Source organism: Shewanella sp. CAL98-MNA-CIBAN-0140, assembly GCF_040309905.1.
Lineage (GTDB): Bacteria > Pseudomonadota > Gammaproteobacteria > Enterobacterales > Shewanellaceae > Shewanella > Shewanella psychromarinicola.
The window spans coordinates 1-115,343 of record NZ_JBEOPI010000012.1; the positions used below are offsets into that span (position 1 = coordinate 1).

Here is a 115,343-nt window from a genome sequence, read left to right on the forward strand (position 1 = left end):
GAATATAGACAGGGATCGTTGCGATCGTTTTAGAAATGAGTTTTTTTAAAATCTTCTTGGGCTGCTAAGGATTGTTTTGGGTGCTTAGAGCGACTTGTTATCCAGCTTAGGCCAATATTTTTTAGTACCTTATATACATGGTTAATATGATAATGGATGCCAAACTGCTGCTCTATATGTGATTGAACGTCTAACCCCGTTAATCGTCCACCCTGTTCGGAGCGGCTAAACTCATCTATATATTGATAAAGAACCTGCTTTTGGTGTTCGTCGAGTTTATTAGCATTTGTCGAATTCATATTGGCTTTCAAGCCATCAATGCCAGTATTTAAGTAGTTTTTAACCCATTCATTGACACTGCGACGACTAACCTTTAATTGGCGAGCGACTTGAGCGCGATTGTGACATTCCAGAAAGCAAGAAACAGCCAATATGCGGATACGCATACGGGCGTCTTTTTCTGACTTTGATAGCTTAACAAGCTCAACAGATGTGTAGTTTTTCACAGTATAAAATAATTTGAAAGTGGTGAGCATATTAGATCATAATTTAATGCGGATTGGTATTAGTTGTACTTAACAGTACTCAATCACCTTATGCGTTATTAATTTTTTGTTTTAAGTCGTATGCATCTTCGGTAACAACCCTTTCGAGTACTTCAATTCGTTGGCGTAGGGAGCTTATTTCATCATGCAATGCTTTATTATTAGTTGCTTGTTCTGTTGTCGCACGTACTTGGCGTTCTCTAAGTTTCATTATACTAACAATAAAGCTGCCCAAAATAGCCAAAATTGGGATCAGTAATGCCATTGTTGCTGGGTTCATAAAATGTCCTTATTTGTTTTTATTCGTTGCCCATTATTGTGACAACTTAGGTCAAAATTACCAGTAACAAAAGTCATCACAGTGGAATTAATATCACGTAATTGTTTATCTCATTAATTTAACTCTATATTAGTTACTGATTATAATGGATGTTTATAAGTAATCGGTATTAATAAGTAATTTATTTACTTGAAGCACTTGATATCATACAGGCGATCCATATATCTAACTCTGTAGCAGGAATGATTAACGAAATGCTCGATAGAGGTTTCAGTAAACTTGCTAGCACAGTGCCGTAAGGGCTGTGAAAACTGTACGCCACTGACATAGACAGTGGTTATTTTTTACATATTGCTTTAGACAAGGGTATGAACATGCGCAATTTTAATCTTTCTCCAGATTTAACTCCTCTTTACCGAAGTGCGATTGGCTTTGACCGTTTAGCACAACTTGCTGAACACGCTGCAGCGAATAATGCCAACTGTGGTTATCCTCCTTATAACATTGAGCTTTTAGGTGAAAATAGTTACCGAATTACCATGGCCGTTGCAGGTTTTTCGATGCCAGAATTAGATATCATGAGTGAAGGCGAAAAACTGATAGTAAAAGGCAATAAGACAGCCAAAAGTGATGATCGTAAATATTTGCATCAAGGTATCGCCGAACGAGGCTTTGAGCGCAGCTTCCAATTAGCTGATCATGTTCGCGTGGTGGGAGCGGAATTAGAACATGGTTTGTTAAATATTGATTTAGTTCGTGAGATTCCAGAAGCAATGAAACCACGTAAAATTGATATTGTTTCAACCAACTCCCTTGGTTAGGCCAATATTGTTAGGCTGATATGATTGGTGGGCTAAGTGTTAACTGCCACTTAACCTACATTGTTAACCTTGTAGTTTATCTCCCCCCCTATTTAGCGTTTTTGCTTACGCCTAGTTTTTAAACTAGGCTTTTTTGTGCTTAATTTTTATTTAACAGCACCGGACCTGGACCTTGCTCGACTAGAATATCTTCTGGGTTATACAGTGGACAGTGTTTCATCGATAAACAACCGCAGCCGATACAAGCTTCTAATGAGTCTTTCAACTTTTGCATCTTAGCAATCCGCTGAGTTAGCGTCTTTTTCCAGGCATTTGATAAATCGGCCCAATCTTCTTTAGTGGCGGTTCTACCATTAGGGAGACTGGTAAAGGCGAGGTGTATTTCATCTAACGAGATCCCTAATTGCTGCGCAGCTTTGATGAGCGAAATCCGCCTGATAACTTCTCGTGCATAACGGCGTTGATTACCTTGGTTTCGCCAACTGCTGATAAGACCTTTTTGCTCGTAAAAATGAATCGCAGAGATGTTGATCCCGCAACGTTTTGCAACTTGGCCCACACTTAATTCTGTTTCTACTGACATTAGCACTCCAAATTTTTTATCATTTTGGCAAATTTAATCCTTTACCTCAAGTTAACTTGAGGTATTAAGCTGTGCTGTATCAATAATAAGGAGATAAGTGATGAGATTAGAACATTTAAATTTAGTGGTGCATGACTTAGATGAAACATTAGTATTTTATCAGGCGGCATTTCCCCATTGGCGGGTTCGTGGTGGCGGAGAGTCGATTTGGCATGGCACACCACGGAAATGGCTTCACTTTGGCGATGATTTTCATTATTTATCATTTAATGATTCTGGTACGGGTGAGGTGCGCGACCTTAAAAGCAATGCATTGGGCTTAGCTCATTTTGCTTATGCAGTGGATAACATTGATGCGTTAGTGGCAAGATTAGCACTGGTGGGTTTTGAAGTAGCCATTATGGGTGGACATGACCCTTTTTACAAAAGCCGTTACTTTATTGATCCGAATGGATTTGAAGTAGAATTTGTTGAATACTCAACGGATATACCCAGTGAGCGAAATCAGTACGATAGTGAGTAGCCGATATACTGCACCATTGGGCTTATTAGAGTAAGCCCAATAATTTAGGTTAAAGCCGATTGCAACAAGCTAAAATCCGATATTCTTATTAACAATACGCTGATTAAAGGAAGTGTGATAAGTCACTGTTAACGGCTATCTCAACTTCTTGTTGCTTGCCATGGAATAAGTAAGCTACTTCATCGCCAATCAGTTGCAATGTCTCCCCTCTACGCCACAATGCACTGCCTTCCTGAATAGCTATCACCGGCGTTAATGGGTCTACCATCGTAAACTCTAATAGCCGTTGTGCGCGTGTTTCACCATTGTGCCCCGGCATTTGGTAATTGGTGTAATGCGGATTTAATTGAAACGGAAGAATGCCTAAGGCTGTAAAAGATGGAGGCTCAGTAATTGGCATATCATTAGTGGTACGAATGCTAGCACCGGTAATGTTTGAACCTGCGCTCCAACCAACATATGGCATGCCATTTTCTACTTGTTCACGGATTAAATGTACCAAGTCATAACGATACAGTTCGTTGAGCAATTGGAATGTATTTCCGCCACCAACCAAAATACCCGCTGCATCTTGAATCGCTTGTTTGGGATCGGAAAATTGATGAATGCTAGTAATGATAATGGGCAGTGGTTCAAGCGCAGTTTGTACTTTAATTAAATAGTCATCGTAATTGACACTGACGCCAGCATAGGGAATAAACAGCCATTGCTGCCCAGGTTGAGTTAATGGGCGGATGAGTTCGAGAGTATGGGTTAAATAAGCTGAATCACCGACACGTGAAGCACTCAACATTAGTGCATTAATGGTCATAAAAAGTCCTTTGGTATTTTGTTTTTGATAGTTTATCAAAAATTAATCATTATCGACAATTAGTTGGTTTTTGTCGTTTTTATTCAGTTTGGTTTAATAATATCTGCCTAAAATCTGCTCGCTAGAGATTCAAGAGTATGTTTAATCCGCCTATATAAGAAGGATAAATATTTTTTAATATAACTAAGCTTGAATTTTAGATTTATTGACATATTATGTCTTTGGTAACAACTGAAAATCGGCACTTTCGCCATACAGGAGCTTAAATGAAGCGTATATTTTTGTTGATCGCAACCAACTTTGCCATCTTACTGGTTGCCTCAATTGTAATGTCTATTCTTGGTGTTAATACCTCAACGATGAGTGGACTGTTAGTATTTGCTGCCATTTTTGGTTTTGGTGGTGCGTTTATCAGTTTAGCCATTTCAAAATGGATGGCGAAGAAAACCATGGGCTGTGAAGTTATTACTCAACCACGTGACAGTATGGAACGTTGGTTAGTTGAAACGGTTGCACGCCAAGCTGAAAAGTCTGGAATTAAGATGCCTGAAGTGGCAATTTACCAGTCACCAGAGATGAACGCATTTGCAACGGGTCCAAGTAAAAATAACGCCTTAGTTGCAGTCAGTTCTGGTTTGCTTTATGGCATGACCCAAGACGAAATTGAAGGCGTTCTCGCTCATGAAGTGAGCCACGTGGCCAACGGTGACATGGTGACCTTAACCTTAATTCAAGGTGTGGTGAATACTTTTGTTATTTTTGCAGCACGTGTTGTTGCTGGCATTATTAATAATTTTGTTTCCAGTAATGACGAAGAAGGTCAAGGCCTAGGTATGTTCGCCTACATGGCTGTAGTATTTGTACTTGATATGCTATTCGGTATTTTGGCATCGATTATCGTAGCTTACTTTTCACGTATTCGTGAGTTTAAGGCTGATGAAGGCGCCGCGCGTTTAGCAGGCAAAAATAAAATGATTGCCGCATTAGAACGTTTACGTCAAGGGCCTGAATCTGGCGCTATGCCAGCACAAATGTCAGCCTTTGGTATCAATGGCAAACGTTCAATGGCTGAGTTATTGATGAGCCATCCGCCATTAGAAAAGCGCATTGCTGCTTTAAAAAATAGCTAGCATTCAGGAGTTTACCGTCGCACTGACGGTAACGAATCCCACAAAGGAGTCTTTTGGCTCCTTTTTTGTTTTTGTGTAATATTATGATTGAATCTGAGTTGTTAATCAGGTAATTATAGTGTCCTTATAGTATTAATCGCTCGAATCGATTGCATTGGTTGTTTAATTACAGCTAATAAGGCCGATTCTGATATAATCTGACTTGGCACTAATGCTAATAAGAATACTCATAATAGTACCCATAAGATTTGGCTTATCAAAGCTTACTCAATAAGCACTATTCAGGAAGGTGGTATGCTGAAAAAAGCTATTTCTCCAGCGCAATTAAGAGAATGGCAGCTAGAAATAAATGATATTTCTGCCGAGTTTCGTCTTACAATCATGTTTTACCATGTCAATTCTGATAACAGTATTGAAGCTATTTGTACAAGTCAAAATATTGATGAAATGACTCAGCGACAACATAACGCTAGCGTGTTACAACATCTTAAAGCAACACCCCCTAATAGCGTAAAAGAAGTAGACCAACACACTAGTGTTTATCATCAGTTTATTCGTTCACCTCAAGGTCATATCATCGGTGTGATCAGCTTTAGTGCCAATAACATCAAACCGACTCAGGCGACTTTATTTCAACCTTTATCTGCGATGCAAGCGCGCATAGCGGATATGTTAACTAACGCCATTCGCTATTATATAAGCTCCTTAATCGTTGATTTAAATATCACAGAGTCAGTGTCCCCAGGTGTTGATTTACAGTCTTTTATTGATGCTTTTGATGAACATGTTTGGGTTAAGGATGCTAGCGGGCAATATGTTGCCTGTAATAAAAGTGTTGAACGAGCTTGGCGAAAATCTAAAGAGCAAATTGTCGGTAAAACTGACGTTGATCTTTTTGACCAACGCACCGCCGAAGAATTTATTGAGGGCGATAAATTAGCCATTAATAACGGCGCAACGGTAGTGGTTTCTGAATGCGAAGAATTCGACATTAATTTTAACAAAGTGTGGCTCGAAACCATCAAGGCTCCGATCCTTAATGCCCAAGGCCATTTGGTCGGTGTCATCGGCATGACTCGTAATATAGCCAAACATAAAGAGGCAGAAGAACAGTTAACGTTAGCTGCAAACGTGTTTCAAAATGCGGTCGAGGGAGTCGTTATAACTGACCGTGATGGTAATATTACTGAAATTAACCAAGCGTTTACTGATATCACCGGTTATAGCCGTGAAGAGGTAATAGGTCAAAACCCTAAAATACTCAGTTCGGGACGTCACCCAAAAAGCTTCTTTGAACGTTTGTGGAATACCTTGCTTGTTCAAGGTAAATGGCATGGTGAAATTTGGAATCGTCGTAAATATGGGGCTATTTTTCCGCAAGCTATTACCATCAGTGCGGTATTTGATAAACAAAATATCATTCAGTATTACGTTGCAGTGTTTGCCGATATTTCAGCGCAGAAACAAAATGAAGAAAAACTCAAAAACTTAGCTTATTTTGACCCTCTGACACAATTGCCTAATCGGATGCAATTTATGTCACTGCTAGAGCAAGAGGTTAATCACTCTCATAGGGCCAAAAAACAGTTGGCGATTGTGTTTTTAGATATCGATTTTTTTAAGCACATTAATGACAGTTTAGGTCATGTTATTGGCGATGAAGTTTTAGTTGAATTGGCCAATCGTTTATCTTATGCATTATCTGATTTTGACGCATTAGCACGCTTAAGTGGCGATGAGTTTGTGGTTATGTTGCCTAGCATCACGGGCACGGATTCCGTTACCTCTTCGGTAGACCGTATTCGAAGTGTGTTTGAACAGCCATTTATTCTCGATAATTCCCAATCTGTACGTCTTACTGCCAGTATGGGGGTGGCGATATATCCAAGTGATGGTGATGATCATGACAGCTTATTGCGTAATGCTGATGCTGCAATGCACCGTGCAAAATTAGATGGGCGAAACAATTATGCCTTTTATACTGAGTCAATGACCAAACAGGCTGTGGCGCAATTAAAACTGCAAACAGCATTGCACCAAGCGCTGGTGAATGAAGATTTTTATTTAGTTTATCAACCGAAGTTGAAACTGTCTGATCTGACACCCAGTGGCTTTGAAGCGCTCATTCGTTGGCATGACCCTGTCTTTGGCAATATTTCTCCGGCAGAGTTTATTCCATTAGCTGAGAAGATTGGCTTGATTTGGGATATTGGTTTATGGGTATTAAAGGCAGCCTGCCTGCAAGGGGTTGAATGGCTAACTCAAGGTAAAATGTTTGAGCGTATTTCAGTTAATGTGGCTAGCTTACAGCTGCAAAGAAATGATTTTGTCGATAAAGTGCGATCCATTTTATTAGAAACCGGATTACCTGCCAAACATTTGGAATTAGAAGTAACCGAGTCTTGTATGATGATCGATCCCGATGCGATTATTCATGATTTGAAATTATTAGGTGCTATGGGAATTGCCTTGAGCATCGATGACTTTGGTACCGGTTATTCTTCACTCAATTATCTGAAAAAGTTACCGATTGATACGTTGAAAATCGATCAGTCGTTTGTGCGTGATATCCCTCATGATGCTAATAACACCGTCATTGCAAAGGCTGTTATTGCACTTGGGCATGCACTGAATTTGCAGATTATTGCTGAAGGAGTAGAAACCGTCGATCAAGCAGATTTTCTGCGGCTCAATGGCTGTGATTTTGCTCAAGGATATTTGTACAGCAAACCGCAATTGCCACAAGATCTTAACGAGTTTTTACCTATGATCCGTAACAGCATTAACCTGCCCACTGAAATTAACTTAAAGTAAATAAAATAGCAGCTTACACAATATGTAAGCTGCTTTTATATCACCATTACGACTTTTTAGTACTGTATTAAGCGTAAATATCTACGTTCACAGAGGTTGAATTACTGTTAGCCGTTTCGGTGTTTTCACCATTATAAATACTGCTCAACGCCTCAAAGAAAATACTGCCGATGTCCTCGTCAGATAAGCCTTCTGTAAGTGGTTTTAATTCATCCAACATAGACTTCAGCGACTCTTGTTGCTCGTCGGTCAATGATGACAACATGTCAGTTGTTAATTGCTGTTGATCATCAGACAAGGTCGACACCGCTGTATCTAACCCAGGCGGTACACCGCCTTTTGGTGGTGGCGGACCATCAGGACGCGGAGGTCTTTGGGTGTTCTCGGCCGATGTCATTTGCATCGAATTGTTACCACTAGTCACTTGCATATTTACTCCTTAAGCATTGATTATTAATTATTTTAGGCAAGAATACCCCTTAACTACACGAGTGTTATTTGCGCTGTTTTGGCGGTTGTTTCATATCGTCAGGACCATTGGCGGGTACAGCGACAAGCTCGCCATCGATAATTTGACAGCTTGCTTCAAGGGTGTCGCCACGGGGGGTGTCAAAACTAACCTGATCATTTTCAGCACTGTTAGCACACGCTTCAACAGCTTCTTTAGGTGGTTTTCTATCATGTGGGTTAGCATTAGCACCGACAGATACTAATAACATAAAGCTAAGTAGACCAATACTGATTGGCTTAAGAGTCATGGTGACACTCCTTGGTTAGGTAACTCATGGCAATATAACCTAACAATGTGGAGTAATTGTGCAGAATTGGAGGAGATTTTTATCAGTTATTTATCGCGACTAGTTTGTGCGTATATAGCTGGTTATAATGTCTTTTATGAAAATATCTCAAAAGCTTTTCTTAGCCTTCGTTGGCCTTACCAGTATTGTACTTATCGCCACGTTATCATTAGCGAGGTGGAGTTTTGACCAAGGTTTTTTAGACTACATCAACGGATTAGAACAAGAGCGTCTACAGTATTTATCGAATGAACTATTGGCACTTTATGCGGCTAATCCGGTATCACAAACTGATCCATCAGTAATGACAGAGCAACAATCTACACGAGTGTGGCAGTCTATTAATCAAAAAGCATTAACACAAGCCATTGCGCTTCATGCGCCACGTCCACAAAAATATCGTCCAGACGGCAGCGCAATGCCCCCCCCAAGACCGATTGGTGATAATCCTCCTTTGGGACCGGGATCACAATTAGGTCCTCCTAGACGACGGCCTCCGTTTGCTTCACCACCTTCTGGTCCACCGACAGGGTTATATTCAGCAGCGCAACAATTTATCGTCGGCGCCGACATTGACCATGCGGACGTTCTCATTAGCTTACCGCTAATATTTGATGATCAGGTCGTCGGTTATTTATACAGCAGCCCTATTAGAGACATTGAATCTTCTTCGGCTACTGCATTTTCTCAGCAACAACGCTGGACCAGTATGGGAATTGGTTTATTGTGTTTACTGCTTGCGAGTGCGATTGCTTGGTGGTTATCTCGTTTTCTGCTTATTCCGGTAAAGCAAGTTATGCTGGGCGTGTCATATTTATCTCAGGGTAATTATGATCAACGTTTATCGCCTCAGCGCACCGATGAATTAGGCCAACTAATGGCTAATATTGATCATCTGGCGCTGACATTATCTAAAAATCGTAGTGCCAAAAATCGTTGGTTAGCGGACATTTCGCACGAATTGCGTACCCCTTTGAGTATTTTATGCGGTGAAATTGATGCGATTAAAGCGGGGATCAGAACATTTAATCACATTCAGTTAATCTCACTTGAACAAGAAGTGCTGCGTATGAAGCACTTAGTCGATGATTTGTATGAACTATCTTTATCTGATGTTGGTGGATTACGTTATCATTTCCAGCGGGTGAACGTCAGTGAATCACTACAAAGCACGCTTAATAGTATGGCTACCAGCCTACAAGATAAAGGCCTAACGCTACAAAGTAAGCTCCAGCCTGAGGTGTATTTATCTGCCGATATGCTTCGTCTTGAACAGCTATTTATTAATTTATTAATGAATTCTATGGCTTACACAGACAGTCCAGGGGTAATTGATGTGCGATTATCACAACAAAATAAAACGATGAGATTAACTATTAATGACACCAAGCCCAGTGCCAGCATTGAAGAGTGTGAACACCTGTTTGAGCCATTATATCGCCAAGACAGTGCCCGCACACGCCGTGGTAGTGGTGCAGGTCTTGGTTTAACCATCTGTAAGAATATTGTCGAAGCGCATGATGGCACCATTAAGGCCATCCCATCACCACAGGGTGGACTTTGTATTGAAGTACTATTACCTATGCACAGGGAGTCATTATGAGTGGACATGTTCATCAACAACCATTAACCATATTAGTGGTGGAGGACGAGCCTAAAATAGCGCAGATTTTAGTCGACTTTTTAACCCTTGAAGGTTTTAACACCTTGGTACAACACGATGGTCGTGAAGTGATTGAAACGGTTAAGTCTCAACAAATTGACTTTATGATTTTAGATCTGATGTTGCCCTATAAAGACGGTTTAACCATTTGCCGTGAGTTGAGGCAATTTTCAATGCTGCCAGTATTAATGTTAACGGCGCGGGTAGATGAAATTGACCGCTTAATGGGCTTAGATATTGGAGCAGACGATTATGTGTGTAAACCATTTTCGGCTAGGGAAGTCGTCGCTCGGGTCAAAACGATTTTAAGACGAGTTGAAAATACCCATGGCAGTCAAAGTGAACAGATTATTCGTTATAAATATCTGCAGATCAATATCGAACGTTTTAAATGTCAGGTCGACCAACAAGAGATTGAATTAACACCGGTTGAATTTAGATTACTGCACACTTTGCTAAAAAGACCCGGTGTAGTGCACTCTCGCGACAGCCTAATGCAAGTTTGCTATGTTGACGATCGTATTGTCAGCTCGCGTACCATAGATAGTCATGTCAAAAATCTACGTCATAAGTTGGCCCAAGCTAGTCAACAAAAAGAACTATTACATTCAATTTATGGGGTAGGCTATAAGGTGGAATGAGCTGGTAAATAATACCAGCGCATGTGGCTGGCTCGAGGCATGCTGAGCGTGTGGTAAGTCCGTTTGGCTATGATGAATATAGCTTGTTAGCTGCTCACCTTATTGATAAACGGCCTGGAATTGTCGACATAAAACGCCCTCAATCTGCCCCGTTTTTTCGAACATCTCTATCCGCCATGCCCATAGCAGTGGGCTTTGACAAGCAACAGTGGTATGCCTTCACTTATGACGCTTAGTTTACTGGTGCTATTTATGTTGGGCCGTTAAGAGCTATCATAACTTGGTACTATCTGTGCGCTACAACGCCTTATTCATCAGTTAACTCGGTTTAGCAAATGCTTAACTGAGATCATTAACGCTCCACTTTCCGCTTCTTCGGTAGTCATCTGATTATTAAAATATTATTGAGTCGACTTACTTTTATTTATTATATCTACAAGGATATTTGCTCGCTCATCGCTTCGCTTTTGTTTGACATGGCATTGAAATAATTCGCGGTATCAATGTGGTATCAATGCGGTCTCATTTTGATCTCATTTGGGTCTTATTTTGACATCGAACACACTGACGAGACATTGATTTAGGCGATCGGCAGTAGAGCATCGGTATTTAACTATTGGTATTAGCGCAATTGGTTGTAGACTAAGAGTTGATAGTCGGACCAAAGTGGATCAGGTAAGATAGTGCTTCCACTGGCATGTGCTATTTGGAATACATTTATACTGAGGTGGACTGTTTTTCTGCCTAGGAGCATTAATGCAACTGTTTGTAAAAGATTTAACTGTTATTGATTTTTCTTATCTTTGCCCCATTCGCGGCATGGTAGGTGAAAGCTGGATTGTCGATGTGCTATTAGATGGCGGCTTAGATGAGCAAAATATGGTGCTCGACTTTGCCAAAGTCAAGCGTACCATCAAAAACACCATCGATGATGTTGCCGATCATCGTTTGTTAATCCCTACGGCTTGCAGCGAAGTGCGCTGGCAGCAAAAGGGCGACCGAGTATGGATGGACTTTAGCAGCCAAAAAGGTGATATCCACCTGGCGTGTCCATCACAAGCTTTTGCACTGATCCCAACCGAAGTTATCGACTATGAAAGTGTTAATGACTTTTTGAAAAAAGCCTTACGTGAAGTGTTGCCAGAAAATGTCCAAGGTATCAGCCTGACATTACGCCACGAAGCACTTGATACGCCGTTTTATCATTACAGTCATGGTCTACGTAAACATGACGGTAATTGTCAGCGTATTGCTCATGGTCATCGGAGCCCGGTAACGGTATTTGAAAATGGCATCGCGACACCTAAATGGGACCACTATTGGGCTGAACGTTGGCAAGATATTTACCTTGGCACCGAAGAAGACTTAGTGTCTATCAAAACACTTCATTTGTCTAAGCAAACGAAAGTCAGCGACGAAACGCATTTTGGTTTTCACTATGTTGCCCCTCAAGGTGATTTTCAATTAGCAATTCCTAAGCATTGTTGTGACTTAATTCCCCATGACACCACCGTCGAGTTATTGGCTGAATACATGGCTAAAACATTGTCGAGTAAAGAGCCCGAAAGTCATTTTAAAGTCATCGCTTTCGAAGGTATTGGCAAAGGAGCCATTGCAGTAAGAGGTTAATCAAGTATTATTAATGGGCTGCCATACGGTAGCCCTTTTTTTATGTTTTTTGTCGCAATTAACAAGGAATGCATTTCGATTATGTTATTAAAAAAGACACTTTTACAATCGATTTCAACGGCCGCAATGCTGGTGATCAGTCTATGCGGACTCAGTACTAACGCTGCTGCAGCGGTGACATTTCAAGGTCAGTTTGAACAAGGTGCACTAGTGCGTGGCGCCGTGCCAGCAGGCAGTAAAATTTTACTTAATGGCCAACCGGTAAAAATCACCCCAAATGGTCAATTTGCCATTGGGTTTGATAGAGACGCGAAAGCAGAGCAAGTGTTTAAAGTCATTTACCCAGACGGATTAACCGAAATTAAACCGCTAAAAATTGCCGCGAGGCAGTACAAAATTGATCGGGTCACTGGCATTAGCCAAAAAATAATGAAACCCGATCCTGTCGCCCAAAAAAGGGCGGCTAAAGATGCCAAACAGACTCGCGCCGCCAGAGGCTTATTTAGTCAGCAACAGGCATTTATGCAGCCCTTTATTTGGCCAGTTACGGGCAGAATTTCAGGCGTTTATGGCAGCCAACGGGTATATAACGACGTTCCCGGTAACCCACATTTTGGTGTTGATGTTGCACGTCCAACAGGCACGGTCGTCGTCGCGCCAGCAGACGGCGTTATTACCTTAGCCGAGCCTGATATGTTCTATTCTGGTGGCACTGTGATTATCGATCACGGTTATGGGATTAATTCAACATTTTTGCACTTAAGTAAATTGTATTTAACCGTCGGTGACAAAGTTGTGCAGGGCGATAAAGTTGCTGAAATTGGTGCAACCGGTCGCGTTACGGGTCCGCATTTAGATTGGCGCTTAAATTGGTTCCAAATGCGCCTAGATCCAGTGTCAATAGTGCCGTCAATGGCCAGCGTGTTGGCAGCGGAGAAAGCGGCAAAATAGTTTTTAGCTTATATTTTATCGTTCCGGTAATGCGATTAAGTTGGAAGAGTTTGTTTATGTTTACATTTTTTTGAACTATAGCTGGCGCGATTTTCGGTTTAAATGAACCACTCTGGTGATATTTTAATGTTACCTCGAGTTACCGACATAGATAGCACGAGTCAATGGTTACATTATAAAGCACAAAGGGTCTTGGCATGATCAAACGAGTGGGCAATACCAACATTGAACTGAAACACAAAGCGACATGTCATTGTGGAGCGGTTGAACTTGAACTCACTTTACTAAACGGCATCGAAAACCCGAGACGCTGTGATTGTTCAATTTGTCGTAGAAAAGGTGCCATTGTTGCTTCGGTTAAACTCGATGGAATTCGATTGGTAAAAGGCCAAGATGTGCTTAAGCTATATCAATTTAATACCAACACCGCGAAACACTTCTTCTGTTCTCACTGTGGTATCTATACCCATCATCAACGACGCTCAAACCCGAGCGAATATGGCTTTAACATTGGCTGTTTAGACGGCGTCAATCCATTTGATTTAGGTAACGTGGTCACCGGCGATGGTGTCAATCACCCAATCGATCGGACTGCTTAACAACAAGTAAAATTTGACTAGCAGTAATCGTGGGTGTCACATTCATTTGTTCGCATGAGACGTTTTCCCAGCCAATAGCTGCCGACGTACAAAGCTCAGTCAAGTCAGGGTGCCGCTCGCAATGTCATGCATATAGTAAGAACACAAAGAGATTGAGCCACTAGGTCGCTGGTGTTGTCAGAAGAGTGAAATGGGACGGTTAAGGTTTATGGTCAATATAATGAGAATAAGACTACAACTGAAGATGTTTAAGCATGGATCTACATTGAGGTTATCGGGATTATTTCGATTACAGTTGACCAGGTCATACGGCTCAATCTTATTAGCAATGTTGCTAATTTATGTGCTGGAATAATCAAAGGCTATCGCAATGAATGATGAAAGCAGCTATGTTGTTGATTATAAGAATGGGTGGCTTAGTTTCGTTGTTAGTTTCGTTGTTAGTTTCGTTGTTAGTTTAGTTGTTATGTTTATTAGCTAGTTATGGAGAATATATTATGAGTAAACCAATACGTGCTTCAGATACCCCCTATGCAGTCGAGGTAGAAGCGGGTAAAAATTATTTTTGGTGTTCATGTGGGGAAAGTAAAAAACAGCCTTTTTGTGATGGTTCTCATAAAGGTTCTGAATTTACACCAGTGAAATTTACTGCCAAAGAGTCTAATAAAGTGTTCTTTTGTGGCTGTAAATCAACAAGAACTCAGCCAATGTGTGATGGCAGCCATAAACAAACATAACATCAACAGGAACATCAACAGGAAAATCACTCGCGGGGCGGGGCCAAAACGCGGGAGTTTTCCAGTGATATTAACATTAAATCTGCGCGGACATTTCAGCACTTGCGGCAGTGGCAATTAAGCGATTATCCATATGTGGCGTTGTTGCGCTGTTAATTTAAGACGACATTAACGGTTGGCTATCTGTTTTAGCATGTCTAATGCAACGGCTTCGGCAATACTGATGCCGTCGATACCCGCCGATAAAATGCCGCCTGCATAACCGGCACCTTCACCTGCAGGGTACAAACCTTTGGTATTAAGACTTTGATAATCTGCGCCACGTTTAATTTGCACTGGTGAAGAGGTACGCGTTTCAACGCCCGTTAACATGGCATCTTTACTGTCAAAACCTCGAATTTTCTTACCGAATGCGGGAATGGCTTCGCGGATCGCATCGATGGCGAATTGGGGTAATGCATCGCTTAAATCAGTCATTTTTACATTGGGTTTATAAGATGGCTCAACATTTTCAAACGGTTTACCCACCCCCGCGGCTAAAAAGTCGCCTACCATTTGCGCAGGTGCATCATAATTACTGCCGCCCATAACATAGGCATTGCGTTCCAATTTACGTTGCAGCGCGATCCCTTGCAGTGGATCGTTATCAAAATCACTTGGGTCTATCCCCACCACAATGGCACTGTTAGCATTACGTTCACTTCGCGAATATTGGCTCATACCGTTAGTGACTACCGCATGCTCTTCTGACGTTGCCGCCACAACCACACCACCAGGGCACATACAAAAGCTGTACACACTGCGACCACTTTTACAATGATGGACCAACTTGTAATCTGCAGCACCTAACATTGGGTGGCCCGCGTTACTGCCAAAGCGGTCTTTATCTATCATGTCTTGTTTGTGTTCAATACGAAAACCAATCGAAAATGACTGCGCCTGCATATACACGCCTTTATCATGCAACATTTGGAATGTATCACGGGCACTGTGGCCAATCGCAGCAATGACATGTGTAGAATGCAGCACTTCGCCATTTCTAAGTGTGACACCCGTCACCTGACGATCGCTAATATTGATTTCATCGACACGGGTTTCAAAGCGAACTTCACCGCCTAATCGGATGATCTCACTACGCATTTTCTCCACCATAGTCACCAGTTTAAAGGTACCAATGTGTGGTTTGCTGACATAAATGATTTCAGCCGGTGCGCCCGCGGCAACAAATTCTTGTTTTACTTTTAAGCCTTTAAAACCAGGGTCTTTGACTTGACTGTATAACTTACCATCAGAGAATGTGCCCGCACCACCTTCACCAAATTGCACATTGGATTCGGTGTTTAGCTCACTGGTACGCCAAAAACGGAAGGTATCTTTAGCGCGTTCGTGCACTGATTTACCGCGCTCTAAAATAATGGGCTTAAAACCCATTTGCGCCAATATAAGTCCGACAAACAAGCCACATGGTCCCATACCTATCACCAATGGGCGCTCCGTTAACCCTTCTGGAGCACAAGCAACATACTTATAATCGGTATCTGGTGAAACACGGATGTTGTGATCATCAACAAGCGACGCCAATAACGCCACTTCGTCTACATTGGTTAATGTCACATCCAATGTATAAATTAACCAAATTAAATTCTTTTTACGGGCATCGTAGCCACGTTTAAACACATGTATGTCAACCAGCTGCTCCGCGGAGATAGATAGCTTTTGCAATACCACATCTTGCAGCGCATCTTCATTATGGTCGAGAGGCAATTGTACTTGGTTTAAACGGATCATGATTTACCTAAAAAAGAGACTTAAAAAACAGCGCATAGTTTACGTGATTTAGCTCTAAAATGAAATTATCTATCGATGTCATATGCCATTCAGGCTGCGATTGGCGAAAGCTCATCATCGCTACTGGACAGGTTAAAGGGTGTTTTTAACATTTATTGCGCCGATTGGTTAATTAAGCGACCATTTTTAGGCCTTTATTTTCGTCACTATCAGGATGTCGTTTAACTGCCCCAATCGTTGTCCTGTCATTAACAACATGCTATATGGCTAGATTATATTTATGTCTTGGGTAAGCCCTGTCAAGAAAAGGGATTTCACGCCTGTTGTGTATTATTGAACTAAACTTAGGTAAACCGACAACCATTGGCCAAAAGGGCTTATGATGATCATTACCCGATGAATAGTGAGCCCCCCAAAGCACCTTTGGGCATTTTCCCTAGTTCCTGGAGTGAGCTGCGGGCTGGTCGAATCCCCGGTAATATTCCGATATGGGTGGGGATCCTATCTGAACTCACTGAATTTGGTATTTTTTTCGTCGCTTATTTTATTGCCAAATACCATTACCCAGAAGCTTTTTCTCAAGGCCCCCAAAGTGTAAGTACCCTCGCGGGGGTAACAAACACATTGATATTACTTTCAAGCAGTTACTTCATTGCAAAAGCCATGATCAATATTCGGTTAGACAATCGAGCCAAGTGTGAAGTCTATCTGTGGCTCACTCTGGCTTGTGGTTGCTTGTACCTATTGGTGAAATCCGGCGAATTCTATTGGAATCATCAGCAGGGTTTTCGAACCAGTAGCAGTGAGTTTTTTACTGTTTATTACTATATGACTTTTAATCATTTCCTCCATGTGGGTTGGGCTGCATGCGCGGTTTTATGGGTGATTTTTCGTGTGCGTAGAGGAGCCTATTCAGCGAAACAACATTCAGGTCTAGAAGCATTAGCCATGTACTGGCACATGATTGATTTGATGTGGATCCTTATTTTTCCACTCTTGTATGTTCTAAGGTAGGCCATGATGAAATCTTTTGGAAAAATGGAGTATTGCTGGTGGGCGTTGATTGGAATAACGCTATTTAATACGTTTTTGGGTGAAAAATTTAACTCTTCAGCGCTGGTTAGCATCTTGGTTGCATTGACCGTGATGTGTAAGGGATTAATGATCATCGATCATTTTATGGAATTGCGTCATGCCCATCGATACTTGCGATTATTGATGCGAGCTTATCTTATTTTCTTCCCATCCTTGATTATGGTGACGACTTTATTATGAATCAACTTTGTTATTAACCAACAGCGATGGGAGTTTTTCAGCCAAAATGTTAATAAATGCTATATTTAAATAGCTTTCTTTTCGAGTAGTGTCGAATACTAGGGACCCATATGACCTTATCAACTACCACTGCAATTGCTATTAATGAACAGATATTTTATCAGCAGCAAGACAACGAAATACAACTGTTCGAGTACGCGTTTTCTCATCAACTGCCATTGTTAATTAAAGGGCCTACGGGCTGTGGTAAAACGCGCTTTGTGGCTTATATGGCGGAGAAACTAGGCAGACCTTTATACACTGTGGCATGTCATGATGACTTAACTGCCGCGGATTTAGTGGGACGTCATTTGATTGGTCCAAAGGGTACCTATTGGCAAGACGGACCGTTAACGAGGGCGGTGAGAGAAGGCGGTATTTGTTATCTCGATGAAATCGTCGAGGCACGTAAAGATACCACAGTGGTATTGCACCCACTTGCCGATGATCGTCGCATATTACCGATCGAACGAACCGGAGAAGAACTCGCTGCAGCACAAGGTTTTATGTTGGTGGTGTCCTATAACCCTGGTTATCAAAATATTCTTAAAGGAATGAAGGCGAGTACTCGGCAGCGCTTTGTCGCATTGCGGCTTGGCTATCCAAATCCTCAGCTCGAGATCCAAATACTGATGACGGAATGTCAAATAGATCAAGATTTAGCGGGTAAGTTGATTGAATTGGCCGGGTCACTGCGCAGACTGGACTGTGACTTAGATGAAGTGGCTTCTACGCGCTTATTAATTTATGCGGCGCGAATGATATCCAGTGGTATGTCGCCACTGGCCGCGTGTCGCAGTTGCCTTGCGGAGCCATTGTCTGATGATCTCAGTACCGTTGAAGCGCTCATGGATGTCGCTCGACTGTATTTTGATTGTTAATGCCCTTGCAGATGAAAAGTCATAATATGGTCAATACCGGATCCAATCAGGTACCAACCGGTGATGTCGCGGGTGTGACATCAAGCCAGCGGCCACATTTGCCGGGTGATTTGGCAATGTGGTTTTTCATTTTGGCAGAGCTAACGGTATTCGCTATTTTTATTATTGGTTTTGCAGTAACACGGCAGCTGTATCCCGATATGTTTCAACAGGGACAAACCTACCTGCATCCCGTCGCCGGTGGGATTAACACCATTGCGTTAATTTCCAGTAGTTGTTTGGTCGCCCTCAGCTTAAATGCGGTAAAGCATTCACGCCAAGATTATGCTGCGGCGCTATTGGGCGGTGCGTTACTCACGGCGGGAGTCTATTTAGCGGTGAAGTCATGGGAGTATAACGAGCTGATCCAACAAGGATTTGGTTTGTCGACCAATACCTATTTTACCTTGTATTTTTTTATCACAGCATTCCACTTTATGCACGTCATTCTCGGAATGATTATCTTGGGCTCCATGGCATACAAAACAACAAGAGGAGCCTATCAGGGTAAGAGCCTTTCGGGTTTTGAGTCAGGAGCTTGCTATTGGCATATGGTAGACCTCGTGTGGATCATTATTTTCCCGCTGTTGTACGTCATTAATTAATCATAACTAATCATAACTAGGCTAATGTGAGGCTGCAAAATATGAACAATCATCAAGGTCTCATTCTTCGGGTATATCTCTATCTGATTATCCTGACTGCCGCTTCTGCTTATGTGGGCAGTGTTGCGCTGGGCGCAAGTAATGCCTGGTTGCAAGGTGTAGAAGATATTGTGTTAGCTAGCATTCTGCTGGTGACCTTGATAAAGGGACTACTGATTGTTGATGTCTATATGGAATTGAAACCGGCGCCAGCATTGTGGCGCAACTTATTACGGGCTTATGTTACCTTGCTCCCGATAGGTATTGGATTGATTTACTATTTATTTTGAGTGCCCAGTGGTTCACTCTTGAATCTCATATTAATATAATTAACCATATGATTAATGAGTTTTTAATAAGTTATTTAATAATATTTGCATTACTTATTGATGTCTTTTCGCCATAACATGAACAACTAAACTTGTTTGTAGCCCATTTTATTACCCGCCCACGCCCGCACTAACATCCATACCGCAATCAAAATAAAGAAGGCATGCACAGAGATAAAATAGGTAATCACAAATACCCAAGTCATGCCCGAATTGAAGCCTCCAAATAAAATCATCAGTGCACTTACCAGTATTAATGCCGTTGCAGCGGCTAAATTAAGCTTGATGGCAAAATTGAGGTGATAAGCGGAAAACGAGTCGGAAGCAAATTGATTGATTTTGCTAAGCAGCACGATAAACGATAGCAGGGGTAAAAAGGTGAGATTGAGCAGAGACCACAAGGCGATTGCAGACGCTTGTTTTATTTGTTTTTGATCGTATTTATTTAGTTTCATGTTTACATACCTGCCTGCGGTTATCTGGGTAAATAAATGATCATCAGTAAGCAAAATAACGCAATGAATACAAAGGCCCATAAAAAAACTCTGGTTTTATAGACACGGCTACTAGGGTGCGCTTTTGGTAAAGCCATACCACAGTGGCAACAGACAGGAACGGGGTCGGTCAAATACCTCGCCGTTTTACTATCAAGTGTATTTTCAGTCTGGCAATACAAACAGGGAACTTTTTCAATCATTTAGGTCTCCTTTGCTTAATAAAGTCTAGTAAGAAGATTGGGTGAGCTGATGATATAAGTGTGGCAATTTTGTCGGTAACTGGCTTGGGTCAAAGATAACGCTGAAGCCATTATGGCCAAAAATATAAGGCAGGTATTGGTCAGCCTTTTGATCTATGGTGATACAAAATGGAATGAGTCCAAGGCGGCGGGCAGCGATAATCGCTTGCTTGGTATCTTCAATGCCATATCGACCTTCGTAATTATCGATATCATTCGGCTTGCCATCAGTCAAAATAAGCAGCAACTTTCGGTGGTGTGTTTGTTCCGCCAAAATATTGCTCGCTTGGCGGATGGCGGCACCCATTCGGGTATAAAAGCCTGGCCGCAAACTTAGGATCCTGCCACGTATATGATCATTGTAGGGTTCGGCAAAGTTCTTTAATAGTGTAAACCTAACGTGATGGCGCTTTACCGATGAGAAACCATACAGCGCAAATGGATCGCCCACAGCCGCCAAAGCTTCACTGAATAGCAGCATGCTGTCCTTGATGACATCAATGACCCTAAGTTGGTTATTGATGTAGGCATCTGTCGACATAGACAGATCCGAGAGTAACAAGCAGCTTATGTCACGCTGGCAGTTCTGAAACCTAACGTAGAGTCCAGTTTCTTGCGCCATAGAGGTCTGACTTTCAATATGGAAATCCAACCAAGCGGTTAAATCAATTTCATCTCCGCTCGGCTGAGATTTTTGCCAGTTTTTAATACTTTGCAGTTGCTGGAATTGTTGGCGGATCTTTTTGGCAGCTGAGTCTAATGACCGCGGCAATGGCTGCGGCTTACTGTCGCGGGGCAACATAGGTTGTAATAGACAACGCTCAGCCACCAGTTGATTCGATTTGTAATTCCACTCTGGCAGCGTAATGCCTTTCCCTAAGGGCAAGTCATCCTCAATTGCAGAAGGTAAGTCGAGATCTATTTTAAGCTTGGCGGTTTTTTGCTTTGAGCCCTTTGCCACCGTAATAATATCAAGGTCTTCAGCCACTCTTTGGGCATCATCGTCTTCGGTGTCGTCCTCTGCGCGATTCACCCTAGAAAACTCGCTCCACGAGAACAAGTTTTCTAAGCGAAAAACCATCAGACTGTCTTTGGTGTCATCTTCTTCTATTCGCTGTGATTTTTTTCTAGCCTGTACGCTTTGCTGCTTAGTTGCCGCGGATGAACCTTGCTCTTCTTGGCAATCAATATCTGCCGCGCTAAAGGGGTTATCTTTGACGTTCTCATTGGGGTAAAACCAGATATAAATGGCTTGAGGTGCATAGTGTGCAACCGGAAATTCAATAATAGATCCAGGGTGGGTTATTGCTTGGATCACTGCCCGTTCGAGCGGTTGTAAGGATTTAGGCAATGCTTCAACAGGAACTCGTTGCTTGAGTATTGCTGTCACCAGTCGTTGATAACGAGGCCTTAGAGCGGGGCATTTATTGAGTACTTTGGCTACGACAGCTTGATTGTCTCTGGCCCAGTGGGTGAACTGCTCTGGGTAATGCGGGGCAAGGGCAGCAAGCCAGAGGTAGAGTTCTTTATTGAGTTGTGGTGTATCAAAAATAGCGATGGATTGCGGCAGACGAAGGCTGGTTTCGTCTTGCCAAGCAAGGCTGACTTGTTGTTTGGCGCCAGAAATTTTATCGATAAAATTTCTATGAGCATAATAATCACGCGGCACTGCGGCTTCGACGCGTTTTGTCGGTGAGCCTCCTAGTGCGCGAAAAATCACCCCAACGGATTTCTTGATATCATCAAATTGAACTCGGGCATGATCAAATTCAGTGTTGCTCTTTTGCACAATGAACTTATGCCAAATACTTCCCACCCATTCTTCCATTTTAGTTTATGTGCCTCCATGGTGATAAAAATAGGGGGGAACTAGCGGCAATAACGACTCCGCGATAACTCTATTCGATTAAAGCAGTCCATTGTTCAGTTCGCTATTTAGCGACCTTTCTATCGACAATAAAGTTACACATATAGGTTATTAAGCCGATCAAAAATATGACCCCCGTCGCTTCTCGTGCCCAATAGAAAATTGATAATTTATCTTGGGTTTCCATAAAGCTGAGTGCTTCGCCGCCTTCAGGTAGACGTTGTAACCAGACCTGCAATACCCCAGCTCCAGTTAAGAACAGCGTAATGAAGACCATGGCAACCGTCATTAGCCAGAATCCCCACATTTCAAGTACTTGCGCTTTTTTACTCGATGCTTCGCCGATACCGCGTAACTTCGGCATAGCATAGGAAATAATGGTGAGTACTATCATTGCATAGGCACCGTAAAACGCCATATGGGCATGTGCCGCAGTGATTTGGGTACCGTGAGTGTAGAAATTAACCGGTGCCAATGTATGTAAAAATCCCCACACACCAGCGCCCAGAAATGCCATCACTGCCGTTCCTAACGCCCACAGCGTGGCGGCTTTGTTTGGATGTTCTCGGCGGCGGTTATTGACCATGTTGAATGCATACAGCACCATGGCAAAGAAAGGTAAAGGTTCTAACGCGGAGAATACCGAACCCACCCATTGCCAGTATTCTGGGGTGGCTAACCAAAAAAAGTGATGCCCAGTTCCCAGTAGTCCGGAGATCAATGCCATCGCCACAATTACATACAGCCATTTCTCAATAATTTCCCGGTCAACACCAGTGATCTTGATCAGTATAAAGGCGAGGATCGCACCCATAATTAATTCCCACACGCCTTCCACCCAGAGGTGGACCACAAACCACCAATAGAATTTATCCATAGCAATGTTGGACGGATTGTAGAAAGAAAACAGGAAAAAGACAGCCAGACCAATTAGCCCGGTGAGCAGTACCATGTTTATCACCGTTTTTCGGCCGCGCAACATGGTCATGCCGATATTGAACAGAAAACCGAGACAGACGATAACAATGCCAATTTTAGTAATTGTGGGCTGCTCTAAGAACTCCCGCCCCATCGTCGGGAAATACTCATTTCCCGTGATCTCAGCCAATCTTGAATAGGGCACCAACAAATAACCCAACACTGTGAGTGTGGCAGCAACTGCAAATACCCAGAAAAGCAGGATAGCGAGTTTAGGGCTATACAATTCGGTTTCAGACTCTTCGGGAACAAGGAAATAAGCGGCACCCATAAAGCCAAATAATAGCCAAACGATGAGTAAGTTAGTATGCACCATTCGAGCAACGTTAAAGGGAATGATCCCCGCGAGAAAATCTCCTACGACATATTGCAAGCCCATCACCAAGCCAAATAGAATTTGTCCGGTAAACAAAATAAGCGCAAATATAAAGTAAGGTGTCGCAACTGATTGAGATTGAAATTTTAAAGTGCTCATTGCTTAACCCTCAATGTTCGGTGGCCAGCTGTTAACATCTATTTCAGCGGTGAATTTCAAGAACTCTGCCAAATCGTTAACCTGTTGTTCCGTTAAGTTAAATTGAGGCATTTGTCGACGTCCAGGGATACCGAGAGGTTGAATTTTCATCCAACCTTGCATAAAGCCTTTAAATGCATCGAGATCACCGCCACCGCGGCGATAAAAAACATTTCCCAACTCTGGCGCATAATAAGCGCCTTCACCAATGAGTGTATGGCAACCAATACAGTTGTTGTCTTCCCATACGGCTTTACCGTTTACAACGGCTTGGGTGAGGTTCTCTCGATGATCAGATTTGGGCATTTCTCTGGTGGTATGCATAGCGAGGCCGGCAAACAATAGTAGAAAAAACACACTGCCGCCATAGTATATATTTCGAGCCATACCTTTCGTAAAAGTGTCTGACATATTGCTATCCCTTATACTTACTTACTTTAACTTTTGGTCAAAGATTAGCTAAAAGGTCAACTAAGTGTAGTGCACACTGAATTATTCACTGGAATTATTAGACATAATCGACACAGGGACATGACACTGCTTGTAATCAGAGTTGTTTAGCTTGGTTTTTTTGATCAAATATCTCCCTAGAAAAGCCTATTCCAGGCTGTTGCCCCAGTTATTCTGATACTCTAACAATTAACCACCAGGGGAACAGGCTTGATGATCCTATGACTTTGTTCATCACCAGCCACATAGCAAGTTTTTGGGGACTGTTAAATGCTAATTGATACTGCTAAAGTTGATGCGATGATGGAGGGGTATCTACAATACTCAATAGAAATGTGTCACTTTGGTCTTGTTCAGTAAGCTTTTTTATAAAATGAAAATGGGTGACTTGGTTAAGCGTAAAAATGACACAAAGCGAGAAAAATTCTTCCTCTTTGCTTTTCCAATATAAGGGGGGCGTGAAGGTCGTAGCTGAGAGTGGATCATAGTATTTGATCGCTGGACAATAGAGGATAAATTTTTAAACGTCATTTATCCATTCGGCTGATGGTGTGATGGAGCACCTATGCCAAGGAATAAGCCTTCAAAACTGACGTTGCCGCCATAGCCTGCGACTTCAGGTAAAAGAGGTGGTCAATAAGTTAACTCAGGGACTCAGTAACGCTGCCTCTGTGTTGGAAGTGTTAGATTGTAAAAAAATATCAACATGGGTTATTAACAGGAGTGAATTATGGATATAACAGGCTTATTGATTACGTTAGCCATTGGCGCATTAGCCGGCTGGTTGGCTGGGACGTTAATGAAAGGGATGGGCTTTGGTCTACTCGGTAATATCGTAGTCGGTATTGTAGGGGCAGTGGTCGGGGGGGTTGTATTTAGTTTACTAGGCATTTCTATGGGAGGGCTACTGGGTTCAATTATTACCGCAACGGCGGGTGCTGTCATCTTGTTATTTGTTGTTGGCCTTATTAAAAAGCTATAGCAAGCTAACATATACCCAAACGACCTCGAAATGCAGGGTTGTGTATGTCCAGAAGAGACCGAGTTCAAGGTGCTAGGAATAGGGCAGCCTTCGGTCTGCTAGGTTCTAGGGTCGCTGCGCTCACGGATAGAGCGGTCTGGCACCTAGGCCCTTGGCTTGTCATATCAGGGCTAGCGACAGCTTCGCTGCTAAGATTTTATAGGATCTCGCCGCGCAGCGTCCTAGCAGCGTAGCGATCTAGGCTCTTGCGATACAGTCTCTTCAATCACTGTCTTGTCCAGTTATCCTTCGGGAGCGCTGAAAAGAGCATGTTGAAGTGGCTTGGGTATAAGTACTCAAAAACGCAAACTGCTATAGCATAACCATGACAACACTATTGTGAGCCGATACAACACGCCTTATGAGTATTGTTCTGAATATGAATATGTGTATGAGTAAATCGGCCTCTTTTGTTGGTTTACTTCAGCCATAGTGGTCATGGTTAATTATCTAGGGCTCAATTTACTGAGAAATGAGCTCTATGTATGTGCCTGAATAAACAAAGACTATCGCAATGGATGCTGAAAGAGACTATGTTATTGATTATAAATGTGACTTGGTCGTCTTTAGTTATCATTATGGCTTAGATCAAACTCACTGATAAATGTATCAGTGTTCGGCGTTATACCACTTAGTGTAGTGATAGGAGGACCACATGCTTCGATGGACTATTTTACTTTTTAGCATAATCGTTTGCTTGAATGTGACCGCTGCTACTAACCTGACCTCATTGAGTGACAAGGGGATTGATAGCTGGGAACCCAAAGAATTCTCAGGTGAATCAATTTACACCATAGATGAATATAAAGGGCGCTTGGCGCTAAAAGCACTCAGTCATAATGCCGCATCAGGGTTAGTGTTAGAACAGCAAATTGATCTTACTGCAACGCCTTACCTAAACTGGAGTTGGTTAGTCGAAAAAACGCTGCTGCAGTTAGATGAGCGCAGTAAAAAAGGCGATGACTTTGTCGCTCGAATTTACGTGGTTATCGATGGTGGTTTTATGGTGTGGAAAACCAAATCATTAAACTATGTTTGGTCGAGTAATCAAGATAAAGACTTGGTTTGGGATAATGCGTTTGCTGGCTCAAGTGTCAAAATGATGTCTGTTCGAGGAAAAGAAGCGCAAAAGGGTCAGTGGTATCAAGAAAAACGCAATGTATACCAAGACTTGATTGATATTTTTGGTGATAAAGGCAGTGAGCAAGCGAACCAGAAAGCGTATAAATACATAGACATTATCGCGATTATGACCGATACCGATAATAGCGGCAAACAAGCCGAATCTTATTATGGTGACATAGTATTCAGTGCAATGTAGCAACTTGTTAATCAGCGATTCAAATAGCATAAAATTAAATCAATACAATAATTTGCACTTATGTTTAGCTAGCGAGTCAGCCGGTAATTTTAGGGGTGGTAGACTACATTTAAAATATTGATTTGCATTTAAAGTATTGATTTACATTTTACATTTTACATTTTACATTTTACATTTTACATTTTAAGTTTTAATTTGCTTAATCATGGAAGATTTATGAACATCAAAAATTGGATTTGGAAGATATTCACAATATCGGTTATCTGTGTCTTGTTACTTAACCCAGAGTTAGTGTCTTTAGCTGTGCTTGTTGATGCTGTTGGGCTTGATTTATTGTTATTACTTATTGAAGTACAGATAGTGGCTGTTAGTGGCTATTATTTTCAAACTTGGTTTAAGCCAATATTGATGCCTGCCTATAAGTTATTAGGTAAAGTGGACCCTTACTTTTTCATCCCAACAAGGGCTTTAGTTGCCAAGTACCCGATGATTTTGTGCCATGCAGTGCCCTTTTTAATATTGCTCATTATCGGTGCAGCAGTCGTTAAACCTGTGATTGATACGGGTGATATTTGTTAAGTTACTATTGTTGAAAGCTAGAACTGGCTATGCGGCCTCGAGTAAGCCGCATTGCTTGTTTTATCGTTAAAGCAGTGGGCTGAATAAGTAAAAAAACTGTTCCACTAATCGTTTGATCAAAGGTCTTTTGCGCCACTGACGAGCATCCATTTTTATCGAGTTAGCCATATATTGATGTTGGACTTGACTGAGGGACTGAGTAAATTCTACATTGTCTACAGAAAGAGTGACTTCGAAGTTAAGCCACAGGCTGCGCATATCAAGGTTAACAGTACCGATTAGACTATGGTGCAGATCAATTACGACTGATTTTGTGTGCAGTAAGCCGCCAGCAAAACGATGAATATTTACGCCCGCATTAAGTAATTCACCAAAGAAAGGCCTGCTTGCCCATTCCACCATCAGTGAGTCGTTTTTGTCGGGTATGATTAAATTAACCTGCACACCACGCAAGGATGCAGCAGTCAACGCAAAGAGTAGGTTTTCACTGGGCACAAAATAAGGGCTGGTGATGGTGATGCTGTGTTTCGCTTGATAGATACTCAGCAATAAAACCTGCTGGATCATGTCCTCAGGCATGCCAGGTCCAGAAGGGATGACTTGAACCATGTCGGATGCTTTATCTTCATGGGGATAACATTTTGGAGGCTCAGGTAACATTCTTTGGTCGGTTTCGGTTTCCCAATCCCACGCGAAAATACAATTAAGCACTGGCACATTGGAGCCGGTGATCCTGACCATAACATCTATCCACTCACCCACTCCGGCACTTTGATTAAAAAACTTGGGATCAATGAGATTCATTGAACCGGTATAACCGATTTGGTTGTCTATCACGACTATTTTACGGTGAAGTCGGATGTCGAGCCGGCGGAATAACATACGTACAAGAGAAACGGATAGCGCCGAAATAATAATTATGCCTGCATCGCGCATCAATTTTGGCCACTTGCTGTTAAAAAATGTTCGGCTTCCTGCTGCATCTAATAAGATTTTTACTGCCACATCACGTTGAGCGGCTTGGATAAGGACTTGGGCAACTTGGTCAGCAAGTCCGCCGGGATGCCAAATATAGAACTCTACATGAACCGACGTCTGTGCTTGTTGGATATCTTGGATCAGGGTAGTTAAAATTGTGTCGGGTGATGATTTAAGCGTGAGTTGATTATTGGATAATGTCGGGATCCCGAGGCGTTTTTCGCATAATTGGCTTATGGTAATGGTGTAATCATTTAAATTTTGCGGACGATATTGCTGGGTAGTGAAAAGCCGGCTAAGCCATTTCCGATAGGGGATATACATTTCTTTGGCTCTGGCTGCGCGCTTCTTACCAAGGTTCAGCTCGCCAACGAGAAAATAAAGCACAATGCCTATGATGGGGACCACATAGATTAGCATCATCCAAGCTAAGGATACGCCCACAGAGCGCCGTTTATAGACAATACGAGTGGTGATCCCGGCAATGATCAGCCAATAGGCTAACACGCTGATTAACGTTAATACTTTGTAAAGCTCAACCATAGCAAGCCAGTGGATCAATCATGCAGAAAAAGATATATTTATCATATCAGGTTTCAAACTATTTGATCTACCATCTACCATCTACCACCTGCCATCTGTACGGCTGGGTATATCAAACAGTTTGTTTTATTATAAAGGTGCTAGTCTTAATCAAACGGGTGTTAACCAAGCTCAAGCATAACGTTCAAACATCACCCGTAAAATGAATAGAGGTATCGTCAATCGGCATTTTTCGCTCAAAGCCAACATCAATACCAAGATTGCAACCAAAGCACAAGCTGCTAGGGCTTGCTCGATGGGGGAGTCTTGTTATCGTCATATTAATAATGACGACAGTAGTGGTTGTGCCATTGTTTATTCAGTTTGCGACTAAACCTCAGGTGATTAATAGTGAGCAAGAGTCGTTTGCTGCTCAATGTGTTGATGCCATACCTAAAGCCAATTTGGATATGGATGGTCAACTGGCTGTCGCGAGCTGGAATATCTATAAACAGCAAAATGCAGGCTGGCAAACGCTGTTAAGCCAACTGGCCAAGCAGAATCAATTATTGTTGCTGCAAGAGGTTAAGTTATCTGACAATTTTCAACAGTGGCGCCAACAAAACCAGCAGCAATTGGCGATGGTACAAGCCTTTCGTCAAGGTGATATACCGCTTGGTGTAATGAATATGTCTGAAGTTGCAGCGAGTCAAAGTTGTGGATATTTGACGGCCGAACCCCTAATTCAATTTCCCAAGTCGAGTCTGTTAAGTTACTTCCCCTTGTCCAATGGTGAAACCTTGCTAGTGGCAAATCTACACAGTATTAACTTTGAATACGCTCTAGATAGTTACACTGAGCAGTTACAGCAGCTGTTACCGGCATTGAGAGCCCACAAAGGCCCAATCATTTTCGGTGGTGATTTAAATACATGGCGCTCCGCTAGATTGTCCATGCTAGCTCAGACGACAAAGGCATTAGGGTTGAAAGAGGTAACACCAGCAGAAGACACCCGAACAACTGTGATGGGCTACCCCATTGACCACCTTTATTTCCGGGGACTGACGTTAGAGTCTGCAAGGGTGATCACCACCCAAACATCGGATCATCATCCTTTGTTGGCACAGTTTAGATTAGGCGAAAGTTAAACCACATAGCTTATGGTGATTTTGGTTTTTTGGTTTTTTGGTTTTTTTGCGAACAGTGCTCACTATGGTTAAATTATTAACGTATTAATAAAAATTAAGTAAAATTAAAAATTCGAATGTAGAAAACACAGCGTTTTAAATCGTTCACGTTTAAATCTCAATAGGGAACGCCTACAAAGTTTACCCATGGTGTGTCATTTTTTGCTCACGTTATCACGGTAAGAGCATAATATTACATTATGCTCTCCCTGCTATTCTCTTCATTTTGGTACATCTGAATCTTATCTTTAAGTCGTTTTTCGAGTAAAAAAGTGTTGTGTCACTGCTTTATCTAATCTGTAGAGAAAACCCCGTGATCAGAGCGAAGCGAAGTCGCGGGGTAATTTATCTTATTACTTCTTATTAAACATAGCTTGACCAGTTTTATCCTTATCGGACCAAAAATTAATATTGAATTGTGCATCAGGGCTTAATTCAATGCGGTGCCAGTACTCTGGCGGGCTGGTGGCAAACTGGCCAGCATTAATCACTACTTTCACTTCTGGCTCAGTCGCTTCGCTGTCTGCAAAACCAAAATACGTGACTACACCTTCCATCACACATAATTGGCCGAAGACACCTTCAGCGGTATTGTGGTGGTTAAGTAGCGCATCAGGCACATTTTTAGTGGTGAAAAATGGGGTAGAGCGTTGAATGGTCCAGTTTGCTGGAATACGTTGATGAGACATCATTCTCTCCTAAATTGATACATTAGCAGGCTTAGTTGAGCCTACTGGTTTAAATACTAAATACTAAATACTAAATACTAAAGATTAGCTGGCAAGGCTCTCAGCAGTGGAAAGGTGTTTTTCATGTGTCCTTCTGTTACCACAAAGCCGATGATCTCTTTTTGCTCGTTATACGCTTTTACTGAGCAACCTAAAGCATCAATATCAACCTGCCAGGATGCAACATCTATGACGGTATTACCGCCTAATTGGATAGGCATTTGCGGCGTTTTAACTTTGACCAGCATAGCAGGCAGTTTCAAATCTGTCGGTTGGCCTAATAAGGTTTTCGCTAACGCATTGGCGCTTAACATAATCGGCTGCAGGTAGGACATCACCTTGCCGTTTATCTCGGCGCAGTCTCCCAAGGCATACACATTATTAACTGAGGTTTGCAGCTGCTGATTAACCACCAAGCCGTTGTTGACCTTGAATCCCGACTTTTGAGCTAAACCCACATTAGCCTTTAACCCCGCCGCTGAAATGACACAATCAACAATATGTGTTTTACCCGAGCTGAGTGTGGCACAAATTCCTGATCCGGTTTGGTTTAAGGAGCTAATGGTGCGGCCAAACTCAAATTCAACACCTGTTTCGGTCATCTTCTTTTGTAATACACTGGCGACTATATCTGGCAGCATCGTTGCCATAAGGCCGTTGCTTGGATCTACAACTACTACGCTTTTACCGCAACGGTTAAGATCCATTGCTATTTCAGTACCGATAATGCCGGCGCCAATCACTAAAATCCGCTGCGCATTCTGTAGCTGCAGCTGCGCAGTTTCAAACTCGCGCAAACTATTTAAGGTGATCACCTTGTCGGTTGCATTACCAAGCATCGGTGGAACAAATGTTTTTGCCCCCGTTGCCAGCACCAATTTTGTGTAAGGGTAGGCGACACCTTTAACAAATACCGCCTGTTGATCGCTATCAATGCAGTCAACCTGAGTAAAAGCATGCAGAGTAATATTATTCTCAGAGGCAAATTCCTGCGCACTGAGGCGAATTAAATCCGCACTGCTTTGTTGATTACTAAATACATGGCTCAAATCAGGCTTATTATAATCGTGGCCCTCATCGAGGGTAAAAACAGTTATAGGTATGTGCTGATCTGTGCGCCTAATGGTTTTGATTAACTGATATGAGCCAAAGCCGCTACCAATAATGATGATGGGTGCACTCATGATACTTTCCTTGCTTCAATAGGGATAAATACCTCTTTGCCAAGGCCGCAATCTGGACAGAGAAAGACATCTGGTACTTCGCTCCACGGTGTTCCTGGTTCAACATCTTGATTAGGTTCGCCCAATACTGGCTCATAAACCCAGTTACACACAGTGCATAACATATTTTGTGAATCATCAATTGCCGAAGCAGCCCCGCATTCAGGTTTACTTTCCCGAGACTTAGTTGCTGGCTTAGCGGTGGCAGTGGCTTGATTGTTTTTGGCTAGGGATGCTGGTGAAATGGATTTAACATTACTAAGATCATGCCATGCCCAGTTTTTGGCAATCTGTCGCCCATGGTCGCGGCATTCGCGCATGGCTTTACCATCAGGTCGCCATTTTGCTTTTAGGCCCACAATCGTATCAAATCCGGCATCGGTAAGACGGGTGTGAATACGATCGACCGCACCGCCGTTCCAACCGTAGCTGCCAAAGGCACCGGCTTTTTTATCTTTAAAACGCAGGCCGGTGATCTCTTCTAGCATCCCAGCGACTTTCGGCATCATCACATTATTCATGGTAGATGAACCCACTAATATGCCTTTAGAGCGGAACACATTGGCTAAGATGTCATTTTTATCATGGCGGGCCACATTAAAGACTTTAACTGACACCCCAGGATCAACATCGTGGATCCCCTGAGCAATGGCATCAGCCATCATGCGGGTATTATTAGACATTGAATCATAAAAAATAGTGATCCTGTCTTCCTGATAATTATCTGCCCATTGCAGATATTGATGAATAATCTGGGTAGGGTCATCGCGCCACACTACGCCATGGGCGGTGGCAATAATATCAACTGGCAGATTAAAGCTCAGCACCTCGTTAATTTTAGCGGTAACCAGTGAGCTAAACGGAGTTAAAATATTGGAGTAATAACGTAAACATTGGTCCATCAATTCAATCTGATCAACCTCATCGTTAAACAGATGCTCATCGCAGTAATGTTGACCGAATGCATCGTTACTAAACAATACGGCATCCTCGGTTAGATAGGTCATCATACTGTCTGGCCAATGCAGCATAGGCGTTTCAATAAACACCAACTGCTTGCCGTTACCGATATCTAGCGTGTCGCCGGTTTTGACAATATTGAAATGCCACTCTGGATGATGATGTAAGCCAGTAATGGAATCGATAGCATTTTCGGTACAGTAAATCGGGGTATTAGGGATTTTAGCCATCAGAGCCGCTAACGCGCCTGAATGATCTTCTTCAGCATGATTAATAACAATGTAATCAATCTTATCTAGGTCAATTTCCATCTCAAGATTTTGAATAAACTGCAGGCTGAAGCGATGATCAACGGTATCGATTAAGACATTTTTTTGCTCACGGATAAGGTAACTGTTATAACTCGTCCCTTTGGTTGTTTTATATTCAGTGCCATGAAAATCCAATATTTCCCAATCACGTTGGCCAACCCAGTCGATATTACTTTTAATGTGAATTGTCATATTTACACCTGTATTAAATTGAAAAGTTACAAATTCATAAAGTTAAATATTTTAATGCAGACTGCATGCCAACTAGTTAAGTAACTGATTAATTGGGTAATTATTTAAATTAAAGTTTAGTCGTTGTCATATTAACAACTCTAAAAGGTGTCTTAATAACACCCACGTGTCAAAATGACACGTTCAAGGTAGTGTCCTCTCAAGAGTCTAATAAAGACCTGATCACTGGCCGCCTAGTCTTTGGTCACCCTTACTTGCTTGGCGGTAATGAATCATGGCTAGACCAAGACACATGATAGTGAGCTAGACGAGACTCCTTATGGTAATAACCGTGAGTAAGCAGGCCGCTTTTCTGATGTAAACCTGAAACATTGCTCAGAATTCATTATGTAATGTTAATTATCTAGAGCTCACTCTATTGAAAAAGCCCCCCAATTGAGTACCTGAATAGTCCTAAAATGTATCGCAATAAATGCTGAAAGAGGCTATGTTATTGATTAAAGTAATAGCTTGGCTAATTTGTTAAGCTTGGTCAGCAAGGAGTAGAGTTGCTCGATAATGTGAGGTGATGATATTCCTCATTTTCATTTAACATGTTAAGTGCTGGCAAGTCTCATACAAAGTGCGATGGTTTTTATTGGATTCTAAGGATGATTTACTAAAAAGGCTCAATCTTAGGGAATGTGCTATTCTTTTCTAGAAACGTGTCATTTTTTTGCTAGCGTACATAGACACGATCTCTAGCGCTAGGATAAAAAACTATTGGAATAAGTAGATTTAGCGGGGGTGAAACTAATTACAAGCACAATAGTCATGGGAATTATCATTGCAAGACAACAGCCAAGACAATTTATTGATGATAATCGGTTGAATATACCCACGCTGTGGAACGCTAACACAGCGTCCGGAGATTGATGTTAACTGGCGATGATACCAACGTCGCATGGAATTATTTTTGCTTAAGAAATAAAAGTGTTATCTATGGTGGATGACTAACTTCCGCACAATAAGTTTAGTCGCCAAGAAGTGATCAAGCTTTACCCTAGTCGCTGGCAAATTGAACTGTTATTCAATGAATTTAAAAGTGATAGGATACCGAAAAAAGTTGTTACGCGTCAGCCACTTTTAGTCGAGGGGTTGATCTGGGAGAGCCTGCTGAGTTTGCCGATAAAGCGTGATATCGACCGTGTCGCTCAGCGGCGGTTTAAAATGCAATTATCCCAGCTATAAATGGCCAAAGTAATGCAATCTTGGTTTGAGTGGCTATTAAATCGCTACTAGGAAATTAATCAACAGAAGGTTTATGGAGGGATAACATTTATCACGGCAAATATCTGTCGAGGTTGAGTGTTAAATAATAATATAAACAATGGTTTGTGGTCAGTTCTGGAATATTTAAATGCTTAAAGTCCAGTGTATGTGCTAACAGTAAAATACTGCGATGTGTGCACCACAACTGTGTTATAAGGAAATTATTCATTATGCTTAAACTTACATTGGTTTTAGTCACGAAGTTGACCATTCAGAGTAGAGCCTTTGCTGATCTTTTAAAGACGAGTCTAGATTGTGAGACCCGATTTATTAGTAATGAAATGGAACTGGAGAACCTCGATAGAGCATTAAATCCATTATTACTTGTTGATGTGGCTAACCTACCCAATATTGACGATCGTTGTTGGCAAATCCAGTTTGATACGAATCTTTCTCAAGTGCATATCGTTTTACTCAATACTTCTAAAAAATTCGATAAACAAGACTTACTCGATTGGCCAAATTGTTGCGGTATTTTTCCACAATCATCTTCACTGGTTTTATTGCTACAGGGGATGCGAAAAATTCTCGCCGGTGAATATTGGTTACCAAGAACTATGATGTGCCAGTTACTGCAACACTACCGAAAAGAAGATATACATCCTGAACAACCTATGGTCTCCCTCACTCGCCGTGAGTGCGATGTACTTAGATTAGTGACTGAATGTAAATCCAACATTGATATTGCCAATGCACTATTTGTGAGTGAGCACACGGTCAAATCACATCTTTATAAAGTATTTAAGAAAACGGAAGTTAAAAATCGTACCCAGGCAGCGAATTGGGCAAAGGATAACCCATCTGCATTTAAACAATTGCAAAGATACGACAATAAATAACCTCACTGAAGTGTTAAGCTGGGATCTTTTTACTGATCATGGTCGCATTTTTTATTTTAAATAAAAAACTAGGTTAAACTAACATTAACAGCGACCAAAACTAAAAACTTCCCAGACCAGATGCACTGATATCAATATGAATTTCATCTTCATAGATTCCCCCTGGTCGATTTTCTGTTTCACCAATTTGGATAGTCATAGGTATCCTCTGCCCATTATGGTTCTGTGGCGCATTAACAACCAGCTGATTGCCCGTTACCGTAAAATCAATGACACTGTCAGCCACACTAAATATGTAATCGATATCCCAACGCTCTTGTTTACTTTGATGCCTAAGCTTACCTTGATTATCTGAACGGAAACTAATTTCATAGCCAGCAGTACTTCGAATAAATAAATTAGGATCGATATTCAGCCTTTTTCCTGTTGTCAGGCGACCAAGGTCTAATGGATAAAGTCGTTGCGATAATCCATAGAAACTGATGCTTGCAACAGGAGGAATGCGTGCAGAGATCAATTGATTACGTTCATCTAATACAGTTGTAGACTGTTCAGGATTTGGAATAAGCTGCACGAGTAATTGATTGGTATAGTCTCCTTCTGAACCAAATTGCTGCGCAGGGAAACGTAATTGAAATCGAAAAATGGACTGTTGTGGTGATACCTCGGCAAACCAGTGTCTATTTTGAATAAAACTGCCTGACGTTTGAAGATAGGGGGAAAATGTCAATGAATTTCCGCTTTGCCCCGAGAGTTGATAGCCTTGCTCGATAGTCGAAATCATTAAACTTAAGGCACAATCTTCGTTAGGATCACTAAAACTCACTTTCACCTCGTAGTATTGCATTAACCCAAATGGACTTGTGGTAAAGACATCATATTGATTTTGTGCGCCTGAACTCATTAAACTGACACTTTGTACCCTTGCTTCACAAGCCGCAAAAGCACTAGCAGAATAAATACAGGAAGCAAGAAACATGGCCGTCACGCAGCAAGCCAGTTTCAGCCTTGGCATGATCACTTCGATAAGGTTAGTTAGTGTCATATGGACTCCAGATATATTGGTGCTCTATACACCCTGCGTTAATCAACATAAAGATTACCTAAGCGTAATAAAGCCTTGCTATCATCGCTTATGACTAGCTGATATGTTCGTACGTTTTTGCTATTTAACTTAAGTAAGTAACTACCAGGCTTAAGGCCACTAATGGCAAAGCGACCGCTGCGGTTAGTGAAAAAATCTAAAGCCTCAAAATTTTCATCCGTTTGCGATATTGCTTGTCCGGCTAATAAACTAATAGGCTCACCGGTTTGTTTATCAAATAAGGAGCCCATAGCTGTGATAATGGCATCAGACCCTACCTTAAGCGAATAACCTTGTTTATAACCTGGGTTAAGCGCAAATACCCCATCACCTAAATCGTAGCCAGGGGGTAAATCAGTCACCTCATAGGAAATAAGTTGCTCACTATAAGCCGGTAGATCTGGCACAACCATGGCGCCTAACCCATCGGTATAAACCCTTGAACCTTCATCTGAAATATCTACATCAATGCGATTATTAGCCAGATTAGAGTAGGGTTGTATAATGGCAAAGCTATCGCCAACCGGACGACTAATCGCAACGTTTGCACCAGAAAATACCAATGCTGAAGCCAGTTCTGCGCGGCTGAAATGGCTGCTCTCATTATTACTTAAATCATTAACGCGACTAGTATGCTGTAGGTTAAGATTATATCGATTTGCAGAGTAATCTATACCGGCTTCAAGGTTGGCATCGGTATCACTCGTGCGCTGACCACCAATAAACATATTGACGCCACCCGTTTTACCTATGCCTTTAAGGTAACTATATTCAGTTTGCAAATCTTCCATATCACTACTATAGCTGCTGATTACGCGAGAATATCCCCCAAATGGCCAACTTAAGGTAAATAATGCATTAAATTCATTAGCATCATCCTGGCGATCTTTGTGGGTTAATCTAATACTCCAACTGGCAGGAGTATCAAATAAATCGCCGGAGAGTGCAGGGCTGATTGTCCAATAGTCACCTTGTTCCTGATATGAATCAACATAGTTAACGGTCAGACTGACACGCAAAGCCTGGGTGATCGATTGACTATAACGCCCGGTAAAGAAGTTCCTGTTAATATTGAGCGTAGGCATTAAGTTTATTGGATTAATTGCAGAAATATTTTGTTGCGAAAAGAAATCATCAACTCGACTAAATGACTGCGAAAAATACTCATGAAAGAAACTGAGCTGAGTGTTATTAGGATCATCAGCAAAATCAACATCGAAACCTAGGCTGGCAGCCACGCCTTCACCGACAACATCTTGATGGCTATAAGCGACATTTAAATCAAAAATACCTAATGGCGTAGCAAATAAACTGCGCTGCCCTAGCTGATATAACTCTTGTGCCGCCTGCAGGTTAACGCCGAGGGTCAGAGATGGCGACACGCCATACTCAAACATACCACCGACAATAAATGCATCGTTATCATATTTGAGTTTATCTGCAACTAATTCGCTACTCACTCCCGAGCTAAATGCATATTCAAATTCACCGGGTTTTAATAAGTCCATACCCGTAGCGATACTAAAGTTAATTCGCTCTTGGCGACCATTGCGATCGGTTATCAGCAACTCGACATCACTTACCCCCTCTGCTAATGGAATATCCTCGAGATTATAGGAGCCCGCCCCTAAACTTAGTCTTTTGACCACCACGCCATCAATCAGGACATCGACTTCGGAAGTACGCTCTAAGGTAAATTGACGTGCAGCGGTTGGCCTCACATTACGGGTTGGAATAAGCGAAAAGTCACGAGAAACTCCGAATCCAAGAAAATCGACCCCATTTTGAAAACCGCTGGGACGGCTATAAAAATCCCCCAACACCATACGAGTACCTTGGTTGGGGAAGTCAATATTAAGCCGAGTACCTTGGCGAGAATACACCCCTGACTTACCATCTAATTTATTATAGACAGCTTCATACTCTAATAAGGCATGGCGGTAATTAAGCCCCGCCTCAATAAGATGGTTGAAATCGGTGAAACCTTGACTTTCTTCACTTATATTTTCCGTATTTGATGACGATAAGTAAAGGTTGGTATATCCGCTTAACGTTGAAGCGTCGATATAACGCCGGGTATTTTTTTTAGCTGCAAACGATAAACCGCTTACTTTAAGCGCCTCAATGGGAGCTTGCATGATCAGCTCTAAACTCGACATATCAAAAGTCAAATTAAGCCCCACCTGAGAAAAATCGGCTTGGTTTAATACATCATCATGTTGGTACCCAGCTAATGCCTCGAGGACTTCCGGCACTATAGTATCCGCAAGTAAGGCCAAGGTTGATTTTGCAGGGAGTTCAATATTTTGATCTGCGGTGATAATTAATTCGACGTCACCAATCGCACTATCTTGCAATCGCAATAGGCACTGCAAACGAATGTCTCGCCCAGTGGGGTTTAACTTTATCTCCTCGTTCGCCAAACCTGAAAGCGGCAACAAGCTCAGTAATAGCAATAGTTTACATAACCTGGCCATTAGGGTTCTCGCTCTATGGGGGTTAGAGCTAAACTAAATCCTACGGATAAAGGCCTATCAAGGTGAATAGACAGATTGCGCTTCGAATTGGGTGGGAAAAATGTATTAGTTTGCTCGGCGACCAACGCCTCCCCTTGTATAGTAAGTTCGGTACCGTCGACCCGGGTAATAATCAAGCGATAGTCATTTAGATCGGCGTACTTTCCTCCTTGGTTGTCAATGCTGAATTGCAATAAAGCCGAGGCCTTTGCCTGTTTATCTTGAGAGGGATTTTCCTTTTCGCCGTTGGCAGCTTGCTGGGTTATCGAATTGCGCTTTATCACTAGCAGAGGCTTCATACCAATGGCTGACACATGTACTGCCGCGTTAAAATGGACGAAGATCTTAACCCCACTCTTGTTGGTATTGTCGTCTGACAACTGAGGTTGGCTAAAACGAATAAAATAACTTTGGGACTCAGGCAGGGATTTTTGTCCTAACCACTGTACGCGAACCGACTGCACCGCCCCGGGGGCCAACACGATGGCGGGAGGGAATACTAATAAATCAGGGGTTGTTTCAGGTACAACGGTATAACTGGAACCAACGGCGAACGGATTAAACTGGATCCGATTAACATCGATTTCAACCGGCAATGTAACATTAGAATTATTTTTAATTAAAATTTGCTGATAATTAGGCCGGCTATCAATAGAAAGCGCGGTAACCATGGGAGATATTTCCATCCCATATACAGCCTTTGCCATTGACAGTGTAAGCGTAAATATAAAGCAACAACCAACCACGGCATGCAAGCCTAGTGAATTTCTGTGCATACAACTCCCTGTAACGCTAAGGTTATTCTATTGTCTAAACAAGCGTTAAGCATCACCACTACAATAATAGATATCCCATAAAATCAAAATCGCTATTTCACCATTTCAATTTCAATATTAAGTTTGTCCATACTCAAGGTTTCAATTGGCTGCATGGTTAAGGTACGAGAGGAGTTCGGTAAAATCAAACTGCCGGAGACTAATTCGGAAAGCTGTTCTTTAGTTAACTGCAGTGACTTTACACCATCGCTGACACGCCATTGAGTATTACTAAGACGCACATAACGGTTACCTGAATTATTAATCGTTACCTGCCAATTATTATCTTTAAAACTGATATTTTCGACGGCCAGAATGGCTTTAGCATTGGCCGGCACTACATTGACCAAAGTATTAAAATTGACCGCTAGACTCAATTTTGTGGCACTCTGCCCTGACACGGTAACGGGCAATTGTCGAAAACCTATGCTGTACGCTTGCGACTGGGAAATATCAGGTTCGCCTAAATAACGCACCATCACAGCTTGTGAACGCCCAGCTTGCAATACTGTTGTAACCGGAATAATTAATAAATCATCATCAGCTGGAATATATTCAATATTGCCTGAACTGTTAATTAGCACCTTAAGCGGTACCATTTCAAGTGTAAGTGGTTCGCTGTCGTTATTTTCAACCCGCAAGGTTAATTGGGCATTTCTGCCAACAGGCTCCATTTCGGCCACCATAGGCTGAACTTTATAGGCATATACCTTAGTTACACCAAGGGCACCAATAAGGCATGCCAGCGCTAATAGGCATGATATTTTTTTATTATTTTTTATCATCTGTCACTTCCCAAAAAGATAATGAAACATGAGAGAGTAATACTCCCTCATGTTTTATTTACTTAACCTAAATTAGTTTGCCGCATCAATTTGTACTGTTAAGGTATCTGAATAACCACCAGACCAAGTTGCCCCACCAGGTGTCATAAACGACAATACACCAGCAGCGCCACCGAGCAATCCAGTAGCTGAATATGAAGCATCGACGTTGGCACCATTAGTTCCAACACCGCCTGGCGCATTAAGAACTAAATCTGGATAAGCACCAATTGCCAAAGTGGCGGTATATGGAAGCGATTGATCCTCTGCATCATCTGACTCAAGGCCACCTTCAGCACTGATCATTTGTATCGTTGCACCGTCAGCATCATTACATTCAACAGTTAATCCAATATTTGCTGCATTGGCAGATCCCGAGACGTTACCAAAATCTCTTAATTGGGTATTTAGACCTGAAACCTCACAAACCGCGGGCACATAACCGACTAACTGAACATCACCGGCATTTGCTGTACTTGCGAAAAGTGCTGTTAAAGATGCTGCAACTAAAGTAATCTTTCTCATGGTAAAACTCCTTGTAATATTTCAGATTGGTTTTTTACTAGCCGACCAGTTCTTGCCAACTGGTCGGCAACTTTTCTCCATTGGGGAGAAAATCTCATTAAATACCCTGCTGAGTAAAATTGGGATAAACCTCAATATGCAGGGTATCGCTGTATTTTCCGGCATGTACCAGTGCCTCAGGCAGTGTAATATCTAAGCTTGCTGAAGTCGCAAACGGAATATCCTCGCCAGCACTAAATCGCCGTTCTTGTTGAATATCAATACTATTAGCCGTTAATCTAAACTGAATAGATTCTATTTTTAGCTCAATATCATAGGCCGCAACCACATCATTTTCAGCCTCCGCTTGGCTTAGCTTAAGCCCACCATTCTCTGAGCGTAGGGCAACCAACATCGCTTGATTGCAGTCAATTGCTATCGTTGTGGAGTGGACTAACTGCTGGCTAAAATCGAAAGTGGAGCTGGTGGGTATTGCTATTACACACCTATCTTCAATAACACCTGAAAGTGCCAGAGTCAGTGATTCGTTGGCCTGTGTAGTTGTTAGGCTGTAAGAGAAGTGTAAAACGAGGAATGCGGTTGTATATTTTACAAAAAAAAGCATATTCCTCCCATTTACATTCATATTAATGTCCCCATTACATTAGATTACAGATTACTTTTACATCGATTACCTGAGATAGGTACAGATGAAAGTGTTGCAATAATGTTAGCCATAATACTGATTAACACAATATGAATTAAAGTATGAAGTTTGAGATAATCATTCATACTTACTGTTACGTTAACTCATACTTTCTCAATGTCTTTCTATCAGGGTTAACTATGTAAATTATTGAAAAATAGGTTTTTTACTCGAAATTATAGGTCAGTACATATATATTGGAGTATGACATAGGTATCAGTCCGGCGAACGACACCTCGCTTAGGTAATAAATGATCAGCTTGTTAAGGTTTTGGGATCAGTCCAGTTCCAATCGATGATTAAGTCGTAGAGGCGCCGTTCTCATTATGGCCAAAGAGCCGATTTTTTTTTACAGAAAGGCCGAATATTTGGACGCATTTACAGTATGTTTTATTCATCATTAAGCTAGTGGTACTATGATGCTGCCAACAAAGCCACGGTGAGTCGACGTTGTGAGTTATCCCGTGGACGGTCTTATTTCAGCGTTAAAGACTAGAGTGTGCTGGTAGAAGGTACTGACCGAATTATCCGTGGAGAAAAAGTGGTTCGATTGGCTTAAGCAGCCAACACATTCAAGACAGACTCAACATCCCTACGAAGAACGGACTTAACATTACCAACAGCTTTGGTCATTTACCCAAAGGTGCTGTCGGTTCGTTACCCACATAAACCGAATACTGTAGATATTTCTAAAATGGTGTCAGATGCCGCAAACCGCCAATGTTGGTATTGTGGTTAAAGCCTAACCTTTGCAATTACTTGCAAGTCATTTTCAGCTTGATTGGTATCACGCATGTTTTGCTTGTTGAAATCAGCCAATTTCTTCATTTTCATATACCTTTCACTACTTAGGGCTCACTCTTCTGAGCAATGTACTTAATTTATGCACTGGTATAATTAAAGGCTATCGTAATGAATGCTGAAAGAGGCTATGTTATTGATTATAAGAATGGCTTGGGTTAGTGGCTAGCAAGGCTAGAAAAGGTCGCTGTACAATGACAGCCTATGCCTATCGACTGTTGAGACTGGATGATTTATGTTAGTAATTAGGTGCTTAATGTATGGGTTTGGCTATTGTCTGAATGTTACTCGAGTCTTTCATTTCGGTTTTAGTGATAGCCCATTTGGCACAAGCTTTTAGATGAGCCTGGTGTTTATGAATTCTATTACAACGCGTACATAACACTAATAGCATCGAAAGGATGCGTAAATATTTGGATAAAGGTGAAAAATATGTCAATCACATTGATAGTTATTCTGGTTCTGGTGGCACTGGTGTTTTTTTATGTGACCGGGGTATTTAATAAACTGGTTACGCTGAAAAATCGCTACAAAAATGCCTTCGCACAGATCGAGGTGCAATTAAAACGTCGATATGACTTGATACCTAATCTTGTCGAGACCGCCAAGGGTTATATCAAACATGAACGGCAAACCTTGGAAGCCGTGGTAGAGGCACGTAATACGGCGCAGAATATGTTGTCAAAGGCGGCGGCCGATCCCAGTAACACTGATGCCATAAAAGGACTGAGTGGCGCTGAAAGTAAACTGGGGGAGGCCATGATGAACTTTAACATGGTGATGGAGGCCTATCCGGATCTTAAGGCCAATCAGAATATGCTGCAGTTAAGTGAGGAACTTATCTCCACGGAAAATAAGGTCTCTTTTTCCAGGCAGGCCTTTAACGATCAGGTGATGGCTTATAATACTTATAAACAAACTTTTCCTCCGGTGTTTTTTGCGGCGCGATTTGGTCATGGGCAAGATGCAACATTGTTGGAGTTTGAAGATACTGTGGCCATCCAGGCGGCACCCAAAGTCTCATTTTAGTCATTTTCCTAGGTATGCAACATGAATTTTTTTGAATCCCAGGACCGAGCACGTAAAAACACTTTTCAGCTGATTTTGCTGTTTAGCTTGGCGGTGATCATCCTGATCGTGATGGTTAATCTGCTGGTTATGTTGGCGTTTGGTTTTATCGACAACGAGCAAATGTCAGCGGGTCAGTCTTTTTGGCAGCAAATGGATTGGCGCACTTTTGCCACTATCAGTTCGGCAGTCGTTCTGGTGGTCTTGGGAGGCAGTCTTTATAAAATCATGGCTTTGTCGGCTGGTGGCAAGGTTGTTGCCGAAGGGCTAGGAGGGCAATTAATCGCACAAAATACCACGGTTCTGAATCAACGAAAATTATTAAATGTGGTAGAGGAAATGGCTATCGCTTCTGGTACGCCAGCACCACCGGTATATTTGTTGGCTGACGAGAACGGTATCAATGCATTCGCCGCCGGTTTCTCCCCCAAAGATGCCGTTATTGGCGTGACTCAAGGAGCGATTGATCACCTCAGTCGCGATCAACTTCAAGGTGTCATCGCTCATGAGTTTAGCCATATTTTTAACGGTGATATGCGCCTAAATATCCGCTTGATCGGTGTTCTTAACGGGATACTGATCCTCGGTATTATTGGTTACCACTTACTGTATTCCACTTCTCGTTCTCGGCGTGGACGGGACAATGGTAAAGGGGCCGCAGGAATATTAGCACTGGCGATTGGGCTCATTGTCATCGGCTTTGCCGGGACTTTTTTTGGCGGCTTAATAAAAGCGGCCGTGAGTCGACAAAGAGAATACCTAGCAGATGCCTCAGCGGTTCAGTTTACCCGTAACCCAGAAGGCATTGCGGGTGCATTGAAACGCATCGGCGGGCTAGAGTTTGGATCTTTGATAGAGGATCCCGGGGCAGCTGAAATCAGCCATGCTTTTTTTGCTCAAGGCGTTTCAGGTTTGATGCAAACGTTGTCCGCTACCCATCCACCACTGGCAAAGCGTATCTTGCACATTGATCCCCATTGGGATGGCAAATTTGCCACTGTCGACAAGCTCGAAATAGACCAAAGTGTGCAATCTGGCGATGGAAAAGTATCCAAGGCTCAGCCAGAATTGGCGAAAAAAATGAGCACAATTGCTGCCGGGGCGTCCATAGTTGATCTTGCCAATAGTATTAGTCAAATAGGCAATCCTACGCGGGAAACGGTCGATTATGTTCGGGCGTTAATTGCGCAGTTACCCACTGTCATCAAGGATGCTGCTCGCGAACCCTATGGGGCTCGGGCCGTTGTTTATGCCCTGCTATTGGATAAGGATCAGCAAATTCGGCTTAAACAATTAGCTTATTTACACCAATATGCCGACGCAAATGTTGCCGTTTTTACCCGTAAACTGCTGTCTGAAATAGATAGGTTAGAGGCTGGCTCTCGGCTTCCATTAATTGATATTGCCATCCCAGCTCTCAAACAGTTATCACTGTCTCAGTACCAGATTTTCAGAGTCAATATGGATGCTCTGATTGACATGGATTTTAAACTTGTCTTAAAGGAGTGGACCTTACGTAAAATTCTGTTCATTCATCTGGATGCTCACTTCTTCAAACATCCGCGCAGCCTACTGGCTAGCGTAGATAGCGAGCAACTTAAGCCCGAAATTGCATTGCTGCTATCCGTGTTGACCTATGCCGGTCAGCAAGAACAGGTTGTCAGAGAGGACGTTTTTATCACCGCGGTAGAAGCATTGGGAATGAGCGAGCTCAAATTAGTTAACGAAAATGCAGTCAAGCTATCAGATCTGGACACAGCGCTACAAAAACTGGAAAAGTTAACTCCTATGGCCAAACCGATGTTATTGCACGCCTGTGCCGTTTGCATCATGCGCGATCAAAAGATAGATCCGGTTGAGGTTGAATTATTACGGGCTTTTGCCGATGTTCTGGCTTGTCCAATGCCACCACTGATCTCTTATGCTTAAGCATTGTATCGCTCAATTTACCTTGAGTATGGATTGCACTCGTTAGCCTTAACTCATAAGAATATGCACCAATAATGGAATGGACCTACCGTTTGCTCGTCTTTTTAATAAGCGATTAAATCATCAAATTAAATGCATCTCCCGCCATATTATTAACTGCGTTGCAAGAAACCTATCTAGACAAATGGATCGAAACCTACAAAAAAAGATCGAATTCATTTGGGAAAATGTGCCGCGGCTCACCGGCAATGAAACATTACTTAATGGGAAATAGGTTGGGGCTGATAAGAATTTAGCTAAAAGCTAAATTGAAGGTCACCATTTTAAAAACGGGTAACGGTTAGCTTAAGTCAGAGCCATTACATTTGAGATGGAAATGACACAACAATGATGACTTAAGAGTGTTGCTGGCATCGCAATGATCTGCTGTACCATAGCGACATTAAGTCAATTTTTTAGACAAAAAATAATAAAAAAATAATATAAAAATTAGTGGCTTATGTTTTTTAGGTAAAAGGGAATGCAGCCCTCCATTAAACCCACTAGCCATCGGCTATTGCTTGACGTCAATACTTGTCTCAATTGGTGCTTTGGCGCGTCGTTAAGTAAAGGCCAACAAAAGAGGCTATTTTAAGGCGCCCCGGGGCATTAAGCGTCTTCGTTTTTTATTCTCAGATGCAGTCACTGTCGATGTAGGCAGAGGATTATCGGTGGCCAACGGCAAGGTGAAGTATAAAAACCGCCTCCCAGTGGTATAGTTGGTTAATTTCGTTGCACAACAGGAGACATATTATTTACACACTGTATTGGGATCGCGGTGGGGCCAACATGGCCACTCACGCCGTACTGGAAGAGTTGGGCGTGGCCTACGAGTTGATCGAGATCGATTTGGCTAAACGAATGCAACGTACACCGGAGTACCTGGCGATCAACCCGAACGGCAAGGTGCCCACATTACAGCACCGGGGCGAAATCATTTATGAATCGGCGGCGATTCTGATGTACCTGCTTGACCAGCACCCGAATGCCGGTTTGGCCCCCGCACTGCATTCGCCGCAACGAGGGCATTATTACCAATACCTCACTTGGATGTCGAACACCTTGCAGGAAGCGGCTAACCGCTGGGCCCACCCGGAGCACTACGTCACTGGCGATACCGATTTGCCCTCTGTGGTGGATAAAGCAACCCAGGACCTGAGCCGCTGCTGGAGCATCCTCAACGATGATCTGGGCAATAAAGGCCCATGGCTTCTAGGTGACAGACTAAGCGGCGCCGACTTTCATTTGTTTATGGTGGCCTACTGGAGCAGCCGCTATGGCAGTCGAGCGCAAGACTGGCCAAACCTACGCCGCCACATGCAAGCCATGCTTCAACGCGACTCTATCCAACAAATGATGTCTCAGGAGGGACTGACATTGGAATGCTGATCCGAGGTGGGATGGTTCACGCACTTAATAGAATTTTGCAGTGAATAAGTCCCTATGGCCATTAATTCATTATGTTTAACACTCGTGGAGTCCATATACGCAAAGTGGCACAACGCGAGATAGAACTAGGGTGAAAATAATTTTAAGGTAGTGGCCATTTTTTCTTCATAAAGAGCATGTTTCCATTAGGCAATTGTAGGGCTGTGATTACTGTTTTTGGTGTCTATTTGTTGGTTACATAATTAAATTTTCAGTTTCTTCTCGTGAGAGTATGAAAAAAAAGCGAAAAACATTGCCAGTAATATGTACACGGCGAGCCAGAAAAAAAGCTGAGAGCCTGTGATCCCATTATCAATGAGATAACCAAATAAAATCGGAGAAATCGAGGTCGATATCACACCAAGAGAGACCATGAGTGCGCGTATTCTCCCAAGATACTTGGTGCCATAGACTTCAGCCCAAAGCGCATTAATGATTGGGCTACCGGAGCCCATGGCGATGCCGAGTAAAATAAGTAGCGCGTAAGCAACCCAGTTGCCTGTTAGTTGCGAGGCCAACAACAAAGCCATGAGCATTGGGATTGGGTAATATTTTAACAATTGTCTCCCGCTGAATCTGTCAACCAATGCGCCCGTATACATTGATGAAAGCCAATGGGCAATCCCATAAAAGACGAAGCAATTGGCAAAAAGCATGGGTGTCCAGCCCATCTGAGGAAGAAAAAATCCCTGATGAATAAATATTCCTGTCACGATGAATGGTGCGGCAAGGACTGTGGGTAGTACCAACCAAAAACGATAATCGGCAAGTAATGTTCTTCTCGATCCATCCTCTTTGAGTGGTTTAGAAGGTTCACAGTCTAAAGTTGGATCATGTTCGGCATATTTTTGATTTCTCGCACGTTTAATAAGAAAAAGTGCCAGAGGAAGATAAAGTAAGGGGACTGATACTGCTATGATCAACCAACTTTGTTGCCACCCGAATTGTGCAATAAAAAATACTGCAATGGAAGGCAGTATGATTTCACCTAAGGGAACCCCTGTGGTTGCTACACTTACACCTTTGCCACGATTCAAAGAAAACCTTTTCATCATTGTGGTTATGGCGGTGTGTGGAAAAAGTCCCTGACCAAAAAAACGCAGGAGAAAAAGTCCGACAACAAGCGTTGTTAGGTTATTGGTCTGCCAGAGCGTAAGCGCTGCCAGAGAAAGTCCAATTGTGCAGAATAGGATAAACTTTTCTAACGAGACTTTGTCAATACTCCCACCAATCCACATGATAAGTAGGCCACTGGCAAGTGTTGCCATAGAGTAGGCGGTTCCATAGCTTGTGGCTGATAGACCAAGACTTTCTTTAAAGCTGTCTCCGAACCAGCTAATGAAAAACGACTGACCGAAGTTGCCCATGAAAACGGTCATCACGCCAAAAATGAGAATTGGCCAGCTGTGGCTTATAAAACGTAAATATTCGCGGATCATGTATTATATAAGCTCCCTAAAAAATTCACACAATTGACTTTTTTGATGGTTTGTCAACAAAGGGAAATGCGGATGACTATTATGCTATTCACATTTAGCTATGTTTCCAAGTCCAAATAGCCAAATGAACCTATTTCCTTTTTACTCTATTGCCTTTGTAGGATAGGCGGCTTTGTCATTTTTGTTTATGTGCATGTTAGCATGGTAGGTTTCTAAGTCGCTTTTACCTGAAGATAGCACACCGCCACAACGGGGCTTGATTGATGGATAATAAACTATCTTTTTAAATGCCCTTGCATCAAAGGAGCCATAGTATCAACGCTAGATTGTTGCTGCCAATCTGGTAAAAGCCGATATAAAAAAAGCGATGTATACGAAGCAGAATGAATGATTGTGTTCAAAGCAGTATTTTTTCGTAAATAGATTTTACTCTTTCTATACGGCACAAACTTTTTCTTTACAGAAATGGGTTTTCTTGTTGATGAGTGAAACGTTATAATTTCGAACACTTAACTGAAGTATCGTATAAATAATGCGCGCTTTGGTGATAACGTAAATGGATATATTATTTTGATGAAGATATTTGGAACACACAGCGGGGCATTTCATGCCGATGATGTTTTTGCCATTGCGGCGTTGTCGATGTTGCATCCGGAGTATGAAATACATCGCTCACGTGACCCCAAAGTATGGGCAAAATGCGATTACCTCGTTGATGTTGGTGGTTACTACAATCACGATGAAAAGGTATATGACCACCATTTTAAGAACGGTCCGACATACGATGATGGTTTAAAAATGTCATCTATCGGCCTTATTTGGTCTCATTATGGTACTGAGATTTGTGGCTGTCCTGATATTGCCGATAGGATTAGTCGACGTTTGATTAGACAGTTTGATGCAATTGATAATGGAGTGACATTAACACATCATATTGAAGACTTTTCTGATGTGCGCGAAATCTCACTATCGGGGTCAATTTCTATGATGAACCCTCAGGACCACTCTAAAACAGACGACGTTTTTGAGGGCGAAGTAGTGCGCGCTCGTTTAATGCTTCAGACTGCCATCGCACAAGCCAAGCACTGGATTGATAGTCGGGAAGGGGTGGAACTTGCTCTTAACGTGGCTCACAATGAAAAACGTTCATATATCATTGTGCCTGAAGATTGTAAGTGGATAGAACACCTGTTTAACAGCAATGGAAATGAAACGATACTTTATGCAATATTTCCAAATGGTGAAAAATGGTACGCCCGCACCGTTCCATCAGCTCCTGGAGAATTCTCTAACCGTAAAGATTTTCCAACATCATGGGCTGGTTTGAGTGATGAAGCGTTTTCAAAAGTGGCACAGATCCCAGATGGCGTATTCTGTCATCATGGCTTATTTATCTGTGCAACAGGTTCACTTCAGTCAACTATGAAGTTAGTCGCTGATGCCATTAAAGCCTAAACCGACAACGCCATGATAAATGTTTGTATTTGGTAAGCAGTGCTCAGTAAAAGGTGAAGACCTAAACGAGCTTGAACGTAGGGCTGTGAACCAATGTAGTACTCAAAACATGGCCAAGATTGTTGGCGGCATCAAAAGGATTTGCTGCGCCATAGCGTCATTACGTAAACTCGTTAGTAAAAAGACTAGCGAGTTATCTTTAAACGCAATGACATCATGCTAATGCGAGCCTGTAAACGATTCAAAAGATGTTATTAGTTTATAGACATTCGAAATCATTCTGAGACATTCAATATCACACGAATATATTCGCTCTTCATTGGCGATAACAAGTCTAGATAACCTCAACAATCCAGTAGCCAACATCGCGGCTGAGCTCAACGTTTTACCGAAGTAGGAAGCAAAGATGAGTAGAGATTTTTTCGAGCATAAAGCAGTTATTTTCGATAGCGATGATAATAGAGTTTCAAATGTCGAAAACATTGCCAATGCTGTCATTAAAAATGTAAGCCTTGATCGACAAATGCACTTAATGGATTTTGGCTCAGGTACCGGATTGCTACTTGAGCGCATTGCGCCGTCTGTACGAAAAATTACTGCTATTGACATTTCAAAATCGATGAATGATCAGCTTGAAAAGAAGCGAGTCAGTCTTAGTTGTGAAATTGATATATTGGCCATTGATTTAGAATCTACAGATATCACAGATAAATTTGATGGCATTATATCTTCAATGACAATGCATCATGTGAAAGATATTGGGGCAATGTTCGTTAAGTTCTATTCTCTGCTAAATGATGGCGGAATAATCGCTATATCTGATCTTGACAAGGAAGATGGAAGTTTCCATACAGAAGATACTAGTGTCTACCATTTCGGTTTTGACCGAGATGCGATTGCTCTTGCAGCAAAGCAAGCTTGTTTTCGAGAGGTTGAAGTCGTTGATGCTAGTGTAGTGCACAAGTCACAAGGAGAGTTTGCGGTATTTTTATTAACGGCTAAGAAATAAGCATGTATCAAGTTGATCAAACGAACAACACCGTTGGCTGTTGTTCGTTGCTTACTTATTTTCTTGTCATTGATCTAAACAAGCCAAACTCAGTTATGGCATTGGCATATCGATGTTTGGCTTGTTTTATCTAATCTGTAGAGAAAACCTCGTGATCAGAGCGAAGCGAAGTCGCGGGGATGAATCGATAAACTAACCTTGCTCTTGAATATATTGACGGATCGTATCAACGGAAGTGCTGCCGTTTCCAGATAAAGCGTTATTAGTACTATGCTTAGCAGGCTTGTTCACTTTCAACAATCTTTTGAATATCGTGCGGGTGTACTTTAACGCAAATGCCATTGGCCTTAAACGCTATGGTTGGGTTGGCTAAGCGCTCTTTATCGCCTTTTGGCGAACTTTGCTTTACCTTAATGTCACTGTTTTCTGAATCATTACTCGCAATAATATCAGCCAGTTGTGGCACTTTTTCGATAAGCTCTGCGACTAGTTCATCACAGGTTTGTGCCTGTGACGGAAACACTAACTCGACATGTTCCCAGCCTTCAACTGGATAAGCTTTGTCGGATGGGAAGGGCAGTTCAACACATTGAATGTGCATTGCGCCAATAACTAATGGCTCGGTTAATTTAATGATTAAAATAGGCCGACCGTTAATGATATTATTGGAGATTATTTTGCCATGTTGGCTAAATTCATCAGCTAATAACTGCGCCATGTGGTTGTCGTTCACTCGTAAGGCGGCATGATCGCAGTATAGTGATAAGTTCTCTAGGCCTAACTGATCAATAAATGCCGTAATGCGCTGACCAAAGTCGACCCAAGTATGTTGTAGGTGTTGGTAATTCATTTTGTGACCCAAAAAACAAAGCAAAAATGGTATGGTTGAGATTAAATCAGCCTATGGCCATATTTCAATCGGTGTACCGGCATCAATCATTTGCCATAATTCATCCATTTCTTTGTTGGTGACGGCAATGCAACCATTGGTCCAGTTGTACTTTTGTGCTTCTTTTGGCGGCAACGTTGAACGAGGGTTTTCACCGTGGATCATGATCATGCCACCGGCTCGGATCCCTAATGCGTCAGCCCTTAATTTATCTTCTTCATTGGGATACGAAATATGAATCGATTTATAAAATGCACTATCAGATTTTTTATAATCTAAAACGTAACGGCCTTGTGGAGTGCGTTGATCACCTTCTTTAAGCTTATGACCACTGGGCACATCGCCCATGGCAATGAGGTAACTTTTAACCACTTTTCCGTCACGCATGACAGATAAACGAGATTCGGATTTATTGACCACAACTAAATCCACTTTTGCTGTTGTTTGGCTTGTCGAAGCAAGCGCTAATAACGGGCAGAAAATTAAGGCTATAAATAATATGTACAACGCGCGCATGAAAACTCCGTAAACCAATGACCTTTTTAATTTTTATTGTAAAATGACCTTATTTCGAATGTTAACATCCGACAGTCAATGTTAGATTTTAACGACTACAAGGGTTAATTGATATTAGTTAACCAAGTTTATTTGCAATTTATTGCCCAAGACAGTGAATATTAAGATGAATACCGAAGAAAAACCCGACAGCCCACTGAAACAATACCTTAGAAGTGTGATTTTTGGTACCGAAACCTTAGCAGGAAAACGCTTCGATATTGCCCTTATGGTCTGTATTGTACTGAGTGTGTTATTAATTTTTATCGATACGATAGAACGAGTTAATTCGCCGTACGGTGACTATATTCAAATTGCTGAATGGACCTTTACGGTAATCTTTACCGTTGAGTACATATTAAGGATCTATTGTTCGCTTAATCGGTTACACTATGCACGCAGCTTTTTTGGTGTAGTGGATTTAGTGTCCATTTTACCCAGTTATTTAGACTTGATTTTCCCAGGTGCCAATGTGGCGTTAGCGCTAAGGGTACTGCGTTTATTTCGTGTGTTTAGGGTATTAAAGTTACTTCGATATTTAAGAGATGGTCATATATTACTCAAAGCCATGATGCAGTCGAGTCGAAAAGTGTTTATGTTTTTTTTCGCAGTAAGCCTGATTATCATGGTATTAAGTGTGATTATGTATGTAGTCGAAGGCCCAAATAATGGCTTTACTTCAATACCTCAGTCCATGTATTGGACCGTGGTGACCATTACCACGGTTGGTTATGGAGACATTACGCCACAAACACCATTAGGTCAGGCGATTGCGGCACTGACTATGCTCATTGGTTATTCGATTATTGCCATTCCAACAGGCATTTTAACCGCTGAAATTACACATGAAATGGTCAGAACCCGTGATTTACGTAAATGCAGTAATTGTGGCAAGAAAGGCCACGATAACGATGCTGAATATTGTAATCATTGTGGTAGCGAACTGGAAAAACTCTAGGGTTATCGGCCATAAAGCGAGCTTGGGTTTGCTTATATATATTTACACTCAAGGATACTAATGACCACTGCTAAATTTGTTGAGGGTTCGATTTTACGCCATATCCTAGTGATGAGCTCTACTGCTGCAGTAGGGATTTCGGCACTGTTTGTGGTCGACTTACTCGATATTTTCTTTTTAAGTCTGCTCGGCGAAGTTGAACTTGCCGCTGCGGCAGGTTATGCCAGCACGATTTCTTTTTTTACCACATCAATAGGCATCGGCTTATCTATTGCTCTGGGTGCATTAGTGTCAAAAGCAGTGGGTGCTAAAAATATTAAGTTAGCTAAACGATTGTTTTTAAACAGTGCCATCGTGACGTTAATCACCAGTGTGCTGGTGGCTGCGGTAGTGATTGCGTTTATTCCAGAACTGTTAGCCTTGGTGGGTGCAACAGGGCGCACGGCGGAATTAGCGCAAAGCTATTTATATATTCTGGTGCCATCATTACCGTTTATTTGCTTAGCAATGGCACTTGGCGGTGCATTACGCGCGGTGGGCGATGCCAAATTGTCGATGATGTCGACGCTCGCCGGTGGTGGTGTAAATGCCATATTAGATCCTATCTTCATTTTTTCCTTATCAATGGGGATAGAAGGCGCGGCCGCGGCTTCGGTATTGGCTCGTATTGTTGTGTTTATTATCTCCGCCCGCGGCGTAGTGATAAAACATAAACTGTTAGGTCGGTTTTCGCTTGATGAGTTTAAACAAGACCTCGGGACTATTTTTTCAATTGCCGCACCGGCAATGCTGACCAATGTGGCAACCCCCATTGGTAATGCGGTGGTAACGCGAGCTATCGCCGATTTTGGTGATAGCTATGTGGCTGGTTGGGCTGTATTAGGTCGTTTGATCCCCGTATCGTTTGGGATGATTTTTGCACTGTCGGGGGCCGTTGGACCGATTGTGGGGCAAAACTTTGGTGCCAATGAAATTGAGCGAGTTAGATTGAGTTTGACCAAAGCGATTCAATTTTGTGTGGTTTATGTGCTGGTGATGTCACTTGGACTGTATCTATTACGCAATGTCATTATTAGCAGCTTTGCTATGAAAGGTGATGCGGCAGAGCTTATTTTATTTTTCTGTCAGTACATTGCCGTGTTCTTTATCTTTTCGGGAATTCTGTTTATTGCCAACGCCTCATTTAATAATTTAGGTAAGGCCAAATATTCCACCTTTTTTAACGTCGGTAAAGCAACCGTCGGCACCATACCCTTTGTCTATTTTGGCGCGCAGTGGGGCGGCGTGTTTGGGGTATTAATTGGCCAGGTTATTGGAGCGATTATCTTCGGTGTGATAGGTATTTTCTGTGCATACCGATTAGTCGACAAAATTAGTCGCCAAGGTTTGTTGCCGGCTGGTGCCAACCAACAACTGTTAGAAGACGATGCGATAAACATTGATATGGTTGCAGCACCATCACCTATGCCAGGACGCACTCAGATGGCCCAATTGGATGAAGAGCCCTTTTGTAAGCAATTTGCGCAACAAGATAATGCCGATGACACTATTGCTGACGAAACCAATACTGACAAAACGAGCGCCGATAAAACTAATTGATCTAATCAGCATTTAACACATCATGAATACCTATTTAACAGGCAATAAAAAGCCCCTATTATATTGGCTAAGGCCAACATAATAGGGGCTTTTTGTCACTAACACCCTTGTGAGGCGGCGTTAGTCTTTATCAGTTTCAGTGTTGCTGGTCTCTGTTGCTGCGGCTTGTTCTGCGGCTTCTGTTACCGCAATTTTTTCGCGTTCAGCTTTAGAGATATAACGCTCAACAGCCTTGCTGCTAGGGTTAGACGGCACCACTTTGTTTTGGCGAGCCTTGGCACGTTTAGCCAGCTTTTTGATCATCTCTTGCTTTCTATTCATCTGATTTCTTACTTTGTAAACGACAAGCTATTGATATCATTTTTGATGATAAACAGCTTATCAAAGCGTGATGACACTGGTCTTAGAGCCAACGGCAACATCACGAGAAAATTTGGATGCTATTTTAGCTTAATTGCTTAGCTGGATATAGTGTTTTATCCGTCAGCGACAGTATTAGTCTTTCAAGTCAGGTAAAACATCATCAGCTAAATTACCTCAACTCGGGTTAAAAGATGAGATAAAGCGGTAAATATCAGAATATTTTACCTGATTAACAACCGTTTAGTATCCCGAACGGGGTTTACTCATTAAACCCCGAATTTTTTGATATCTTCAGCGGTAGCACCATCGTTACATTCGCCACGAATTTCACCGCGTTCAGTTTCAACATAACGACTTAATTCGATAAATCCGGCTTTACAATAACCGTTCATTTCGATGGTTTTTTTAAGGCCAAGATCGATTTGTTGATGCCACAGTTCTAGGCGATTTTCAGCTTTACGTAGTTCTATTTGATAGCTTTGGGCATCTTGTTTACTGCGGCGAATGACTCTATCTCGAGGAGCATCACCGGGAATGCTACGATCAAGGGCGGTAGCTAATTTGGCTTTATAGACAAATAACTTAATCCCTTTACCTTTAATTTGCGTGCTGAATGCGTCGCGAAACTGGCCAACATAGTCCATTGGGTCTGGTTCGCTGGTGCTACAGGCGCTTAGAAGTATGGCGCTACAAATGATTAAGCCGATTTTTGACACACATAACCTCATCAGTTTTTTATCCTAAATGATATCTGGAAAAAGCTGCAGAAGATAATTATCAACCATTTATTGATACAACAATGGTCTAAAAAACAAAAGAATATATACAGCAATCTGTTAGCCACAGCATTAAGCTAAACTGTGGCGAAATAATACGAATTGTGGTTTACGCAAAACGCTCGTTGAGGTAGCTCATAATGGCTTTTGATTCATATAGCCATTGGGTTTTGCCATCTTGCTCGATACGTAGACAAGGGACTTTGAGTTTGCCACCTTGCTCGGTTAGCACGCTTTTGTGCTCATCTTGTTTGGCATCAACTAAGTTAATGGTTAAGTTTTGACGACGCATTTCACGACGAACTTTGACACAAAAAGGGCAGGCGGCGTATTGATACAATGCCAGCGATTGAGTCTGTTGATCGACAATGACTTGTTGATCTTGCGGACGTTGGCGCTTTTTAGGAGCAAACACAAAATTTAACAACAAAATAATTCGACCTAAAATCCAGCGAACGATAAACATATAAAACCTCAATCTTAACAATATTAATGATACGGCATGATTGCAAACGCCTGTTATTCCTCGTTTACAATGTATGCGCAGTCTACCCGATGTCGAGAGCCGTTAATAGCTATGACGGGTTAATTTACTTGTAGTTCAAGCAATGCTTCAGCGGCATCTTCTACGGTGTTGATGCGGCTTTCTAGTACAAAAACTTTTCCCGCATCAATGCCTGCTTGATCAATTAAATACGCTTTAACTGCGCTGGCCCGCTGTTGTGCTAATTGGCCAAATTCATCTGTAGTGATCTGCTGGTGGTTTTTAAGCATATTGTATAAGCCAATGTGCCAGCGAGTAACGAGCTCTACTTCTGTCAGCTCTGGAGTTTCTTGTTGTAAAGATTGTTTTATCGCTAATGGTGGCTGCGACAATTCTTGCTCAACTAATTGATACAGTGCATCAGCTGATGGCCCTGTTGCAGGGAACTGGCTGGCAGATAAACTTTTTGGTAACGCGTTAAATTTTATCCCTGCTGTTATAGCCAGTTGTTTATGCAGTTTGATTTCAGCTAACGCTTGTTTATCGTTAATTAAGTCAATACTGCCTTTAATATTGAGATTCAGCAGCGGTCTGTCTATTAATGCTTTAGCCAGTTTGTCGAGGGTATTTTTTTGTTTAAGTGAAAGACTGCTGAGTCCGTAATCAAAACTGATTTTATCCATTTCCTCATCACCATCCACAAGGCCTGCTAAGAATGAAAAGGGTGAGGTCACGGCTTTGGTAATAATATTACCCAAAGCATTCACGATTATGCTTCCAAAGCTGAAGTTGGGAGAATCAAGGTCCCCTGAGACATCAACGCCCAAATCAATCACACCGTGGCGATCTTGCAATAATGCCACCGCCAACGTCACCGGTAGACTGGTTGCTAAACTGCTATTGCTGGGTTTGCCCAGTTTAAGTTGATCAATGACGACGTGATTACTGCCAACTAATGCAGTGTTTTTAAGTTGGTAGTTTAGGTCTAATGACAATTGGCCTTTATCTATGTAATAGCCAGCATAAGTACTTGAATAGGGATTGACCGAGGTTAACTCTACGTTGTCAAAATTCAAGTTAAGATCAAGATACGGTTGGTCGAGTAACGGATTTATCTCACCTTTTAACGTCACCGGAGCATATCTATCGATTTTACCCACCAAATCAACCGATGCCGTGGTCTGTGGTTTCGATGAAAGATGGCTAATTTGGCCATTGAGCATTTCTATGCCTGAAGCAAAATTAGGTGTTAATGAGTTATCCGCAAAAAAAGCTGAGCTGTCTTTAATGCCTATTTTATTAATGTTGAATTGCATTTGCGGTGAATCTGTCATTGGCGGTTCACTGCCTGCTGATGAATTCAGTGTTGAGGCATCAGCTTTGCGCTGATCGACTATCAATTTGCTCGGATCAACGCTATCAACAGCTTGCTTTATCTCCACGGGATCGGTTGTGGCTTTTTTTGTGTGGATCAGCTGGCTGATATTAGTGCCGCGATCGGGTGAAATAATGATGCGACTAAAGAGTTTATCGAAGTTTATTTCATCGATGTCAATGATAGCTTGTTGGCGATCAAACGATAACTGGTTGATGTCCATGGTTTCCCATGTCAGCAATGGTTTATTTAGCACATTATCGTTAATGTGCAGCTGGTTGATGTTAGCGCTGCCTGTGTAGGTGAGGGTATCTTTAGCATCGGCATGTAAATTACCTTTAGTGGAAAATACCCCGTCTTCTACTGTGATATTAATGTATGGTGCGATATAGGGTTGCAAGCGTGACAGCAACATATTACTAAAATCGATATCAGCATTAATCGTTTGTGCTAATGCATCGACTTGCCCTGTCGACGTTAATAGGCTTTGCGCATTGATGCCAGTCGAGAATTGGTAATCAATAGGGGTGGATAAATCAGATTTTACCAAGCCGGTTGAGACATCAATGGGACCGAGTTGCCAAAGGATGATGTTATCACTGGCAATGCCTTCCCCAAGGTCTACTTGGTACTGTGCCACAGTGATTTTATGTAAATTGACTAACCATGGAGAATCAACCTTATCAGCAGTATTAGGATCAACATTTTGGCTTGTCATTTCAGTTTGTGACGGGCGGGGTGAACCTGCGTTTGTTTGCGGTGCTTGGGTCACAATAGCGTCAGGTGTTTGGGTGACTTGTTCAGTGGTTATGTCAGACTCTGCCTCTATGCTGGCGTCAGTGATATTTGAGACATTTGCAACCTCTGTGGTATCTGTGGTGTCATTAGTATCAGTTTGGCTCGAAGCAGCATCGTCGAGAAGTTGAGTATTTTGAGGTAACAGTAACGCGACTAAATCAGCTCCTTTAGGGGTGATGTTGAGTTTGATTTTACCATTTTCAGTATGAAACTCATCAATGCTAACAAGTTTTTTCTGGCTATCTACATTGATATTTTTTAACGCTAACACATCAATGGCGATTTTTTCATCTTGCTGATGTAGCGCTTTAAAACGGTTAATCACTATCTGCGCTTTGGTGACATTAATGTGGCTTATTGGGGCTAAGTTTTTATCTTGTAACGTCACAGTGTACTGGCCGTTTACGCTGAGCATGCCTTCAGATAAGTTAATCGCAAACAGTTGATCAACAAAAGTCCAATAACGAGATAAATCAACGCCAGCAGCGTCGAGATCACCTTGTATTGCTAATGGCGATAATTGAAATTGTCCTTGCAGTGCCACCGAGCCGTTAAATTGATCTTCTATGCTCAGATTATAGCGATTAACCTGGTCTTGTTTATCCTCTAACGCGGTACTCAAGCTGCTAAATTGTGTCAATGACAGATTGATATTTGGGTAGTTGATATGAGTATCGGTGACGTTGTCATCTAAGGTGAACACACCTTGTAGCAGCTCAATTTTACCGATGTTTATCGCCGGTAGACTTGTCGGTGCAGTATTGGCTGGTGTTGATTGAGTGTCTTTACCTAGGCGCTTGATAATATCACTAAAGTTAAATACAACCTGTTGATCATCGGTTTGAGTAAGCGACACTCGGATAGTGGGTTGTGCTAGACGGATATCTTCAATCACTAATGTCCAAGATGTGATGGATTGCCACAATTGAATGTTGCCATACAGCGTGGCTAGTGATGCAAAGGTTTGCTGACTATTAGCTTCATTGATAACCAAACCCGATACCGTTAGTTCTAGCGTAAAAGGATTGATACTAATGTCTTGTAGACTAACGTCTCTACCTAATTGCTCGGCTAATATCTCTGGTGCTTGTTGTTTGGCAATATAAGGAATTAATCCACCGAGTACAGCGCAAGACAATAGGTAAATTGTTAATCCATAAAGGGTTAATTTTTGAATACGAGAGCGCGGTTTAACCGCTGAGCGCAACTGAGCTAAAAACGGGGTCATATGAAGTAGTCTTGATAAAAACAATGGTAACAGGTACCTATTTTAGCAAAAAAACTATCTTTGCAAATCATTATTTTGGCCGCAAAACTGATTAATTTACATTTAGGTTTATTGATGGTAGCGTTATATTTAAGTTTATGTAATTAATAGGTTTTATTTTATCTTATTGTTAACTTATTTTCGTATCTGACTTTAACTAGGAGTGTTAAGTCGTTATAGCGGGATGTTATCCTTGGCCCTTATGGCGTGATGGCATCATTTATTTAGCATAATATCTGCAGTATCCATGCGCGGATTTAACCTCAATTTTCAAGGATGACAAATGCAAATTCGTCTTGCTTCGAGCATAGATTTAGAACCGCTGAGCCTGCTATTTGATCAATATCGGCAGCAATTACACCAAGCCTCAGACTATCGTGCCTGCCATGCTTTTTTGAAACATCGCTTGGCTGAAAATGATTCGATGATTTTTGTGTCGTTCAAAGAAGATAAAATGATGGGTTTTATTCAACTGTATCCGTCGTTTTCTTCATTACGACTGGCGCCTGTGTGGTATTTAGAGGATGTGTTTGTCTCACCACAGGATCAGCAGCTTGATATTATCAGTCAGATGTATCAAAAAGCACAAGCATTGGCGCAAAGTACCGGGGTATTATTAATTAATCGCCACGATATAGAGGGCATTGTTGAGTCGGAATCAGTTGGTTCTTAGCATAAATCACCAATGTGAACTCGATTGACGGCTGTTTGACCTTGCTGGCTCAAACTATCAAAATATAAGCGTTAGTTATTTTAGACCTCAGTTATTTTTCTGGTAAAATAACTGAGGTTTTTTTATTATTTTTTCATCGTAGATGTTAAGGAACAGAGATTGAATAAGAGTGTATTAACCAACCTTATTGCGGCCATTCTTATGCTGGTCGGGTATGTGTTAGAACAACAGATTGTGCTGACGATAGGATTATTTGCATTATCGGGTGCGTTAACAAATTGGTTGGCGATCCATATGTTGTTTGAAAAGGTCCCCGGTTTGTATGGCTCTGGAGTGGTTCCATCGCGTTTCGAAGAGTTTAAATTGGGCATTAAACATTTAATGATGAAACAATTTTTTACCCAAGAGAATATCGATCGCTTTTTGACAACCAGCAGTGCCAGCAGTATTGATTTAACACCTGTGATTGAACAAATTGATTTGGCGCCGTCATTCGATGCATTGGTGTCGACCATCGAAAAGTCATCATTTGGTGCCATGATAGCAATGTTTGGTGGCACAGAGGCGTTGATCCCACTAAAAGAGCCTTTTATTGAAAAAATGAAACTGTCTTTAGTTGAACTGGCTCAAAGTGAAGAGTTTAATGCGATTTTAGTCAATGAACTTGAAAAGCCAAATATCATCGCTGATATGCAAGCGAAGGTGGCCAATATTGTCGAACAGCGTTTAAACGAACTTACGCCTGAATTAGTTAAACAAATCATCCAAGATATGATTAAAACCCATTTAGGTTGGTTAGTTGTATGGGGTGGTGTGTTTGGCGGTGTTATTGGTGCCGTTGCGGCATTGGTGCAACAATAGGGCGACAGCTATAATCTAGCTATCGAATCAATCATCATATTAATGCCGTAAGCCATAGTATTGCGCTATCGTATGAGTACTGGATATGAGTGATAGTATTAATATGAGTACTGAGTGATTGTACCTAGTAATAGTTATTAGTCTTAGTTCTTAGCATTAGTTCTTAGTTTTAGCCCTGAGTAATAGAGGTGAGCATGAGTCAACATCATAGTATTAATTATTTAGAAATACCCGTGAAAGACATCATTGCAACCAAAGCCTTTTTTACTCAGGTTTTTGGTTGGCAGTTTCAAGACTATGGTCCTGAATACAGCTGCTTTTTGAAGGTCGGAATTGATGGTGGTTTTTATCGAGCTGAGTGTCAATTTACCTTAGCTAAAGGCAGCCCGTTAATTGTGCTCTATAGCCAAGATTTAGGCGCGACCGCAGCCAAAATTATTCAGGCTGGTGGACAGATAACCAAAGCCGTATTCAGTTTTCCTGGGGGTAGACGTTTTCATTTTTCTGACACCAATGGTAATGAATATGGCGTATGGTCAGAGTAACGTTAATCAAATTGCCTCACCTTGCGTGAGGCAATGTTGTTTAGATGCACAGGATGTCTGTTTAGGGTGTCATCGCTCGCTCGACGAAATTCTGGCTTGGCACTCAATGAACGAGCAACAAAAAAGCGCGTTACTTGAAATATTACAACAACGCAGTATCGCGTGTAAAAACCGTTAGTACGACAGTTATCCATGACCTTTTTTCGCTACGCAGAGTTTGGGTTCATTCTTGGTTCGGTATCAGTTCTAAATAAACTGAATCCGCGTGCTTGATAGTTTTGTAATGCGCTGGGGTGATCTAACGAGCAAGTATGTACCCAAACTCGGCGGGTGTTGGGTAACAACCAAGCTTGCTCAATGGCTTGGGTCAGTAAATAGCCGCCAAATCCTTTACCGATAAAGCGTTCGCCTAAGCCAAAATACATAATCTCTACAGTCGCTTCTTCTTGCTGCTGCAATTCAAAGTAACCCGCTGGTGCGCCATCTTTATAGGCCACAAACAAATGTAAATTGTCCGCTTCGCTATATTCTTGCCACTGGCTATCGGTCAAGGTCAGTTTATCTGTCCATTGCCACCCTGCACCGACAAATTGATATAGAAACCGATTAAATTGATATTGTTTTATTTTTACCTCAACCACGGTTAATCCGTTGGGATCATTTTTAGGCTTTAATTGACTAGGGTCGGTCATTTCAAGATTGAAAATACTGATATCTGTCATGGGAAACCTTATTGTTGCTCAATTAATACGCTAAGCATTATGCCTCTGGACGCTGTTGTCATTATCTTACAAGATGGAGGCAAACAAAAACACCACCCAATAGGGTGGTGTTTAGCTATCGAGGAAAAATTAATATGCGCTAGCGTGAACGTTTTTAACTGCGCGGCCTGATGGGTCGTTAAGTCCTTGCAAACTTGCATCCCACAATAGTGCTTCAGGGGTTGAACAAGCCACTGTTTTTCCTCCGGGCACTGTTTCAGCTGCGCTGGCTAATGGGAAAAACTCTTCAAAGAAGCTGCGGTAAAAATAGGCTTCTTTTGACTCTGGCGTGTTGTATGGGAAACGGAACTTTGCGTTAGCATATTGCACGTCGCCGACGTTCTCTGCTGCGTGTGCTTTTAGACCATCAATCCAAGAGTAACCTACGCCATCACTGAACTGCTCTTTTTGACGCCATACTACTTCTTTTGGCAATTTATCCTCAAATGCCTGACGTAAAATATGCTTCTCGATGCGGCCATCTTTAGACATTTTGGCTTCTGGATTAATGCGCATTGCCACGTCGATAAATTCTTTATCTAAGAAAGGCACCCGAGCTTCAAGTCCCCATGCCGCCATGGATTTGTTGGCACGCAAGCAGTCAAATAAGTGCAGTTTATCTAGCTTACGAACTAACTCTTCATGAAATGCTTGCGCGTTAGGCGCTTTGTGGAAATACAGATAACCACCGAATAACTCGTCAGCACCTTCGCCAGACAGCACCATTTTAATGCCCATGGCTTTAATTTTACGCGCCATTAAATACATTGGCGTTGCTGCTCGAATAGTGGTGACATCGTAAGTTTCGAGATGATAAATCACTTCTTTAATCGCATCTAAGCCTTCTTGGAAGGTATAGACAATAGGATGATGAATGGTGCCAATGGCGTCAGCCACTTTTTGTGCGGCAACTAAGTCAGGAGATTCCGCTAACCCTACGGCAAATGAATGCAGCTGTGGCCACCATGCGCCAGTTTCGCCGTCGTTTTCAATACGATGTTTGGCGTAAGTTTGGGTAATGGCAGAGATCACGGATGAATCTAACCCACCAGACAATAATACCCCGTAAGGTACATCTGACATTAATTGGCGTTTTACTGCGGCTTCTAATGCTTCACGCAACTCTTCAATGCTTGCTGGGTTGTCTTTAACCGCATCAAAATCGCGCCAATCACGTTGATAATACTGGGTTGGTTTACCGTCGGCAGAATATAAATACTGTCCAGGGTAAAACTCAGCAACGGTTTTACATACCGGCATTAATGCTTTCATTTCAGAGGCAACATAGAAGTTACCAGATGCATCGAAGCCAGTGTAAAGTGGGATTATACCCATATGATCGCGGCCGATTAAGTAAGTGCCTTTGGCTTTGTCGTACAGTACAAATGCAAAGATGCCGTTCAGTTTGTCTAAAAAGTCACAACCGTATTCTTGGTAAAGTGACAAAATCACTTCACAATCTGAGTTAGTTTTATATTGGTATTTGTCACCAAGCTGAGCTTTTAATTGCTTGTGGTTATAAATTTCACCGTTTACGGCTAAGACTAAGTTGCCATCAGTGCTGATAAGCGGTTGCGCTCCGTGGTCAACGTCAACAATGGATAAACGTTCATGAGCTAAAATGGCATGTTCATCAGCATAAATACCAGACCAATCTGGACCGCGGTGACGCAGTAATTTTGACATTTCTAAGGCCACATGACGAAGTTGGCTTGCATCAGTTTTGATATCTAAAATCGAAAATATTGAACACATAGTACGGCTCCAGCAGCGTTGGCTAATCTTTTTCTGCCACTACTTTGCCAGCATTTTGGTTAACTGCCAAGTTTGTTTTTTAAGATAACATCATAAAATTGGTTGTTTTAATGATTTTATCTCTTCGAAATATCTTTTTATTTAAATATTATCAATAATAACCTCTATTTTTATGAGATATCTTTATTTTTACTGCGATTATGATGATTTATTTTGATATTTCATAATCAAATACAACTAAAACGATAATTGCACTAAGGCAGTGCGTCTGATCGTTATTTGAGCAAAAAGAAGGTTGAATAGTCGTTTTGTGCTGTTGGTTAGCCATATCCAAGCTTAATAGGATTATTTATGCGCGATATTGGGGCTCCAGTTCACTCGGTGATAGCCAACCAAGCAAGGCTTAACTTGTTAAGTATATTAAGACTGGATAGGGTTACCTTGGTCACTTATGTTGTAGCTGGGTGGCATAAGCTGCATTTAAGTTAGGCGACATTTTAGTCAGGCAGCCCCTTTTTATTTGCAAGAGAATACCTTGATTCATAAAATCGCTTTATAACGGAAAAATATTTAAGGAAAAAGTATGCTTGGTGAAACAAATTTAACGGCACTACTCGCATCGATGTCACCAGTATTATTAGATGACGAATATGTTTTTTGTTCAGTGCAGGGGCAATATGGTGATTACCAAACTTTATCGCCACTGGCGACGTTTCGCGAATCTGAAGGGCTGACATTAGTATTAACAAAAGCGGCTGCTATTGAGGGCGGTTTGTCATTTGAATCAGTATTTAAAGGCATTACCTTAACGGTACACTCTAGCCTTGATGCGGTGGGGTTAACCGCGGCAGTGGCCAATAAACTCACCGAAAAAGGCATTAGCGCTAATGTTATTGCCGCTTATTATCATGACCATATTTTTGTGCAAACAGAAAAGGCGGCTTTAGCCATCGAAGCGCTAAATGAATTTAGTAAAGTGTGAGTACCGTTTATCCAGAGGATTAACTCAAAGACTAATGACATAAATGCTAATAGCACCAAATACCAATAAAAAAAGCCCATCAAATACATGATGGGCCAATCCTTGTTTGGGGGGACGGAATAGGGTGGTGTTGTATTAATCTGCAGGACGTAATTGATTAAATTCAGAACCGGCAAAGTATCCTGGCCAATCTTGATTATTACCTAGCTCAGCTGCGGCTTGGTAATACACGCCTAAATCTTGTAATGAACCGGATAAGTCCCATTCAGGACGATAATCGTCGCAGACGTTATGATAGCAGCCTTTCATTTTCACCAGCATTGCAGTTTTGTATTGTGCTGTTGCTTCATCAAGCGGTTCGTTACCCCCACCGGCAAATACTGCCGGTACACCTAATTTGGCAAAACTGAAGTGGTCTGAACGGAAAAATCCGCCTGATGCTGGGTTAAGTTCGCCCTTGCTAATCCGATCCTGTTTAGCTGCAGCGCGGTCTAAATAGTTTTCTAACTCAGACTGACCTTTGCCAACTATGGTGTAGTCTTTGGTTTTGCCATACACATTGGTGCTGTCTAGGTTAAAAACAGCGACCGTTTTATCAATGGGATAAATAGGATTAGCAGCATAGTAACGTGAGCCTAATAAGCCTTGTTCTTCACCCGTAGTGGCAATAAAGGTTAATGAGCGGGCTAAGCCATGACCTTGTTTGGCTTGCTGCGCAAACTGGCGGGCAATTTCTAAAATACCCGCAGTGCCAGAGGCATTATCTAATGCGCCATTATAAATTTGGTCACCGTCTTTGGTGTCATCTTTACCGAGATGATCCCAGTGGGCCGTGAATAGAATATGCTGATTGGCCTGAGTGCTGCCGGCTAACGTCGCAACCACATTATAACTGTCGGCATACTCTGTTTTGTTAGCAAATTCAATGCTGGCAGTTTGGGCTAAATTGACATTGAGTGAACTGTTGGCCGCGCGATCTATTAACGATGTTAATGATAGACCGGCTTTGTCAAACAAGGCAGTTGCACTGTCTAGGGTTAACCATCCTTCAACTTGAACACGTTGATCTTGTTCTGCTTGGCTAAGGACTAAGTCTTGTTGAGCTCCAATCCAGCTATTTTCGACTACCGACCAGGGATAGGAAGCGGGTTCAGTCTCATGGATGATGATAGCACCCAATGCACCTTGGCGACTGGCTTCTTCAAACTTATAAGTCCAACGGCCATAGTAAGTCATCGCCTTACCATTAAACTTCGCCCCTTGAGGATGAGCAAAGCCTGGATCATTAACTAAAATGATGGCAATTTTGCCTTTCATGTCGAGGTCTTGGTAATCATTCCAGCCGTATTCTGGTGCATTAATACCGTAACCGACGAACACTAATGGCGCATCTTTAATACTGACTTGGTGGTTATCATGACGACTGCCTAGCACAATATCTTGGCGATACTGCATGTCCATGCCAGCCAAATTAATTCGTTGTTGCTCGCTGGCGGTGTAGCTCACCATTGGAACTGGTTGCAGAAAACTGCCGTTATAGGCGCCTTTAAGCCCCATTTGAGTGAAGGCAGCGGATAAATATTCTAGGGTAAGTTTTTCACCATGGGTCGTCGGTGCTCGACCTTCAAACTTATCAGACGATAATGTTTCGATGTCGGTTCTAAAGCGTTGTTCATTAAAGGTGACTGTGGTCGTTTTAGCTGGGGCAATTTGTTCGGTCGAAGCGTGTTTGTCATCATCACTATTGCATGCTGTCAGCAAGGCAATGGCGCAAAAAGGCAACAATCGTTTCATGCTATGTCCTGTTATTATTATTTATTGTTATTTCAGACAAGCATAATGAGGTAAGCCAGTGCTTGAAAACAAGGTCGCTGGCTTGGAATTGTGTTACCTAATGTAAATTGTGTCGTTGACGCTCATCTTATTAACTATTTGATCTTGTTGGCGTGAATCAATAGTGCTTAAGCGATATTGGACGTTTTACTCCCGCAATCATATGAGTACTATTCTATATTAAAGGGTTTACCTTGCGATAAAATAGTGTCTCGCGTATCAGTATCGAGCATTGATTTAATGGCGAGACAATCAAACTGTCACTGAGTAAAGATATCGATTAAACGACATCAATATCGGCGGCGCATGCAAACACGTGATTAGGTCTAAAAGGTTCTTTGTCAATATCAATCATTTGGCTCACGCCACTGGTGACCAAAATGGTTTCAAGTCCTGCTTGAAAGCCTGCGAGAATATCGGTTTGCATGTTGTCGCCAATAATTACGGTGTTTTCAGAGTGTCCCTGAATATGATTCAAGGCTGAGCGAATAATCCACGAGCTTGGTTTACCCACATAAAATGGCATTTTACCTGTGATACGTTCAATCGCTGCGCATAACGCGCCACATGCAGGGCTAAAGTCTGCGCCATGAGTATCTGGATTGGTGGCAATAAAGCGTGCGCCGCCAGCAACAAAACGAGATGCTTTATGGATCATGTCCCAGTTGTAAGCGCGGGTTTCACCGACAATAACAAAATCTGGGTTAATATCGGTTATGGTGAAACCTGCGTTGTACAACTCATGGGTAAGTGCACCTTCGCCAATCACAAAAGCTTTATTGCCGGTTTGGTGTTTAAGAAAGTCGGCCGTGGCCATGGCTGAAGTGTAAAAACAGCTTTCTGGCACATTAATGCCTGCCGCGCCGAGACGGTTTTGTAAGTCTTTACCGGTTTGGACCGGATAATTGGTGAGGATGACCAGCGGGTTGCCTTGTTCAAGCACACGGTGAATAAACTTGTCACTTCCGGGAATGAGCTTGTTGTCGTGCAGTAATACACCATCAATGTCGCAAATAATATTTTTCATTCAATGATTTCTTCCTTCAAATACAACCTCTGTATATCTAATGCTCATTCAGGTGAGAAAACAATGATTAAATCCAAAAAAGGGCTGTTTAGAGTTTGATTTAACACCTTGTGAGCTTTTTGTTGCCGATAGATTGCCGCTTAGCGTTTATTCGGTCATCGTGTTAACCGAGTCCACGGGTTGTTTAACGCTATGGCCTACGGCCACTAACGTTGTGGCGGCATGGTCAACGCTGTTCCTTACATCATAATGATATTTCCCATATCCATATGGGTCAGATGCTAATGAACAATCTGTACCGCGGAAGCTAGCCTGACTCTGATAGGTAGGATGCCTTGAAGCACATGGTCAATGATTTTCCCGACATCATAATGACATTACCAATATCCATATAGGTCGGGCGGCAGTGGTGCCAACCGAACGGTGAATGTGATACCCGCGGCGAACCAATCCGGTAGCGCAACGATCACTATTACCGTATCCGATGGCAGTTTAAGTTATACCCGTACATTTGTTGTGACAGTCAATGCGGTGAATGACACCCCCACCATTAGCAATATCAGCAACCGCAGCATCAATGAAGACAGCAATACGGGCATTATTGCCTTTACCATAGGTGATCACGAAACGGCCGCAGGTTCGTTGTCAGTGAGTCGCAGTTCAAGCAATACGGCACTCGTTCCGACCGCCAATGTGATATTGGGCGGCAGTGGTGCCAACCGTACGGTGAGTGTGACACCCGTGGCGAACCAAGCTGGAAAATCGACTATTAGTATTACCGTATCCGATGGCAGTTTAAGCAGTACTGTTGCATTCGTTGTGACAGTCAATGCCGTCGATGATCTTCCTATTGTCAGCTTAACGCCAATTCCTGACTTATATGAATCACAATCTTTATTTGTAACGGCAAGTGCATCTGATAATGATAGCGATATTAGTGCAGTAGAGTTTTCAATAGATAACTCCGCTTGGTATCCCGACACAAGCTCACCCTACAACTATGATTTTGGAATGCAGGCAATTGGAATACATCAGGTCAACGTTAGAGCTAAGAGTTCAACCAATCAATATTCATCGATAAGCACAGCGTCATTCAATGTCCTTTCTGTAGCGTTAGTTGATATTAATGAGATATCTGATGCAGCGAACAGTCCCGTATCACCAGAGCAAAGCGACTTAGTGGGTGAAATAAAAGGTAATGCCGGCGTTGATGGCGGTGCATTTTCTTATTCAGTGCCTTTGACTATTGCTCCAGGTCGTAAGGGCGTTCAACCTAGCTTATCGCTAAACTACAACAGTCAATCTGGTGAAGGAATTGCCGGCATGGGCTGGAGTTTATCAGCCAATTCTAGCATTTCCCGCTGTTCTAATATTTATGATCTAGATGACTCAACGATTAATAGCACTTTTAGTGTAGACGATAAAATTTGTTACAACGGTAGTCGCTTAGTGGCAGTATCTCCGACTAATGGCGGTTCTGTTGGGCAATACGGCACCTCTGGCACCTATTATCAAACCGAGCGCGATGGTTCTGTTATTGTGCAACAATTAGGTGGCGGACTAAATAGCAGCAGTGTTTACTTTGTTGCTTCTGAAGTAAATGGTACTCAACATTTATTGGGTCAATCAAGTAACAGTCGTATTGTCCCCGTAGGATTAAACCTTGCTTCTACTTGGCTGCAAGATACCACCCGCGATACTCACAGCAATGAAATTAGTTATCAATACGATGAAGCCTCTGCAGGTAATCGCTATCTTCTTGATATTTTCTACACTGGTTATGAAGGTGTTTTAGGGACTCGAAATATTCACTTTGATTACAAAAAAATACCTAGCTCTAAAGGTTATCAATGGGGAGGTTATAGTGTTCATGACAGGCAGTTGATGAGTATTTCAATGAACATTGAAGGGCAAGAGAAAGCAACTTGGAGATTGAATTATCAAATCCCGACTACCTCTTTAAATGATGCTGCGATATTAGATCATTTACAGTATTGCGATACAGGTAATAACGATTGTTTAACAACCGAGTTTGGTTGGTTTTACCGTCAATATAAGCATAATTTACAAACTAATCATGCATTAGCCAATATTATAGATAATTATACAATCGGATTAAAAGTAAAGCAGGATGCTGACTATGATGGTGACGGCGTGACCGATTTATCGGTCCCATTAGACGGTATATATCTATCTCGCACAGGAAATAAGATTACTTATCAAGATTTGCCTGACATTAGCAGCCGCCAATGGGCAGGTGATTTGAATGGTGATGATTTACCTAGTTCAAATGAAGAAAGCATAAATGTCATAAGCGGCACTATCGATTATGATTTAGATGGTGCAGACGATTTTGTTTATACCAATAGTGCATCTAAGCTTGTTTTTAGCAGTTTTAATGCTAATGGCAGTATTAAAAGTACCTATACTTCTAATATTAGCGCGACTTGTTATGCCACGATTTATCGTGACATTGGGGATAAATATTGTACAAGCCATGCCGTCGACATTAATGGCGATGGGCGTAAAGATATTTTACTGGCGACCAACAAGCAAACTGGCTCAGGTAATAATATTATCACCTACAAAGCCTATTTACGCAGCGATTCAGGTTCAGATTTTGTCGAGAAAGGCACTTTCACTGCCGAGGCTAAAGAGCCGCTTATTCCGATGGATGTGGATGGCGATGGTGTTGTTGATTTGGCGCCAAGCCAATTTCACAAGTCATTAAAATGGTACAAGGTTGGGTTTAACCCAGACTCAAATACGGTCTCATTTATTGAGAAAAATATCACTTTTAACGTCAACGTTGATATCGTTCATCGCACAAGACCGAGTCGGTGGGTTGACTTAAACGGTGACGGACTCAGCGATATCTTGACGTTGCATAAGGTGAACAGCACCGACAGCTTTTACACCCGCTATATCATTTTCAATAAAGGCAATGGTTTATTTGAAGCACCTCTAAATACAGGTATAAAAGAGCTTGCATTTAGTGGCGGCAACGGCAGTTTTGCTAAGGACCCAACTTATGGTGGTTCTGCTGGTTATGTACACGAAAATTTCATTCAATTTATTGATTATAATGGCGATGGTCGCCAAGATATTTTATACCCTGATTACTCTCGCAAACAATACCTGTATGAATGTTGGAATTGGACTTCTAATGAATCATGCCGCGCCGTTGATGGGGGAAATGCACCTAAATTCTATGACCATGATGTCTGGTATTGGAATGTGTTGCTCACCAATCCTGATGGCAAATCTTTTACTGATGTCCAACTACCCGTTTATGGTGCGTTAGCTACGCTGTCCCCTATCGATTTAACGGGTGATGGCAGAGTTGATTTCATCTCAGGAATAGGGTTTGAGTCAGACGCCACAAAACGCACCTGGTTTTACGGCTCTAAACAAGGCGGTAAACCTCCTTCTTATCCTGTTGGGTTCACTTTGTTTGCGCATGTGGATACTCAAGATACTGTAATTAAGAGTATCAAAACGGGGATGGGTGAAAAGTTACAGCTTGATTATACGCAACTTAAAAATCGTTACCCTCAGCCTGAAACTACCGAATATCCTTACGTAAATTTTACTAACACCATGCGAGTTGTTGCTACATTAAAAGAAGATAATGGTTTAAATGGGGTTAATAAAACGGAATACAGTTATAAAAATGCTCGATTCCATGTCTCGGGCCGAGGCTTTCAAGGTTTTAGTGACATTATTGAAACCAATACTGATGCTCAAAATCTGCATACATTAACGACTGAAACCATGTTCTCACAAACCTTCCCTTGGTCAGGGACTGTGTTGAAAAAAACCGTTAAGGACGGTCAACAAAATATAATAAGTGAATATCAAGTTGACAAACTTGATGACAAATTTGAACTTGTCCCTGGTGAATTGGAATATCTCAATGGAATTGTTAATAAAAATGGTGGCAAAAGTTGGTGTTTCTATCCTAAAAAGACAACGAGCGTAACGAAATCTATTGACCCAAACACCATTGTGACGACGGTGAAAAACTCGCAAGAAAAAAACCGTTTTTGTCAAACGACGTTATCGTCAACTTCAACGATTGATAACACCATAGAACATAACAAAAGCAGTACACAGGATTATACCGATATAGCGGGTTGGTCTATGCCTACAGCCTCAGAAACCAACCAGTCGGTTGCCTATACAGTAGCTCATGAAGGTGTAATTTTAAACCCTGCTAATACAGCGACAAGCCAAAAAACGACGCACATTTATAACGATAATACACAAGAGTTGATCAGCAGTATAACTGAAGGCACCGGTACGTTAAAAGGAGTTGCCACCACTACGACTTATAGCGACTATGACCAGTACGGTAATGCAAGCAAAGTGAGTGTGGGAGATAGATACAATCAAGTCGCCATGACTAATGATGGTTATTTTGTCTATAAAACCTTTAATGCCCAATGGTCGGGCGTTGCAGTGACAACCAATACCTATGACCCACTAACCGGTCAGGTTCTGACATCTGTTGATATGGATGGAGTGACGACAACCAATCAGGTTAACTTTATTGGTATGGTACAAAGCTCATCAGTCACTAAAGGCGCCTTAGTTATCCAGCCTACCAACTATGTGTCATTACAATGGGAGACCGGAGATTATGCCTACAAGCAAATTGTACAAGCAGATGGCCAACCACAAGCCGTTACCTATTTCGACAGCCTTGGTCGTCCTGTAAAGCAGGTAACCGATGGTTTTGAAGGCGAAATCATTAGCGAAACCGCGTATGACGCAAGAGGCAATATTGTTAGTGAAACCAAGCCAACAGAGGATTACGGCACCCAAAATACGACACAATTCCAAGGTTATGATGCGTTAGGGCGGCCCGCACGTAAGATTTACAATGACGGCATGGTTAGCTACCAGTCAGAATATGACTATGGCGATGGCATTACGACGAATATTAGCGTTTCTGGCGGGTTAAATGCGTCGATGAGTCGCAGTTATAACAGCCTTGGTCAGCTATTAAGCACTACAGATGCAAAAGGTAATAAAAGTTACTTTGCCTATAATGCCGCAGGCTTACCTGTGTTAATCCAAGATGTGCTGGGCAGCCAAATCACCGCCCGTTATGATGATTTAGGCCGCAAGGCATGGTTTAACGACCCGAACATGGGGGTCTGGAACTTTACTTATAATCAATATGGCGAGCTTGTAACCCAAAAAGATGCGCGCAATATTACAACCACATTTAACTATGACAAAGCCGGTCGTCAAACGAGTCAAACAGGTCAGCAAACGCGAACCTGGGTATATGATGCCAATGTGGGTTACGGTAAGTTATACCAGGCTAAAGTAGATGGGCATATTCAAACTCATAGCTATGATACCGCTGGGCGCATTAAGCAAACACTTACGGCTATTGGTAGCTTAAGCTTCACTGAAAAATATGCCTATGACTCGCAATTTGGCCGTATCAAAGCCATGCAGTATCCTAGCGGCGAGCATGTAGCTTATCGTTTTGACGACAAGGGTTATTTAATCGAAGATTACCAACGTTTTACTGATGGTTCTGAGCAATCACTGCGCATAATCGATGAGTACAGCGCCTTTGGCAGTATTAATCAACAAACGTTCAGTAGCTATTATGTTCAACAGTTTAGCCGTAATTTAGCCGGTTCACCAACGAGTATCTGTACCAGCTCTTCTGGAGGGTGCAGTACTCTCGGGGTGCAATACTTAAATTATGATTATGATGGAATGGGTAATTTAGCCTTTCAACACAATGTGATTACCCAGTTCAAAGAAAGCTACAACTATGACGAGCTCATGCGGGTTGATGACTCAACTAAAACGTACAAAGGTATCACCTATGCTGCGGTTAATTATGACTATGACGCCGCAGGTAATATCCTTGTTAAAGGCGATTACGGCAGTCAGTATCTTTACGGTAGTGTAGGCAAAGGTGCTGGCGGTAATGCAGGCCCTAACGCCATTAGGCAGTTTATCCGTGGTGGTACAAAAACGTTCACCTATGACAATAACGGTAACCGGCTCACCGGTGATGGCGTAACGTTAACCTATAACGACCAAAACAAGCCGTTAACGGTAGACCGCAATAATGTAAAAAGTACATTCAGTTACGATGCCAATGGTAACCGCTATAAACAGGTTAAACAGCAAAGTGGTGCTGTAGTATCGACCACTTTCTATGTGGGCAGTTTTGAGCGTGAAGTGACCTTAAGCAGTACGGTAGATAAAACCTACATCGGTGACCACACCATTAAGATGAAAGCCCATGTGGGCAGCTTAGGTAATCAATCACCGTTTCAGCATGTACTGCGCGACCATTTAGGCAGTGTTGATACCTTGATGGATGCTAAAACCGGAGCAGTATTACAGCACCGTGGTTATGATGTGTTTGGTCGCCCAAGAGACATAGCATCAGGCAATACTTTATTATCTGGTACTAATTGGCAAGGTGTCACTAAGGGCTACACAGACCATGAGCATTTGATTGACCAAGAGCTCATTCATATGAACGGGCGGATATACGATTTTAACATCGGTCGTTTTTTAAGTGTTGACCCGTTTTTGCAGTTCCCAGAGAATAGTCAAAGCGCTAACCCGTATTCGTATATTTTGAATAACCCGATGAGTGGGACAGATCCGACCGGGTATCTAGCAGAAACAGATAAAGCAGAAGCGGTAGGTGGTCCATCAAATGATGCTGAAGTAGAAAAAGAAGAGACAAAAGTAACAGGTAATGGCCAGAAAAATGAAACTCGACGTGCAGTAAGAGATCACCGTTCAGCAAGCAAAGCCGGAACTTTTGCGCCGAGTTCTGGTACGTTTAGTGGCGTTAGTAATGATACCAGTGGAGATAATTCCGGCAACTCTAACACTAAATCCAGTTTTAATTCGGGCGAGCATAAGGGAAGACTTGAGGCGGAGTCGACTCTTGGTGAGGCACCATCGGATGCAAATCAAGTGTATAATGATGCAGAAAAAGCCTCTAGAGAATTACCCGAAATAAGGCGTGGAAAAGGGAGAGAGTTTGTTGATAAATTTGCAATTAGTTATATCGACAAGTCAGGGAAAATAAGAGTGGAGACTTTCTTGTCATTTGAGAATGCAAATAATTTTGCAGGACAAGTTGATGGTGGCTGGCCTGAAGCTATGGAGGAAGGTGGTTATATTACTTTGTATAGAACATCAACCTATGCGAAAACTATAGGCAACAAACATAATCCTTATCAGAAGTTAGATTTATCGAATAAGGAAAGTGTTATTTACAACCTTGCACATGAAGGAGTCCATACTCAATATGGTAGATCACACGATGCAAGGTTAGAAGCTATTTCGTTTGGTGCAGTTGAAAGTTACAGGGAAAATTTAAAATGATATCAATCAAGTATTTGATTATTATTCTGGCCGTAATTAGCTTCTGCGTTTGGCCAAGTAATTATAAGTCTACTTATATAACAAGAGTAAATGCAGCAAGCTACGATGTAGAAATACAAGTTAAAGCAAGTGAAATATATGGTATGTACCAAATTGATGTAAAGATAGGAAGTATTCCAACAAAATTTCATTGTTTAAAATTAAATAAAGTAGATCTTGGTATTTATGGTGATTCAGGGCCAATAGCTATTACCCCTTTAAATTTGAGTTCTGACGGTGATTTATATCATTCTTTTTATTTGCAAAAGGATAATTTGGTAAGAACAAGTATTGGGATAAACTATTCCAATACCTTGAGTGGAAGCCAATGTGAGCAGTTGTCTTTGAATGCGTTTATTGTTGAGTTGTCAGCTTGGGAAACAAGCAATTCTGATATTTTACAATTACATTAGGAATAACCCATAAAGTATTCAGCTGAAAAGTATATATAAAACAATTTTTAAAGGCTCATAATTATTGACTTTTTTCAACTTCAGAAATAAAGTCAATCTTAGTTAGCAATTGCAGACTTTGAAGATGTAAAGTTCTGCAACAAAATGAATTTAAACGACTATTTTAACTATTTAATTCGAGAGTCTGGGTTCAAATTCCTATCCCTCCGCCACATTCAATGAAAAGGCCTTATCGAAAGATAAGGCCTTTTTGTTTGGGCAAAAGATAGAGATTTAAACCCAGGGTTCTTCTTTATTACAAGCAAGATATCCCTCCGCAAGATTCAACGAGAACGCGTGAGTATTTAAGCGGGTTGAAAATCTCTACAGAAAAATTGACCATTACAACATAGTGCAAGTTGAAGATACCGGACGGATTATTCGACAAGATAAGCGGGGCGCCATTAGCTCAAGCAGCCAGGACATACTGAATAGATTAAACATTCCCGCAGAGAATTGGCTTAAAATCACAACTGAATTTAAAGGCGCTTTTTGAGCTTTACCTGCACTAACCGAATATTGTGAACATTTAGAACGAAAACAACGACAAGATGCAGCTAATTGTCAGCGCTGGTTGTGCGCTTAAATCACAATTCCAAATCAAATTACAATTCACCTTACCCTTGATGACTATCAAGTTTTCCTGCTGTGCCTAATTTAGAAAAGGACAAGTAAACCAGTTATTTATTGCTAATATTTTAGTCATATCGATAGAAATAGAAAATAACATGGCCACCCATTCTAACTAGCTAAATATTCAACACTGAACTAGGCTTTATTACCCTTTTCAAATGGTAATAGAAGATGGCCAGACCAAGACAAACTATCGTTAGCCTAGAAGATACGCCTTACTATCACTGCTGTTCTCGTGTGGTACGTAAGGCATTTCTATGTGGAATTGATAATGCCACTGGTGATAATTTTGAACATCGGCGTGAGTGGGTAGATGCGCGCATTCTTGAGCTGGCGACCATCTTTGCTATTGATATCTGTGCTTATGCCGTGATGAGTAATCACTTACATGTGGTTATAAAAGTCGATGCTGACAAAGCGAAGCAGTGGTCAGATAAAGAAGTGCTCACTCAATGGCACAAAGGCTTTAAAGGTACGTTACTCACGCACAAATACTTAAAAGAAGAAGACCTTAACTCATTTGAACTTCAAACGGTTAATGAATGCATTACTGAATACCGTAAGCGCTTAATTGATATCAGTTGGTTTATGCGTTCTTTAAGTGAGCCAATTGCTAGAATGGCCAATAAAGAAGATAAGTGTACAGGTCGCTTCTGGGAAGGGCGCTTTAAATCCCAGGCGTTACTCGGCGAAGCAGCCGTTCTGAGTTGTATGGCTTATGTTGATTTAAACCCTATTAGAGCCAAAATGGCCACCACACCAGAAGCCTCAAACTACACCAGCATTCAACGCCGAATTAACTCAGCAATAAAAGGTGAACAACCAGCAGAGTTATTGCCTTTTGTGGGGAATGAGCGTTTAAACATGCCTAAAGGCCTGATGTTCAGTGTTAAAGACTATATTGTGTTGGTGGAAGATACCGGGCGAATTATTCGAGAGGATAAACGGGGTGCCATTTGTGCAAGTAGCCAAGCTATTCTTAATAGACTGAATATTCCTGCTGAAAACTGGTTAAAAATCACCACAGAGTTTGGGGTATTATTCAAAGGTGCGGTAGGGGCTTTGCCTGCATTAACAGAATATTGCGAACATTTAGACCGAAAACGACGACAAGGCGTAGCCAACTGCCAACGCTGGTTGTGTGCCTAAGCAACAATTACTTAATCCCACAAAACCATCTTCCACTTGATTGATATCAAGCTTTTCTGCTCTTTTAAATCGACCATATTACTGATGGATTGGCCATCGAGTGCTAATTTGTTAAATCATCCAAAGATTCAACATACAAGTGGTCTAGTTAAGCTGGCTACTTAATTAGAGGCTAACCACAACTGTCTTCCTGGTATTTTGCAACTTAGCCATACTTACCGTAATGTGAACGATAGAGTTTTGAACATTAACTCTAAGAAGCTTTTGTCCAACAACGAGTTAGCCTTACTTGAAAATGGTGAAACTCAACTCTGAACTTGAGGCCGTTGAAGAAAATAGCGTGAGCTGGCCATGGCCTTTCCCGCACATCCATGTGCTTCAAGGCATTCAGACATCCCGTCTATCAGATGCCCGCTAGCTTTCGCGGTACAGGATGTACCATCGGAAGTGTTAGCATTTTCGAATAAGGCCGAAGACGGTTACAGATGAAGTCAAAAGCTAATAAATCCCCGTGGCGACGTTTTCGCTGTTTGAAAATGTTGCGGTGCGGCTGGGAGTTCCAAGAGGGAACAGCCGTTGGTTTCCTATTTGAAACATGGCCATATATGGCTATGTATTTACTTATTGGTCTATTAATCCTTGCAGAACAAGCTATTAAACAATAAATAGCAAGAACATAATTGTTAATAGGCTGTCGTTATTTATTACAAAACCTTTCCTAGGTGTTTTTCTCGAAATTTGATACTTTAGATAATGAATTAAAAACGGAGAGTCTTATGAAGTGTCACCGTGTTGATGAACTTATCGAGTTAATGCATCCTGAATGGCAAAAAGATTCGGATCTGAGCTTAATGCAATTCATTATTAAACTATCCAAAGAAGCTGGATATAAAGATGCTATCGAAAAACTAACGGATGATGTTCTCATCTATCACTTAAAAATGCGCAACAGCCCAAAAGATGAAATGATTCCAGGGCTAGCAAAAGATCAGGTGGATGACTTCAAAACGGCCTTACTCAAGGCTAGAGGTATAATTGAATAAAAAGTTACACTTTTATAGCAATATTACACTATAAATTTGAGGCGTGTAGTTAAGTGGCCAATCTTATGTAGTTATCCACTATATTAATGATTCATACAAATAAGGATAGGCCGCGCGAAGCCGTGTCCTTATCGCAAGTGTTGAACAAGCCCGAACACTTGCGATGTTACTCTTTATTAAGTAAATAACAGATCGAGATTACGTTCTGTTTGAAGTGACAGTTATTGGGCTTTTTTTCTTGAGCCAGTACGTCCCCTTAGCACTATTGCTAATCATTTAAAGAATATAAAGATCAGCGTATTGAGCTAATTTCTCCTTAGTATCCGTTAAGTCATTTCCTAAGCCATCATTTTCAGTGTTAGGTGATGAGTATTAACTGTGTTGGTCGTTTGTGTATGCCCATAAAGCGCATAGATTGATGGCAACATGGACAACTGCGTGTCGCTAATCTGCGCTTTACCTCGGTCAATATTGGAAATGTCGCACCAGCAATCGCCAACATAAGCTGTATCTGTAACCTGAGCTTCTTGGCGATACCTCTGAACAATCCACTGTTTGTTACAATAGTCCCGCACTCGTCGTAATCCCTTAGGTAAAGCAGGTTGGAGCACTAACCATAGAAATTCAGTGGTAGGTAAAGTGCGTATTTTTGTAGACTTAGTTTGATGTCTTGATACTCAAAGCTGACTTGTCCATCGACATTACTAATGATGTTTTTGTCGGGAAGTATGCCGCGATAAAGGTAGCGCGATAGCTATTGTAGCGCTGGTAAGTCTTTGCCCACATGCTGGCAGTCTGCCACCCACTAAAAATGAATGAGAGTGGCTCAAGGATTATGCATAAACTAAGCGTTCTACTACTCATCGCCTGTCTATCTCAATTTATGTTGTACCTGCTAGGATTGGCAGTCAAAGCGGCTGATAAGCATAGGTAATACCAAGCGAATTCGATCAAACATCGTAATGTTTTATCAAACCAATTTATAGGAATAAGAGCCTACAGAGATAGGCATTTGAAGCAGCTGAAGTCTCACTGGCTAACAGGGATCAAGACGCTACAAGATTTAATCAAGGATCCACAAACATGCTGTTAAATTCGTGGGGATCCCTCAGGGTCAGGGTAGACTTTATTTCCAGCCCTTAATCTGATAGTCATAAAGGCCTATCATTATTCCCAAAACTGACAAAAGTAATGACATTTCATCTGCTGTTACTGACAGGGTTAGTACATATCAGATTGGCATTTTTTCCCAATACAAATCATCATGTTAAAAGGTTAGCTTAAACTCGTTTATTTCCAAAAAAACGCGTTTAAAAGTGATTTAATTGATCATGTCTGTCGACAGCGGTTAGCGCTATTGCAAAGTAGTCATTTTATTCATAACTTGGTATGGTTCAGTTGGGCTTAAAGGTTTTTTTATGGCTAGTTTTTATAGATAGTTTATTACAGGAAATGTGGATATTAAATGATTGATGCAGTTTGTACTTATGGTGATGAAAGGCACACTTTCTCAATTTTGAAATTTCAGGCGTTACCCGAAATAGAAATTGAACAATTTAGGCAATTTTTAGAATGCCCTGAGTGCAAAGGCAAAGCGTATTATCGTAAGAGAAGCTCAAACGGTAAAGCGGCGTGTTTTGGTTCTCGATATCATATTGTAGGATGCGATGAAGGCTCGCCATCAACGCAGCGGGAGCGGGAAGTTAGCCATAGTCTTGAAGTGAATCAAATTATTGCGGGCGCTGATATTATTAGTATTGATTTCCTATTATCAAAGGCAATCAAAAAATCTAAAGATAAGCTAAGCACCTATAAGAAAAGCACCGCTGAGCAAACCACTGCCTCAGTACTCAATCCTAAAGTAAATCCTAAGCCTGACATTAGCAGTCGAATAGACGCTGAAGAAAAACCGAAAAGTAATATCAAGAGGTTAGGCTTAGAAAAAATACTCAACAGCCTAATGCGGGGTAGCGATTTAGCCCAGTCTAGTACCTTGATTGAGCTTGATGCTGGTTATACATTCAAAGCCAAAAATTTGTTTGTTAACTTTGCCGATGCCGAACCCAGTGACAGCGTAAAACAGGCTAAACCTAAAATGTACTGGGGCACCATTTCCCATCTAGACAAAGAGCTCGATTGGTTAAACCCATCTGATTGCAACGATGTAGGCATACCTTTGTCTAAACATAAATCAACAATATTATCCCAATTTAACATATCCGAACCAAGACAACTGGAAGGCGCTGGGATTATTGTATTTGGTAAATGTTTTTGGAATGCCAAGAAGACGCGCAAAATAATCGAGCTGTGGAATGCTGAGCGGATATTTATTTCAGTATTAGAGGAGTAATGTAGTAAAACTTTATTTTCACCCTTCCTTTATCTTTTTTATCCTATCTTCATCAAAAAAGCTCGGCAAGCTTGCCGTCACACCACTAAGTGTTGCTGACAAAAATGAATCAACTTATTGATGAATGAGTTGTTGTTATGTCCGGTCACGCTTACAGGTTTAGCCTCTGGCATATTGTGTTGACCTTTTAGTCTATCTTCTCTTATTTGACGTCGGTCATCGGCGCGGTTAGCGACTTGTGCAAAATGTTGTCTCTGCGTTAATGTCATGCTGGCCATAAAGCTGCGAAAGGGCACTTTTGGCGTAGCAGCAGCTAGATTGGTTTTGGGTGAACTGCACATACTGATTCACTTCGGCTAAATGACTATTGGGTGCTTAATAGACCGAGCTGAGGGGGATTATATTTCACTTGATGATGACCATGTTCTGTTGAGTCGCTATTGCTTATACATTTGGTTCAGAGATTGGTTCTGTGATTGGGTGAGAGGTTTTTGACACCTAATTATAGCGATTGCGCGCAAACATTGTCATTCTGTTTTTTTTAGCCCGATACAGACAATCAACAATCAACAATCGATAACCGACAATAAAAAAGCCCAGAATCGCAACGACTCAGGGCTCTAGAGTAATGATCATACTTACCGGCTACAGCTAGTTACTGTGTATTGACTCGGCAGAGGCTAGATCCGCGCCATACGCTTAAGCAATAACAACCACAATATAGGCAGCAGTAAGATATAGAAAAACAATGCTTTGGCGCCGATATCACCATAAAACAGTGTGTTGTTAACAAATCTTACAATGCCCATAGGATCCCATGGCATGTAATGGCTATTGCCGTGCAAAAACATCGTGGCTACAATCATAATTGTGATGGCAATCCATTGTCTTGCAGGCTCATAGCTGCGCACCACAAAGGTTGGAATTAACGCGGCTAGGCCAATGCCAACAAAGTTTTGCGCTAAGTGCATTGCGGTAGGATATTGACTGCTATTTAACCACCATAATAAGTTGCCGGCAGCGGACTGGCCTATTGCCAATATAGTCAACGCATAGTAGCCAATGCTAATACACAGACTAAATAGTACTAATTTGATAAAATTCATTTAATTCCTTTAACACCCACATTCCATAAGATATTGTTGTCGTTATTTATACACTATCAATACACTATCAATACAGTAGGTTAGCAGGATAATAGACTGTTTGATAAGCGCTTATTATCTCGACGCTATTATCTCGACGCTATTATCTCGACGCTATCATCTCGACGCTATCATCCCAAAACTATTATCTCGAAACTTAAGCTACAGATTAATTACTGCATTATAGCGGTCAAATGCAGCGTCTAAATCGGCAATCAAGTCGTCGGCATCTTCTAGCCCAATATGCAGTCTTATCAAGGGTTTGCTACTATCCCATTGGGTGGCGGTGCGAATCTTGTTAATGCCGAATATGCCTAAAATTAAGCTTTCGAAACCGCCCCATGAAAAGCCCATTTTAAAATGGTCCATATTTTCAACAAAAGCAGTCACTGACGCTAAGTCGCCTTGTTTTAGCACAAATGAGAATAGGCCATTGCCACCACTAAAGTCGCGCTTAAAAAACGCGTGGCCAGGACAAGTATCAAACGCAGGGTGACGCACGTGATCCACTTCTGGGCGAGAGGCCAACCAGTTTGCCACTTTTAGGGCATTTTTATCATGCTGTGCCATACGAACCCCTAAGGTACGTAAACCGCGAGCGGCTAAATAGACGTCATCAGGTGAGGTGGTTTGGCCCATTACATAACTGTTTTCACGTAGCTGTGGCCAGTATTGTTCATTGGCTGTGGCGGTGCCCATCATCACATCGGAATGGCCAACAATATACTTGGTGGCTGCTTGAATGGAGATGTCGACACCCATATCAAATGGGCGAGAGTTAATCGGTGATGCCCAGGTATTGTCTAGCATCACAATAATATTATGTTGGTGGGCGATGCGGCTGAGCGTAGGCACATCTTGCACTTCCATGGTGATTGAGCCCGGTGATTCTAGAAATAATACTTTGGTATTTGGGCGGATTAAATCACTAATGCCTTCGCCAATCATGGGGTCGTAATAGGTGGTTTCGATGCCAAACCCTGCCAGCATTTTGTTGCATAAATCGCGAGTGGGTTCGTAAGCCGTGTCAGCCATTAATAAGTGGTCGCCACTTTTTAAGAATGATAATAATGCGCTGCTAATAGCGGCTGTACCAGAAGGGTACAAAGCGGTGCCTGCGCCGCCTTCAAGTTCGCTTATGGCTTGTTGAAACGAAAAGTGGGTTGGGGTACCACGACGACCATAAAACATTTCGCCATTGGTTTTGTTTTTAATCGCAAAGCGCATCTCGTCCATAGTGTCGAACACCACGGTTGAGGCACGAAAAACCGGTGGGTTAATAATGCCTTTAGTGAATTTTTTATCACGACCTAGGCTAACAATTTTGGTCGCTAATTTATCGTCTTTACTCATATCGTTATTTCCATTTTTTAGCAGCGTCTATGGTATGTGCTTTAGCTAATATTTATTAACCAAATATCAATGACATGGATAAATGCGCTGCGGTGAGCGGTTTGCGATTGATTGTCATCCTAGCACCAACGAGCACATTTAATAGCGCCTAAATGCTGAGGTTGATTATTTTTCATCACTTAGCGGTAAACTGAGGCACATTTCGACCCCTTCGATGCCATCCTCTATGATGTTGGTTGCTTTAATGGTGCCATGATGGAAGTCGGTTACCAATCTCGCAATATACAGTCCTAAGCCTAAATGGGGCTTGCCATTAATGCCTTGAGGCCTGATTGACACCATAGATTCAAAAATTTGGCTGTTCATGTCTTTGGGCAGTAAAGGGCCAATATTACTGACTTTTAATATCGCTTGTTTTTGATATTGGCTCAGACTGACGGTGATGGCGCTATCGGGTTGGTGAAACTCAATCGCGTTGTTGATCAGTTTATCCATTAATTGGGCAATGTATTCAGCTACGCCATCGCAAAACATGGCTTTATCTTCAATGTGGACGCTAAAGCGTTGGTCTGGGTAAGTGATCTGATAACCTTGGATGCAACCGCTGATGACTTTTTTTAATGAAAAACGACAATTTTCTGCTTGAGTTAAACTGGCTTCTAGACGGGTTGCTTCACTTAAATTATTTAAAATAAGGTGCAATCGGCTGACGCCTTCTTGCGCACGATTAACGTACTTTTGTGATTGCTCGTCAAGTTGCTGCAAGCCTAAATGTTCAAGCGAGCTACGTACTACGGCAACGGGGGTGCGCAGTTCGTGTGACAAGCGTGACGACATGTTTTCTAAATAATGAGTGTATTGACCTAAGCGGCTGACAATACTTGAAAAGCTGCGTGACAAGTCGCCAATTTCATCGCGGTTCTTTGATGCCACAATTTGTTGTCTTACTCGGCCTTGGCTGTCGATAGCTAATTCGGCCTGGTCGCGCAGACGACGAATGCGGCTTGAAATGCTCGAGGCAAAGATAAACAAGGCTAATGTGCCCATACTCATCACGGTCAAAATGACGTTAAACAGCTTTTCCAGCGCGCGATTACGTAAACTACGAATACCGTGTGTGGTTTCTTCTGCTATCACCACTCCCATCACTTTATCGTCAATCCAGATAGGACTAGCCGCCGCCAGTACCACGGCTTTATTGTCTGGGGTTAGGCGCCATGTTGAGCCTTGTTTACCGCTTAAGGCTTTTTCAATGTGGCTACCAGTGAGCTCGGTTGAGTCTTGCAGTGAATCAATAAAATTTTGCGGTGGACGAGTCAATATTTTGTAGTAAAGCGGCAATATGTATTGCTGTTTAAAATGCAGCCAAAGTGAGTCTGGTTGATTGACGTTAAGGTCATCGGCCCAGGTGTTAGATGATGAACGAATATCGCCCGATTTTGCCAATACGCGGCCATGATTGTCGACCACCCAGATCCGTGAGCTGTTATGGCTCATGCCTTTAATGATTTTTTCAATTTCAGGAGAGGGCACTAATACCGTGCCTAAACTGGCGACTGAATCGGTGGCGGATGTGCCAATAACATTGACCAGTTGACGGGTGTTAGCATCGTTAACATTATGAATCGCAAACCCTAATTTACTGCCAACCATATCGAGTGGCAGTCTAAATTCGATATTGTAACCTTTGTTTGTTGTTAGCCATTGGCCTTGAATGCGGACTTCTGGGCTGACGGGCATCGATTGGCTGGGATCGGCGGGTAATTCAAATGCGCTTAGCCAACCACTTTTACTATTGGCAATGATATAGCGTCTGAACTGACCATCGGGTGATTGAGTTGCCATCACTAAGTGATCATTTCTATCAATCCGCAAACTATTACGACTACGAAAAATCAGGCTTTGGTCACTGACGTTAAAAAATCCATAGAGATAACCGCCATATTTTCCCACCATGTGAGTAAAATTAATCTCAATAGGGTCGGCTTCATTATGTTGATAAATAACATGTTCATCAGAGTAGTTAAGGGTGCGATGTTGATATAAATCCCAGTCAGCTAGTTTGCCATCGAGTTGAATAGGACCTGCGAGAGGGTAGGCATATAAGTCGCGACCTTTTTCAACTTGGTTTAAAAAGCTGGCTTGGTTGTCAAATAACTTAGGCCGTTCATGCAGGGCAGTCGCAAGGGCTTGGGTGGTGCCTTCGAGTGTTTTTTCTTGACCATAACGGAGGTACTTTTCCATTTCCCATACATATTCATACCCAAGCCATGGTAGGCAGAGTAAAAACAGCGATAAAATGACGACTTTGGCACGCAGCCCTATCGGTAAATTCATCTGTTAGATATTGTCCCAGCGGTAACCCATGCCATAAACGGTATCGATACAGTCAAACTCAGGGTCGATGGCGATAAACTTTTTTCGAATGCGTTTAACGTGTGAGGTAATGGTGCTGTCGTCGACGTAAATTTTGGCTTCTTGCATTAAATCTTGCCGGCTACGCACATGGCCTGGGTGTTTTGCCATTGCGTGAACCATCCAAAATTCGGTGACCGTCAGTTCTATCGGTTGCGACTTCCAATATACCTGAATACGGTTGCCATCAATGGTGAGGTGACCGCGCTCGAGTAAGTTGTCTTCAACTAGGCTTGAACCGATCAATTCAGAACGGCGAAATAGGGCTGCAATACGGGCCATTAAATGAGGGAAGCTGACCTCTTTTGATAAGTAGTCGTCGGCGCCTAAACGTAGGCCGCAAACGGTGTCAAAGTCACTGTCTCTAGCGGTTAAAAAGATAATCGGTAAGCTGCTCGACATCGCGCGTAATGCTTGGCATAGGGTAAAACCGCCGTCAATTTCATGCTCTAAACCAATATCAATAATGGCTAAGTCTGGTAAACGTGCATTAAAGGCGAGCATGGCTGCTGGCCGATTTGCATAGGCTTGCACGCTATACCCTTGCAGTTGCAGGACATCTTTGTAATTTTCGCGGATAGCGGTTTCGTCTTCAACAATGGCAATTCGTTTCATGAGTTGATTTCAATCAATAAGCTGGTAAATGGATACAGTGCTGACTATACAGGATTTTATCGACCAAAAAAGCCGTCAGCGGCAATTGCCATATTGTTGCCACATTTGATCGCCACATTGCCATTTTTGAACCCAAATAAAGCCATGTATGGGGTGTTTAATAGCGACATAGAGTTAATCAGCCACACATTAACTCATGTATTGATGATGACATTCATTTTTAAACTACCGCTAAAAGGGATTCTTTATGAAAAAGCAACTTATTGCCGCAACAATGATCAGCACTATGATGGTTTCAAATATGAGCTGGGCGAATGACGCTGACATTTCTGCTGAACGTGAACACACTGAAGAACTGGTGGGGTTAAGTTCTGGGATTGTACTGGGTGCTGTGATTGGCGGCCCTGTAGGTGCCTTTATTGGTGCATTAACTGGCACATTTATTGGTAAAACGGTTGGAGACGATGCCGAATTAGCCCAACAAAAACAACAGTTAGTGGCGAAAAATCAACAGTTGGCTCAAACCAACGAGCAATTAATAGCACTCAACACTAAACAGCAAACATTGGAGCAGGTGTCAGATAAATACTATCAATTACAGTCGAGCTTAGCAGAACAAAAAGCCAATCAACAACGAACACTTAATGAGTTAACTATTGGGATGCATGTGCAGTTTAAGACAGGATCGAGCCATATTGAACCGTTATTCGAGCAGCAGTTAGATAATGTGGCTTACATGATGAACTTGTCACCAGAACTGACCATTGATTTAACCGGTTATGCCGACCGCCGTGGCGATAATGATTTTAACCAAGCTTTGTCTGAACAGCGTTTGGCTGAAGTAACTCAATATTTGGTTGCACAGGGCATTGAACGGCAACGTCTGCACGGACAAGCTTATGGCGCTAGTTTGCCAATGCACCAACAACAAAATTTTGAAAATGACTTTTTTGATCGTCGCGTCACGATCAAGTTAATGGCGCCGGGTGCTGAATTAGCCGCGAATTAAACTCACCACGAGTTAAATACCCAGTCAATTTTCTTTGTTGTTTTGAATATGACCCATAGGCGCAAACAATGGTGTTGCAGCCTATGGGTAAGGATCCGCTATGCAGCCGTTTTTTTTTGTAACACGTTTGTCTGTACATCATGTCGGTAAGTTGCTGTACTTATGTCTATTTATTGTTGTTAATGCCAGTGTTACAACTGTGCATGCATCACCGGCAGGATATCAAGATGACGATATCACCCAAGGCAGCTTAGTGTATTTTCAACAAGGCCAGGTGATACAAGCCTTGGCTTTGGACACGCAAGTCAGTATGAAAGTATCGGGCTTACTTAATCGAGTCACGGTTAAACAAGTTTTTATTAATGACTCGGATCTATGGGTTAATGGGCGCTATTTATTTCCGTTACCTGAAACGGCAGCAGTCGATAGCATGGCATTACGCATCGGTGACAAAGTCATTAACGGACAAATCCAACCTAAAAAACAAGCGTTACACACTTTTGAAACCGCAAAAAAGCAAGGCAAACAGGCTAGCTTGTTACAGCAACAGCGACGTAACTTGTTTATATCAGAGGTGGCTAACTTAGCGCCGCACGGACAATTAGTGGTTGAGATCAGTTATCAGCAAAAGATTGAATATAGCGATGGAGTGTTTAGTTTACGTTTCCCATTAGCGATTACCCCGCGTTATAACCCGCAAGATAATCATGGCGTAGAGCCGCTAGCTCAGCCTGAATTAATGGCCAACACGCAGATCGATACGCAGGTCAATATGCAAGTGAGCATTGATGCTGGTTTTGAATTGACATCCCTTAGCAGTCTGTATCATCCGATTAAACAATCTAACAAGGGTCATCTATACAGTGTGAGTTTTACTGGTAAGCAAATTGCCGATCGCGATTTTGTGTTGCAATGGCAAGCCAATGTTGGCGCATTACCGCAAGCGGCAACCTTTTATCAAACCGGTAAAACCCATGTTGAAGCCGATGTTAAAAGCTATTTTGAAATCAACAAGGTTAATGGCACCGATCCATTGCAAGGACAATCCCATCCCGTCGACAACAGTTTGTACTCGCTGGTGATGTTAATGCCGCCCAGTGTCGAGGTCAGTGAGCAACATCTTATTGCTCGAGAACTGATTTTGGTGATCGATACCTCAGGTTCAATGTCAGGTCAGTCAATCACTCAAGCCAAACAAGCGTTGCCATTTGCGCTTGCGGGGCTGCGTGATATCGACACCTTTAATATTATCGAATTTAATAGTGACGTGAGCATGTTGTCAGCGACACCATTGCCAGCCAATAGTCGTAATATTGATCGAGCCAAGCGGTTTATTTATGCATTAGAGGCTGATGGTGGCACCGAAATGCGCAGTGCACTTCAAACCGCGCTGGTGGATAGTGTGCAGCAAGATTCTAATCAAACCGATATACGCAGTGATATGTTGCGCCAAGTGATTTTTATGACCGACGGTGCTGTTGGCAACGAACATGAGTTGTATCAGCTTATTAACGATCAATTGGGTGACAGCCGCTTATTCACGGTGGGTATTGGCTCGGCGCCAAATTCAGATTTTATGCGCCGAGCCGCGACTATGGGACGTGGCACATTTACCTACATTGGTGATGAGTCAGAAGTGCAGCAAAAAATTGAGCAATTGCTGAATAAAATTGAGCAGCCGGTGTTGACCAATATTGGCTTGCACTACCTTGATGGCAGCGTGCCAGATTATTGGCCGACGACGATTAGCGATTTATATCAAAACGAACCGCTTTGGGTAAGCATTAAATCAGCATCACATCAGCAGCAACCCATCATAGTGTCGGGCAATATTAATGGCCAGTATTGGCAGCAACAGCTTGATTTTGAAGATAACCAAGCTGCTAAGGGCATTGATTTGTTATGGGCAAATGCGCAAATAACATCACTTGAGCTTTATAAAGACAATGCCAGCCGCGACCGCGTCAATAAACAAGTGGAAGCATTAGGGATCTTGTATCACTTAGTGACCAGCCAAACGAGTTTAGTCGCAGTGGATGTCACTCCGGTGAATCCATTGATTGATAGCCCCATTGATGTCAAATTGCAGCCTCATATGCCCCATGGTTTACAAGCTGCACCGTCTTCTTCGCAAGTGTTGCCACAAACGGGGACCAGCAGTCGGTTATGGTTATTAATTGGTTTTAGCCTGCTGAGCTTAGGATTACTGCACTATTTATGGTTAAGACAATGCTTACCGGGCCAATTGTTAGTGATTGAATCAAATGAGTAAGTTGGAGGTAGAATATGCAGCGAACAATATCACCGGCCAAGCACTGGATTGTTATTGTGCTGACAAGTGTGTTGGGTTGTGGACTATTGATACAGGGAGGTTATATGCAAGCTAAGGCCCATTTTGCCCAATTTTTGATTGAGCGAGCATTTGAAAAAACCTTGGTGGATAATCAACCGCATAAACCTTGGTCTTGGGCTGACACCCACCCGGTGGCTAAAATGCGCGTGTTGCAACAACAAACCGATGGTTTACAACCATTGGGGAGTGACTTATATGTGTTAGCGGGGGCATCTGGGCGCAATTTAGCCTTTGGTCCTGGGTTGATGTTAGGCGGCGCGGCGTTGGGGGATCAGGGACATATGATCATTGCGGGCCATCGTGACAGCCATTTTATGCGTTTACAATACGTTAAAGTAGGCGATATTATTGAGCTTTATAGTACTGCTGGCGAACGGGTGTTATATCAAATAACCGCGACACAAGTAGTACATGAAACCGACATTGAGGTGCTTGCCCCCACGCCAGATAGTCACTTAACCTTGATAACCTGTTATCCATTTGATCAACTCAGCGGTAATGCTGAATATCGATATATTGTTGAAGCTAAACCCTTGGAGGCAAAACCGTTATACAGCTAACGATAATGCGGTTAATGACTTGCTGATAGTGGAGACTGGAAAGTTTGACGGTTTTGGACGTTCAGAGGCATGAAAGTCTTTAGCGTTGAAGCCAAATGTTTGATTGAAGGTTAATGTACAAATTAAAGCGAAGTCAGTGAAATATTATCGGTAACTTCGCTTTATCGTCAATAAAAAAGCAGCGCCCAAAAGGACTCTGCTTTTCTATTAGCCAAGCTGCCATTAAGCTTTCATTGATTTTTCCCCCCGGGCTAAACCGACCACACCTGAACGTGATATTTCAATCACCTTGGTCATATCGGTGATCGCATGGATAAAGGCATCAATTTTATCGCTGGTTCCGACCATTTGAATAGTATAAATATTGGCGGTGACATCGACGATTTGACCGCGGAAAATATCCGCCGTGCGTTTAACTTCTTCGCGCTGAACGCCTTGGGCTTTGACTTTAACTAAGGCAATTTCACGTTCGATGTGGGGCGACTCAGTAATGTTAGCCACTTTTAAAATATCGATAAGCTTATGCAATTGTTTTTCAATTTGCTCAAGAATATTTGCATCGGCAATCACGGTAATATTTAAGCGTGACAAGGTAATATCTTCAGTGGGCGCAACGGTTAAGCTTTCAATGTTGTAACCGCGCTGAGAAAATAACCCCACGACTCGTGACAATGCGCCCGGTTGGTTTTCAAGTAATACAGAAATAATACGACGCATTAGCTTTTCTCCGTTTTGCTTAGCCACATTTCGTTCATCGCACCGCCGCGAATGAGCATAGGGTAGACGTGTTCGGTCTCGTCTACGCTGATATCAACAAACACTAACTTATTTTTTATCGCCAACGCTTCAGCCAGCTTAGACTCAAGTTCATCTGGATGATTAATATTGATACCAACATGACCATAGGCTTCTGCAATTTTGGCAAAGTTAGGCACAGAATCCATATAAGAATGTGAATGACGACCAGAATAAATCATGTCTTGCCACTGTTTTACCATGCCAAGGAAACGGTTATTTAAGTTAATAATTTTAACTGGAGTATCATATTGCAGTGCCGTTGAAAGCTCCTGAATATTCATTTGGATAGAGCCATCACCGGTAACGCACACTACGGTTGCCTCTGGGAATGCCATCTGAACGCCCATCGCCGCAGGTAAACCAAAGCCCATGGTGCCTAATCCACCTGAATTAATCCAACGGCGGGGTTTATCAAAAGGATAATACAAGGCGGCAAACATTTGATGTTGGCCCACATCGGAAGCCACATAAGCGTCACCATTGGTGAGTTTGTACAATGTTTCAATAACTTGCTGTGGCTTGATCCTATCAGTTGTGCGATCAAACTCTAAACTCTTGCGTGATCGCCAAATTTCAATATCGCTCCACCATGCGGCAATAGCGGCAACATCATTGGTATCTTTAGACTCATCAAGTAAATCTAACATACCGTCTAGAATATTATCGGCAGAGCCAACAATCGGGATATCGACTCTAATGGTTTTAGAAATAGACGATGGATCAATATCAATGTGTAAAATGGTTGCATTGGGGCAATATTTTTCGACATTGTTAGTGGTGCGGTCGTCGAAACGGACCCCAATACCAAAAATTAAATCGGTATTGTGCATCGCCATATTGGCTTCATATAAGCCATGCATTCCTAGCATGCCTAAACTCTGCTTATGGGTGCCAGGAAATGCGCCTAATCCCATTAAGGTGCTGACAACGGGAATGTTCAAGCGTTCCGCAAGGGCAAGAAGTTGTGCATCACAACCTGAAATAACCGCTCCACCACCGACATATAACACAGGTTTTTTAGCGGCTAGTAGGGCTTGCAAGCCTCGACGGATTTGGCCTTTATGACCTGCTGTCGTTGGATTGTACGAGCGCATTTTAACCCGGTCTGGGTAAACATAATTATGCAAAATATCTGGACTTAGGCAGTCTTTTGGCAAGTCAATAACTACAGGGCCTGGACGACCTGTCGCGGCAATGAAAAAGGCTTTTTTGACCGTTTCTGGAATGTCTTTAGCATCGGTTATTAAAAAACTGTGCTTTACGATAGGACGTGAAATACCAATCATGTCGCATTCTTGGAAGGCGTCATTACCAATCAAATTACTTGGCACTTGACCCGACAACACTACTAACGGAATGGAATCCATGTAAGCGGTGGCAATACCTGTGATGGCATTGGTTGCTCCAGGACCGGATGTGACTAACACTACGCCCACTTTACCCGTGGCACGAGCATAACCATCAGCCATATGCACCGCTGCTTGTTCGTGACGAACTAAGATGTGTTCTATACCAGATGTTGTATGCAGAGAATCGTAGATGTCTAATACCGAACCACCGGGATAACCGAAGATATGGCTGACACCTTCATCAATTAATGAGCGCACGATCATACTCGCGCCAGAAAGCTTTTCCATGAAATAAATCCTTGTTAAGTTACCGTATGGTAAACAGTATCTTGTGTACAACGACGGTAATCGTTTGAATAAATAAGTTTGAAGGGTAATTCAAACTCGAGAATTGAATTAACAGCAGTTAAATTCAACAACTTGTCCATCAGAGACTGACTTATCTCTTCCTTCCATCTTATGTAAATTTATTTTTACTGCAACTACTTTAGTTAATTATTTTTCAAGCTTGAAATAGTTTCATGTTTATGAACTTATTTGGGGGCGGTATATAAGATGTACAAGTAATCGCAAGGCGCCATAAGACCTATAATCAAAATCTAACGGTTTCAGACTAGATAAACTGCAAATGTAGGGTGAGGTCGGTTAATGAACTCTGCCTCTGAACTGCTGTGAAAGGGGGGGGGGTGGCAATGTTACTAAGAGGGCGGACATGGAATCGCAGAAATTTAATCAAGTTTATGGATATGAAGCTCGAGTTCAATTGAGTTTCAATTCTTACATGAAAATAGCCGCATTGATTAGTTTTACCTTTGCTATTGTGATAACGATTTTACTTCGAGCCGTGGTTATAATTGGCGCAGAGCCGGGTATTGACGGATCAACATTAGACACCTGGATAATGGGTTACATGTTTGTAGGCTTTTTTATTACCAGCTTGATTAGTTCAGCGATTTCGTTTGTTATTTATTCACTAATATGTGCTAAACAAAAAGGCCACAGAGTAACGGGTAGATTTTCCGTATTAGTAAGTCGTTCTGATAAGTGATTTGTAGCGTTAGATAAGCTATTCATGGGACTGATTTAAGTGAAGGGTAGGGTTCAATATTTTGGCGTTCACATAAGGACAAGACCATCGATATTAATGGCCTTATCCTTGTTTACCGCAGTGTTAGTTAGCCGGCATCATTTTTCGGTAAGGTACTTTGAAAAAACTGGCACACCCCAACTAATAATACTGCACTAAGCATCAACGCCGAAAAAGGCACTGCGCTACCGTCATAAAAATACGCCAGTAATGGCCCCGCGACAGCACCAAAACCAAATCTGAGGGTACCGATAACGGCTGTTGCTGTGCCAGTTTCTTGCTTGAATTTCATTAATACGATGGCGTCAGCATTGACCGACATTACACCTAGGGAGCCCATTAATGGGATTAGCATCAGCACGGTAAAGTGATAACTTAACTCCAGTAAATTAACCGCTAACAAGCCTGTTGCGGCAATGGAGCAAAAAAAGGTGGCTACATGCAACATGCGTTTTGACCCGAACCGAGTCACAATTCTGGAATTAACAATGTTAGCCAGCATCAAGGCGCCCACATTGGTGCTAAATAAAATAGCAAATAACGATTTATCTAAATGAAACACTTCCATGTAAATAAATGGCGAAGCGGTTAAATAGCAAAAGAAGGCAAATGAGGTTAATACGCCGCTAGATAAATTCAGTTTGACCCCACTACGGGAAAATACGGTGTAGTAGGCGCGTAAAAATGATTTTTGACTGCGCCCGCCTAAGTCCTTATCGCTGGGCATTTTAAGTTTAAATAACACTAAAGCCAGTAGCGTAATGGCATAGCAACTTTGACTTAAAAAGATCAGGTGCCAATCGCCGAGTTCCATAATCAAACTGCCCATCGTCGGGGCGAGTAATGGTGCCAACATCATGATGAGGCTGACATACGACATACCTTTGGCCGTATTGTCGCCATAAATTTCTTTAATATAGCCCGGAACCACAACCGTGGCCGCCGCGCCAATGAATGCTTGGGCAAAGCGCAGCATCAAAAACTGTTCAATACTGGTACTCAGTGCAATTAACAAACTTATCAATGTGAAGCCTAACAACCCAAAAATAACCAGTGGTCGACGACCAATTTTATCGGCCAGTGGACCAAAAATCAGCATGCCCAATGCATAGCCCGCCAAATAAATACTGAGTGATTGTTGCACCGTGGTGATGTCGGTATCAAACCCTAATGCCAATGTGGACATTGCCGGTAAGTACATGTCGATAGCGAGAGGTGTAATGGCGACAATGGCGGCAAGCATGGGGATTAGCATCGCTAAATGGGGGATACCCGCTGATACAGGAGATGAATTAAACTTTGATGGCGATACCACGTGAACCTCGTGTACTTTAGGTGTTGCTGCAGATAATGCTAAATCAACATTAGTCTACCATGCTATTAGGCATTTACTGAGGCTGATTTTGTAATGAATAATATAGGTGGATGGTGTTTGCATTAGAGTCAAATAGGGAATTTTTTTGAATACATAGGGGCAGTATTTAGGTCATTACCCCGCCACTCTAATGGGTCCAATCACTCACTTTGGTGAGTAACCGAATTTTAGTTTACTGACTAACTTGTTGTACATAATGCCAAGCCTAATTCGCTTGGCGTTTTTTAGTTTACAAAATATTTATTTATCACTCGTGAATATGTCGTAATTAATTTGAAATAAAACTATGATAAATGCCTACATTATTTTTATTGAGGTTACTGTGCTACTGAGTCGGTTATATGGATTTATGCCTGGTTTAGAGACTTTTTCTCGTTACGAGCGAAGCTGGCTTAAAGATGATGTTCGCGCAGGCTTATCTGTTGCCGCCGTCGCTTTGCCCGTGGCAATTGCATATGCGCAGTTGACGGGCGTCAATGCTGCGGTAGGTTTGTATTCATGTGTGTTACCTATGCTAATTTATGCCTTATTTGGCACATCAAGACAACTTATCGTTGGGCCTGACGCCGCAACATGTGCGGTTATTGCTGCTGTTGTCACACCTCTTGCGGCTGGGGATAGTCTTAAGCATTGGCAATTAGTCATGACCATGACCGTGATGACGGGGTTTTGGTGCTTGATTGCGAGTCGGTTTAAATTAGGTGTGCTAGCGGACTTTTTGTCAAAACCGATATTAATGGGGTTACTAAACGGTGTCGCGATTACCATTATTGTTGGGCAATTTTCAAAAATATTCGGCTTTACCTTTGATGAAAAATACTTACTTGAGCGTTTAGGCGGTGCGCCGAGTTATTTATCACAAACTCATGTTCCGACGTTATTGATGGCCATTCTCACTGTGATAGTTTATTTTTTGATGAAACGCTTAAAACCAACATGGCCAGCATCAATGTTTGCTATTGCTGTGAGCGGTGGATTGGTGTGGCTTTTTCATTTAACCGATTATGATGTTGCGGTGATTGGTAGCGTGGCTGGAGGCTTGCCATCATTTCAAGCTCCAGTATTTAATCTCGGTATTGTGCGTGAGTTAGTTATGCCGGCACTCAATTTAGCTATGGTCAGTTTTGTGAGTATGATGCTGACAGCCCGCAGTTTTGCGGCCAAAAACGGTTACGACATTGATGCTGACAAAGAGTTTAAAGCACTAGGGTTAGCCAATCTTGCTTCCGCTTTATCGCAAGGATTTGCCGTGAGTGGTGCAGATTCCCGCACCGCAGTAAACGATGCCAATGGCGGTAAAACCCAATTAGTGTCCGTGATTGCCGCAGTATTGATTGCCATTGTTGCAGTGTTTTTAACGGCGCCATTAGAATTTATTCCCAGCGCAGCATTGGGGGTGGTGTTAGTGATTGCGTCAGTACACCTCATTGATCTAAACGCTATTTGGGGTTTACGTTTACGCGATCGCCAAGCATTTTATTTAGCCTTAACGACTTTCCTTGCGGTACTTTTTATTGGGGTTATCCCTGGGATTACTCTGGCGGTTTTATTAGGCTTGTTTCAGTTCCTTCGCACGGTAATGCGGCCTACAGACCAAGTGCTTGGACTTGATTCTAAAGGCATTATCCGTAGCCTAGACAGCAGTGATAAAGCGGCTCCCATCCCCGGGATATTTATTTATCGATTTAATTCTCCACTAACCTATTTTAATGCTACTTATTTTAAGCGTCGCTTATTGGAGCGTTTTGCACGACAAAATCAGCTTGAAACGGTCGATTGCGTGATTATCGATGCTGTACCTTGCTTTACACATTTAGATTTGAGTGTGATGGCAATGTTATCCGATATTGACGTGTTGCTCAAAAAGCGCGGGGTTAGTTTAGTGTTGGCTGGGCGTAAAAGGCAATTATTGAGTTGGTTTGAACAAACAGAGATGGTGTCAGGGGATGAGGGGATCACTATTCGGTCTGATTTATATCTTGCATTGAAGATGCATCAAAGCCATATTGCGGCTAATGAAGCACAAAAGCTCGATAGTGGTCATACTGATGAATCAACGGAGATCGTATTGACTCACAATTAAATTTATCCTTTTGGGTTAAATACTCTTGTGGTTTTTTGTTTAATTTTTTACAAATTATTTATGTTTACAAATAGTGTCGACGACGATGTTGTTCTATAACATCGCCAAAATAACTAGGGTATGGTAATCATACTTTGTAATGACGCCCCCTCGAAAATAATGGCCTTAATTTTATTTATGGGCCCTTGAGTAAAGTAAAAAGCGTAGTCTTTCTATTGGATGTGGCATGTATGGTTTCGCAAATAAGTGAAGCAATGCTGGATGTGATCGCCGATGCGTTAGTCGATAAAGGGTATATCCTTTTATCAGATATCATTCCTGATTATGTAAGTTTAGCCTTGCTTGAAAAAATGCAAGCTGAGCAAAATATTGAATTTAAAAAAGCGGCTATCGGTCGAGGTATAGAACAGCAAATCAATACTGAAGTTCGTTGCGATAAAATTAGCTGGCTGGACAATCAAGATCATATTGACCGAGAATATATATTGGTTATGAACCAATTGAAAGATGGCCTAAATCGACGTTTGTTTATGGGACTATTTGATTTTGAAAGTCACTATGCCGTGTATGAGCCGGGTGCGTTTTATAAAAAACACCTTGATTCACTTCATGGCAGCCAAAATCGTATTTTATCGACAGTATTTTTCTTAAACCCTGATTGGCAAGAAAACGACGGCGGTGAATTGATTCTTTATGATGAGTCTGATTTACCACTAGAAGTCGTTAATCCGAATATTGGTACCTTGGTACTGTTTTTAAGTGAACGCTTCCCCCATGAAGTCAGGCCAACAATGAAAACCCGTAATAGTATTGCCGGATGGTTTAGGGTGAGTAACGCCAATCACGGTTTTTAATCACTCTATTGTGATGAACGCCGCATTTAGCAAGCGCTTTTAGCTCGCATTTTAGCAACAAACCCAAAACAATGTTTTTTGGGGATGGATATAAACATTGTTGGTACTGACTGTAAATCTATATGCAGTTAAGGTAATGTAACCTTTTAACGAAAGGAGCGTTAATTTGAGCTGGATTAATAGGCAAGATTGCTTGATGGGTGAACATGTCATCTTAGAGCCATTATCTTTAGAGCATGTTCCAGGCTTAATTCTGGCGGCTAACGATGGTGAGTTGTGGAAATTATGGTATACACAAATCCCCAATTTCGAGGGTATGAAAGCGTATGTCGAGTATGCTCTAGCCTGTGAAAAAAGAGGTGAAGCGGTCGCGTTTGCGGTGCGTGATAAAATATCAGGCAATATCATTGGTAGTACTCGTATTTGTCATTGGGAACAACCCCATCGTAGGCTTGAAATTGGCTACACTTGGTACGCTAAATCCTATCAACGAAGTGCTATTAATACAGAATCCAAGTTATTGTTACTGCGTTATGCATTTAATACCTTAGATGCCATTGCGGTTGAATTTAGGACTCACTGGCATAATCATGCCTCTCGAAATGCTATTTCGCGGATGGGCGCCAAGCAAGATGGCATATTACGAAATCATAAAATTCAAGCAGATGGTACCATTCGCGACACGGTCGTGTTTTCGATTATTGAAACGGAATGGCCTCAAGTTGAACAGTTTTTAAGCTCTCGTTTAGCGCATTATCAATCGTTAACATTATCTACAAATTTCTAAAAATGAAGGGAAACAACCATGAACAAATCTGCTATGTGGATTTTTACTGCTTCGGCTATGTGTGTGAGTATGTCTGCATATGCAGAAGATGCTGCAGAAAAAGCATTTACTGATGAGTTAATAGAATGTGCTGCTTATTATCAAATAAGTTCAGAAGCGATTGGTGCGATGAACGCTCCACAAATGAAAGCGGTGGGAGATCGTTTAAAAATATCTGCAATTGATGCTGTCGCTATAGCGGGCAAGTATCGTGCACCCGCAAAAGTTGAAACAGATGTTAGCGAAGCTAAACAACAGCAAATTGATAAATTAGCTGGGTCGAATAATTTAGGCGCATTGATGTCAAAATACAAAGATAGCTGTAAATCGATTGTAACCAACCCACAAAAACGCTTAGATTATTGGACCATGGCGACCATGTAATCCGCTTATTTTTTGTAAAAAGACATAACCACGTTGAGGTAACTCGCGTGGTTATTTTTTTAGCCACAGCCCTTGTGGTGTTTGGATCATATGCCCAGGTTCGGCTGCTTCAATGGCTTTTTGTGCCGCGAGTGTCGCGACTTTATCAAGGCTAATATTATGGCGATTAGCGATGATTTGATAATAGTGTTTGCGTTTGGCATTAATGGTGAGTACTAGCTGTTGCGTTTCGGGTGATTCAATGACAACGCCTAAATAACCATTGGGTTGCTCACCCACTATTCTGGCCGTTTTGGCCTCTTGCAATGTCATTGCCCACGCGGTGGCACACCATAATAGACTGGTTAAGCATATTGCAGTTGCTAGAGTGAATGTCGATTTCATGTTGATCACCTCAGCTTAAAATAACTCATCATTTTCAAGTAGATTATTAAGCTCTTTTTCCACTTTAATGTTAATTTCATGCTCAATTTTAACATTTAAATTAATTACAATAGGCTTATCGGGTGGTTCTATCTTTACCGTGGGCGTACAGGCTGAGAGCCATAACGATGCCATTATGGTGCTAAGACTAACTAAATATATCGATGAATATTTCACGTGGACTATCCTTTTTATGCTGCTATTGGACTTTTGTTTCAATTTTGTTTTGGAGTTGATTGCTGATCTGGGTACTTTTGTATAATTGAATTAAGTTTTCTTGGTGAGTGTAATTGAGATGAACAGGGCGCTCAATTCCACGGCTATTACCTTTTACACCAATATTTATTACCGCTTCTCCGCTTGGCGTCATATCAAATGTACTCGCCAATTCACTGTAGTTAAGATGCTCAAGTGCGGTAAAGACTAATCCAAGATAAGGTTGAGATAATTCTAGCTGATCCATTGCAGGATTTCCGGCAACTTCAATTAATCCGCCAGGTGCTCGTGCGGCGAGTTTCCCGCCTTCGATAGTCACTTTACCGTCAACGAGCTCAGCAGGTAATACGCCATCAAATAAGCCATTGGCTTTAACACCCACTTGCGGTTGCTCTTGTAAAAACGTCTCTAAACTGAGCCCTTGTAATAACAAGTATCCATAAGATTTATCATGTAGTTTTAGCACAAACTCAGGTAATAAAAAGCGTCCATCAAGCATGTCACCGCTGGCGGTAAGATTGATGTTGGTTTCGCTTAACCCTGTGACTTGCTGTAACCAGTTGGTCGGCGTTTTGTTGCCATCTTTATTGAGTTCGATATCGGCATTTAGATTCAAGTTTGTTAGCGATAACCCAAGCTTAGCTTGCTGTAAACTGATTGCGGTTTGTGGGCAGACTAATTGACTGTGGGCAAAGTGTTTTTCAGCAGCAGGAGTATTAGGACCATCGTGAGTTTGTTGCCAGTTATATTGGCATTGGGCAAACACGTCTCCACCGGTAAATGATTTATCTTGCCATTGACCTGACAAGGATGATAACTGCTGTTGAATTTTCATTTCAAACTGACTGGTGTTGTCTATTTCACTTAATGCAAAGCCTGCTACAAGTTTACTGTGGCCTTGAATAGACAAATCACTGGGTAACGGTTGGACTTTTTGTAATGTCTTCATTGCTGCTTCAATGTCGGTATCAAACGTCCATTGACCCGCTAATGATAATGGACTTTTTTTATCGGCAAATTTGAGTAAGTGATAACTGCTTAAGTTAAGTGTATCGAGTTGCCATTGCTCACTACCCACCAGTAATCCTTTGGACAAGGTAAGCTGCTGAGTGACGTTAAGCTTATCCAGCGCAAGCAGAGGTTGGCGGCGATTTTTGCCCAGTTGTTTTGTTATGTCGAGCTTATTGATGCGCCAGCTTATGTCATTAGTCGCCGGGATTTGTAGCCAATGTGCTAGCGACTTTTCGATGGCATCATGTTGATTTAACGCTAGGGATAAACCTTGGTTGATACTAATATCGGCTTTACTCACCGAGGCCTGTGTGGTCGATAGTTTACTTTTGTCCGAATGGATTGCTTGTTGGGCGATAAGTTGGCTAATTTGCACGGTAAACGGTGATAGGTTGATTTGAGTATTAGGTTGTTTGAATGTCATGGTCGAAGTGTCGTTGAGAGTAAACCCGAATGAACCCAATTGTGTCGAGGTGTTTTTGGTCTGTTTGGTGTGTTGTTCATTATCACTGGATATGCTTCGCGAGAAGCTTGTGTGGTTGACGGCTAGGCTGGAGCTCGGGTGTAATGACAGTGTTAATTGATGTTGTTGCTGTGATATTTGACCGACTAAATGCACTTTTGCATCTGACAACGAAAGCTGATCTAAGGGGAGCTCAGGGAATAAGGCTTTAATATCTATAGCACTTGGCGCAGGCGTGGCAACTAGTATGGATGCATTTTTATTTACGCTGGCGGTTACTGGTTTTATGACCGTAGCCTTGTCGGTGGTAGATTTTTGTACTAGTTGTTGTTCGCTCTTGTTGTTGGCCGTTTTACTCGTCGCTAAGGTTAGATCCCAGTCGACATCACTGCGAAATTGTTGATGGCTGTTGAATATAGTATGTGCCAGTTTCAGCTTGCTTTGTAGCAATAACCCTTCAATGCTGACCGCCAGATCAGGGATTGACATCTGCAGCGGTAACACATCATTTTGCAGAGGAAGAACAACTTCAATAGGATAGGCCATCTGCACATTAATGTGGGCTGGCTGGGAAGCCGATTTAGGGGTTAATTGTTCAATGATGTGAACTATTTGACTAGCATGATCATCGGCTAATAATGCAATTAACTGGTTTCTGTCGTGCTCAGAGGGTGACAGTTGATAGTTTATTGGGGCAATGTCGATTTTTATCGCGAATGTGTCAGTGGTTTTGTTGTCGTCTAATGATGCCGTTATTGGGTAGTTACCCACATTAAGCACGACGTTAACCGGTTGCTGCGGCGCAAAATAGACACTGGGCCACAGTGGAGAGTGCAGGGAGAACTCGTCTATCGATTGTTGACTGCTCATCTCGCCGCTGATTAAATCTATTTTACTCTTGGCAGTCCACAGGCCGTCAATGGTCACTTGCTGCTGACGAATGGGTTGCAGTATTTGTGACAACTGTTTGTGTAAACCATGAAGCATATTATTGGTTTGCGCTTGTTGTGAGTGCGCTTTGCTGGTTAATAAGCTTAAATATTGCTCTAACGACTCAAGCCCCTGATAGCTTAAGCCTAAATCAACCAGGGTGGTAAATTGCCATACACGTTTGTCTAAGGTGGCATTGAGACTAAATAGCGGGAAGTCATTAAAACGCCACAAAGTATTTAGCTGACCTTTTTGGGTCAATGTGAGCTGGTCCATTTTTAAAGTGTGTTGCTGTGGGGTATTTTTATCCAGCACAGGAAGCTTAATGTTAATTTCACCTAACTCAATCATCGGCAATTTAGCCAGGTTGAGTTGCATTGCAGCCGGTGATTCTTCAGTTTGTTGTGATTGACGAATGAAAAAACTGTCACCCAAATCAACATAAACACTTTGTGTTTTGATACTTACAATATCGTCAGCGCTGATTTGTTGGTTTTTAAGGATTTGCAGGCTGTCTCGCAGTTCAAGGTTAAACTCTTGAATCGCGATATGACTGTCTTCAATTTTCAATACCAGTCTAGGAATATAAAGATGATTGAATGAGACATATTCCGCATCAAAGTTAAGGACTTCGATATGGTTATCAGCCAATAAGTTATTCAGTATTTTGACCGCAAGAGGCTTGGCATTTTCGATGATGGCCCACACTAAAGCGACTGTGCAAAACAGGATAAAGAGTAAGATCTTGTTAAGGCTAGATATGCGCAATAGTAACTCGCTTTACGTTTGCTTGTTCAATGGTAACAAGGTGCTCGTTATAATAATTTGGTTGTATGAGGTTCATAACATCACTCATTACAACAATGCTATTCATTATCTTAGCTTCTGACAAACACTTTGTAAGTGGTATTAAACATTGTTTATCAAGTGCAACTTAAGATGAAAACATATGGGGGGTAAACAATTCAATTCATCAGTAAGTGACTAATAATTAGTGACTAACAAAGAGTGACTTATTAAATGTTATACCCACAAATTGATTAGCTTAGCATGGTATTAACATCAATTTGTTAAAATCTATTACATTATTAATCTAGGTGTAATCTAGTGTTAATCCTAATAAAAAAGGCGCTGATTAGCGCCTTTTTTTGTCAAAACATCGTCATTACCGTTTTAAGATAACCAATATGATGTTATTTATTTCAGCAAAGGTTCTACAACCATGTGTTGAAGTTCAATTGGGGCAATGGCATGCAGGGCATCCATTGCGGCACCGACTAAGGTAATCTTTCCTACAGATGATTCCACTAATACTGCCCGCTTTATTTCACTGTATTGACGATTGTTGCGAATTAGATTGGATAAAGCCATTTGCATCGGTTGCATTGATGGATTAAATGCCGCACTTTCAGCATAGCGGCCGCAGAAAGTGGCGCCATCGTTGGTTTCTAACACAACAGCTGCATTGCTATTGGTGTATGGCGCATAACTTAGCCCCATTTGGTCAATGGCTTCGATGATCATTGGGTCATCTGAATCACAATTAAATTCTAGCTCACGTTTACTTAATAGTGGCATGGTGACATCTAAGTCTGCCGGTCCAAAAGCATAGGGTAAATAATGGGCTAACGTTTGGGTTTCTTGCTCTGGTAGGTGAATGTTAATCTTACTGCCATTGACCAGTTCGTTCATAAATTGACGGCAATGGCCACAGGGGCTGAAATTAACAATAATATCAACAACTTCTGTTTCACCACTTAACCACGCATGACTGATGGCACTTTGTTCTGCATGTACACTGTGGAATAACGCTTCACCGGGTAATTCTAAATTGGCGCCCATGTACAAGTCACCACTGGCTCCTTTTGCAATGGCGCCGACGTAAAACTCGCTTATTGGTGGGTTTGCAAGTGCTGCTGCAATGGGCAATAAGTCCATGAGCACTTGCTGTTCTGGTTTACCGCTTGCCTTGACAAGGCCTGCAAATTGGCTGGCATCAATATGACCACAAAATTGGTCATGTAATAATGGCACAAGTGCTGTAGCCAAAGGCTTGTCTAGTTGAGTAATGCTGTTTAAAAAACGATTTTGCATTCCCTTAATCCTTAAATGAAATAAATTGAGCAAAGTGAAAATTCACTATAATGATTGTAAATATTGATATAGGGCTTTTAATAGCTTTTGTTTGTGTTCATTCTCGCTGGTTTCTTCGACCAGGTTCTCGAGTTTAATCACATAATCGGCATCAGATAAGCGTTGTTGACAGAAATCTCGCCATTTACGAGCTTCACTGTCTGTTAATGTTCCTGGGTAGTTACGGGCCCGGAAACGAAACAACATTTCATCGATACGAGGATCATCAAACTGCAATGCCAACGCCGCTAGGTTACGAGGTTCGGTATGACAAATAATGTCAATTTTAGATTTATCTGCATGGCTAAAAAATCCACCGCTATAAAGCATTAAATCAGGATCGGTAATCGGTTTGCGATTTGATTCAAGTTCAAATACTTGGTTAAGCTTTTCACGTAATTCGGGATGGTTTTTTAAGCGTTTATATTGCTCACGTGCAAATGCTTTATCAAACTGTAATTTCTCCGCGACCTCGTCATCCAGTAATTTTGGCGAATCAACAAAAGGGCATTTGTTAAGCTGAATTTGCTTGAGCGGTATTGGCAGCTCATTTTCTGATAATTCTTGACGAGGAGTGTACATACGATGGTTAATTTCTTGCGCGGACAACTCTATCAAAGGTGAGATGTCCATGGCCAAATTAATGCAGATCACTGAATTTTTATTGGTTGGATGATACGCCACGGGTGCAATCAACGTAGTACAGCCTTGAAGCGCACTAATTTTCGAGCTGACATGAACCAAAGGTTGCATTTTTAATACATCAACGTGGTCAGCAACCGCTTGTTTACGTCTTAAATTAAAATAATACTGGTACAGTTTAGGTTGTTTCTGCTTTATCAGTTTCGCCATTGCAATGGTGGCGTAAACATCAGACATGGCATCATGGGCTTTTTCATGACTTAAGCCATTCGCTTGGGTGAGTAACTCCAGTTTAAAACTGGGTGAGCCATCTTCTTTCTTTGGCCAATTAATACCGTCAGGGCGAAATGCATAGCAAGCTCTAACTAAATCAATAATATCCCAACGCGAATTACCGTTTTGCCATTCTCGAGCGTAGGGATCGATAAAGTTACGATAGAAACCATGACGACTGACCTCATCATCAAAACGTAATGAATTATAGCCCACGACACAGGTGTTAGGCTGGCTAAATAACGTATTGATACGTTTCATAAACTCAGCTTCAGGTTCGCCTTTAAGATTAGCCAGCTGCGGAGTGATACCGGTAATTAATATGGCTTCGGGAGACGGTAAGTAGTCAGGCGCGAGTTTGCAATAAAAGGTTTCAGGTTCACCAATAATGTTCAACTCTAGATCGGTTCGAATACCCGCAAATTGTGATGGGCGATCTTTGCTTGGATTTGCCCCAAAAGTTTCATAATCGTGCCAGTATAAAGTGGGTTGAATTGCGTTAGCCATAGTAAATATAAGATCCTTTTCGCGATTAAATCCATGTTAACATTTATCAGCATAAAAAAATGATAATGAGATAAAGTTCAATACAAATTTTATAATATAGCCTTGTTTACTGGTGACTAATGGGGATTTGCTGGTTACAATTTAACGAAGTAATTAAGGAATATTCTATGGATCACCATCTCTTTACTCAACCTAGTGTTTGCGAAATTAATCAACCTACTGCGTTGACACTGCGCTTATCTGAAAGTGTGAGTGATTTATTAGTGTTATCAACGATGAGTAATCCTTTGGTTGAGTTTGTGGTGAGCCAAGTTAATCATACCCAAGCGACACTAATTATACGTATCCAACCGTTTTTGACTTTTGCTTTTGAGCATACGCAGCCATTAATCCAAACGCCAGCTCAACGACGATCCGTGGGGCAGGGGATTAAATTATATCCTTCAATGGGAGTGGCTCCTCGCGTGTGTATCGAGCAACTTAGAAGAGGGGTGAGGATTAATATTAACGTTGATGAGGATATGTATTTTAGGTTATCAGCCGAAGCTCGTTTTGAACTGGTGACTTTAGAAAATGACTTACGGATTTTGAGTGAACCTCAAGTACTCGTTATGGCTAAAGCGATATTAGGGCGTAAGTTTGATTATGATGAGCCCTCTAACATGCTGGCTGTTCATATTAGTGAATTAGAGCAAGTCCGGCGAGAGTTACGTGATTACCTCCGTGGTGAGTCGGGCAAAATTCACCCTGGTGTCTCAACTGAACTATTAAAACTTGATCATTTATTGCAAAATAAGCACCAATGGTTGTTGCGAACCTATCATCAGTCATTAGAGCGTCCTAATTTTGGGCGTTCATCCAATGAACAAATTTATAATAATGAGCAATTACAACGTAAATTAGATTGTTTTGAACTATTAGCCCCTAAAGATGTGTCGGAAATGGTCACTAAACTGTGTGATGACGATCTTTAATTTTTAAGTAACTCTAGAGTCCACCCATGTCTTATATTTGCCCTATTTGCAGCGCCCCGTTAGTGAAACAACAAAACGCTTGGCAATGTGAACAACGTCATCAATTTGATTGTGCCAAAGAAGGTTACGTTAATTTACTGCCTGTACAAAAAAAGAAAACCAAAGACCCTGGTGATAACAAAGAAATGATGTTCGCTAGAAGAGAGTTTCTTAATCAAGGCTTTTATCAGCCCTTAAGCGACAAGGTTAACCAGTTGGCGTTTGAATATGCTCCAGATGCCAATAAGATACTCGATATAGGCTGTGGTGAAGGATATTACAGTCATCGATTGTTTGAAGCGCTGCAATCTGTCACTCAATCCCATTGTGAGCTTTTCGGGGTAGATATTTCTAAATCTGCGATTCGTTATGCAGCCAAACGCTATTCGGATCTGCATTTTTGTGTGGCGAGTGCGTTTGAAATGCCTTTGGCAGATAACAGTTTTGATTTAGCGATCCGTATTTATGCGCCCTCTAAGATTGAAGAGTTACAGCGAGTGATAAAACCGGGTGGAATATTAATTACGGTTTCACCTGGTCCTACACATCATTATGCTTTAAAGCAGAAAATTTATAGTGAGCCCAAGCTGCACCCACAAGGACCCTTGGTATTGGATGGTTTTACATACTTAGCTCACGAAGCGTTGAGCTATTCACTATCGCTAACCCATGCAGACGATATTGATCATTTTCTTAATATGACACCTTACGCCTGGAAGTTGAGTGATTCACAGAAGTCTCAAATAATAGAGCAAGGGCTTGAGTGTGAGATAGACTTTAAAATCGAAATTCATCAACGCGAACAAGAAACAATCAGATCATTGATATAAATAACTATCTGATGCTCAAAGATAAACCATTTTGTCATGTCACCAATTAAATACTATCTTTTGATTGATGTTTGTTGACTTATCTCGAGAATGGTTTATAGTCTACTCAGCTTGAAGGTTGGGCTTATATTTATCAATACGACCAGTTTCGTCCTGTAAACATAAGTAATACCGGCATTTTCCAGCTTTACTGCCGTTAAGGCTTTAACTATTTTTTTCTACAGGATTTATATATTATGTCTCAAGTTACTGGTGTTGTTAAGTGGTTTAACTCTGATAAAGGTTTCGGATTTATTGAGCAAGAGTCTGGTCCAGACGTTTTTGTTCACTTCCGTGCTATCAATTCAGACGGTTTCAAAACTCTTGACGAAGGTCAGAAAGTTTCTTTCACTGTGACTCAAGGTCAGAAAGGTCCTCAAGCTGAGAACGTTTCAGTAGTTGGTTAATATTTAGCTTTAGCTAAATGTTAGGACTTTAAAACTGTAACAATTTATTGTTGCAGTTTTTTTTTGCATTTTTTATGTGTGTTGCCATCATCTAAATCATCTAAATCATCTAAATCATCTAAATCATCTAAATCATCTAAATCATCTAAATCATCTAAATCATATAATCATATAATCATCAGTTTCACCTCATTGTCTAAGTTATTAATCTCATTTATATCCTTATGAATAGTGTAGCAATTACATTAAATATTACGTCGCTTACGCTTGTTAGTTCAAGGTAGCCAAAATAACTATTCCATAAATAACCATGCCATAAAATAACTATGCCCTATATGGACCCTAAGCTTTTATAACACTTTTGATTAATCGGTTCACTAGCATATATTTAGCGTCTAAAGAGGTTTTTTTGCCAGCGCCATGATGTAAATCTGAAACCTATTACCTTCTCTCTACATTGGCATTTAAGCCTTATCCTTCGTTGTAGCGCTTTGAACTCCCGCAGAACAACAAGATTACTGAACACAATTGCTCCCTCCACTTAGCACCGACTCAATAACTTGACTGGTTATTTGATTGCCCTAGGGAGTGTCGGCGATATAAACATAACTACCCAAGGGAATTGGCGATTGTTCGTGCGCCATGACGGCAAGGGGCCGTTAGCTAGTTAACCTTAGCGTGGGATATTTCAACGGTGGTCAAAAGCTTGTCCTGCTAACGGCTTTGGCGGCTGTAGTAATTGGCTTGTAATGGATAGGCTATTGAGGGGGTGGCAATGCTCTGCTCGAAAAAAAATGGGCAAGTTTGAGATCAAATCGTTGAAACTATTTTGACTTATATCGAGCAGTGTTACTTCTTGCTCACGTTGAGGTTATTTGCATTAATGATATTCAAAGGGGTGCGAGTGAAGAGGCTTTTCAGTTTAATGCACTTGTTGTTAGAGTACCGATTGTTTTAGAACACTTGCCGTGAGGGGGGTAGCTGTTCAGATTATTTGTTTGAAAACTTTTGTCGTTTTAGAGTAAATACAGTTCTGGGGATTTAACGGTGACAGAACTTGCTGTGCAGTGGCTTAGCGGTAATATTATTAATGAATTTACTGTGTTCAGTGATGGGAGTGTAAATCGTTTTGCATTATGCTGACCAGATGTATTACTGATGTGCGCAAGGATACCATCGCTTATTAATTAGGTGAGTCATCACAGATTAATAAGCAATGGCATTGACTAGGGCCATCAGGTTATTCAGTCTCTTTTTGGTAACGCTAATCCATTTCTCGTCAGTATTAAAGTGTTGTTTTACCCATGACGATGGCTTAAGAAAATAAGGTTTCCTCTAAGGTTCTGCCTTTAAGCAATGCCTTATATTGCCACTGATGGGTGGTAAATAGCTCAAATAACTGCATTTCAAGGGTAAAGCTTGATTGTTTTTGATACTCGATTACATACTGCTCATCACTAATTCGTCTTACTTCAATAATGTCGTTAAGGCCTAATAACTGCTGATGTAGACTGTCCATGTCGCACTGTTTCATGGTAAGTGTGAGGAAGTCTGTGGCTTGACTGGCGTTTATAGAGACGGATTGTTGCAGTTTTCCATGTTCAAGATAGACAACTTGGTCGCATAGTTTTTCAAGCTCATCAAGATTATGTGAACTGATCACAAAAGTCGTCTTACCGGATAAGTCTTTAACAATCTGCCGAATTTTTTTCGCATTGGCAGGATCAAGTCCGGCTGTCGGCTCATCGAGTAATACAATTTTGGGTGAACCCATCAGTGCTTGAGCAATTGATACCCGTTTACCCATGCCGTGGCTTAAGCTTTTAGGTTTGGCATCAGCGGAATCGGTTAAATCCACAAGAGTAAGCACTCTTAACGCTTCTTGCTTGGCAGCCGCGACTGTCATGCCTTGCAATTGAGCGAAAAACTGCAGTTGCGACACAATCGTAAAATTAGGGTCTAATGCGGCATCTTGTGGTAATGCCGATAACAGCCCCTGTAGCGCTTTGCTACCAGGCTTATGACCTAAAATCCTAATACTACCTGTGGTGGGTTGAATATAACCGCACAATAAACTGAATAGGGTGGTTTTACCGGCACCATTGGGACCCACTAATGCGATAGGAGCACCTTCAGTCAAGGTTAACGATACGTTATCGAGTGCAAGTTTATTGGCATATTGTTTAGAAAGGTTGTCACATTGAATAATACTCATAGTGCGCTCCGACTCATCAAGACTTTACCGACAAATAAAATAACTGCAGTTTGCAGTAAAGGAATGGGAGCAAGTGCCAATGAACTTAATCCTTGGGTGTTGATCAAACTCGCAATTTGCGAGCCAGGAAGACACCAATTTAACCAGCTGAGTTGTGGAAAATTCATATTCACTATGGCGATAACAATCGATACAACAGCCCATAAGATGATCGCAAAAATACTTGCTTGCCTGGCTGAGTTTGCTTGTAATGATAGCACCGCCATGGCAGCAGTATAAGGCAGTAATATAATCACTAGGTTAACCATCACTAAAAGACTGGTTGTTATTGATGGCAATAATAATGATATATCACGAGATGATGCCAGTGCTATGGTCGCTAATAGCGTTAAGATGATCAACATAAACTGAATAAGCATTTGACCTAAGAAACGACCAAAAAACAAACTAGTACGACTGACTCTTAATGTTAGAAATCGCAAGCTACCACGTTGTTTATCTGAACTAAATTGATCAGCTGCTATAAAAATACTAAACATTGGAAACAGATAGAGTGCCGCCAACCAGAACACGGCAAATTCTGCCACAGGCCATTCGAAGAGATGACGTAAACTCCCAGGCCCAAACAGTGCTTCGGTAACGTTTTTAAAGCTGGGCAGCATGATAAATTCAGACGCACTCTTAATAGGATAAAGCAATAAAATGGCCCAAATTAACATAAAGGCAATTAATGAAATCATGCCGCTTTTATTACTAAAACGTTTGGTGAGTTCATATTTGGCTAATAACCCAATATGAGTAAGTGTCGACGGAGAGGTGGTACGGTCCATATCTATTCCCTTGCTTAACCCGTTAATGGAAAGCATAAATTAGTTTAATAGCGTCTCTAATTGCGCGATTTTTTGCTCGAGTAAATCAACTCTTTGCTCAAGCTCTGTGACCCGATCGTTTGGTTGTAAAGAGTGCTGAGTGTGAGTAGAAACCTCAATGGCGTGACTACTATTCACTTGATAGTCGTCGACGTTGCCACTAAAGCACTCAAGGAAGCGGCAATCACGTTTATTAGCTTCTCGAGCGAGTTGCACTACTGACGGTTTTTCCCGTTGGCTTAACGCCAGCAATGCGGTCTCAACTTGCGACATATCAGTAAATTCGTGGAGTCGGTTGGTACGGGTTTTTAGTTCCCCTGGTGTTTGTGGGCCACGAAGTAATAACACACAGATTAATGCGACTTCAGCACTGGTTAACTGTAATTCACTGAATTCGGTATTACAAAAGCGATGCTTATATTTTACGACTCGGCTGCCAAAACCCGATTGCTCGCTGATTAAGCGTTTTTGGGTAAGTTCATCTATTATCGTTTGTACTTGAGATTCGCTCAGTGACATAACCGGTTCGCGACTGCTTTTTTGATTACATGCTAAGGCGAGTGAATTTAATGACAGAGGATATTGATCAGGAGTCGTGAGTTCTTTTTCGAGCAAGCATCCGATAACTCTAGCTTCTAGTTGGGTTAATTCCATACACAGTATCCTTTTAATGAAAAGCATGATTCTATTACTTTTATAACAGAGGCATGCTTTTTCTCAAAGGATTGGACTAGTTTACTCAAGTTAATCGAATATTGTTCACACAGTTAACCGAATACCGTCAGTTTCGATGGTGATCTCACCGGCTTTAAATAAGCCGCCAATGGATTTTTTAAAGGCTTTTTTACTCATGCCGAGTTTGTCATAAATGACATCAGCATCCGTTTTGTCATGTAAGGGTAAAAAACCGTTCGCGCTGCGCAGTTTATTGATGATCAAACGGGCATTTTTATCCAGCTCGTCTTTATCACCTTTTTGCAGTACAAGATCAATTTTGCCATCACTGCGGATGGTTTTAATAAAACCAGTGACCTTTTGTCCAAAGCGAAGTTTTTGAAACACTTCATTTTGGTAAATAACGCCCCAATGCAGGTGATTGATAATGGCTTTATAACCTAAATCTGTCGTGCCGCCGATGATCAAGTTAACTTGTTCGCCTTGGGTGTAGTGTGCTTCAGTTTTGTCGACAAACTTATCCAGTTTAGAGGATGCCATAATGCGTTCATCGGCATGGTTGGCATGGACATAGACTAAGTATGAGTGGCCTTCTTCTGCCGGTTTGTGTTGCTCACCAAAGGGTAATAATAAATCTTTGTCTAAACCCCAATCTAAAAATGCACCGAAAGGCCCAGTGGCAATCACTTTTAAATAAGCATATTCACCTACTTGGGCCAGAGATTTTTGGGTGGTGGCAATCACAATGTCTTCAGAATCTAGGTAAAGAAACACATCGACCATATCCCCGACATTACAACCGGTAGGGACAAATTTATTAGGAAGCAAGACTTGTCCAAGCTCTTGAGCATTTAGATAAACCCCAAAATTAACTTGTTTAACGACTTCTAATGAATAACGTTTACCGATCTGTATCATGAATGACTCTACTTTAATAAAAATGAAAAGATGATCTTAATAAAAACACTTAATTATACACGTAAAATTCGCTCACGTTGTGTGAATTAATCGCTATCTAAAATCATTTGCTGTTATCACTGTCTTTGTCGATGTTTACCATGGGAATTGTTGGCAAATTATTATCAAAATTAATCGGTAATTAACTTGCATTACACATGATTGCAGGTTTTAATTGCGCCGTTTTTAAAAAGGTCGAAAATGTGTTAAGTATGAGCTGAAAAGTGAACTAATGAACCCCTTAATGAGTAAAATACTTGTTACAGTCTTCAGCCCATGCTCAGCAACCAATATTTGCATGCTTTGCAAATATCTGCGTAAGATGTTCGACAGTAAAAGGTGCTAAAGACGATAACAATACGGCGCAGTCTAAAACTCGTTAGCTGTGTGCTTATTTCGTCTGTCACAGGTTATACAGCCATGATGAAAGTGCTGGTAAACCTGTTAATTTCTGAGTTAACGTTACGGCGTTATCTGGATTATTTAACAAGCAGTGGCTACCGATGGGGGCGCTGCTAACGTTGATACAAATACGGAAAATAATTATGTCTGATTGGTCTATCGAAGATGCTCGCTCTGGTTATAACGTGATTCACTGGAGCCAAGGTTTTTATGGTATTAGTGAAGATGGTGAAGTGACAGTGTCACCTAACCCACAAAATCCGGATCATAAAGTTGGCTTAAATGAATTAGCCAATAGTATGGTTGAAGCAGGCGTTTCGTTACCGGTACTAGTCCGTTTCCCGCAGATTTTACACCATAGAGTGGAAAGTCTATGCGAAGCATTTAATGATGCAATTAAGAAATACGATTATCAAAATGATTATTTGTTAGTTTATCCGATTAAAGTAAACCAACAAAAAACGGTGGTTGAAGAAATTCTAGCCAGCCAAAAATCGAAAGAAGTTCCACAGTTGGGACTTGAAGCCGGCAGTAAGCCAGAGTTAATGGCAGTTCTTGCGATGGCGCAAAAAGCCAGTTCAGTTATTGTATGTAACGGTTACAAAGATAAAGAATATATTCGCTTAGCATTAATCGGCGAAAAGCTAGGCCATAAAGTCTATATCGTGCTTGAAAAAATGTCGGAACTTAAAATGGTATTGGCTGAAGCTGAAAAGCTAGGGATCACTCCACGTTTAGGTTTACGTGTGCGTTTGGCTTTTCAAGGTAAAGGCAAATGGCAAGCCAGCGGTGGCGAAAAGTCCAAATTTGGTTTGTCTGCAGCACAAGTGTTGAAAGTTATTGCTGAATTAAAAAGTGCTAATATGCTGGATTCTCTCCAGTTATTACACTTCCATTTAGGTTCGCAAATTGCCAATATTCGTGACATTCGCCAAGGTGTAAGCGAAGCAGGCCGTTTTTACTGTGAATTGCGCCAACTCGGTGCCAGCATTGATTGTTTCGATGTGGGCGGCGGGTTAGCGGTTGACTACGATGGTACACGAAGCCAAAGCAATAACTCAATGAACTATGGTTTAAATGAGTATGCTAACAATATCGTCAACGTATTAACCGATTTATGTAATGAGTACGAGCAACCAATGCCGCGTATTATTTCTGAATCTGGTCGCCATTTAACGGCGCATCATGCGGTGTTAATTACTGATGTGATTGGTACTGAAGCGTATCAACCAGAAAATATTCAAGAACCAAGTGAAGAGGCGCCGCAATTATTGCACAACATGTGGCAATCTTGGTTAGAAATCAGCGGTCGATATGATCAGCGTGCGATTATTGAAATTTATCATGATAGCCAAAGTGATATTGCTGAAGCACACTCATTGTTTGCTGTGGGTCAATTAAGTTTGGCTGACCGAGCTTGGGCAGAACAAGCCAATTTACGTGTTTGCCATGAAGTGAAGGGATTATTAAGTAACAATAATCGTTATCACCGTCCCGTGATTGACGAATTGAATGAAAAATTAGCAGACAAGTTTTTCGTTAACTTCTCATTATTCCAGTCATTACCTGATGCATGGGGTATTGATCAAGTGTTCCCTGTGTTGCCTTTATCGGGTTTAGATAAAGCACCAGAGCGCCGTGCGGTAATGTTAGATATTACCTGTGACTCTGATGGTATTGTTGATCAATACGTTGACGGTCAGGGAATTGAAACAACTTTACCCGT

The 115,343-nt window shown here is 41.8% G+C and carries 98 protein-coding genes and 3 pseudogenes (1 of these 101 running past the window's edge); 51 read left to right on the top strand and 50 right to left on the bottom strand.

Features of this window, described 5'->3' with window-relative positions; all coding sequences use genetic code 11:
• Positions 1-29 precede the first annotated feature (29 nt).
• Positions 30-536: a helix-turn-helix domain-containing protein gene (locus AAEY93_RS08050; protein ID WP_351076005.1), complete on the bottom strand. Its 507-nt coding sequence runs from the start codon at positions 534-536 to the stop codon at positions 30-32.
• A 58-nt stretch (positions 537-594) separates the two neighbouring features.
• Positions 595-825, bottom strand: coding sequence for a hypothetical protein (locus AAEY93_RS08055; protein ID WP_101032051.1), 231 nt, complete (start codon positions 823-825; stop codon positions 595-597).
• 374 nt (positions 826-1,199) lie between these two features.
• Between AAEY93_RS08055 and AAEY93_RS08060 the strand changes: the two genes are divergently transcribed.
• The gene (locus AAEY93_RS08060; RefSeq protein WP_124011744.1) at positions 1,200-1,646 is read left to right on the top strand and encodes an Hsp20 family protein; all 447 of its coding nucleotides are present in this window, start codon (positions 1,200-1,202) and stop codon (positions 1,644-1,646) included.
• Between the two features lie 139 nt (positions 1,647-1,785).
• Here AAEY93_RS08060 and soxR read toward each other — a convergent pair whose 3' ends face one another.
• Positions 1,786-2,229 (bottom strand): redox-sensitive transcriptional activator SoxR, encoded by a 444-nt coding sequence (gene soxR / locus AAEY93_RS08065; protein ID WP_101032049.1) that lies wholly within the window; start codon positions 2,227-2,229, stop codon positions 1,786-1,788.
• A gap of 97 nt (positions 2,230-2,326) precedes the next feature.
• Here soxR and AAEY93_RS08070 point away from each other — a divergent pair, with 97 nt between their 5' ends.
• Positions 2,327-2,752, top strand: a complete 426-nt coding sequence (locus AAEY93_RS08070) for a VOC family protein (RefSeq protein ID WP_164839497.1) — start codon at positions 2,327-2,329, stop codon at positions 2,750-2,752.
• Between the two features lie 103 nt (positions 2,753-2,855).
• Here the strand turns inward: AAEY93_RS08070 and pepE are convergent, their stop codons facing one another.
• Positions 2,856-3,563, bottom strand: coding sequence for a dipeptidase PepE (gene pepE / locus AAEY93_RS08075; protein ID WP_351076010.1), 708 nt, complete (start codon positions 3,561-3,563; stop codon positions 2,856-2,858).
• A gap of 266 nt (positions 3,564-3,829) precedes the next feature.
• On the opposite strand from pepE, the gene htpX reads away from it, so the two are divergent.
• Both htpX and AAEY93_RS08085 read left to right on the top strand, forming a co-directional pair.
• On the top strand, positions 3,830-4,693 hold the full coding sequence (gene htpX, locus AAEY93_RS08080) for a protease HtpX (protein WP_351076013.1): 864 nt from the start codon (positions 3,830-3,832) through the stop codon (positions 4,691-4,693).
• A 294-nt stretch (positions 4,694-4,987) separates the two neighbouring features.
• Positions 4,988-7,507, top strand: a complete 2,520-nt coding sequence (locus tag AAEY93_RS08085; protein ID WP_351076016.1) for a sensor domain-containing protein — start codon at positions 4,988-4,990, stop codon at positions 7,505-7,507.
• A 67-nt stretch (positions 7,508-7,574) separates the two neighbouring features.
• On the opposite strand, the gene AAEY93_RS08090 is transcribed toward AAEY93_RS08085, so the two are convergent.
• Positions 7,575-7,937 carry a hypothetical protein gene (locus AAEY93_RS08090; protein ID WP_351076019.1) on the bottom strand — a complete coding sequence of 121 codons (363 nt, stop codon included), beginning with the start codon at positions 7,935-7,937 and terminating at the stop codon, positions 7,575-7,577.
• A 64-nt stretch (positions 7,938-8,001) separates the two neighbouring features.
• Positions 8,002-8,265, bottom strand: coding sequence for a hypothetical protein (locus AAEY93_RS08095; protein WP_101032043.1), 264 nt, complete (start codon positions 8,263-8,265; stop codon positions 8,002-8,004).
• Positions 8,266-8,401: 136 nt separating this feature from the next.
• Between AAEY93_RS08095 and AAEY93_RS08100 the strand changes: the two genes are divergently transcribed.
• The 6 genes from AAEY93_RS08100 to AAEY93_RS08125 all read left to right on the top strand — a co-directional run bounded on the left by AAEY93_RS08100 (position 8,402) and on the right by AAEY93_RS08125 (position 14,524).
• The gene (locus tag AAEY93_RS08100) at positions 8,402-9,907 is read left to right on the top strand and encodes an ATP-binding protein (RefSeq protein ID WP_351076022.1); all 1,506 of its coding nucleotides are present in this window, start codon (positions 8,402-8,404) and stop codon (positions 9,905-9,907) included.
• Complete coding sequence (locus AAEY93_RS08105; RefSeq protein WP_351076025.1) at positions 9,904-10,608, top strand: response regulator; 705 nt, start codon at positions 9,904-9,906, stop codon at positions 10,606-10,608. Before AAEY93_RS08100 ends, AAEY93_RS08105 begins: the two co-directional genes overlap by 4 nt.
• A gap of 756 nt (positions 10,609-11,364) precedes the next feature.
• Positions 11,365-12,237 carry a 6-carboxytetrahydropterin synthase gene (locus AAEY93_RS08110; protein WP_124011739.1) on the top strand — a complete coding sequence of 291 codons (873 nt, stop codon included), beginning with the start codon at positions 11,365-11,367 and terminating at the stop codon, positions 12,235-12,237.
• A gap of 126 nt (positions 12,238-12,363) precedes the next feature.
• On the top strand, positions 12,364-13,188 hold the full coding sequence (locus AAEY93_RS08115; RefSeq protein WP_164839573.1) for a M23 family metallopeptidase: 825 nt from the start codon (positions 12,364-12,366) through the stop codon (positions 13,186-13,188).
• A 197-nt stretch (positions 13,189-13,385) separates the two neighbouring features.
• Positions 13,386-13,787: a GFA family protein gene (locus AAEY93_RS08120; RefSeq protein WP_351076029.1), complete on the top strand. Its 402-nt coding sequence runs from the start codon at positions 13,386-13,388 to the stop codon at positions 13,785-13,787.
• Between the two features lie 497 nt (positions 13,788-14,284).
• On the top strand, positions 14,285-14,524 hold the full coding sequence (locus tag AAEY93_RS08125; protein ID WP_101032036.1) for a CDGSH iron-sulfur domain-containing protein: 240 nt from the start codon (positions 14,285-14,287) through the stop codon (positions 14,522-14,524).
• A gap of 168 nt (positions 14,525-14,692) precedes the next feature.
• Here AAEY93_RS08125 and AAEY93_RS08130 read toward each other — a convergent pair whose 3' ends face one another.
• Positions 14,693-16,312 carry an NAD(P)/FAD-dependent oxidoreductase gene (locus AAEY93_RS08130; RefSeq protein ID WP_101032035.1) on the bottom strand — a complete coding sequence of 540 codons (1,620 nt, stop codon included), beginning with the start codon at positions 16,310-16,312 and terminating at the stop codon, positions 14,693-14,695.
• 396 nt (positions 16,313-16,708) lie between these two features.
• Here AAEY93_RS08130 and AAEY93_RS08135 point away from each other — a divergent pair, with 396 nt between their 5' ends.
• From AAEY93_RS08135 to AAEY93_RS08155, 5 genes are all read left to right on the top strand, one after another.
• Positions 16,709-17,326 carry a cytochrome c oxidase subunit 3 family protein gene (locus tag AAEY93_RS08135; protein WP_124011735.1) on the top strand — a complete coding sequence of 206 codons (618 nt, stop codon included), beginning with the start codon at positions 16,709-16,711 and terminating at the stop codon, positions 17,324-17,326.
• Between the two features lie 3 nt (positions 17,327-17,329).
• On the top strand, positions 17,330-17,587 hold the full coding sequence (locus AAEY93_RS08140) for a cytochrome C oxidase subunit IV family protein (protein ID WP_233768545.1): 258 nt from the start codon (positions 17,330-17,332) through the stop codon (positions 17,585-17,587).
• Positions 17,588-17,697: 110 nt separating this feature from the next.
• The gene (locus AAEY93_RS08145; protein WP_101032032.1) at positions 17,698-18,507 is read left to right on the top strand and encodes a CbbQ/NirQ/NorQ/GpvN family protein; all 810 of its coding nucleotides are present in this window, start codon (positions 17,698-17,700) and stop codon (positions 18,505-18,507) included.
• An 11-nt stretch (positions 18,508-18,518) separates the two neighbouring features.
• Entirely contained in the window at positions 18,519-19,151 is a 633-nt protein-coding gene (locus tag AAEY93_RS08150) for a cytochrome c oxidase subunit 3 family protein (RefSeq protein WP_233768544.1), read from the top strand.
• Between the two features lie 41 nt (positions 19,152-19,192).
• Entirely contained in the window at positions 19,193-19,480 is a 288-nt protein-coding gene (locus AAEY93_RS08155) for a cytochrome C oxidase subunit IV family protein (RefSeq protein ID WP_101032031.1), read from the top strand.
• A 125-nt stretch (positions 19,481-19,605) separates the two neighbouring features.
• Here AAEY93_RS08155 and AAEY93_RS08160 read toward each other — a convergent pair whose 3' ends face one another.
• The 4 genes from AAEY93_RS08160 to AAEY93_RS08175 all read right to left on the bottom strand — a co-directional run bounded on the left by AAEY93_RS08160 (position 19,606) and on the right by AAEY93_RS08175 (position 24,025).
• Positions 19,606-19,974: a hypothetical protein gene (locus AAEY93_RS08160; protein WP_101032030.1), complete on the bottom strand. Its 369-nt coding sequence runs from the start codon at positions 19,972-19,974 to the stop codon at positions 19,606-19,608.
• 267 nt (positions 19,975-20,241) lie between these two features.
• A complete protein-coding gene (locus AAEY93_RS08165) occupies positions 20,242-22,083 on the bottom strand; it encodes a nitric oxide reductase activation protein NorD (protein WP_351076038.1) in 1,842 nt (613 codons plus the stop codon).
• A 103-nt stretch (positions 22,084-22,186) separates the two neighbouring features.
• Positions 22,187-23,575, bottom strand: coding sequence for a cbb3-type cytochrome c oxidase subunit I (locus AAEY93_RS08170; protein ID WP_124011733.1), 1,389 nt, complete (start codon positions 23,573-23,575; stop codon positions 22,187-22,189).
• A 3-nt stretch (positions 23,576-23,578) separates the two neighbouring features.
• On the bottom strand, positions 23,579-24,025 hold the full coding sequence (locus tag AAEY93_RS08175) for a c-type cytochrome (protein WP_124011732.1): 447 nt from the start codon (positions 24,023-24,025) through the stop codon (positions 23,579-23,581).
• Between the two features lie 769 nt (positions 24,026-24,794).
• On the opposite strand from AAEY93_RS08175, the gene AAEY93_RS08180 reads away from it, so the two are divergent.
• The 3 genes from AAEY93_RS08180 (at position 24,795) to AAEY93_RS08190 (ending at position 26,985) form a co-directional block, all read left to right on the top strand.
• On the top strand, positions 24,795-25,046 hold the full coding sequence (locus AAEY93_RS08180; RefSeq protein WP_351076043.1) for a GlsB/YeaQ/YmgE family stress response membrane protein: 252 nt from the start codon (positions 24,795-24,797) through the stop codon (positions 25,044-25,046).
• A 694-nt stretch (positions 25,047-25,740) separates the two neighbouring features.
• On the top strand, positions 25,741-26,406 hold the full coding sequence (locus AAEY93_RS08185; RefSeq protein ID WP_124011731.1) for a DUF3047 domain-containing protein: 666 nt from the start codon (positions 25,741-25,743) through the stop codon (positions 26,404-26,406).
• A 216-nt stretch (positions 26,407-26,622) separates the two neighbouring features.
• On the top strand, positions 26,623-26,985 hold the full coding sequence (locus AAEY93_RS08190) for a hypothetical protein (protein ID WP_124011730.1): 363 nt from the start codon (positions 26,623-26,625) through the stop codon (positions 26,983-26,985).
• Between the two features lie 66 nt (positions 26,986-27,051).
• Here the strand turns inward: AAEY93_RS08190 and cls are convergent, their stop codons facing one another.
• Positions 27,052-28,506, bottom strand: coding sequence for a cardiolipin synthase (cls, locus tag AAEY93_RS08195; protein WP_124011729.1), 1,455 nt, complete (start codon positions 28,504-28,506; stop codon positions 27,052-27,054).
• Positions 28,507-28,766: 260 nt separating this feature from the next.
• On the opposite strand from cls, the gene AAEY93_RS08200 reads away from it, so the two are divergent.
• Positions 28,767-29,633, top strand: coding sequence for an endonuclease/exonuclease/phosphatase family protein (locus AAEY93_RS08200; protein WP_267898627.1), 867 nt, complete (start codon positions 28,767-28,769; stop codon positions 29,631-29,633).
• A 392-nt stretch (positions 29,634-30,025) separates the two neighbouring features.
• On the opposite strand, the gene AAEY93_RS08205 is transcribed toward AAEY93_RS08200, so the two are convergent.
• The 3 genes from AAEY93_RS08205 to norV form a co-directional block, all read right to left on the bottom strand.
• Positions 30,026-30,361: a TehB family protein gene (locus tag AAEY93_RS08205; protein ID WP_101032020.1), complete on the bottom strand. Its 336-nt coding sequence runs from the start codon at positions 30,359-30,361 to the stop codon at positions 30,026-30,028.
• Between the two features lie 77 nt (positions 30,362-30,438).
• Complete coding sequence (gene norW, locus AAEY93_RS08210; protein WP_124011727.1) at positions 30,439-31,584, bottom strand: NADH:flavorubredoxin reductase NorW; 1,146 nt, start codon at positions 31,582-31,584, stop codon at positions 30,439-30,441.
• Entirely contained in the window at positions 31,581-33,086 is a 1,506-nt protein-coding gene (norV, locus tag AAEY93_RS08215) for an anaerobic nitric oxide reductase flavorubredoxin (protein ID WP_351076049.1), read from the bottom strand. The genes norW and norV overlap by 4 nt, the downstream gene beginning before the upstream one ends.
• Before the next feature lie 1,481 nt (positions 33,087-34,567).
• Here norV and AAEY93_RS08220 point away from each other — a divergent pair.
• Complete coding sequence (locus AAEY93_RS08220) at positions 34,568-35,236, top strand: LuxR C-terminal-related transcriptional regulator (RefSeq protein WP_351076052.1); 669 nt, start codon at positions 34,568-34,570, stop codon at positions 35,234-35,236.
• A gap of 100 nt (positions 35,237-35,336) precedes the next feature.
• On the opposite strand, the gene AAEY93_RS08225 is transcribed toward AAEY93_RS08220, so the two are convergent.
• The 6 genes from AAEY93_RS08225 to AAEY93_RS08250 form a co-directional block, all read right to left on the bottom strand.
• Positions 35,337-36,281 (bottom strand): hypothetical protein, encoded by a 945-nt coding sequence (locus AAEY93_RS08225; protein WP_124011724.1) that lies wholly within the window; start codon positions 36,279-36,281, stop codon positions 35,337-35,339.
• Between the two features lie 38 nt (positions 36,282-36,319).
• Positions 36,320-38,797 carry a fimbria/pilus outer membrane usher protein gene (locus tag AAEY93_RS08230; protein WP_124011723.1) on the bottom strand — a complete coding sequence of 826 codons (2,478 nt, stop codon included), beginning with the start codon at positions 38,795-38,797 and terminating at the stop codon, positions 36,320-36,322.
• Positions 38,797-39,612 carry a fimbrial biogenesis chaperone gene (locus tag AAEY93_RS08235; RefSeq protein ID WP_124011722.1) on the bottom strand — a complete coding sequence of 272 codons (816 nt, stop codon included), beginning with the start codon at positions 39,610-39,612 and terminating at the stop codon, positions 38,797-38,799. The genes AAEY93_RS08230 and AAEY93_RS08235 overlap by 1 nt, the downstream gene beginning before the upstream one ends.
• A gap of 92 nt (positions 39,613-39,704) precedes the next feature.
• Positions 39,705-40,436: a fimbrial biogenesis chaperone gene (locus tag AAEY93_RS08240; RefSeq protein WP_124011721.1), complete on the bottom strand. Its 732-nt coding sequence runs from the start codon at positions 40,434-40,436 to the stop codon at positions 39,705-39,707.
• Between the two features lie 72 nt (positions 40,437-40,508).
• Positions 40,509-41,000 (bottom strand): hypothetical protein, encoded by a 492-nt coding sequence (locus AAEY93_RS08245; RefSeq protein ID WP_124011720.1) that lies wholly within the window; start codon positions 40,998-41,000, stop codon positions 40,509-40,511.
• Between the two features lie 97 nt (positions 41,001-41,097).
• On the bottom strand, positions 41,098-41,604 hold the full coding sequence (locus AAEY93_RS08250) for a hypothetical protein (protein WP_124011719.1): 507 nt from the start codon (positions 41,602-41,604) through the stop codon (positions 41,098-41,100).
• A 1,314-nt stretch (positions 41,605-42,918) separates the two neighbouring features.
• Between AAEY93_RS08250 and AAEY93_RS08255 the strand changes: the two genes are divergently transcribed.
• The 3 genes from AAEY93_RS08255 (at position 42,919) to AAEY93_RS08265 (ending at position 46,911) form a co-directional block, all read left to right on the top strand.
• Positions 42,919-43,515, top strand: a complete 597-nt coding sequence (locus AAEY93_RS08255) for a LemA family protein (protein WP_351076058.1) — start codon at positions 42,919-42,921, stop codon at positions 43,513-43,515.
• Between the two features lie 21 nt (positions 43,516-43,536).
• A complete protein-coding gene (locus tag AAEY93_RS08260) occupies positions 43,537-45,483 on the top strand; it encodes a M48 family metallopeptidase (RefSeq protein ID WP_124011717.1) in 1,947 nt (648 codons plus the stop codon).
• A gap of 771 nt (positions 45,484-46,254) precedes the next feature.
• On the top strand, positions 46,255-46,911 hold the full coding sequence (locus AAEY93_RS08265) for a glutathione S-transferase family protein (protein WP_267898626.1): 657 nt from the start codon (positions 46,255-46,257) through the stop codon (positions 46,909-46,911).
• Between the two features lie 242 nt (positions 46,912-47,153).
• Here the strand turns inward: AAEY93_RS08265 and AAEY93_RS08270 are convergent, their stop codons facing one another.
• Positions 47,154-48,389 carry an MFS transporter gene (locus AAEY93_RS08270; RefSeq protein WP_124011715.1) on the bottom strand — a complete coding sequence of 412 codons (1,236 nt, stop codon included), beginning with the start codon at positions 48,387-48,389 and terminating at the stop codon, positions 47,154-47,156.
• Positions 48,390-48,962: 573 nt separating this feature from the next.
• Between AAEY93_RS08270 and AAEY93_RS08275 the strand changes: the two genes are divergently transcribed.
• A complete protein-coding gene (locus AAEY93_RS08275; RefSeq protein ID WP_233768666.1) occupies positions 48,963-49,844 on the top strand; it encodes an MYG1 family protein in 882 nt (293 codons plus the stop codon).
• 406 nt (positions 49,845-50,250) lie between these two features.
• The gene (locus tag AAEY93_RS08280) at positions 50,251-50,853 is read left to right on the top strand and encodes a class I SAM-dependent DNA methyltransferase (protein WP_124011713.1); all 603 of its coding nucleotides are present in this window, start codon (positions 50,251-50,253) and stop codon (positions 50,851-50,853) included.
• Positions 50,854-51,127: 274 nt separating this feature from the next.
• Here the strand turns inward: AAEY93_RS08280 and AAEY93_RS08285 are convergent, their stop codons facing one another.
• On the bottom strand, positions 51,128-51,703 hold the full coding sequence (locus AAEY93_RS08285) for a VOC family protein (RefSeq protein WP_124011712.1): 576 nt from the start codon (positions 51,701-51,703) through the stop codon (positions 51,128-51,130).
• Positions 51,704-51,754: 51 nt separating this feature from the next.
• The gene (locus AAEY93_RS08290; RefSeq protein ID WP_101032012.1) at positions 51,755-52,258 is read right to left on the bottom strand and encodes a L,D-transpeptidase family protein; all 504 of its coding nucleotides are present in this window, start codon (positions 52,256-52,258) and stop codon (positions 51,755-51,757) included.
• A gap of 166 nt (positions 52,259-52,424) precedes the next feature.
• Between AAEY93_RS08290 and AAEY93_RS08295 the strand changes: the two genes are divergently transcribed.
• Positions 52,425-53,255 carry an ion transporter gene (locus tag AAEY93_RS08295; RefSeq protein ID WP_101032011.1) on the top strand — a complete coding sequence of 277 codons (831 nt, stop codon included), beginning with the start codon at positions 52,425-52,427 and terminating at the stop codon, positions 53,253-53,255.
• Positions 53,256-53,315: 60 nt separating this feature from the next.
• Positions 53,316-54,854, top strand: coding sequence for an MATE family efflux transporter (locus AAEY93_RS08300; protein WP_124011711.1), 1,539 nt, complete (start codon positions 53,316-53,318; stop codon positions 54,852-54,854).
• Positions 54,855-54,974: 120 nt separating this feature from the next.
• Here the strand turns inward: AAEY93_RS08300 and AAEY93_RS08305 are convergent, their stop codons facing one another.
• From AAEY93_RS08305 to AAEY93_RS08320, 4 genes are all read right to left on the bottom strand, one after another.
• A complete protein-coding gene (locus AAEY93_RS08305; protein ID WP_101032009.1) occupies positions 54,975-55,175 on the bottom strand; it encodes a DUF2986 domain-containing protein in 201 nt (66 codons plus the stop codon).
• 308 nt (positions 55,176-55,483) lie between these two features.
• On the bottom strand, positions 55,484-55,933 hold the full coding sequence (locus AAEY93_RS08310) for a hypothetical protein (RefSeq protein ID WP_124011710.1): 450 nt from the start codon (positions 55,931-55,933) through the stop codon (positions 55,484-55,486).
• 169 nt (positions 55,934-56,102) lie between these two features.
• Positions 56,103-56,459 carry a glutaredoxin family protein gene (locus tag AAEY93_RS08315; protein WP_124011709.1) on the bottom strand — a complete coding sequence of 119 codons (357 nt, stop codon included), beginning with the start codon at positions 56,457-56,459 and terminating at the stop codon, positions 56,103-56,105.
• Between the two features lie 119 nt (positions 56,460-56,578).
• Positions 56,579-59,878 carry a DUF748 domain-containing protein gene (locus AAEY93_RS08320; protein WP_124011708.1) on the bottom strand — a complete coding sequence of 1,100 codons (3,300 nt, stop codon included), beginning with the start codon at positions 59,876-59,878 and terminating at the stop codon, positions 56,579-56,581.
• A gap of 322 nt (positions 59,879-60,200) precedes the next feature.
• On the opposite strand from AAEY93_RS08320, the gene AAEY93_RS08325 reads away from it, so the two are divergent.
• The 4 genes from AAEY93_RS08325 to AAEY93_RS08340 all read left to right on the top strand — a co-directional run bounded on the left by AAEY93_RS08325 (position 60,201) and on the right by AAEY93_RS08340 (position 62,174).
• Positions 60,201-60,590 (top strand): GNAT family N-acetyltransferase, encoded by a 390-nt coding sequence (locus tag AAEY93_RS08325; protein WP_124011707.1) that lies wholly within the window; start codon positions 60,201-60,203, stop codon positions 60,588-60,590.
• Between the two features lie 159 nt (positions 60,591-60,749).
• Complete coding sequence (locus AAEY93_RS08330) at positions 60,750-61,451, top strand: DUF445 domain-containing protein (protein WP_101032004.1); 702 nt, start codon at positions 60,750-60,752, stop codon at positions 61,449-61,451.
• Between the two features lie 194 nt (positions 61,452-61,645).
• Complete coding sequence (locus AAEY93_RS08335) at positions 61,646-61,996, top strand: VOC family protein (RefSeq protein ID WP_351076071.1); 351 nt, start codon at positions 61,646-61,648, stop codon at positions 61,994-61,996.
• Positions 61,971-62,174, top strand: coding sequence for a DUF1289 domain-containing protein (locus tag AAEY93_RS08340; RefSeq protein ID WP_164839495.1), 204 nt, complete (start codon positions 61,971-61,973; stop codon positions 62,172-62,174). Before AAEY93_RS08335 ends, AAEY93_RS08340 begins: the two co-directional genes overlap by 26 nt.
• Positions 62,175-62,202: 28 nt before the next feature.
• Here AAEY93_RS08340 and AAEY93_RS08345 read toward each other — a convergent pair whose 3' ends face one another.
• Both AAEY93_RS08345 and asnB read right to left on the bottom strand, forming a co-directional pair.
• Positions 62,203-62,718, bottom strand: coding sequence for a GNAT family N-acetyltransferase (locus AAEY93_RS08345; RefSeq protein ID WP_351076074.1), 516 nt, complete (start codon positions 62,716-62,718; stop codon positions 62,203-62,205).
• 129 nt (positions 62,719-62,847) lie between these two features.
• Complete coding sequence (gene asnB, locus AAEY93_RS08350) at positions 62,848-64,512, bottom strand: asparagine synthase B (protein ID WP_101032000.1); 1,665 nt, start codon at positions 64,510-64,512, stop codon at positions 62,848-62,850.
• A gap of 583 nt (positions 64,513-65,095) precedes the next feature.
• Between asnB and AAEY93_RS08355 the strand changes: the two genes are divergently transcribed.
• The gene (locus tag AAEY93_RS08355) at positions 65,096-65,494 is read left to right on the top strand and encodes an ACT domain-containing protein (protein ID WP_101031999.1); all 399 of its coding nucleotides are present in this window, start codon (positions 65,096-65,098) and stop codon (positions 65,492-65,494) included.
• A gap of 135 nt (positions 65,495-65,629) precedes the next feature.
• On the opposite strand, the gene AAEY93_RS08360 is transcribed toward AAEY93_RS08355, so the two are convergent.
• Positions 65,630-67,288 (bottom strand): M28 family metallopeptidase, encoded by a 1,659-nt coding sequence (locus AAEY93_RS08360; protein WP_351076079.1) that lies wholly within the window; start codon positions 67,286-67,288, stop codon positions 65,630-65,632.
• Positions 67,289-67,607: 319 nt separating this feature from the next.
• Positions 67,608-68,354 (bottom strand): HAD-IIA family hydrolase, encoded by a 747-nt coding sequence (locus tag AAEY93_RS08365; RefSeq protein WP_101031997.1) that lies wholly within the window; start codon positions 68,352-68,354, stop codon positions 67,608-67,610.
• 423 nt (positions 68,355-68,777) lie between these two features.
• Here AAEY93_RS08365 and AAEY93_RS08370 point away from each other — a divergent pair, with 423 nt between their 5' ends.
• The 5 genes and pseudogenes from AAEY93_RS08370 to AAEY93_RS08390 all read left to right on the top strand — a co-directional run bounded on the left by AAEY93_RS08370 (position 68,778) and on the right by AAEY93_RS08390 (position 79,056).
• Positions 68,778-75,740 carry a SpvB/TcaC N-terminal domain-containing protein gene (locus AAEY93_RS08370; RefSeq protein WP_351076083.1) on the top strand — a complete coding sequence of 2,321 codons (6,963 nt, stop codon included), beginning with the start codon at positions 68,778-68,780 and terminating at the stop codon, positions 75,738-75,740.
• On the top strand, positions 75,737-76,192 hold the full coding sequence (locus tag AAEY93_RS08375) for a hypothetical protein (protein WP_351076086.1): 456 nt from the start codon (positions 75,737-75,739) through the stop codon (positions 76,190-76,192). Before AAEY93_RS08370 ends, AAEY93_RS08375 begins: the two co-directional genes overlap by 4 nt.
• Before the next feature lie 397 nt (positions 76,193-76,589).
• Positions 76,590-76,817, top strand: a pseudogene (locus AAEY93_RS08380) (transposase); the annotation flags it as partial.
• A 218-nt stretch (positions 76,818-77,035) separates the two neighbouring features.
• A complete protein-coding gene (locus AAEY93_RS08385; RefSeq protein ID WP_351076089.1) occupies positions 77,036-78,013 on the top strand; it encodes a transposase in 978 nt (325 codons plus the stop codon).
• A 776-nt stretch (positions 78,014-78,789) separates the two neighbouring features.
• The gene (locus tag AAEY93_RS08390) at positions 78,790-79,056 is read left to right on the top strand and encodes a YihD family protein (RefSeq protein ID WP_124011698.1); all 267 of its coding nucleotides are present in this window, start codon (positions 78,790-78,792) and stop codon (positions 79,054-79,056) included.
• Between the two features lie 358 nt (positions 79,057-79,414).
• Here the strand turns inward: AAEY93_RS08390 and AAEY93_RS08395 are convergent.
• Positions 79,415-79,861 (bottom strand): annotated as a pseudogene (locus AAEY93_RS08395) (transposase); the annotation flags it as partial.
• Here AAEY93_RS08395 and AAEY93_RS08400 point away from each other — a divergent pair.
• Positions 79,862-80,149, top strand: a pseudogene (locus AAEY93_RS08400) (IS4 family transposase); the annotation flags it as partial.
• Positions 80,150-80,521: 372 nt separating this feature from the next.
• On the top strand, positions 80,522-81,406 hold the full coding sequence (locus tag AAEY93_RS08405) for a hypothetical protein (protein WP_351076095.1): 885 nt from the start codon (positions 80,522-80,524) through the stop codon (positions 81,404-81,406).
• A gap of 77 nt (positions 81,407-81,483) precedes the next feature.
• Here the strand turns inward: AAEY93_RS08405 and AAEY93_RS08410 are convergent, their stop codons facing one another.
• The 5 genes from AAEY93_RS08410 to pdsR all read right to left on the bottom strand — a co-directional run bounded on the left by AAEY93_RS08410 (position 81,484) and on the right by pdsR (position 86,934).
• Complete coding sequence (locus AAEY93_RS08410; RefSeq protein ID WP_351076098.1) at positions 81,484-81,747, bottom strand: hypothetical protein; 264 nt, start codon at positions 81,745-81,747, stop codon at positions 81,484-81,486.
• Positions 81,748-82,086: 339 nt separating this feature from the next.
• Entirely contained in the window at positions 82,087-82,512 is a 426-nt protein-coding gene (locus AAEY93_RS08415) for a hypothetical protein (RefSeq protein ID WP_101031983.1), read from the bottom strand.
• 201 nt (positions 82,513-82,713) lie between these two features.
• Positions 82,714-83,904 (bottom strand): cystathionine beta-lyase, encoded by a 1,191-nt coding sequence (locus AAEY93_RS08420; RefSeq protein ID WP_124011695.1) that lies wholly within the window; start codon positions 83,902-83,904, stop codon positions 82,714-82,716.
• A gap of 165 nt (positions 83,905-84,069) precedes the next feature.
• Positions 84,070-86,241, bottom strand: a complete 2,172-nt coding sequence (gene pdsS / locus AAEY93_RS08425) for a proteobacterial dedicated sortase system histidine kinase (RefSeq protein WP_124011694.1) — start codon at positions 86,239-86,241, stop codon at positions 84,070-84,072.
• 3 nt (positions 86,242-86,244) lie between these two features.
• Positions 86,245-86,934, bottom strand: coding sequence for a proteobacterial dedicated sortase system response regulator (gene pdsR, locus AAEY93_RS08430; protein ID WP_101031980.1), 690 nt, complete (start codon positions 86,932-86,934; stop codon positions 86,245-86,247).
• Positions 86,935-87,181: 247 nt separating this feature from the next.
• Between pdsR and pdsO the strand changes: the two genes are divergently transcribed.
• The 3 genes from pdsO (at position 87,182) to AAEY93_RS08445 (ending at position 90,856) form a co-directional block, all read left to right on the top strand.
• Positions 87,182-87,943 (top strand): sortase-associated OmpA-like protein PdsO, encoded by a 762-nt coding sequence (gene pdsO / locus AAEY93_RS08435; RefSeq protein WP_101031979.1) that lies wholly within the window; start codon positions 87,182-87,184, stop codon positions 87,941-87,943.
• 100 nt (positions 87,944-88,043) lie between these two features.
• Complete coding sequence (locus AAEY93_RS08440; protein WP_351076104.1) at positions 88,044-90,215, top strand: marine proteobacterial sortase target protein; 2,172 nt, start codon at positions 88,044-88,046, stop codon at positions 90,213-90,215.
• Positions 90,216-90,229: 14 nt separating this feature from the next.
• Positions 90,230-90,856: a class GN sortase gene (locus AAEY93_RS08445; RefSeq protein ID WP_124011692.1), complete on the top strand. Its 627-nt coding sequence runs from the start codon at positions 90,230-90,232 to the stop codon at positions 90,854-90,856.
• Positions 90,857-91,078: 222 nt separating this feature from the next.
• Here AAEY93_RS08445 and ilvN read toward each other — a convergent pair whose 3' ends face one another.
• Complete coding sequence (gene ilvN / locus AAEY93_RS08450) at positions 91,079-91,573, bottom strand: acetolactate synthase small subunit (protein WP_351076109.1); 495 nt, start codon at positions 91,571-91,573, stop codon at positions 91,079-91,081.
• Complete coding sequence (locus AAEY93_RS08455; RefSeq protein ID WP_351076112.1) at positions 91,573-93,291, bottom strand: acetolactate synthase 3 large subunit; 1,719 nt, start codon at positions 93,289-93,291, stop codon at positions 91,573-91,575. The genes ilvN and AAEY93_RS08455 overlap by 1 nt, the downstream gene beginning before the upstream one ends.
• A 424-nt stretch (positions 93,292-93,715) precedes the next feature.
• On the opposite strand from AAEY93_RS08455, the gene AAEY93_RS08460 reads away from it, so the two are divergent.
• Positions 93,716-94,051 (top strand): hypothetical protein, encoded by a 336-nt coding sequence (locus AAEY93_RS08460; protein WP_101031974.1) that lies wholly within the window; start codon positions 93,716-93,718, stop codon positions 94,049-94,051.
• Positions 94,052-94,178: 127 nt separating this feature from the next.
• On the opposite strand, the gene AAEY93_RS08465 is transcribed toward AAEY93_RS08460, so the two are convergent.
• On the bottom strand, positions 94,179-95,345 hold the full coding sequence (locus tag AAEY93_RS08465) for a multidrug effflux MFS transporter (protein ID WP_101034686.1): 1,167 nt from the start codon (positions 95,343-95,345) through the stop codon (positions 94,179-94,181).
• 406 nt (positions 95,346-95,751) lie between these two features.
• On the opposite strand from AAEY93_RS08465, the gene AAEY93_RS08470 reads away from it, so the two are divergent.
• The 4 genes from AAEY93_RS08470 (at position 95,752) to AAEY93_RS08485 (ending at position 99,612) form a co-directional block, all read left to right on the top strand.
• Complete coding sequence (locus AAEY93_RS08470) at positions 95,752-97,548, top strand: SulP family inorganic anion transporter (protein WP_372491500.1); 1,797 nt, start codon at positions 95,752-95,754, stop codon at positions 97,546-97,548.
• A 230-nt stretch (positions 97,549-97,778) separates the two neighbouring features.
• On the top strand, positions 97,779-98,402 hold the full coding sequence (locus tag AAEY93_RS08475) for a 2OG-Fe(II) oxygenase (RefSeq protein WP_101031973.1): 624 nt from the start codon (positions 97,779-97,781) through the stop codon (positions 98,400-98,402).
• A gap of 196 nt (positions 98,403-98,598) precedes the next feature.
• On the top strand, positions 98,599-99,189 hold the full coding sequence (locus tag AAEY93_RS08480; RefSeq protein ID WP_101034684.1) for a GNAT family N-acetyltransferase: 591 nt from the start codon (positions 98,599-98,601) through the stop codon (positions 99,187-99,189).
• A gap of 33 nt (positions 99,190-99,222) precedes the next feature.
• Positions 99,223-99,612, top strand: a complete 390-nt coding sequence (locus AAEY93_RS08485) for a hypothetical protein (RefSeq protein WP_232772196.1) — start codon at positions 99,223-99,225, stop codon at positions 99,610-99,612.
• A gap of 51 nt (positions 99,613-99,663) precedes the next feature.
• Here the strand turns inward: AAEY93_RS08485 and AAEY93_RS08490 are convergent, their stop codons facing one another.
• The 5 genes from AAEY93_RS08490 to sbcB form a co-directional block, all read right to left on the bottom strand.
• Positions 99,664-99,996, bottom strand: a complete 333-nt coding sequence (locus AAEY93_RS08490; protein WP_101031971.1) for a YdbL family probable chaperone protein — start codon at positions 99,994-99,996, stop codon at positions 99,664-99,666.
• Between the two features lie 15 nt (positions 99,997-100,011).
• Entirely contained in the window at positions 100,012-100,170 is a 159-nt protein-coding gene (locus AAEY93_RS08495; protein ID WP_351076117.1) for a YnbE family lipoprotein, read from the bottom strand.
• Between the two features lie 64 nt (positions 100,171-100,234).
• Entirely contained in the window at positions 100,235-103,423 is a 3,189-nt protein-coding gene (locus tag AAEY93_RS08500; RefSeq protein ID WP_124011691.1) for an intermembrane phospholipid transport YdbH family protein, read from the bottom strand.
• Between the two features lie 429 nt (positions 103,424-103,852).
• Entirely contained in the window at positions 103,853-104,749 is an 897-nt protein-coding gene (cdd, locus tag AAEY93_RS08505) for a cytidine deaminase (RefSeq protein ID WP_124011690.1), read from the bottom strand.
• Between the two features lie 45 nt (positions 104,750-104,794).
• Positions 104,795-106,210 carry an exodeoxyribonuclease I gene (gene sbcB / locus AAEY93_RS08510; protein WP_351076122.1) on the bottom strand — a complete coding sequence of 472 codons (1,416 nt, stop codon included), beginning with the start codon at positions 106,208-106,210 and terminating at the stop codon, positions 104,795-104,797.
• Between the two features lie 167 nt (positions 106,211-106,377).
• On the opposite strand from sbcB, the gene AAEY93_RS08515 reads away from it, so the two are divergent.
• The 3 genes from AAEY93_RS08515 to AAEY93_RS08525 all read left to right on the top strand — a co-directional run bounded on the left by AAEY93_RS08515 (position 106,378) and on the right by AAEY93_RS08525 (position 108,499).
• A complete protein-coding gene (locus tag AAEY93_RS08515; RefSeq protein ID WP_351076125.1) occupies positions 106,378-107,184 on the top strand; it encodes a hypothetical protein in 807 nt (268 codons plus the stop codon).
• Positions 107,185-107,210: 26 nt separating this feature from the next.
• A complete protein-coding gene (rlmA, locus tag AAEY93_RS08520) occupies positions 107,211-108,053 on the top strand; it encodes a 23S rRNA (guanine(745)-N(1))-methyltransferase (protein ID WP_351076128.1) in 843 nt (280 codons plus the stop codon).
• Between the two features lie 236 nt (positions 108,054-108,289).
• Positions 108,290-108,499, top strand: coding sequence for a cold-shock protein (locus AAEY93_RS08525; protein ID WP_011496716.1), 210 nt, complete (start codon positions 108,290-108,292; stop codon positions 108,497-108,499).
• Between the two features lie 1,315 nt (positions 108,500-109,814).
• Here AAEY93_RS08525 and AAEY93_RS08530 read toward each other — a convergent pair.
• The 4 genes from AAEY93_RS08530 to AAEY93_RS08545 form a co-directional block, all read right to left on the bottom strand.
• The gene (locus tag AAEY93_RS08530) at positions 109,815-110,714 is read right to left on the bottom strand and encodes an ABC transporter ATP-binding protein (protein ID WP_351076132.1); all 900 of its coding nucleotides are present in this window, start codon (positions 110,712-110,714) and stop codon (positions 109,815-109,817) included.
• Positions 110,711-111,544, bottom strand: coding sequence for an ABC transporter permease subunit (locus AAEY93_RS08535; protein WP_124011686.1), 834 nt, complete (start codon positions 111,542-111,544; stop codon positions 110,711-110,713). The genes AAEY93_RS08530 and AAEY93_RS08535 overlap by 4 nt, the downstream gene beginning before the upstream one ends.
• A gap of 39 nt (positions 111,545-111,583) precedes the next feature.
• Positions 111,584-112,237 (bottom strand): YceH family protein, encoded by a 654-nt coding sequence (locus tag AAEY93_RS08540; RefSeq protein WP_124011685.1) that lies wholly within the window; start codon positions 112,235-112,237, stop codon positions 111,584-111,586.
• Positions 112,238-112,342: 105 nt separating this feature from the next.
• On the bottom strand, positions 112,343-113,176 hold the full coding sequence (locus tag AAEY93_RS08545) for a CvfB family protein (protein WP_101031962.1): 834 nt from the start codon (positions 113,174-113,176) through the stop codon (positions 112,343-112,345).
• A 584-nt stretch (positions 113,177-113,760) separates the two neighbouring features.
• On the opposite strand from AAEY93_RS08545, the gene speA reads away from it, so the two are divergent.
• Positions 113,761-115,343 carry the 5' portion of a biosynthetic arginine decarboxylase gene (speA, locus tag AAEY93_RS08550; protein WP_101031961.1) on the top strand. Its footprint extends 328 nt past the window's final position, so the window shows 1,583 of its 1,911 coding nt (coding positions 1-1,583); the start codon lies at positions 113,761-113,763; the stop codon falls past the right edge of the window.

Bases quoted from the DNA above. Each gene is read 5' to 3' on its own strand.
- AAEY93_RS08050 (WP_351076005.1), bottom strand. From the start codon at position 536: ATGCTCACCACTTTCAAATTATTTTATACTGTGAAAAACTACACATCT.
- AAEY93_RS08055 (WP_101032051.1), bottom strand. From the start codon at position 825: ATGAACCCAGCAACAATGGCATTACTGATCCCAATTTTGGCTATTTTG.
- AAEY93_RS08060 (WP_124011744.1), top strand. From the start codon at position 1,200: ATGCGCAATTTTAATCTTTCTCCAGATTTAACTCCTCTTTACCGAAGT.
- soxR (WP_101032049.1), bottom strand. From the start codon at position 2,229: ATGTCAGTAGAAACAGAATTAAGTGTGGGCCAAGTTGCAAAACGTTGC.
- pepE (WP_351076010.1), bottom strand. From the start codon at position 3,563: ATGACCATTAATGCACTAATGTTGAGTGCTTCACGTGTCGGTGATTCA.
- htpX (WP_351076013.1), top strand. From the start codon at position 3,830: ATGAAGCGTATATTTTTGTTGATCGCAACCAACTTTGCCATCTTACTG.
- AAEY93_RS08085 (WP_351076016.1), top strand. From the start codon at position 4,988: ATGCTGAAAAAAGCTATTTCTCCAGCGCAATTAAGAGAATGGCAGCTA.
- AAEY93_RS08090 (WP_351076019.1), bottom strand. From the start codon at position 7,937: ATGCAAGTGACTAGTGGTAACAATTCGATGCAAATGACATCGGCCGAG.
- AAEY93_RS08095 (WP_101032043.1), bottom strand. From the start codon at position 8,265: ATGACTCTTAAGCCAATCAGTATTGGTCTACTTAGCTTTATGTTATTA.
- AAEY93_RS08100 (WP_351076022.1), top strand. From the start codon at position 8,402: ATGAAAATATCTCAAAAGCTTTTCTTAGCCTTCGTTGGCCTTACCAGT.
- AAEY93_RS08105 (WP_351076025.1), top strand. From the start codon at position 9,904: ATGAGTGGACATGTTCATCAACAACCATTAACCATATTAGTGGTGGAG.
- AAEY93_RS08110 (WP_124011739.1), top strand. From the start codon at position 11,365: ATGCAACTGTTTGTAAAAGATTTAACTGTTATTGATTTTTCTTATCTT.
- AAEY93_RS08115 (WP_164839573.1), top strand. From the start codon at position 12,364: ATGCTGGTGATCAGTCTATGCGGACTCAGTACTAACGCTGCTGCAGCG.
- AAEY93_RS08120 (WP_351076029.1), top strand. From the start codon at position 13,386: ATGATCAAACGAGTGGGCAATACCAACATTGAACTGAAACACAAAGCG.
- AAEY93_RS08125 (WP_101032036.1), top strand. From the start codon at position 14,285: ATGAGTAAACCAATACGTGCTTCAGATACCCCCTATGCAGTCGAGGTA.
- AAEY93_RS08130 (WP_101032035.1), bottom strand. From the start codon at position 16,312: ATGATCCGTTTAAACCAAGTACAATTGCCTCTCGACCATAATGAAGAT.
- AAEY93_RS08135 (WP_124011735.1), top strand. From the start codon at position 16,709: ATGAATAGTGAGCCCCCCAAAGCACCTTTGGGCATTTTCCCTAGTTCC.
- AAEY93_RS08140 (WP_233768545.1), top strand. From the start codon at position 17,330: ATGATGAAATCTTTTGGAAAAATGGAGTATTGCTGGTGGGCGTTGATT.
- AAEY93_RS08145 (WP_101032032.1), top strand. From the start codon at position 17,698: ATGACCTTATCAACTACCACTGCAATTGCTATTAATGAACAGATATTT.
- AAEY93_RS08150 (WP_233768544.1), top strand. From the start codon at position 18,519: ATGAAAAGTCATAATATGGTCAATACCGGATCCAATCAGGTACCAACC.
- AAEY93_RS08155 (WP_101032031.1), top strand. From the start codon at position 19,193: ATGAACAATCATCAAGGTCTCATTCTTCGGGTATATCTCTATCTGATT.
- AAEY93_RS08160 (WP_101032030.1), bottom strand. From the start codon at position 19,974: ATGAAACTAAATAAATACGATCAAAAACAAATAAAACAAGCGTCTGCA.
- AAEY93_RS08165 (WP_351076038.1), bottom strand. From the start codon at position 22,083: ATGGAAGAATGGGTGGGAAGTATTTGGCATAAGTTCATTGTGCAAAAG.
- AAEY93_RS08170 (WP_124011733.1), bottom strand. From the start codon at position 23,575: ATGAGCACTTTAAAATTTCAATCTCAATCAGTTGCGACACCTTACTTT.
- AAEY93_RS08175 (WP_124011732.1), bottom strand. From the start codon at position 24,025: ATGTCAGACACTTTTACGAAAGGTATGGCTCGAAATATATACTATGGC.
- AAEY93_RS08180 (WP_351076043.1), top strand. From the start codon at position 24,795: ATGGATATAACAGGCTTATTGATTACGTTAGCCATTGGCGCATTAGCC.
- AAEY93_RS08185 (WP_124011731.1), top strand. From the start codon at position 25,741: ATGCTTCGATGGACTATTTTACTTTTTAGCATAATCGTTTGCTTGAAT.
- AAEY93_RS08190 (WP_124011730.1), top strand. From the start codon at position 26,623: ATGAACATCAAAAATTGGATTTGGAAGATATTCACAATATCGGTTATC.
- cls (WP_124011729.1), bottom strand. From the start codon at position 28,506: ATGGTTGAGCTTTACAAAGTATTAACGTTAATCAGCGTGTTAGCCTAT.
- AAEY93_RS08205 (WP_101032020.1), bottom strand. From the start codon at position 30,361: ATGTCTCATCAACGTATTCCAGCAAACTGGACCATTCAACGCTCTACC.
- norW (WP_124011727.1), bottom strand. From the start codon at position 31,584: ATGAGTGCACCCATCATCATTATTGGTAGCGGCTTTGGCTCATATCAG.
- norV (WP_351076049.1), bottom strand. From the start codon at position 33,086: ATGACAATTCACATTAAAAGTAATATCGACTGGGTTGGCCAACGTGAT.
- AAEY93_RS08220 (WP_351076052.1), top strand. From the start codon at position 34,568: ATGCTTAAACTTACATTGGTTTTAGTCACGAAGTTGACCATTCAGAGT.
- AAEY93_RS08225 (WP_124011724.1), bottom strand. From the start codon at position 36,281: ATGACACTAACTAACCTTATCGAAGTGATCATGCCAAGGCTGAAACTG.
- AAEY93_RS08230 (WP_124011723.1), bottom strand. From the start codon at position 38,797: ATGGCCAGGTTATGTAAACTATTGCTATTACTGAGCTTGTTGCCGCTT.
- AAEY93_RS08235 (WP_124011722.1), bottom strand. From the start codon at position 39,612: ATGCACAGAAATTCACTAGGCTTGCATGCCGTGGTTGGTTGTTGCTTT.
- AAEY93_RS08240 (WP_124011721.1), bottom strand. From the start codon at position 40,436: ATGATAAAAAATAATAAAAAAATATCATGCCTATTAGCGCTGGCATGC.
- AAEY93_RS08245 (WP_124011720.1), bottom strand. From the start codon at position 41,000: ATGAGAAAGATTACTTTAGTTGCAGCATCTTTAACAGCACTTTTCGCA.
- AAEY93_RS08250 (WP_124011719.1), bottom strand. From the start codon at position 41,604: ATGCTTTTTTTTGTAAAATATACAACCGCATTCCTCGTTTTACACTTC.
- AAEY93_RS08255 (WP_351076058.1), top strand. From the start codon at position 42,919: ATGTCAATCACATTGATAGTTATTCTGGTTCTGGTGGCACTGGTGTTT.
- AAEY93_RS08260 (WP_124011717.1), top strand. From the start codon at position 43,537: ATGAATTTTTTTGAATCCCAGGACCGAGCACGTAAAAACACTTTTCAG.
- AAEY93_RS08270 (WP_124011715.1), bottom strand. From the start codon at position 48,389: ATGATCCGCGAATATTTACGTTTTATAAGCCACAGCTGGCCAATTCTC.
- AAEY93_RS08275 (WP_233768666.1), top strand. From the start codon at position 48,963: ATGAAGATATTTGGAACACACAGCGGGGCATTTCATGCCGATGATGTT.
- AAEY93_RS08280 (WP_124011713.1), top strand. From the start codon at position 50,251: ATGAGTAGAGATTTTTTCGAGCATAAAGCAGTTATTTTCGATAGCGAT.
- AAEY93_RS08285 (WP_124011712.1), bottom strand. From the start codon at position 51,703: ATGAATTACCAACACCTACAACATACTTGGGTCGACTTTGGTCAGCGC.
- AAEY93_RS08290 (WP_101032012.1), bottom strand. From the start codon at position 52,258: ATGCGCGCGTTGTACATATTATTTATAGCCTTAATTTTCTGCCCGTTA.
- AAEY93_RS08295 (WP_101032011.1), top strand. From the start codon at position 52,425: ATGAATACCGAAGAAAAACCCGACAGCCCACTGAAACAATACCTTAGA.
- AAEY93_RS08300 (WP_124011711.1), top strand. From the start codon at position 53,316: ATGACCACTGCTAAATTTGTTGAGGGTTCGATTTTACGCCATATCCTA.
- AAEY93_RS08305 (WP_101032009.1), bottom strand. From the start codon at position 55,175: ATGAATAGAAAGCAAGAGATGATCAAAAAGCTGGCTAAACGTGCCAAG.
- AAEY93_RS08315 (WP_124011709.1), bottom strand. From the start codon at position 56,459: ATGTTTATCGTTCGCTGGATTTTAGGTCGAATTATTTTGTTGTTAAAT.
- AAEY93_RS08320 (WP_124011708.1), bottom strand. From the start codon at position 59,878: ATGACCCCGTTTTTAGCTCAGTTGCGCTCAGCGGTTAAACCGCGCTCT.
- AAEY93_RS08325 (WP_124011707.1), top strand. From the start codon at position 60,201: ATGCAAATTCGTCTTGCTTCGAGCATAGATTTAGAACCGCTGAGCCTG.
- AAEY93_RS08335 (WP_351076071.1), top strand. From the start codon at position 61,646: ATGAGTCAACATCATAGTATTAATTATTTAGAAATACCCGTGAAAGAC.
- AAEY93_RS08340 (WP_164839495.1), top strand. From the start codon at position 61,971: ATGAATATGGCGTATGGTCAGAGTAACGTTAATCAAATTGCCTCACCT.
- AAEY93_RS08345 (WP_351076074.1), bottom strand. From the start codon at position 62,718: ATGACAGATATCAGTATTTTCAATCTTGAAATGACCGACCCTAGTCAA.
- asnB (WP_101032000.1), bottom strand. From the start codon at position 64,512: ATGTGTTCAATATTTTCGATTTTAGATATCAAAACTGATGCAAGCCAA.
- AAEY93_RS08355 (WP_101031999.1), top strand. From the start codon at position 65,096: ATGCTTGGTGAAACAAATTTAACGGCACTACTCGCATCGATGTCACCA.
- AAEY93_RS08360 (WP_351076079.1), bottom strand. From the start codon at position 67,288: ATGAAACGATTGTTGCCTTTTTGCGCCATTGCCTTGCTGACAGCATGC.
- AAEY93_RS08365 (WP_101031997.1), bottom strand. From the start codon at position 68,354: ATGAAAAATATTATTTGCGACATTGATGGTGTATTACTGCACGACAAC.
- AAEY93_RS08375 (WP_351076086.1), top strand. From the start codon at position 75,737: ATGATATCAATCAAGTATTTGATTATTATTCTGGCCGTAATTAGCTTC.
- AAEY93_RS08385 (WP_351076089.1), top strand. From the start codon at position 77,036: ATGGCCAGACCAAGACAAACTATCGTTAGCCTAGAAGATACGCCTTAC.
- AAEY93_RS08390 (WP_124011698.1), top strand. From the start codon at position 78,790: ATGAAGTGTCACCGTGTTGATGAACTTATCGAGTTAATGCATCCTGAA.
- AAEY93_RS08405 (WP_351076095.1), top strand. From the start codon at position 80,522: ATGATTGATGCAGTTTGTACTTATGGTGATGAAAGGCACACTTTCTCA.
- AAEY93_RS08410 (WP_351076098.1), bottom strand. From the start codon at position 81,747: ATGTGCAGTTCACCCAAAACCAATCTAGCTGCTGCTACGCCAAAAGTG.
- AAEY93_RS08415 (WP_101031983.1), bottom strand. From the start codon at position 82,512: ATGAATTTTATCAAATTAGTACTATTTAGTCTGTGTATTAGCATTGGC.
- AAEY93_RS08420 (WP_124011695.1), bottom strand. From the start codon at position 83,904: ATGAGTAAAGACGATAAATTAGCGACCAAAATTGTTAGCCTAGGTCGT.
- pdsS (WP_124011694.1), bottom strand. From the start codon at position 86,241: ATGAATTTACCGATAGGGCTGCGTGCCAAAGTCGTCATTTTATCGCTG.
- pdsR (WP_101031980.1), bottom strand. From the start codon at position 86,934: ATGAAACGAATTGCCATTGTTGAAGACGAAACCGCTATCCGCGAAAAT.
- pdsO (WP_101031979.1), top strand. From the start codon at position 87,182: ATGAAAAAGCAACTTATTGCCGCAACAATGATCAGCACTATGATGGTT.
- AAEY93_RS08440 (WP_351076104.1), top strand. From the start codon at position 88,044: ATGCAGCCGTTTTTTTTTGTAACACGTTTGTCTGTACATCATGTCGGT.
- AAEY93_RS08445 (WP_124011692.1), top strand. From the start codon at position 90,230: ATGCAGCGAACAATATCACCGGCCAAGCACTGGATTGTTATTGTGCTG.
- ilvN (WP_351076109.1), bottom strand. From the start codon at position 91,573: ATGCGTCGTATTATTTCTGTATTACTTGAAAACCAACCGGGCGCATTG.
- AAEY93_RS08455 (WP_351076112.1), bottom strand. From the start codon at position 93,291: ATGGAAAAGCTTTCTGGCGCGAGTATGATCGTGCGCTCATTAATTGAT.
- AAEY93_RS08460 (WP_101031974.1), top strand. From the start codon at position 93,716: ATGGAATCGCAGAAATTTAATCAAGTTTATGGATATGAAGCTCGAGTT.
- AAEY93_RS08465 (WP_101034686.1), bottom strand. From the start codon at position 95,345: ATGCTAATCCCCATGCTTGCCGCCATTGTCGCCATTACACCTCTCGCT.
- AAEY93_RS08470 (WP_372491500.1), top strand. From the start codon at position 95,752: ATGATAAATGCCTACATTATTTTTATTGAGGTTACTGTGCTACTGAGT.
- AAEY93_RS08475 (WP_101031973.1), top strand. From the start codon at position 97,779: ATGGTTTCGCAAATAAGTGAAGCAATGCTGGATGTGATCGCCGATGCG.
- AAEY93_RS08480 (WP_101034684.1), top strand. From the start codon at position 98,599: ATGGGTGAACATGTCATCTTAGAGCCATTATCTTTAGAGCATGTTCCA.
- AAEY93_RS08485 (WP_232772196.1), top strand. From the start codon at position 99,223: ATGTGGATTTTTACTGCTTCGGCTATGTGTGTGAGTATGTCTGCATAT.
- AAEY93_RS08490 (WP_101031971.1), bottom strand. From the start codon at position 99,996: ATGAAATCGACATTCACTCTAGCAACTGCAATATGCTTAACCAGTCTA.
- AAEY93_RS08495 (WP_351076117.1), bottom strand. From the start codon at position 100,170: ATGGCATCGTTATGGCTCTCAGCCTGTACGCCCACGGTAAAGATAGAA.
- cdd (WP_124011690.1), bottom strand. From the start codon at position 104,749: ATGCAAAATCGTTTTTTAAACAGCATTACTCAACTAGACAAGCCTTTG.
- sbcB (WP_351076122.1), bottom strand. From the start codon at position 106,210: ATGGCTAACGCAATTCAACCCACTTTATACTGGCACGATTATGAAACT.
- AAEY93_RS08515 (WP_351076125.1), top strand. From the start codon at position 106,378: ATGGATCACCATCTCTTTACTCAACCTAGTGTTTGCGAAATTAATCAA.
- rlmA (WP_351076128.1), top strand. From the start codon at position 107,211: ATGTCTTATATTTGCCCTATTTGCAGCGCCCCGTTAGTGAAACAACAA.
- AAEY93_RS08525 (WP_011496716.1), top strand. From the start codon at position 108,290: ATGTCTCAAGTTACTGGTGTTGTTAAGTGGTTTAACTCTGATAAAGGT.
- AAEY93_RS08530 (WP_351076132.1), bottom strand. From the start codon at position 110,714: ATGAGTATTATTCAATGTGACAACCTTTCTAAACAATATGCCAATAAA.
- AAEY93_RS08535 (WP_124011686.1), bottom strand. From the start codon at position 111,544: ATGGACCGTACCACCTCTCCGTCGACACTTACTCATATTGGGTTATTA.
- AAEY93_RS08540 (WP_124011685.1), bottom strand. From the start codon at position 112,237: ATGGAATTAACCCAACTAGAAGCTAGAGTTATCGGATGCTTGCTCGAA.
- AAEY93_RS08545 (WP_101031962.1), bottom strand. From the start codon at position 113,176: ATGATACAGATCGGTAAACGTTATTCATTAGAAGTCGTTAAACAAGTT.